This is a genomic window from Belliella alkalica (genome assembly GCF_022549785.1).
Classification (GTDB): Bacteria; Bacteroidota; Bacteroidia; order Cytophagales; family Cyclobacteriaceae; genus Belliella; species Belliella alkalica.
On the sequence record NZ_JAKZGO010000011.1, the window covers coordinates 1 to 115,343 of the forward strand.

General features: G+C 38.5%; 84 protein-coding genes (1 of these 84 running past the window's edge). 26 read left to right on the top strand and 58 right to left on the bottom strand.

Annotation, left to right across the window (positions count from 1 at the left end; genetic code table 11):
• Positions 1-704 precede the first annotated feature (704 nt).
• The 5 genes from MM213_RS13565 to MM213_RS13580 form a co-directional block, all read right to left on the bottom strand.
• Positions 705-1,460: a nucleotidyl transferase AbiEii/AbiGii toxin family protein gene (locus MM213_RS13565; protein WP_369413929.1), complete on the bottom strand. Its 756-nt coding sequence runs from the start codon at positions 1,458-1,460 to the stop codon at positions 705-707.
• Positions 1,385-1,768, bottom strand: coding sequence for a nucleotidyl transferase AbiEii/AbiGii toxin family protein (locus tag MM213_RS20890; protein ID WP_255806967.1), 384 nt, complete (start codon positions 1,766-1,768; stop codon positions 1,385-1,387). Before MM213_RS20890 ends, MM213_RS13565 begins: the two co-directional genes overlap by 76 nt.
• 20 nt (positions 1,769-1,788) lie before the next feature.
• Positions 1,789-2,481: a DUF6577 family protein gene (locus tag MM213_RS13570; RefSeq protein ID WP_241413027.1), complete on the bottom strand. Its 693-nt coding sequence runs from the start codon at positions 2,479-2,481 to the stop codon at positions 1,789-1,791.
• 531 nt (positions 2,482-3,012) lie between these two features.
• Positions 3,013-5,727, bottom strand: a complete 2,715-nt coding sequence (locus MM213_RS13575) for an exo-rhamnogalacturonan lyase family protein (protein ID WP_241413028.1) — start codon at positions 5,725-5,727, stop codon at positions 3,013-3,015.
• A gap of 110 nt (positions 5,728-5,837) precedes the next feature.
• Entirely contained in the window at positions 5,838-6,650 is an 813-nt protein-coding gene (locus MM213_RS13580; RefSeq protein ID WP_241413030.1) for a DUF6250 domain-containing protein, read from the bottom strand.
• A 79-nt stretch (positions 6,651-6,729) separates the two neighbouring features.
• On the opposite strand from MM213_RS13580, the gene MM213_RS13585 reads away from it, so the two are divergent.
• Complete coding sequence (locus MM213_RS13585) at positions 6,730-6,906, top strand: hypothetical protein (protein WP_241413032.1); 177 nt, start codon at positions 6,730-6,732, stop codon at positions 6,904-6,906.
• Positions 6,907-7,065: 159 nt separating this feature from the next.
• Here the strand turns inward: MM213_RS13585 and MM213_RS13590 are convergent, their stop codons facing one another.
• From MM213_RS13590 to MM213_RS13680, 19 genes are all read right to left on the bottom strand, one after another.
• The gene (locus tag MM213_RS13590) at positions 7,066-7,404 is read right to left on the bottom strand and encodes a DUF1801 domain-containing protein (protein ID WP_241413034.1); all 339 of its coding nucleotides are present in this window, start codon (positions 7,402-7,404) and stop codon (positions 7,066-7,068) included.
• Positions 7,405-7,494: 90 nt separating this feature from the next.
• Positions 7,495-8,157 (bottom strand): SanA/YdcF family protein, encoded by a 663-nt coding sequence (locus MM213_RS13595; protein WP_241413036.1) that lies wholly within the window; start codon positions 8,155-8,157, stop codon positions 7,495-7,497.
• A 25-nt stretch (positions 8,158-8,182) separates the two neighbouring features.
• A complete protein-coding gene (locus MM213_RS13600) occupies positions 8,183-8,761 on the bottom strand; it encodes a YdeI/OmpD-associated family protein (RefSeq protein WP_241413038.1) in 579 nt (192 codons plus the stop codon).
• A gap of 280 nt (positions 8,762-9,041) precedes the next feature.
• Positions 9,042-10,334 (bottom strand): right-handed parallel beta-helix repeat-containing protein, encoded by a 1,293-nt coding sequence (locus MM213_RS13605; protein ID WP_241413040.1) that lies wholly within the window; start codon positions 10,332-10,334, stop codon positions 9,042-9,044.
• A 284-nt stretch (positions 10,335-10,618) separates the two neighbouring features.
• Positions 10,619-12,502, bottom strand: a complete 1,884-nt coding sequence (locus tag MM213_RS13610) for a rhamnogalacturonan lyase (RefSeq protein ID WP_305037288.1) — start codon at positions 12,500-12,502, stop codon at positions 10,619-10,621.
• Between the two features lie 104 nt (positions 12,503-12,606).
• Positions 12,607-14,472 (bottom strand): RagB/SusD family nutrient uptake outer membrane protein, encoded by a 1,866-nt coding sequence (locus MM213_RS13615; protein ID WP_241413041.1) that lies wholly within the window; start codon positions 14,470-14,472, stop codon positions 12,607-12,609.
• Positions 14,472-17,657: a SusC/RagA family TonB-linked outer membrane protein gene (locus MM213_RS13620; protein WP_241413043.1), complete on the bottom strand. Its 3,186-nt coding sequence runs from the start codon at positions 17,655-17,657 to the stop codon at positions 14,472-14,474. Before MM213_RS13620 ends, MM213_RS13615 begins: the two co-directional genes overlap by 1 nt.
• A gap of 16 nt (positions 17,658-17,673) precedes the next feature.
• Positions 17,674-19,026 (bottom strand): fasciclin domain-containing protein, encoded by a 1,353-nt coding sequence (locus MM213_RS13625; RefSeq protein ID WP_241413045.1) that lies wholly within the window; start codon positions 19,024-19,026, stop codon positions 17,674-17,676.
• Positions 19,027-19,116: 90 nt separating this feature from the next.
• Positions 19,117-20,808 (bottom strand): fasciclin domain-containing protein, encoded by a 1,692-nt coding sequence (locus MM213_RS13630; RefSeq protein ID WP_241413047.1) that lies wholly within the window; start codon positions 20,806-20,808, stop codon positions 19,117-19,119.
• A gap of 26 nt (positions 20,809-20,834) precedes the next feature.
• The gene (locus MM213_RS13635) at positions 20,835-22,322 is read right to left on the bottom strand and encodes a RagB/SusD family nutrient uptake outer membrane protein (RefSeq protein WP_241413049.1); all 1,488 of its coding nucleotides are present in this window, start codon (positions 22,320-22,322) and stop codon (positions 20,835-20,837) included.
• 31 nt (positions 22,323-22,353) lie between these two features.
• A complete protein-coding gene (locus tag MM213_RS13640; protein WP_241413051.1) occupies positions 22,354-25,620 on the bottom strand; it encodes a SusC/RagA family TonB-linked outer membrane protein in 3,267 nt (1,088 codons plus the stop codon).
• Between the two features lie 30 nt (positions 25,621-25,650).
• Entirely contained in the window at positions 25,651-27,885 is a 2,235-nt protein-coding gene (locus MM213_RS13645) for a fasciclin domain-containing protein (protein WP_241413053.1), read from the bottom strand.
• A gap of 863 nt (positions 27,886-28,748) precedes the next feature.
• A complete protein-coding gene (locus MM213_RS13650) occupies positions 28,749-30,071 on the bottom strand; it encodes a TolB-like translocation protein (RefSeq protein ID WP_241413054.1) in 1,323 nt (440 codons plus the stop codon).
• Positions 30,072-30,098: 27 nt separating this feature from the next.
• Positions 30,099-31,511: a glycoside hydrolase family 28 protein gene (locus tag MM213_RS13655; protein WP_241413055.1), complete on the bottom strand. Its 1,413-nt coding sequence runs from the start codon at positions 31,509-31,511 to the stop codon at positions 30,099-30,101.
• Between the two features lie 11 nt (positions 31,512-31,522).
• Positions 31,523-32,731: a glycoside hydrolase family 88/105 protein gene (locus MM213_RS13660; RefSeq protein ID WP_241413056.1), complete on the bottom strand. Its 1,209-nt coding sequence runs from the start codon at positions 32,729-32,731 to the stop codon at positions 31,523-31,525.
• Entirely contained in the window at positions 32,704-34,893 is a 2,190-nt protein-coding gene (locus MM213_RS13665) for a hypothetical protein (protein ID WP_241413058.1), read from the bottom strand. Before MM213_RS13665 ends, MM213_RS13660 begins: the two co-directional genes overlap by 28 nt.
• A gap of 6 nt (positions 34,894-34,899) precedes the next feature.
• Positions 34,900-36,183: a DUF4861 domain-containing protein gene (locus tag MM213_RS13670; protein ID WP_241413060.1), complete on the bottom strand. Its 1,284-nt coding sequence runs from the start codon at positions 36,181-36,183 to the stop codon at positions 34,900-34,902.
• A 132-nt stretch (positions 36,184-36,315) separates the two neighbouring features.
• The gene (locus MM213_RS13675) at positions 36,316-39,903 is read right to left on the bottom strand and encodes a DUF4450 domain-containing protein (RefSeq protein WP_241413065.1); all 3,588 of its coding nucleotides are present in this window, start codon (positions 39,901-39,903) and stop codon (positions 36,316-36,318) included.
• Positions 39,904-40,332: 429 nt separating this feature from the next.
• Positions 40,333-41,595: a glycoside hydrolase family 88/105 protein gene (locus MM213_RS13680; RefSeq protein ID WP_241413067.1), complete on the bottom strand. Its 1,263-nt coding sequence runs from the start codon at positions 41,593-41,595 to the stop codon at positions 40,333-40,335.
• A gap of 207 nt (positions 41,596-41,802) precedes the next feature.
• On the opposite strand from MM213_RS13680, the gene MM213_RS13685 reads away from it, so the two are divergent.
• The 12 genes from MM213_RS13685 (at position 41,803) to MM213_RS13740 (ending at position 61,812) form a co-directional block, all read left to right on the top strand.
• Entirely contained in the window at positions 41,803-42,750 is a 948-nt protein-coding gene (locus tag MM213_RS13685; RefSeq protein WP_241413068.1) for a glycoside hydrolase family 43 protein, read from the top strand.
• Positions 42,751-43,064: 314 nt separating this feature from the next.
• The gene (locus MM213_RS13690; RefSeq protein ID WP_241413069.1) at positions 43,065-45,932 is read left to right on the top strand and encodes a glycoside hydrolase family 2 TIM barrel-domain containing protein; all 2,868 of its coding nucleotides are present in this window, start codon (positions 43,065-43,067) and stop codon (positions 45,930-45,932) included.
• Complete coding sequence (gene rhaM, locus MM213_RS13695) at positions 45,898-46,212, top strand: L-rhamnose mutarotase (protein WP_241413070.1); 315 nt, start codon at positions 45,898-45,900, stop codon at positions 46,210-46,212. The genes MM213_RS13690 and rhaM overlap by 35 nt, the downstream gene beginning before the upstream one ends.
• A gap of 589 nt (positions 46,213-46,801) precedes the next feature.
• On the top strand, positions 46,802-49,609 hold the full coding sequence (locus tag MM213_RS13700) for a glycosyl hydrolase (protein ID WP_241413071.1): 2,808 nt from the start codon (positions 46,802-46,804) through the stop codon (positions 49,607-49,609).
• A gap of 268 nt (positions 49,610-49,877) precedes the next feature.
• Positions 49,878-50,927 (top strand): GntR family transcriptional regulator, encoded by a 1,050-nt coding sequence (locus MM213_RS13705; RefSeq protein ID WP_241413073.1) that lies wholly within the window; start codon positions 49,878-49,880, stop codon positions 50,925-50,927.
• A 77-nt stretch (positions 50,928-51,004) separates the two neighbouring features.
• The gene (locus tag MM213_RS13710; protein WP_241413075.1) at positions 51,005-52,444 is read left to right on the top strand and encodes a purine-cytosine permease family protein; all 1,440 of its coding nucleotides are present in this window, start codon (positions 51,005-51,007) and stop codon (positions 52,442-52,444) included.
• 9 nt (positions 52,445-52,453) lie between these two features.
• Positions 52,454-52,642, top strand: coding sequence for a hypothetical protein (locus tag MM213_RS13715; protein WP_241413077.1), 189 nt, complete (start codon positions 52,454-52,456; stop codon positions 52,640-52,642).
• Positions 52,643-52,948: 306 nt separating this feature from the next.
• The gene (locus tag MM213_RS13720; RefSeq protein ID WP_241413078.1) at positions 52,949-53,836 is read left to right on the top strand and encodes an alpha/beta hydrolase; all 888 of its coding nucleotides are present in this window, start codon (positions 52,949-52,951) and stop codon (positions 53,834-53,836) included.
• A gap of 244 nt (positions 53,837-54,080) precedes the next feature.
• Positions 54,081-56,483, top strand: coding sequence for a glycoside hydrolase family 31 protein (locus MM213_RS13725; protein ID WP_241413079.1), 2,403 nt, complete (start codon positions 54,081-54,083; stop codon positions 56,481-56,483).
• Positions 56,484-56,568: 85 nt separating this feature from the next.
• Positions 56,569-58,677 (top strand): bifunctional aldolase/short-chain dehydrogenase, encoded by a 2,109-nt coding sequence (locus tag MM213_RS13730; RefSeq protein WP_241413080.1) that lies wholly within the window; start codon positions 56,569-56,571, stop codon positions 58,675-58,677.
• A gap of 262 nt (positions 58,678-58,939) precedes the next feature.
• Positions 58,940-60,217, top strand: coding sequence for a sugar isomerase (locus tag MM213_RS13735; protein WP_241413081.1), 1,278 nt, complete (start codon positions 58,940-58,942; stop codon positions 60,215-60,217).
• A gap of 263 nt (positions 60,218-60,480) precedes the next feature.
• Positions 60,481-61,812, top strand: coding sequence for an FGGY-family carbohydrate kinase (locus MM213_RS13740; RefSeq protein ID WP_241413082.1), 1,332 nt, complete (start codon positions 60,481-60,483; stop codon positions 61,810-61,812).
• Positions 61,813-62,210: 398 nt separating this feature from the next.
• On the opposite strand, the gene crtD is transcribed toward MM213_RS13740, so the two are convergent.
• The 11 genes from crtD to MM213_RS13795 form a co-directional block, all read right to left on the bottom strand.
• Entirely contained in the window at positions 62,211-63,677 is a 1,467-nt protein-coding gene (gene crtD, locus MM213_RS13745) for a 1-hydroxycarotenoid 3,4-desaturase CrtD (RefSeq protein WP_241413085.1), read from the bottom strand.
• A 27-nt stretch (positions 63,678-63,704) separates the two neighbouring features.
• Positions 63,705-64,226 carry an HD domain-containing protein gene (locus MM213_RS13750; protein WP_241413089.1) on the bottom strand — a complete coding sequence of 174 codons (522 nt, stop codon included), beginning with the start codon at positions 64,224-64,226 and terminating at the stop codon, positions 63,705-63,707.
• An 89-nt stretch (positions 64,227-64,315) separates the two neighbouring features.
• A complete protein-coding gene (locus tag MM213_RS13755) occupies positions 64,316-65,356 on the bottom strand; it encodes an adenylate/guanylate cyclase domain-containing protein (RefSeq protein WP_241413091.1) in 1,041 nt (346 codons plus the stop codon).
• Positions 65,357-65,369: 13 nt separating this feature from the next.
• On the bottom strand, positions 65,370-65,750 hold the full coding sequence (locus tag MM213_RS13760; RefSeq protein WP_241413207.1) for a response regulator: 381 nt from the start codon (positions 65,748-65,750) through the stop codon (positions 65,370-65,372).
• A complete protein-coding gene (locus MM213_RS13765; protein ID WP_241413093.1) occupies positions 65,750-67,171 on the bottom strand; it encodes a sensor histidine kinase in 1,422 nt (473 codons plus the stop codon). Before MM213_RS13765 ends, MM213_RS13760 begins: the two co-directional genes overlap by 1 nt.
• A 194-nt stretch (positions 67,172-67,365) precedes the next feature.
• Entirely contained in the window at positions 67,366-71,007 is a 3,642-nt protein-coding gene (locus MM213_RS13770; protein ID WP_241413095.1) for a M1 family aminopeptidase, read from the bottom strand.
• A 10-nt stretch (positions 71,008-71,017) separates the two neighbouring features.
• Positions 71,018-71,905, bottom strand: coding sequence for an ABC transporter ATP-binding protein (locus MM213_RS13775; protein WP_241413097.1), 888 nt, complete (start codon positions 71,903-71,905; stop codon positions 71,018-71,020).
• Positions 71,906-72,287: 382 nt separating this feature from the next.
• Positions 72,288-72,503: a hypothetical protein gene (locus MM213_RS13780; RefSeq protein ID WP_241413098.1), complete on the bottom strand. Its 216-nt coding sequence runs from the start codon at positions 72,501-72,503 to the stop codon at positions 72,288-72,290.
• 422 nt (positions 72,504-72,925) lie between these two features.
• The gene (locus MM213_RS13785) at positions 72,926-74,401 is read right to left on the bottom strand and encodes a M20/M25/M40 family metallo-hydrolase (RefSeq protein WP_241413099.1); all 1,476 of its coding nucleotides are present in this window, start codon (positions 74,399-74,401) and stop codon (positions 72,926-72,928) included.
• A gap of 63 nt (positions 74,402-74,464) precedes the next feature.
• Positions 74,465-75,331, bottom strand: a complete 867-nt coding sequence (locus tag MM213_RS13790) for an HIT domain-containing protein (RefSeq protein ID WP_241413101.1) — start codon at positions 75,329-75,331, stop codon at positions 74,465-74,467.
• Positions 75,328-76,272 carry an HNH endonuclease domain-containing protein gene (locus tag MM213_RS13795; RefSeq protein ID WP_241413103.1) on the bottom strand — a complete coding sequence of 315 codons (945 nt, stop codon included), beginning with the start codon at positions 76,270-76,272 and terminating at the stop codon, positions 75,328-75,330. Before MM213_RS13795 ends, MM213_RS13790 begins: the two co-directional genes overlap by 4 nt.
• Positions 76,273-76,892: 620 nt before the next feature.
• Between MM213_RS13795 and MM213_RS13800 the strand changes: the two genes are divergently transcribed.
• The 3 genes from MM213_RS13800 to MM213_RS13810 are packed head-to-tail and all read left to right on the top strand — an operon-like array spanning position 76,893 to position 78,081.
• Positions 76,893-77,240 carry a hypothetical protein gene (locus MM213_RS13800; RefSeq protein ID WP_241413106.1) on the top strand — a complete coding sequence of 116 codons (348 nt, stop codon included), beginning with the start codon at positions 76,893-76,895 and terminating at the stop codon, positions 77,238-77,240.
• 2 nt (positions 77,241-77,242) lie between these two features.
• Positions 77,243-77,635, top strand: coding sequence for a helix-turn-helix domain-containing protein (locus MM213_RS13805; RefSeq protein ID WP_241413108.1), 393 nt, complete (start codon positions 77,243-77,245; stop codon positions 77,633-77,635).
• Positions 77,635-78,081 (top strand): hypothetical protein, encoded by a 447-nt coding sequence (locus MM213_RS13810; protein WP_241413109.1) that lies wholly within the window; start codon positions 77,635-77,637, stop codon positions 78,079-78,081. Before MM213_RS13805 ends, MM213_RS13810 begins: the two co-directional genes overlap by 1 nt.
• 161 nt (positions 78,082-78,242) lie before the next feature.
• Here MM213_RS13810 and MM213_RS13815 read toward each other — a convergent pair whose 3' ends face one another.
• Positions 78,243-79,634, bottom strand: coding sequence for a DUF4403 family protein (locus MM213_RS13815; RefSeq protein WP_241413110.1), 1,392 nt, complete (start codon positions 79,632-79,634; stop codon positions 78,243-78,245).
• Positions 79,635-79,774: 140 nt separating this feature from the next.
• Here MM213_RS13815 and ytxJ point away from each other — a divergent pair, with 140 nt between their 5' ends.
• The 4 genes from ytxJ (at position 79,775) to MM213_RS13835 (ending at position 81,771) form a co-directional block, all read left to right on the top strand.
• On the top strand, positions 79,775-80,116 hold the full coding sequence (gene ytxJ, locus MM213_RS13820) for a bacillithiol system redox-active protein YtxJ (protein WP_241413111.1): 342 nt from the start codon (positions 79,775-79,777) through the stop codon (positions 80,114-80,116).
• Between the two features lie 46 nt (positions 80,117-80,162).
• Positions 80,163-80,603: an SRPBCC family protein gene (locus tag MM213_RS13825; RefSeq protein WP_241413112.1), complete on the top strand. Its 441-nt coding sequence runs from the start codon at positions 80,163-80,165 to the stop codon at positions 80,601-80,603.
• Positions 80,604-80,764: 161 nt separating this feature from the next.
• Positions 80,765-81,133 carry a DUF1304 domain-containing protein gene (locus MM213_RS13830; protein ID WP_241413113.1) on the top strand — a complete coding sequence of 123 codons (369 nt, stop codon included), beginning with the start codon at positions 80,765-80,767 and terminating at the stop codon, positions 81,131-81,133.
• A 5-nt stretch (positions 81,134-81,138) separates the two neighbouring features.
• On the top strand, positions 81,139-81,771 hold the full coding sequence (locus MM213_RS13835) for an NAD(P)H-dependent oxidoreductase (protein WP_241413114.1): 633 nt from the start codon (positions 81,139-81,141) through the stop codon (positions 81,769-81,771).
• A gap of 102 nt (positions 81,772-81,873) precedes the next feature.
• Here the strand turns inward: MM213_RS13835 and MM213_RS13840 are convergent, their stop codons facing one another.
• From MM213_RS13840 to MM213_RS13905, 14 genes are all read right to left on the bottom strand, one after another.
• Positions 81,874-83,673 carry an acyl-CoA dehydrogenase FadE gene (locus MM213_RS13840; protein ID WP_241413116.1) on the bottom strand — a complete coding sequence of 600 codons (1,800 nt, stop codon included), beginning with the start codon at positions 83,671-83,673 and terminating at the stop codon, positions 81,874-81,876.
• A 104-nt stretch (positions 83,674-83,777) separates the two neighbouring features.
• On the bottom strand, positions 83,778-84,092 hold the full coding sequence (locus MM213_RS13845; RefSeq protein WP_241413117.1) for a four helix bundle protein: 315 nt from the start codon (positions 84,090-84,092) through the stop codon (positions 83,778-83,780).
• Between the two features lie 126 nt (positions 84,093-84,218).
• Positions 84,219-85,394 (bottom strand): thiolase family protein, encoded by a 1,176-nt coding sequence (locus MM213_RS13850; protein ID WP_241413119.1) that lies wholly within the window; start codon positions 85,392-85,394, stop codon positions 84,219-84,221.
• Between the two features lie 257 nt (positions 85,395-85,651).
• The gene (locus tag MM213_RS13855) at positions 85,652-88,057 is read right to left on the bottom strand and encodes a 3-hydroxyacyl-CoA dehydrogenase/enoyl-CoA hydratase family protein (RefSeq protein WP_241413121.1); all 2,406 of its coding nucleotides are present in this window, start codon (positions 88,055-88,057) and stop codon (positions 85,652-85,654) included.
• Between the two features lie 14 nt (positions 88,058-88,071).
• Positions 88,072-88,548 (bottom strand): MarR family winged helix-turn-helix transcriptional regulator, encoded by a 477-nt coding sequence (locus tag MM213_RS13860; protein ID WP_241413123.1) that lies wholly within the window; start codon positions 88,546-88,548, stop codon positions 88,072-88,074.
• 640 nt (positions 88,549-89,188) lie between these two features.
• The gene (locus MM213_RS13865; protein ID WP_241413124.1) at positions 89,189-90,943 is read right to left on the bottom strand and encodes an AMP-dependent synthetase/ligase; all 1,755 of its coding nucleotides are present in this window, start codon (positions 90,941-90,943) and stop codon (positions 89,189-89,191) included.
• Between the two features lie 502 nt (positions 90,944-91,445).
• Positions 91,446-93,182 (bottom strand): Ig-like domain-containing domain, encoded by a 1,737-nt coding sequence (locus MM213_RS13870; protein ID WP_241413125.1) that lies wholly within the window; start codon positions 93,180-93,182, stop codon positions 91,446-91,448.
• Positions 93,179-94,075, bottom strand: coding sequence for a class I SAM-dependent methyltransferase (locus tag MM213_RS13875; protein ID WP_241413127.1), 897 nt, complete (start codon positions 94,073-94,075; stop codon positions 93,179-93,181). Before MM213_RS13875 ends, MM213_RS13870 begins: the two co-directional genes overlap by 4 nt.
• Before the next feature lie 117 nt (positions 94,076-94,192).
• Positions 94,193-96,058: a tRNA uridine-5-carboxymethylaminomethyl(34) synthesis enzyme MnmG gene (gene mnmG, locus MM213_RS13880; RefSeq protein WP_241413129.1), complete on the bottom strand. Its 1,866-nt coding sequence runs from the start codon at positions 96,056-96,058 to the stop codon at positions 94,193-94,195.
• Between the two features lie 89 nt (positions 96,059-96,147).
• The gene (gene ybeY, locus MM213_RS13885) at positions 96,148-96,573 is read right to left on the bottom strand and encodes an rRNA maturation RNase YbeY (RefSeq protein ID WP_241413131.1); all 426 of its coding nucleotides are present in this window, start codon (positions 96,571-96,573) and stop codon (positions 96,148-96,150) included.
• Between the two features lie 3 nt (positions 96,574-96,576).
• A complete protein-coding gene (locus MM213_RS13890) occupies positions 96,577-96,978 on the bottom strand; it encodes an ATP-binding protein (RefSeq protein ID WP_241413133.1) in 402 nt (133 codons plus the stop codon).
• Positions 96,979-97,022: 44 nt separating this feature from the next.
• Entirely contained in the window at positions 97,023-97,781 is a 759-nt protein-coding gene (locus MM213_RS13895) for an exodeoxyribonuclease III (RefSeq protein ID WP_241413135.1), read from the bottom strand.
• 12 nt (positions 97,782-97,793) lie between these two features.
• Complete coding sequence (locus MM213_RS13900; RefSeq protein WP_241413137.1) at positions 97,794-98,156, bottom strand: hypothetical protein; 363 nt, start codon at positions 98,154-98,156, stop codon at positions 97,794-97,796.
• Complete coding sequence (locus tag MM213_RS13905) at positions 98,149-98,502, bottom strand: carboxymuconolactone decarboxylase family protein (protein ID WP_241413139.1); 354 nt, start codon at positions 98,500-98,502, stop codon at positions 98,149-98,151. Before MM213_RS13905 ends, MM213_RS13900 begins: the two co-directional genes overlap by 8 nt.
• A 283-nt stretch (positions 98,503-98,785) precedes the next feature.
• Between MM213_RS13905 and MM213_RS13910 the strand changes: the two genes are divergently transcribed.
• The gene (locus tag MM213_RS13910) at positions 98,786-99,280 is read left to right on the top strand and encodes a ComF family protein (RefSeq protein WP_369413928.1); all 495 of its coding nucleotides are present in this window, start codon (positions 98,786-98,788) and stop codon (positions 99,278-99,280) included.
• Between the two features lie 165 nt (positions 99,281-99,445).
• On the opposite strand, the gene MM213_RS13915 is transcribed toward MM213_RS13910, so the two are convergent.
• Positions 99,446-101,146: an amidohydrolase gene (locus MM213_RS13915; RefSeq protein ID WP_241413143.1), complete on the bottom strand. Its 1,701-nt coding sequence runs from the start codon at positions 101,144-101,146 to the stop codon at positions 99,446-99,448.
• Positions 101,147-101,281: 135 nt separating this feature from the next.
• Here MM213_RS13915 and MM213_RS13920 point away from each other — a divergent pair, with 135 nt between their 5' ends.
• Entirely contained in the window at positions 101,282-102,436 is a 1,155-nt protein-coding gene (locus tag MM213_RS13920; RefSeq protein ID WP_241413145.1) for a lycopene cyclase family protein, read from the top strand.
• A gap of 248 nt (positions 102,437-102,684) precedes the next feature.
• Positions 102,685-104,031, top strand: coding sequence for a PhoH family protein (locus MM213_RS13925; protein ID WP_241413147.1), 1,347 nt, complete (start codon positions 102,685-102,687; stop codon positions 104,029-104,031).
• Positions 104,032-104,745: 714 nt separating this feature from the next.
• Here the strand turns inward: MM213_RS13925 and MM213_RS13930 are convergent.
• The 7 genes from MM213_RS13930 to MM213_RS13960 all read right to left on the bottom strand — a co-directional run bounded on the left by MM213_RS13930 (position 104,746) and on the right by MM213_RS13960 (position 113,948).
• Positions 104,746-105,501 carry a LytR/AlgR family response regulator transcription factor gene (locus MM213_RS13930; RefSeq protein ID WP_241413148.1) on the bottom strand — a complete coding sequence of 252 codons (756 nt, stop codon included), beginning with the start codon at positions 105,499-105,501 and terminating at the stop codon, positions 104,746-104,748.
• A 149-nt stretch (positions 105,502-105,650) separates the two neighbouring features.
• A complete protein-coding gene (locus MM213_RS13935; protein WP_241413150.1) occupies positions 105,651-106,388 on the bottom strand; it encodes a LytR/AlgR family response regulator transcription factor in 738 nt (245 codons plus the stop codon).
• 12 nt (positions 106,389-106,400) lie between these two features.
• Positions 106,401-107,453 (bottom strand): sensor histidine kinase, encoded by a 1,053-nt coding sequence (locus MM213_RS13940; RefSeq protein ID WP_241413151.1) that lies wholly within the window; start codon positions 107,451-107,453, stop codon positions 106,401-106,403.
• Positions 107,454-107,543: 90 nt separating this feature from the next.
• The gene (gene uvrA, locus MM213_RS13945) at positions 107,544-110,372 is read right to left on the bottom strand and encodes an excinuclease ABC subunit UvrA (RefSeq protein ID WP_241413152.1); all 2,829 of its coding nucleotides are present in this window, start codon (positions 110,370-110,372) and stop codon (positions 107,544-107,546) included.
• Positions 110,373-110,510: 138 nt separating this feature from the next.
• Positions 110,511-112,190: a hypothetical protein gene (locus MM213_RS13950; protein ID WP_241413153.1), complete on the bottom strand. Its 1,680-nt coding sequence runs from the start codon at positions 112,188-112,190 to the stop codon at positions 110,511-110,513.
• Positions 112,191-112,263: 73 nt separating this feature from the next.
• Positions 112,264-113,214, bottom strand: coding sequence for a lytic transglycosylase domain-containing protein (locus tag MM213_RS13955; RefSeq protein WP_241413154.1), 951 nt, complete (start codon positions 113,212-113,214; stop codon positions 112,264-112,266).
• 2 nt (positions 113,215-113,216) lie between these two features.
• Complete coding sequence (locus MM213_RS13960) at positions 113,217-113,948, bottom strand: LOG family protein (RefSeq protein ID WP_241413157.1); 732 nt, start codon at positions 113,946-113,948, stop codon at positions 113,217-113,219.
• Positions 113,949-114,139: 191 nt separating this feature from the next.
• Between MM213_RS13960 and MM213_RS13965 the strand changes: the two genes are divergently transcribed.
• The 3 genes from MM213_RS13965 to MM213_RS13975 form a co-directional block, all read left to right on the top strand.
• Positions 114,140-114,751 carry a YkgJ family cysteine cluster protein gene (locus tag MM213_RS13965; protein ID WP_241413162.1) on the top strand — a complete coding sequence of 204 codons (612 nt, stop codon included), beginning with the start codon at positions 114,140-114,142 and terminating at the stop codon, positions 114,749-114,751.
• A 64-nt stretch (positions 114,752-114,815) separates the two neighbouring features.
• On the top strand, positions 114,816-115,157 hold the full coding sequence (locus tag MM213_RS13970) for a phage holin family protein (RefSeq protein ID WP_241413164.1): 342 nt from the start codon (positions 114,816-114,818) through the stop codon (positions 115,155-115,157).
• A protein-coding gene (locus MM213_RS13975) for a hypothetical protein (protein ID WP_241413166.1) crosses the window boundary here: on the top strand, positions 115,158-115,343 show its beginning. It continues 201 nt past the right edge of the window; 186 of the gene's 387 nt are visible here — the first part of the coding sequence; its start codon is at positions 115,158-115,160; its stop codon lies beyond the right edge, outside the window. It begins immediately after the preceding gene.

A 115,343-nucleotide genomic window follows, 5' to 3' on the forward strand; every position in this document is an offset into this window, starting at 1 on the left:
ATACTGATCAAATCGGGACTCTTTCCGAAGTGACCTGAAACAACACTTACAAGACTTAGATATGTCTTGATACTTCTTGGAGAGTAATGCCGATAAGACATCTCTTCATACATCCTTTGACGCAAACTTTTTTTTCCATGATGATATAAATTAATGATTTAACATGGTGTAAATTTACGATAAATACCAAAAAATCAACCACTTGAAGATAATGTAAATACTACCGACGAAGGAGGTTTAGTTCAACATTTGCTACAAGCCATTATGGCGTAAAGCATTCCAATTCGGATATAGACGCCATAATGGCGTCTATATCCGAATCACCCCCCAAACATACCCATTCCCCCAGAAACAAAAAATACCAACTACTTGGTATATTTCAATATATAAGGATGTTTTTTTGAGTTAACTTAAAAGAATAGTGGTAAAAGAAAGAGATATCAAACTTCGTTCGATAGGACTGCTACTGTTTTGGATATGAATGTTTACAAATAGCTGACCTTTGGGTTTGCTTTGATATTTGGGTTGGTTGCAGTGTGTCTAGAGGGATTTTGATTTTTGTTAATGAAATTAGTTGATTTTTTCCTTTTGTTTTCCCTTTTACTTAAAGGCCTCTAAGTCCCAGCAAGACTCAGCTTATTATGCAGCTTTTTCAAGTGCATTATTTGTTTTATTATCAGCGTCATATACGGTTGATATTCCCATTAGCTCTTTTCTGCATTTAATTCAAATATTTTGTACCAATAGAAGAATGCCTCTGGATTAGATTTTTTCAATCGATTCAATCTTGGCCAAAATGGCTCTCCAATTGCCCAATCTTTCATAATTGCTGGATTCTTAAATTTTTCAATCACTGCTTTGTCGGCTTTGATCAAAGCCGAAACATATGCAGCCTTTGAGGCAAAAGTGATTGCTCTATCAATGTGAAATGACTCTGAGAAAATAAATCTAGAAACACGCTGGATCCCTGTTTGCAAGAGATCAAACTGACCTTTTCCATCGGCACCCCTGCTTACTAAACATAGAGAGGTTTGGTAAATATCATCTAGAACAACATCAACAGTCAATCTTGATTGATTTCTATAGGCAAGTTCGGTTGCTGCAAAATTTCCAAAAGCCTTTTTTACAAGTACTCCATCTTCAGCAATGTCCACCAGATTTCCTACGTCATATAGTTGCTTCATGATTTCCATACTCATACTGGTCTCGCCCTTGAAATAGGGGATTCCCGTTGAATTAGGGGCATAGGCAGTTAATTTATCACCCAGTATATCTTCTACAGAAGGGACTCTTACTTTGAAAGGGTCTCCTTTTGAAAGGATGAACTTGGAGTTGATAGGTACCTTGTTAATTTTAGTGTACCCTACTTTTTCGAATAAAATATCTAGGAGTATACTTTCCTCAGTAGCCTGAGTTTTATGGCTTGGTTCGTAAAAAAATTTGTAGTGTGCCTTATAAATACTAGTTGAAGTCTTACGTTCCTGAAGTTCAAGCCTTGTTCTTCGAGCAATGCTTTAAAAATTCCCTCCAAATTTTCAGGTTCTTTTTCAATAATAATGTCAATATCTATGGAAAGCCTTTTTGATGAATCTAAAATTAACATTAAGGCAGTACCTCCTTTGAAAACAAAATCCAAATTCTGCTTCACCAACCCCTCCAAAAGCAACAGGGCTCTAATAACTTTCTCCACCAGTATTTTATCAGCCTTTCTGTTTGCCGATGATACTTTGGTAATCCAATCAACATGTAATGAGTCTTTACTTATCATTTCAAATTAACGGCAGCAAATCATATATGCTGCCGATATTTAGACGTTTCATTTAAATAATTATCCAATTCCTTTTTTTTCCTTCTTCTACTAGCATAGCGCAACATCTTACTTTCACTAATTGAGTACTTTTCAAATGCCTCATTAAATATCTGATTCATTTCAGATCCTTGCTGAGCATTGAATATTATGGGATCACAGAATATATCAACAAGTAATTTTTCTATTGTAACTGTAGGAAAGCCATTGACATATTGAATAGGAGCTTCAGATACCAGTGATTTAACTATCCAAGGCTCTTTTTCATCAATCATATAACGCCTAATTAGCTGTTCGGAAGGTTCCATAAATACGGAATAGCTTCTGTCCTTTAAGTAAAAAAAGACGCTTTCCACGGCATCCTTTTCAACTTCTATTAGTTGGTAGTATCTTCCAGGTTGGTGAAGCATAAATTCATTAAGCAGCGAAGTATTCCAAAGACAAACGGTCAAAAAAGGAAAGTCTGACTTTATCTTTTTGTAGACCGAATTTAGTTTATTTGATATTTCGGGGATGTAAGCATCACTTTTCCCGAGCGAAAATTTTCCTCTGCCAACTCTGTTCAATATTCCTTCTTGCACAAGATTGTATATCCTCCAGTTGACAGTAGTTTTTTTCACTTCTGGTTCAAAAGTTCGATAGAATTTCAACAAGTCAGCACTCGAAAATGTCATCTCTGATTGGAATTGGCATTTTATGCTTTCAATATAGAGTTTGTTCTGTCCGATAGTTCTGTATTTAGCTTATCAAATGTACAAAACTATATTTTGGCATCAAAGTGTTATTGCTGCCGATAATTAGAGTATAGTCCGGGAGGGAATTTTAAGCGCTTTTGATTTTCTTTAGAGTCGGGTGTTGCGTCGACAAAAAACAAATGTGCTAAAATATGCGGTTGGCTTTTTTTTCTATTGATTAGAGGAATTCAACCTTCCATGCCGATAGCGGCACGGTAAAGGCCCTTTCGGGGTTTTTAATCATACACATCTCTGTCACGTCCTAAAATTACTTGACACTTTTTTTATTAATTTCTCTTTATTTCCGATAGCCATTCAATTGCCTCCCGATAAGGATGCGGGACAGGCTTTTCAGGGCAAACGTTCAACTGAAATCTTTTTAGACATCGGGTCATGACCCGATTCTTGGATCATAAGCCCTTTCAGGTCTTTCATCTTGAATCTTATTTCTTAAGTCTCATACTTCATCCCTCACTTTTCTCCCAAAATCGCCAAGCAGTGCATCGCTGCCAAGCCCCATTGGGCTGTGGCGTTGGTGGAGACGCCTAGGGCTTCGGTGCGGGGGGTGAGGACTTCGGGGCCGGAGATTTCTTTGGCGACTCCATGTCTGCGGATGCCTCCTTCTCCTGCATAGAACTCCTCCCATGCACGTTTTGCCAAGCGGGGATCTGATTTTTCTTTTGCTACGAAAGCAGTCAGTCGCGCATGTCCCTGTTGCAAGTTGAGCTTGCCAAGCCTGTTGCCAAGGACTTTTTCTTGTTCTTCGGGACTGGCATTGTACATTTCGCAGTATTGAAGCCAAGCTTTGTTGAAGGACTTCATGTCCACGAGTTCATAGAGTTCGATGGCGATCTCGGTCAGCCCAAACACCGCTGAAAGGTGGGAAGCGGAGGCTCTATTGGTTTTGACTTTTTCGAATTCCCCTGTTTGTAGGTTCATGCGGCTTCCCATGGAGTAGAAACCTTTGGGTTGGTTGCCGATGGAGCGCATGCTGTTGAGGAGTTTTTCTCGGATTTCTTTGTCCTCGGTTCTTTCCCATTCGGTAAGCCAAGCGGCGGCTACAGAACCCCAGTCTGTACCAAAACCCAGATAAACTCTGTTTGGATCGTCTGTTCCCCAGGTTTCTTTGGGTGCTACTTTTCTGATCGGTACGACCTTGAGAAGTGCTTCTGCGGCATTGACCTGCTCTCGCATCAGGTCGCCTGTGCGCTCATCTGCGGTAAGGTAGTAGAAAAATCTTCTGTTGGCAGCGGTGCTGATTCTAAGCTGCTTGGCACTACATCCCCAATGCATCACGTTGTGCCTACTGCCTAGTGGAGCAAAAGGCCCAGAATGGTGCACATCCACTTCTCCAGTGTGGCGGGTCATGGCTTCTGCTACACGGAAGGCTTCTTTCTTACCTGTTTTCAGGTAGTAATACCAAAGCCAAAGGTCTGTGGACAGTTCTGAATTGTCCCATGCAAAGCCACCTACATCATACCTCCACATATGTCTATCGGTATCGTAAGTGTGCATAAAATCCCCAAAATCCCAGAATCCGTACCATTTGTGTTCCTCGACTTGCTTTTGGTAAAAGTCGAAATACCAGTCAAGTTGCTCGTTGAATTCTTTGGCGCGATCGCTTTGGAGCTTGTCTGTGTACCACAAACCTCCAAAAACACCAACCTGAAGCATGTATTCTGAATCTGCTGTCAGCAATGGCGGCTCTTCGAGATAAGTACACATGTCGTTGAACTGGCTGTGGCTTGGTGTTGCATCTAGTGTCCAGAAATTCAACTCTGAGGTTCTTGCCACTCCTTTGGCTGTGCCAAATCCTGGTTCGTAATCTTCATAAGTGATATCCAGAGCATCCAACTGCTTGGGATAGGTGTCTTGTCCCATGCCATCATGGTAGAAGCGCAAATCCATGGCAGGGGAGTTTGGCGCCCAAAGCCAAGCCGTCACTTCGGCTGTATCTGTATGGGCATTTTTGATGTCCAACTGTCCGGGAAAACTTTCCCAAAAATTCCTTACTCCAAAGGCAAAACTCCCGCTAGGCCCACCTACTGCTGCTAACCCTCTGGCACGCTGACCGTGGGCAGAATTTAGCCAAGAGTGTCCTTCTGCGGTTCTTTTTCTGATGGAAAATGAATCTGCGTCCCCTTGGAAAAGTGTATAGTCACCAAAAGCTGGGATGTAGTTGATGTTTTTGGAAACATTTGCTGGAAATTCGCTGATTGGAGGCGTCTTTTCTCCTGCAAGCTGCGCCCCAATGATGACTTTTCCTGGATCTCTTCTCAGGCCTGTAAGTCCTCTTACCGCTTCGCTAAAAATCCCATCATCCTGACCCGCAAACCGAATATGCCTATCATGCAATTCGTCCTGCATGGGCACATCGAATTTCACCCCAATGCCTTTGATAAAATCGGTCTCTTCCTCTCCGTCAAAAATAATGGTATGCACCATTTTGAAGGAAGCGGCTTGATGGTAAAAGTACAATCTGACCACGAAAGTGATAAAATCCCTTCCAGAATCAGAACGGTGTGAACCTTCTATCTTCACCACGCTTCGAAGTGCGCCTTTTTGCTCAAGGGAAATTTTGGAGATATTTCCCTGAAAATTAGTTTTCTTGATTTGATCGGCAACATCTTCGTCAGAGACGTTTTGATGCAAAACCATCAATCTTCCGTTTTGGGCTAAGGTTTTTTCACCTTTTTGGATGCTGCTGATGATTTGATTGCCAGATTTAGGAATGGTGTACAGCAAGTCACCTGTATTGATCTTGATTGTCGTATCCGATTCTTCGACTTTCATCCCTTGCAATGATTTTGCTTTGCTGGTAGGTGATAGTTGGAAAGCAGTGTGATTGAGTTCGGTGGCAGGAACTGCATGCCCTGTCCACTTCAGCGAACCATCCGGCCAATATGCCAATGGCCAACTTTGAACAGGAATATTTTTCCTCTCAGAAGAAACCAAGTCAAAGCCAGATTCTCGCTTGACTTTTCCCTTAGGCCAACAAGTCCCCCAAGTGAAGCCTTGATTGTGCTTTGGTGCAGTATTTCCCAACCAAGCGAGTTGCACGCTGTCTTCATTTCTTTGGAAAAAATGGGCATTTGCCATCATCGGGGAAAACAAATATGCTCCGCCAGTAAGGGCTGTAGATGCTTTTACAAAGGATCTTCTGGATATTTTCGGTTTATTTTTCATAGTGTCTGAGGTTAATTTTGAGGACGGAAACCTCACAGGTTTTTTACAGATCCGAATTTGTTTTAAAATACATTTCTAATTATCAAACCTGTCAGGTTTTAAATGGTAGGTTAAAGTTTACGGACAACCAAATCACTTATTTCATGTCTTGACCATGTAGATCGGAATCCAAAGTATCCCTTTTCCAATGGCTCTGGGTCTTCATATTCGAAAAACAAGATCTCATCTACCCAAAAGCTAACTTTTCCATCCTCGCAGATGGTTTTGATTAGGTAATCACGATTGGCTTCGAGTAGGTAAGGAGCTTCCAAAAACTCCCCGAGAACAGGTTTCTCTCCTTTGTAGTATTTCCGAAATCTGGTGGTAGAGTTGTAATTTCCACCAAAACCCACATAGTACAAATGCATGTCATCGTAGGATTCGAATTTTCCAGATCTGTTGAACATCCCAATCTGAGTGGGATCACTTGCTGCCCAAAACTGGTTTAGGTCTGAGAGTCGATCATTTCTTCCAGAATCCAACACAACTTTTCTTTTATAGCTGATTTCATAATTCCCCTCCAATTCCAAATCCAACCAAACAGTCACGCCTCCTTCAGTGTCCATGAACAGCTTTCCATCTTCTGTAAATACCTCCGATTGGGGAGTAGAATCCATTTCTACTTTCCAAGTATTGAGGTCTAAGGGTTGGGAGAAATTGCTTTCGAATATGATGTCTGCATCTTGATTTGAGATTACTTCTTTTTCGTCACCTTCATTTTTAGAATTTTCGCAGGAAAATAAAAGGAGAAGGATTACGAAAAATTGAAAGATTGGGAAAATTGGAAGAACTTGTCCGCCGCGGCGGGTTGAAAAATTTGAAAATGGGAAAGTTGGAAAATTACGAGGTTCCGTATTTTGAGAGTCTGATTTAGCTTTGTACATTCTTCTTCTGCCCTTTTATTCACTGTCCTATTGCGACAATCAAGTATGAGTTAGACTTTTGGGATTTTTCTATTTGTAATTGGAAATTACATTATACTTTTCCAAAAAGTCTCCTGTGGTGTCATGGGTGGGGGGAGGATTGGAGGATTATAGGATTGGAAAATTGGAAGATTGGAAGATTATAGGATTGGGAGGTTGGAGGTTGGAGACTCAAGATAGCCCTGAAAGGACTTATGATCCAAGCCTCAGGTTGTGACCCGATGTCTAAAAAGATTTCAGTTGAACGTTTGTCCTGAAAAGCCTGTCCCGCATCCTTATTGAGAGGCAATTGAATGGCTACCGGAAATAAAGAGAAATTAATAAAAAAGTGTCAAGTAATTTTAGGACGTGACATGTTCTTTATGACCTTTTCTTTCTATTCTTTTGTCAAAAACTTAAACCACTCACTTAAAAGACTACTGTTGATGTCGGAGGCATTTTTCAGTTTGATGTGCCGCATCGTTTTTCCTGTACCTTCCAATATTCCGTCAGGATCATTGAGTTTTTCAAAATCACCATAAAAGCCTAAGTTGACATGGTGTTTGTTTGCAAGAAGGTATGCAAAACTCTTTGTTTTTGTAAAAACTGGCCTACTCCACTTAAATTCTTCCTCTACACCTTCCACACTTTGGTGGATCAAAGTTCGGATTGTTTCCATAATTTCTTTATGTGCTTCCGGTGCATTATTGATGTATTCGGTTACTTCTATGCTCATATTGAATCCCGTTTACTTTGGACTATTCATTGGTTGAGAGTTTTTTGACAAACTCCTTTCTTACCCCAATATAGTTCATTGTAACTTTTTTCATAACATTGTGGCTCGGATTTCCTTATCATTTATCTCTATTTTCTCACCCAAAAACTTGGGCTGAACTCGGAGCAATAAATCCAAAAAAACTTTTGCTCTGGCGAAATACTCTCTTATTTGAGTTTTGATTCCATACTTTCCCGGAAGGTCTTTGGCATTAAAACCAATGGCATTGATTCCACTTCTTTCAGCAAGAAAAATAGCTCTTTCATTGTGGAATTCTTGGGAAATGAAAGTAATACTTTCCTGCCCAAAAACCTCCTTTGCTCTTACAACTGAGTCCAATGTCCTAAAACCAGCATAATCAAGGAAAATTTTATTTTCTGGAATCCCATTCTTTATCAGCTCATTTTTAAAATCTGTCGGTTCATCATAGTCTTTGTTGCCATTGTCTCCACTTACTAATACAAAGTCGATTTTCCCTTTTTTATAAAGGTCTGCAGTTGCGTCAATCCTATATTTGAAGTACAAATTGATATTGCCATTTTTTAGCTTTTTCGCAGTTCCCAAAACCAAGCCTACCTTATTCTTACCAATGATTGACGAATCTGTAAATGTCTTGTCTTGAGCATTTTGTTCGATCAGGTAGTTCGCCACAACAACAAAAATTACAGGAGTAACAAGTATTGAAAGTGCTATGTATTTATATAAGTTTTTCATTTACGTGTTAGGCTTAGCCCTTTTACTAACTTCCCTTTAGTTTTTGACCTTTGGCAGACAGTTGAGCAATTTCTTCAATTCTAGAAGCCCTTGTTTTCTCCGATTTTGCCAGTTTGATCCAACGCAATACAAAACGCTTGCTAGAATCATTAATTGCATAAAAAAATGCTGCTGCATCTGAATATTTGGCTAAAGCGTCTTGTAGGTCTTTGGGAATAATAAGGTTATCAACATCTTCCATAAAATCCCACATTCCATTTTTCTTGGAAACCTCGATTGACTGAAAACCTGATTCTTGCATTTTACCTTCTTGAATCAATTTTGCAGCACGATCCTTATAAGACTTTGCCCAATGTTCTATCCTTCTTGGCGAAATCAATTGCATAGTGCGTTCGTCATCCAGCTTTCTGCGTATGCCATCTATCCAGCCAAAGCATAATAACTCGTCCAATACCGCTGAAGTGGAGAGGTATTTTTCAGGAACGGACTTTTTGTAAGTGACCAACCAAACACTTTCTTTTTGGCTATGCTTACTATGCAACCAATGCCTTAATTCTTCACTTGAACTCACTTCTATTTTCTCAAAGCTATCCGTTTGTATCATTTCAATGCCACATTTGTTGATTATGATTTGAGCGATTGATTTCGGAATTCAAAGCTTGATACACATCAAAAAGCCATTTGAAATTAAATAAATCAATCAATTTACAGAACTTCATTTAGCAGGTCCTTGTTATTTTGAGTCCAATATACCATAGTTTTTTCTAGGGATTAATGAAAAAATAAACCCTGTCTGACGCTAGGCCTTACAGGGTTTGTCACATGTCTCATTCTTTTTCTTTCCTCGCAAATATTGCTCGCCTCTCTCTTCTAATATCTCATAATCAATCTTCTACGACATTTCCCTCAACTACAGTGCCTGTTCCGGCTGAAAGTAAATTGGCTGTGTGTCCACCGTTTCGAACGTCATTGTTGAGGATAAAATTCTTGTTTGTTCTTGGTAAAGTTTCCCAGATTCCATGGCTTTGAAGTTTCGGAGTTCTATCATCGTAAACCCTCAGATTTTTGACAGTAACATTGGATGAAGCATCGTGCTCTTCAGAAGCTCTGGATGTGATTCGCACGCCTTGCGCCCCAGAGTTGACCACTGTACCTCCTTCTACGACAAAATCTTGTGTGTCTTCTATCAGCATACCATGACTGGTACTTCCATAAATATCCACTTCTTTTATGGTGATTCCTCTGCTTCCTGATACAGTGAAGACACCTCTACCGCATTCTCGTGCGATAACTTTTTCCACCACGATGTTTGGACCGCAGTTGTTGGCAGTTCGGAATCCTGCATATCCTCCACCATTGTTTGCCCGATATGCATTTACAAGTTTTACTGTTCCATCTTTGGTATCGTTCAGTAGCAATCCTGCACCTCCGGTATTTTTGGTAGTGATGGTACCAATAGTAATGTTGTCAACACCATAAGTTTCCACAGCATGGTGTTTGGTATTTTCGACATAGATGCTATCCAAGTAAACATTTTGTGATCTGCTGCCACGAGCCTGATCTATTCTGATTCCCAATCCAATGCTTTGAGCCTCGGGAATGTTGACATCAATGTTAGTCAGTCGAATATTTCTACAACTTTGCAACCAAATACCATATCTTGGATTGCCTGTGATTTTCAGGTTTTTGATTTCAATATCGCGCGTAGAAAGTCCCCTAATCGGTACTATAAGGTCATCTCCTGTATCATTGACATGAATGGTATTTCCTTGAAAATCCAAAATGGTGTAGCTTGGAATATCTATCGCTTTCAGTCCACTTGTAGCCCCTGTCTCTCCTGAAGCATGGATGAAAACGGTCTGTTTAAAATCTCGTACAGGAAATAATCCTCCAGCTGCTTCCTGAATCGCGCGGATCATGTCAGTTCCTGTGAAAATGGTGTCTTCATTGACCTTTACTATCCATTGGTTGTCTTTTTTGTAGACATTCCCTACTCTCGCAAAAGGATCCGCTGGGGGTGGAGGTGGGGTAGTGTCCTTAGGTACGTCAGGTACAGCTGCTTCTTCTTCAATTTCTTCTACTTCCACTACTGGCTCGTCAGGGCTTGAACAAGCCCCAAGCATGATGAGCCCGAGCAAGAACATGCTCAGGATGTAATTTGTCATTAGTTTACTCATAATCTTTTAGTTAAAACAGTTTAAAGATTGATTTTAGGTTATTGATTTATTGACCTTCAATAGGCTGGGGACTTATTGAGGCTGCTTTACCACTTAAGGAAGTAGGCTCTGATTTAAGTATGGGTTGTTCTTTTTTAGAGGTTAGTTGACACTTTTTCTTTGAATTAGTAGAGTTCAACCTCCCGATTCTCGGGACAGGCTCTTCAGGGTTGTGTTTTCTGAATAGAATCTTTTGTCTAATATCTCATGTCTAATATCTCATGTCTAATGTTTCACATCTCACCTCACTTCCCCTGATACTTGATCGTGCGGATAGTTGGCAATTTTGGCATTTCCATGTCGTGGCCAAAGTAGTAGTCAGTGTGTGGTGGCTGGTTGTAGGCTACATTTTGCCAAGCTACGCTGAGGCGGTAATGTGGATTATGCATCAAGGTGTAGATTCGATATTTTGTAGGAATGGTTGTAGAAAATATCCTCAATTCCTTGCCATCTTCAGTTCTTGTAATCAACTCTTCCCTCCAATCCCCAAAGATATCTGCAGATAGATTCGGGTTGGATTTGGTACCATTGTTACGGGTCACTTGATAATCTGCTCCAGCTAGAATTCTATTGGTTTTGCTATTTTCCCAATCCCACTTATCGATATTGACACCATCCAACAATTCACGAAGCAAATCACCATCCCACCAAATCGCCATATTTGCAGTGGATGGCTTTTTGTCTGAAATGACCTCACCTTTTACATTCCAAAGACCGCTAAGACCTTCCCCTGAAGCCCAACTTTCAAATCCACGATGTCTTGGATCTATGTCGATAGCTATTCCCCTTCCGACATCAGCCGATGGATATGACCAGATTACTTCTCCTGTCAATGCATCCCTGAGATTTGCTGCATGTGGATGCCTTGCCCGCTCGTGGATTCCAAATACTTCCATTCCAGGTCTATCTGGATCTATATTTGACAGATGCATCGCATCACCATGGCCCAATCTAGAACTGTAAAGTCCTTTTCCGTCATTGTCAATGACCATGGAGCCAAATACTATTTCATCTTTTCCATCACCATCAACATCACCAACAGACAAGCTGTGATAACCTTGACCCGCATATTTTCTATTTTCTTCATTTCCATCATGACTATCAAATGTCCATACTTCGCTCAACTCACCATCTCTCCAATTCCAGGCAGAAATCACTGTTCTGGTATAATATCCCCTACTAAGAATCAAGCTTGGTTTTTCTCCATCCAAGTAGGCTATACCAGCCAAAAATCTATCAATTCTGTTCCCATAGCCATCTCCCCAAATCTCCTTCATTTCATCTGCACTTGGATCTGTGATCGTAGGATGTCTACTTGGAATGTAATCTGTAGTGGCTAAAGCCGCACCTGTCAGTCCATCAAAAACGGTAAAAAACTCAGGACCTTTGAGGATATAGCCGTCCTCATTTCTATGGTCAGCATTTGCATCACCAATGATTTTTCCTTGACCATCTTCGGTGCCGTCAGCAGTTTTGCAGGCGATCTCAGCACGCCCATCACCATCTAGATCATAGACCATAAATTGGGTGTAATGCGCACCTTCCCTGATATTTTTCCCCAAGTTGATCTCCCAAAGGAATTTTCCTTCCAAGGTGTATGCTTGTAAAATAGGGTCTGTTGTGATTCCTTTTTGGGAATTGTCTTTGCCGACACCTACCATGTGTACAACAATTTCATATTTGCCATCACCTGTCAAATCCCCCACAGAAGCATCATTTGCATGGTAACCATCTGGAGTCCTCAATGGTATGGAAAGATAAGGTTTGTCCCATGCATTGTAGGCTTCACCTTGTTTTGTTTCTTCGCCATCGATGATGGTTGTGACATAATAGCTGTTGTCTTGAATCGGATCGGCTGAGCTATCCAAAAAATTGTTGGTATCGGTAATTGGGTTGCTGTTGACTTTTACGGGTTCACCATCATTTTCAATTCTGTAGAGGTTGAAGGCGATGTCTTCCGCTTCTGTCCCCAACTGTCTCCAGCTGACAAAAATACCGTCTTCAGATTGAATAGCGACCAATCCCCTATCAAGGTGCTCCATTTGCCTTTGTTGTGCAAAAGAAAATATAGGAATGGTGATGAGGATAAATAAGTTGGTAAAGAATTTCATTTTTTTGAATTGTAGCATGTAATCGTTTTTTTGTGGCTCTTAGAATTGATAAATAGAGCATAGAATAAAAAAGGGAAATGGCATAAAATAAGCCATCTCCCTAATGATTTAACCCAAATAAATTAGTTAATATCCCAGTTGTAAGGCAAGAACCAATCACCTGCTAGCAATTTTGTCCTTACAGAAGCAGCTCGACTTCTATCTACTGGGTTGGTAGAGTTTGATAGCTTTTCAAACACCCTATCTGCCAATACCGAAGGATCTCTTCTCATGGCTATTCTTAGGAGCTGAGGCCATCTATGACCTTCAAAAGCCAATTCCAGAGCGGCTTCATCCAGAATTAAGTCTTCAGTCCAAACCTTTTCTGCTTCTCCTTCCAAATCTTCTGGCAGAACCATAGTAGGTAAATTTGCCCTTGTTCTGATTCCTATATGCCTGTACCAAGGACCTCTCAAGAAAGGAAACTGACTTTCACGAGCATCGAAGGCATAAGCATCAGGATAAAAAAGTGTATTCATCACGTCAGTGGCATCCATTAGGTTTTTGTTAAATCCTGGAGGAGTATATTCTACGTGCACCCCATTATTGACAAAAGCTCTAGCTAGTCTACTTAGGCCCGGTAACGAGCCTCTGTTGGTTGCTTCTGCATATTTCAAATGGAGAGAGGCAGCTCTTTCGAGAAACCATCTTCCATTTTGAGTCAATGGAGCAGTTACCCCATTGTAATTGAAAGTATATTTTCCTACTTCCGGATATTCTGTTCCATAATTTTTGGTAGACAACCTACCTCTTGCATCAAACTCAAACCTATTGTTTTGAACTTGGCTTTCCCACGCGTCAATCACTGCCACAGAAGGTCTGATTTTGTATTCTCCAGCACCTTCATTGGCAAATAGTCGGATAAAAGGATAGTTGGGGGCAAATTGGCTATCAAAATGAATCGCCCAAATCCATTCGAAATTATAACCATTATCAATATTTCTTGCGAATATTGATCTCCATCCATTATTGTTGTTATTCACCAAAGTATTGATGTCATCAGCCCTGGTATATTGTACAGCATGCACAGAGTTGCTTTGCCAAGAAATTTTATAATTGTCATAATAAATATTCCCTGCACCACCACCAAGTGAGGTAGATGTCTCTAAAACAGCCTTATAATTTTCAGCAGCTCTTTCATAGTTACCCTTCCAAAGGTTTAGATCACCGAGAAGTACTCGTTTATTTATAAAGAATTTGGTCGTAGCGATACCGTCAGTACCCGCAGTAAGATCAATATTGTTTGGATATACATCCAAATAAGGCAATGCCTCCATTGTATTGATCAATTGATCCAGCAAAGCATCTAATTGCAGTCTTGGAAACAAGGATTGATTGTTCACATCCTTGATTGATTCGATCGCAGAAGTTACATAAGGTACAGTACCAAAATGAATACCCAATTGAAGGTAGACCCATGACCTTATGGCTATGATATCAGAAATTCTTTGTTCGTATTCACCCGCACCAATTCTATTTTCCTCTCGCATTACTCCAAGACCTTTTATGGCATCGTTGCAGTTTAAGATCACCCTATAGAAAGGTTTAGGATCTGCATATTTGTTGTTGTCTGTGGCTCTGACATTATGGGTACTTATAGCAACCAGTTCAGCATCTGCATTCATGGTAGGTTCCATCAAATCTGCACGTAGTTCATTGAGTATCACATATTGCTCGGCCAATCTCATTACTTGTCCATATATGCCAATCACTGCAACATCTGCATCAAATTCATTTTGGTAAAACCTATCTTTATCAAGGTCAAGTTTTGGCTCTACATCCAACATATCGCCACAAGACATCGCCACAAGACCAATAGCAAAAACTATTGAGAGCTTTTTGATTGGGTTGATTACGGCAGAAAATCTTTTATCAAGCCCTGATGTTGAAATCATTTGTATATTTTTCATCAGCTTATTGTCTAGTTTAATTCTATAATTTTTCATCATTACAAGCCAATTTTAAGTCCAAGCAAAACACTGCTGAAAGTTGGCATCAACCCATAATCCACGCCTTGACCAAACACACTCCTGGTGGCACTAAACTCAGGGTCATACCCCAAATAGTTGGTCAAAGTGAACAGATTCTGTCCAGAACCATAGATTGTCAAGTTTTTCACCATTCTTCCGTCTATTGGGATGTTATATGTGATGTTGACTGCTTTTAACCTCAAATAAGATCCATCCTCAATCCATCTGTCAGAGAATCTGCTATTGCCATAAGGATCTCCAAAAGAAAGTCTTGGCATATCAGTAATCTGACCTTCATTTCTCCACCTGTTGTTCACAGAGATCAGTTGGTTGTCAAAATTTGTCATTGATTCCAATTGATGTCTCTGATAATTATAGATATCATTTCCTACAGAGAAAGTAAATGCAGCATCAAAAGTAAAGCGCTTGTAGGCAGCATTCAGGCTGAACATCCCAAAAAAGTCAGGGTTAGGATTCCCAATGATTTGCTTATCATTAGCATCTATGATACCATCTCCATTGAGATCTACAAACCTCACATCACCTGCTCTGAAAGGCATCAAAGTTCCATCAGCGGCTCTTGTCTGCAATCCAGATGCACTAGCTTCGGATGAAGTACTAAACACTCCATTAGTCTTGTATCCATAGAACATCGCTGCTGCTTGTCCTTGTGTAGTGATTACTTCTCCTTTTCCAACTGGTGTCAATCGCTGATTGTAAGGCAAAGCAGTGACTTCATTGATATATCTACCTAAGGTCAACCCAAGATCCAATTTCAATTCCCTATCCCAAACTCGTGAATTGATTGCGAAATCAATCCCTTTATTGTTCATAGCTCCTGAGTTGATCAAGTAGAAGTCCAAGCCAGTCGCAGCATTGAGCGGCTGAAATGTCAACATATTTGAAATGTTGTTTTGATAGAAGTCAAGGCTAAAAGAAAGCTTTTGGTTGAAAGTGGCGATATCAACCCCTATGTTGGTTTTTTGGTTGGTTTCCCATTGAATTTCAGGATTTGCCAGATTGGATCTTACCAAACCCTGCATACCCAAAAGGTTACTACCTCCGTACAATTGGAATGAACCATAATTTCCGATTCCATCATTTCCAGTAATTCCAAAACTTGCTCTCAACTTCAAAAGGTCAAGTGCTGAGTTACTCATAAACTCTTCAGAAGAGATCAACCATGCACCACTTACAGAAGGAAACACACCGAACTTGTGACCAAACAGAGAGATCCCTTCTTGGGCTTCTTTGCCGATTCTGGAAGATCCATCCACTGCCACAACAGCATTCAAGAAATACTTGCTCATGTAGTTATAATTAACATTGGCATAGTAACTCATCCATGCCCAGTCTCCTGCTGCTCCGGAGGCTCTGTTCAAATTAAGAATTCCTGATTCTAATGTGATCAAATCGTCCGTTCCAGAATTGAAAGCAAGACCACGGTCTTCTTCAATGTTATTACTTTGATATCTAAAACCAAGTCCTACATTCAAATTGTGGTTGTAATTGAATATTTTATCATAATTCAACCTCGTATCACTATAGTTGGAAGTAAGTCTTTGTACTTGACCTCCCATTCTATTAGTAATCAATGCATTTGGCGTAACTATCTCTTCTACACCAAGATTTGGAACAAAGAAAGATTCTCTCACTTGATCCAAAGTCAATCCATAAAGAGAGGTGATATTCAAGTTTTCATTGAATTCATATTTGGCATTGAAAGAACCAAAAAACCTAAACCTTCTATTTTCTCCTTGCATATTGTTGATGATTGCCATTGGGTTGGTTTTACCAAATTCATCCACGTCAGAAATATTTGGAGAAATAATACCATCTGCCGATATCAGGTTAGGCGCCAAAAACGGTGATTTTGTCAAAGCTGTGTGAATTGGCGAAACTATCTGTGTACCGCCTCCATACATGTATTGATTTGCTATGGCATAGGCAAAAGACATGTTTGTACCGGCAGAAAGCTTCTCTGTGATTTTGAAATCACCATTGAACCTCACACTGGATCTTGAGAAAATATCATTTCCAATAACTCCTTTGCTATCGATATGCCCCAGAGAAAGTGCATAAGAAGCGATATTGTCACCTCCTGATACTTTGATATAATAGTTTTGGTCAAAAGATGAATTCATCACCAAGTTTTGCCAGTCAGTGTCATTTTGGTAATTGAAATAACCCAATGTATCCTGTCTTTCATTCATGTAAGGATGGAGCAAAGCTTCTCCCGGTGTCAATCCACTACTCAACAACATCTGCGAGAAATATGGTCTGTATTCTCCTGCATCCATCACAGGAAGTCTTCTTGGACTCATATTCACACCTCCATAAGTATGGAAGTCGATTTTTGTGGTCAAGCTTTCCGCTCTTGAGGTTGTAATCAAGATGACGCCATTCGCCGCTTTTGTTCCATATATTGAACTTCCGTCCTTGATGAACGTCACATCAGAAACATCTTTGATATCGATCAATGAAAGTGGGTTTGAGAAATAACCATCAATGATAGAATTGTCATATTCATTCATGTCATAGATCATTCCATCTACCACTACAAGCGGCTGTGTGTTGGAATTCAAACTGGATAATCCTCTGATAAATGTATTGGCACCCATGGCCAATGTTCCTGACCTTCTGATCATATTCACTCCAGCAGCACCACCTTGAAGGGCTGTTTCTGGAGAAACTGCATTCATGGTCCAAGAATCTCTTAGATTTACAGTAGAAGTTGCTTCAGTATTATGGTTTCCGAAAATCCTTCTGTAGGGTAGCTGTACGGTGTAGCCGGTTTTAGTCAAATCTCCATCAGTCAACCTAATGGCAAGTTGCTGCTGACCTCTGATAGGAACCTCTCTGATTACGTTGTCATCCCAACGAAGCTGAATAGTGCTTTTCAAAGAAGGTACTAGCAGTTCGAAAGCTCCTTCAGAATTGGTAAATGTGGAAGTAAATTGTCCAAATGAAACAGCAACACCTTCTATGGGTTGGCCATTTCTATCAAATGTGATTTTCCCTTTTATCAATACTCCTTGATTGATGGAAGGAGCACTTATTTCTACCACTGCTTGATCATCCTGAGCACTGACAGGGTTTCCTGCGAATAGCCCAAAAAGAAGCAGACCTAAGGCAAATTTTATATATGTAGTATATTTTGTCATGGTTTATAATTTAGGCTTATTCAAAAACGGGTTCAAGTCTTATGTAATCCAATACCATCGTATTCCAATCATTGTTAGTAACAGAGGCTGAAGTCAGAAGCAAATTCAGGTTACCGTAAAGGTCAACTTCGTATTCCCCCACAAAAACTTCCTCAAAGGTATTTCTCACCACCCATTGGTAACCAAATGTAGGATTGGTAATTTCGTTTATAGCAATTCTTTGTTCGTTGTCTCTAGGGATATAATCATCATTGACAGCTCGCCAGTAGACTCTATACTTTACAGAGTTGGCATTAGGCACGCGATAGGTTAGGTGAAAACTTGCAGTTCCATGACCCCTTACCAGTACATCTCTACCACCAGAAGCCCAGCTTCTCGGTCTAATACTAACACGGTCTCTACTTCCGCTGACTGCATCGAAATCTTCTCCTTCTATAATGATATTTGGAATTTTGTCTGAAAGCTTAAAGTCAAATTTGTCCATTACATAAATCACCCCGTTGCTAGCATTGATCTGCTCCACTACGTTTGCCTGATCTAAATAAACTTCCACACTGTCTACAGACAGCAACATCGAAGGAGGAGCATCATAATGGGCACCTTTCAGCACCAAATCTTTGGCAACTCCAAGTGTGTAAGCTTTCAATATTTCCCCTTCGGGAAGTGTATCCTTATAATATACTTTTAGCTCTTCTTTGAAGCTTTCAAAAGCTGCATCAGTAAGCATTATATAAGTATATAATGAATCTTCATTGCTCAAATCCACCACTTCTGTTTGGAAGTAATTAGTTCTTACATTGGTTATCACATTGATATTCACCATATCTAGGATATAACCATTGGTAGCATTTGAAGATTCTTGTTGTATGATTTCCCAAATATTATCTTTGGTCTCTAAGATTCCATTGACTTTGTGCAACACCCCGTTTTTGGCAAGGATATCCTTTGTGGTCAAGCTTACAGATGCTTCTGCAGATTGAAAAATGCTGCCATTAAAAGTATTTGTTTTTCCATTGATCATCTTGATTCTCATAGGCTCGGAAGCATCAATCGAGAAATTTTCAAGAAAACCAATGTGGTTTCCAACAAATCTTTTCAGTGCTTCAGAGTTGTTTCTTATCGAAGATGGCAAAGCTTGTAAGGCCGTATTTGTAGGTGCCCAAATGGTGTAAGATTTATTTCCTGTGATCTCTGCAGCCACTCCGGAAGTACGTAGCAACTCAGCAAAACCAGTAAGCTCAGGGTCATTTTCTAGAAGCTGAACTAAATTCTTGTCGCTTTCATTTCCTGTTTGATATCGGTCGTCCCAAGGGTCAGAACACGCCCCTAAGCAAATCAAAATGATAACATATATAAATATTCTGTTCATAACATTCGGTTTATGATAATTAGATTATTGAAAGGGATCGAACCAATCCTAGAGATGCGTCTTGATTCGACCCTTGGCATGCATATTGGCTTAATCTGGGAATACAGCCTGACCGTCACGACCAAACTTCGGCCAGATCTGATTCATATCTTCAGGGATAAAATGAATCATATCCACATGGAATCCTCCACCGCCTCTTGCATTTCCGAATACTCTGTCAAATCTCAATACCTGCTCACCAGTAGTAGTCACATCAATGATTCCAACCAACCTACACATGTATCTATTGCCATCAGTTCCACCTACCAAGTATTCCTTCCAACCTCTTGCCTCCAACTCATCCTCTGGGACATTTGGGGAATTTTCGGCTGTATTCAGAAGTCGAGCTCCAGGGATTTCTTGACCATTTAAGCTAACTCTTAGGATACAATTATTTCTCAAATCCAAACGTCTATAAGTGACCCAAAGCTTGTACCTACCTCTTACCAGCAAAGGTGTTTGCATTTGAACCCATTCCAATCTATTTCCCAAGATCTGCAGCTTCATAAAATCACCATGGTTTCTCCACAATTCATTCAGCCCTGGAGGAACATAAGAAACAAGACCATTCACAGCGCCTCCAGCCCAGGTCATACCTGAAAGTTCTCCCAATCGGAAATAATATTCAGATGCACCTGGAACTCTGAAAATGGAAGTCATTTGCCTTAACTCTGGCTGTTCTGCCACATCCCAATATACTGGTGTAGGAGCTCGAAGCTTCAAGTTGAAATGAATATCGACACTGTGTACTACGCCATTGGTTACAGAAATATCACTCCTTGATCTAATGATAGGTGAACCTTCCTCCAAGACTCCAAAAAACATGTCTTCATTTACCAAAACCTGCTCTCCCTTTAATCTGATAGTGATTACTTCGTCAGGAGCCTTTGTAGCATGTGCGGTAGAAGTCAATAAATCCGCTACAAACTTTATATCTGTCAGTACATGGTATGCTACATACAAGTTCAAACTATCCTTCAGATCGGTAGGATCATTTAGATGGGAGAATCGATTCTTCAATTCTGCATAACTATTGAAACCTGCATCAGCCAAGACTGCATTTGATTCTGCAAGCACGGTGTACCAAACATTTTCCTCCTCAGTGTTCAATGTTTCAAACCAGCCAGTTTCTTTCAAAGCCTCTGTGAAAATTGAATAATCTGGATTTGCATCAAGTTCTTGAGCGGCTGTACGAATTGGAGGAGAAAGCACATTGTCGATTACATGCAGCACTCCGTTTCCTACAGGTACATTTGTCTGCGTGATTGTGGCTTGTCTGTTGACTCTATATACAGCCCTTCCGTCTATAAACTCAGTACCTGTTACCAAATATTTTCCAAATTGGGTAGGGACTTTAAGCTTGCCATCTGTAAAGCTTGCCGTAGACAAAGTATCACTCAATAAGTGGAACCTCACTATATCAGCAGCTTCAGCTTGTGAGAGGGTATTAAGATTGATGTTTTTTCCTGCCAGATAAGAATCTACAGCTTCATTGGTCGGTGCAAAGAAGGTGTAAGTCCCATAAGCATTCAGGTAAGATGCAGTATTAGAAACTTCCAATATTCTTTCTAAGCTAGAAAACTGCTCTGGCTTGCTACGAATGTAGTCCGTGATATTCATATCATCAGAGACATTTATATTTGCAGGTGGTTCAAATTCACAGGCAAACAAACCCAACATCAATAGTAGAGACCAAACTCCACTTTGAATAAGTGCTTTTTTGGTTATTTGGGAAGTATTCATATCGTTAATGTTTTAGGTTATAGCAATTATCTTAGGTAGTATTCATTCTGTACCAAATTCGGGTTGGAATTCAATTCAAAATTATTGATTGGTAAATAGTGGCTCCTTGTGTCTCTGAGTTGGTTTATGATAGAATTCAGATTTGTAACTGGAGCATTTTGAATTGCGACACTGATCAATAAATCCAAGTTTGAATAATTTCTCATCTTTGCCACTCTCAACAAATCAAACCAACGCTTACCTTCAAAAGCAAACTCTCTCGCCCTTTCGTTTAGGATGTATCTCAAAATAGCATCTCCGTCTGCTGAACCTGGATTTTCTTCAGTAGACATTGCTGCGCCACCTCTTTCCCTAATTATCTCCACTATTTCCAAAGCTTCTGCTCCTCTATTCAATTGCGTCAGCGCTTCTGCTTTCATCAACATGACATCAGCAAGTCTGTAAACAATCCAGTTTGCAAAAGACTCAGTCGCAGCTCTTCTGGTGTTAGGGCCCAAACTAGTGTATTTGAAAATCTCACCGGAGGTTTTGAGCGAAGCGTCTATACTCCTCAAATCGATATCTTCAGGCTCTTCAGGATTGAATCCATATATATCTTCCAGTACAGAAGGATATGCTATAAATCTTCTTCCTTGATCAAAACTGAACATTTGGAAAAATGGGTTATTCTGTGGGGCTTGGTACTGAATTTCAAAGATGCTCTCAACTGAATTACCTTCTATAAATAGGGCTCTTGCCCATTCTTCTTGTGGAACCAATCCATAAGGCCCAGCCAAAACTTTGTCAGCTGCCTGTAACGCCAATTGATAATTTTCCATCCAAAGGTGAACATCTGCTTGAAGGGCATTGACAGCATATCTTGTCATTCTTCCTTTTGAAGCAATATCATTTCCATGACCTTCATAAATATCAATCTCCGCAAGGCTTAGATCTTCCAATATTTGGGCGAGCACTTCTTCTTTGGTAGATTTTGCTGGAGCAAGTTCATCTTCATCGGTATCCACAGCATCGATCACTAATGGAACATCACCGAAAGTGCGCACAAGATAAAAGTACATTAATGCCCTTAGTGCTCTTGCCTCGGCTACGTAGTTTTTCATCTCTTCTTCGGTGAAGGTCTGATCAGTCTCCAATGCCAACGCCGCATAGTCCACTACAAGGTTGCAAAGGTTGATAGTTCCGTACAATCCAGCCCAGCTCGAAATGCTATTTACAGGTTGGATATTACCAAAGATAATTTGTGTGTCATCGAAGTTTGCCCCTTGGTTCAGGCCAACCATGTATGCCCTTAGCTCACCCCAAAGAAACATGGACTCCGTCACATGCCTTCCCCGGAAGTTCCCCGTCATTGAAGCATAAGCTCCAAACATGGAAGCTCGTACCTGCTCTTTGGTTTTCCAATAGTCTTGCTTCACTACGCCATTGATTGGTCGCATATCCAACCAGCCGTCGCAGCCTGTGCTCAATACAATAAGCAAAGCAATCATGAATGTATTTATATATTTTTTCAACATAGTAAGTTCTATTTAAATGTGAATTCCTTGCTTAAAACCTTGTGTTGATCCCCAGGGTGAAAGTTTTCACAGGAGGAGTTCTTGCAACATCATATCCGATTTGGAAAAGTCTGTTTGCATCGTTGCTTGTCATTCCAACTTCTGGATCTTGTCCAGTATAGTTAGTCCAAGTGAATAAGTTTTCTGCAGTGATATAGAAGCTAAGTTCACCAAGTTTGGTTTTCTCAAGGAAAGTTCTAGGCATTGCATACCTTACAGTGAGTGTTCTGAATCTAAGGAAAGATCCATCTTCTACATACCTGTCAGAACCTAGCCAGTTGTATCCAGTTCTGATCAAGGCTCTAGGCATGTCGGTTTCATCACCAGGAAATCTCCATCTATTTAAAGTTGCTGCATTCTGGTTCTCATAGTTGAACATGTTCTCGGTATCCATCTTTGTCTTGTTGACAATAGACACACCATATCTAAAGTTGAAATAACCAGAAACCTGAAGGTTTTTGTACCTTACCCTTGGACCAAAACCACCGAATAACTTTGGATTGGCATCACCCAACCAAACCAAATCTTTGTAATCTATATTACCATCATTATTGATGTCCTCATATCTTGCATCGCCTGGTTGAAACTGGTAGTTGGTGTTTGGATAATTGAAAACCATCTGAATCGGATCACCATTTGGACCTATGATTGCATTTCCATTTGCGTCTCTTGCGATCGTAGCTTCACCATCTTTATATACACCTTGGTATTTGTAGCCATAGAAGGAACCTAAAGGCTGACCTGTTTGGATGTTGATATAGTAGTTACCATTGAACTGCATTTGCTCCAAGTTGTCAGTTTGATATAGTTCACTGATTGATCTGACAATATTGTCGTTTCTTGCAATGTTCATATCAAAATTCACCGTAAGGTCTTTTGATCTATGCAAAGTCGTGAAAACAGACAATTCATAACCTTGATTATCCATAGACCCGATGTTCATATTGATAGAATTGAAACCGGTCGAACTTGGAATCCTCAGGTTATCAAGAAAAAGATCTGTTGTTCTATTTCTGTAAACATCCAAAGCCACATTAATTCTACTTTGCCATACCTCCAAGTTCAAACCGAAGTTTACCTGAGTTACAGTCTCCCATTTGAAATTTGTCAATTCAAGGCTTTGCGGAACGATACCAGCTTCCCCCATGTAGTTCCATGGCAGGTTGGCATAGGTACTGAAATGTAGATAATCCGCACGTGGGGTATTTCCACTTTGTCCATAACTTGCCCTTAAGCTCAATTCATCGATGAAAGTCTGGTTTTGCATAAAATTTTCCCCAGAGATTCTCCATCTACCGGAGATACTTGGAAATGTACCCCAGCGATTGTTAGATCCAAATTTTGAGCTTCCGTCTCTTCTCATGGCACCGTTGACAATGTACTTATCTCTAAAGCTATATTGGAAATTAGCTACCGCACCTACACTTCTGGACTGACTGGTGAAAGTGTTTAGGAAAATATTGTTGTCTCTTGATACTGATGCCGGATCTCGAAGGAAAGAAGATGGAGAGTTACTAGTCTCTACTCTGTAACTATCATTTCGTTGATCCCAAGTGGTGAAAAGCAACATTGCCATCAAGCTGTGGTCTTCGTTGAACTCTTTGGTATAATACAACTTGGTAAAAGTCTGAGTAATCAGTTGATCAGAATTAAGGTTGGTAGCTCTATTGACATTTTGGTTATTCATTGGCAGACCAGTGACAATCTGCGGAAGAAATTCATCGGTCTTTGTATTATTAATATCAAAAGCTACATCGGACTGAAACATCAAACCTTCCAATATATCGTATTGAATGGTGAATTTTGGCATGATTCTGTTGCTGACAGCGACATTTTGAGACTCTCTGGCCATTGCCACAGGATTGTAAGTTCCTGGAAAACCCCCTTGTATGTTGAATTCTGGAGAGAAATAATTAGGTGTCCTATTTCCATTGATATCATATTCGTAAATTGACATGTTAGGCATTCTTCCATAAGCTACTCCTCTGACATTTGGACGCCAGCTTCTTGTTGTTTTGGAATTTGTATAAGCCAAATCAGTCAAAATTCTAATTTTGCTAGACACAAAATAATCAAGTGAAATTCTGGTGGAGAACCTATCAAAACCAGTTCCTACAGTGGTTCCTTCAGAGTTGTTTTTGTTTACGCCGACTCTATAGCGCGTTTTTTCACCACCACCTGACAAGGCGATATTGTGATCAAGCATATACCCTAATTGAGTAATTTCATTGATCCAATCAGTATTGTTGTTGTAATTGTAGAAGTAATATGGATCCCGAGGGTCATAGGAAAATTCTTTTGTGTTTTGTGTATTCAAAGGAACACCGAAACTATTCATAAAACCTTCTGCTATCAAGGTAGAATATTGATTACCATTAAGCATCGGAATTTGATCAGGCTGCTGAGTGACAGCCCCCCTAAATGAATAATTGATAGTTGGTTTTCCTTTTTCTCCCCTTTTGGTTGTGATAACCAATACACCATTGGAACCTCTAGTACCCCAAATGGCAGTAGCAGCGGCATCTCTCAACACAGTGATAGACTCGATATCAGCTGGCGCAACGTTCAATAACTGCGCATATTCTTGTTCATTTGCATTCGCAAAATCAAAGGAAGAAGTCTCTGTCTGGAAAGGAATCCCATCCACTACGATCAAAGGCTCAGAAGAAGAGTTGATGGAGGTCGTTCCTCTTACACGAATCGACATTCCTGCCCCTGGATCACCGGAGTTGGATACAATATCTACTCCGGCCATTCTACCTTGCAAAGCCTGATCAATAGACAATGCTGACATTTCGCGCAACAATTCTGCATCTACCGTAGAAGTAGCAGAAGTCATTTGCCGAGGGTCTATCTTCATCATTCCCTGATCCACATATTTTTGGGCAGTCACTTCAGCTATATCAAGATCACTTATATCAGATACAAGAGATATATTGATTTCTGAGCGATTGTTGATGGGAATTGTTTGGGTTTTGTATCCTATAAAAGAGACACGGAGAAGGTTTTGCTTACTATTTACTCTCAAGGAAAAGTTACCATTGACATCAGTAGCCATTCCACGGATGGTTCTTTCGTCTGACCTATCTATTTCCATGATAGTCGCACCTATGATGGCAAGTCCATCATCTTTATCTATGACCTTACCTCTCACTATCTCTGTGACCTGCTGAGAAGCAGCTGTCTGGGCTTCTGCTTCCGGAAGGAAAATCCAGAGCCCCATGACTACCCAAAGCATCTTTTTAGTAAAATTATTCATATAAATATTTTTTAGTTTTGGGGTTGTTAATTAATATTCTAGTACTCTGTCCAACTGGTGAATCACAGCTCTATTTGCAAGTACATTACTTTGGGGAATGACTACATTGGCAACATTTCCCTTATTGTCCCTTACAGTCATTGTGAATGGAGGATTATTTCCATTGGCGCTATTGTCAATGATGACCTTTTGAGCTTCACCTGCCAATGTCACAAACAGCGTATTAAATTCTTCCCCTGCTGGATTTACTATTTTTTTGCCATCAGGCACTATTGTATTTCTAGGTATGAAATGATACTTTAAAAAAGTAGCAATCTGCTCTCTCTCTAATTCGTTTCCTGTAAAAGGATCTGCAGGAAGCTTACCATCTATAACTGCTTGTTCGATAGCATCATTCGAAGGAGCTAAAACTGTAAAAAACGCTCCTGAACCTACCCCTTCAATCTGCAAAGTACTGGAATTGTAAAGCGAAGACCCTCTCAAGTAATCAGAAAATCTTGAAAATTGAGGTGCATCAAATATACTTTGGGCTAGCGTCTTTTCTGTAAATTTCAACAACCCATTGACATACAAAACATAGCCATTGTTTGCCAAGTGTGATTTAGAGATATCAAAATCCAAAGCAACACCTTCGTCTGCATTTCCTGATGCGAATACTTGGTTGTTTTCGATCCTTATGTATTCCCCTCCAAAAGTTTCAAAGATTTTGGGAGTATTAAGGTCCGCCAATTCAGACGGATTATCAATTTGAATCAGTGATAACTCCAACATTCTGTTAATTCTATCCAATGCAAGGTTTCCACTACCATTGAAAGTCCATTCAGTAGGGGTACCAGGGTTGTATTCAAATCCAGCATCTACTATTTGTTGATTTGACATCATGATTAAGCCAAAATTTTGGCCTGGGGAAGAAATTGTAAACCTATATGGTCCCAATAAAGTCCTCATAATACTGTAAGCAGGATTCAAATAAGGCTTTCCATATACCGAGAAGAAGAAATTACCTTCTTGAACTTTATTAGTTCCATAAAACAATCCATTACTAAGTACCTTTCTATCAATAACATTTGATTCATAATCAAATCTAGCTGCTTCGCCAAGAGCGTTTGTATTGTCTCTAAATTTGCTAGGCCATACTGCTGATTGGAACATATGCATGTTGACAACATCAAAAATGATGTCATCAGGCACGTTGCTCAGAGCGCCATAGTTTTCCAAAAGGATTTCATCCAAAAATTGCTGTAGAGCTGAATTGGTTGGTGCGAAAATCGTCCATGAATCAGTTTGGGCATCGTTCACATTCGCACGTAGGAAATTTTCATTGTTTGGTGCAAAAGCATACTGACCAGAATAAGACTTCACATGGACTGGGCCCATAAGCTGCTGCAGAGCACCATATCTTTCTGTCAATTGTGGGTATGATTCAGAATCATAGTTCACAGCTACATTGTTTGCTCTATTCCTATATTCCATTTCTACAATGGATTTGAACAAGCTATATTCTGGCTTGCTTGCGAGGTAGTTTTCAATATTTGGCAATGGTTCGATCACACGATCAATCACATGGATTATACCGTTCTCAGCTCTCACATTAGAGATTGCAATATTTGCTCTATCTACTTGAGCACCAGAAAATGTCCTGTTATAAAATGCTTCGATATCCCTTGCCGTGATATCCTTTTGTCTGAGATAATTATTTAAAAAATACGGAACATATTTATTGTTATTGTCATTGACTGCAAAGGTCCCAATACCATTTCTATTGGCTCCTATGACTTCCATCTGTTCACCATATACAGTCCTTCTCTCGACACCAGTATAATATGCTGTTTTTCTTCTAAATGCTGAAGACAGCGTGTCATTTCCAGGGCCTGTTTGGTATAATCCTAATGTATTTAAATCATAAGCATTGAAAACCAATGAATAGGCCACTAATTTAAAAGCTGTTTCATCGTCTATATCTTGGATTCCAGAAATCCCTTTTTCCCTAAAATAAGCTTCAAAAGCATCATCATCAGGTGCAAATACAGTCCAATATCCTGCTGCACTAAGGGTCTCCTTATACCCAGCTCTTTCTACCAATGCCAGGTAATGATCAAAATTCCCCCTGAATCTTGCAGAATCTGATAATACTTGATAAACTGGCCCAGCAAGGTTGGCTGGTCTAGCGTAATACTCATCAAACTCTTGTTGACAGCTTATCATGGATAAACTCATAATAATTGCCAATAGAGGTAGATAAATTCTAATGGTAAATTTGTTCATATATTATTTTGGTTTATTGATAATCAATGGTGACTAGAGCTGAATTTTTTTTTGTTTTTCAGAATAATTGAACTTGACCTTCAAATCAAATAAAATTCTGCTATTTCACCCTATTTCGAAATTTATGAAAAACAGTTTTTTAAGGTATCCTGTAGTATCTGCATTCGGGTCAAAAATTTTATTGATTTATATATCATTTTTTACTTAAAAAATTTCTTATATTCTGGATACCTGTACTAAAAAACCTATTTATCAACAAAACCCCGCTTTTATTGAAAATATTTCAACAATCGGGCAATAATAGTGTTTATTTCATAATAACACCAAAACACAATACTTAATTTGGAATGGTTGTTTTGTCATAAAAAAATACCTTTAATTCTCTTTTACTATTCAATTAACTGACTACCACTTACCTGCAATCAAAAAAAAAGTAACACTTCTTTGTTTTAATTAGAGGAGTGCAACTTCCCGTGCCAATGGCCCCGATATTCATATCGGGGGAAGGAAAGGTTCCCGCGGAGCTTTGTCAAGTACTGAAAACAGTTGACACTTTTTTTATACTTATCCTCTCGTTTTATATGCAAGTCATTTCGACTAAAGGAGCCTGCCCCGTAGAATTACGGGGAGAAATCTCATACTGAATTTTACCCCATCTTCAATTTTAACTTTCCAGTTTAAAGAAAGGGACGAGACCTCTCCCCCGAATGCTTTCGGGATCGAGGTGACTTGGTAGTCATTTCAAACGTTGAGAGAAATCTCGAGCTAAATTTTATAGACACTGTTCATTTTCCAACTTCATGTCTTTGTCTCTTGCATCTTGCATCTTATTTCTCGCTTCTTTTCACTCACTTTTCTAAGAACTACCAATTATCCGGCACTGGAATGATACAGATATTCATACTCCTGTTATCTTCAGAAAGCATGGCAGATTGGATTTGAATTTTGGTTCCTTGAGGATTGAATGTTGGATGCGGATGATCAGCTGCTGAGGTTTTGTGTCCGGTAGAAAGGACTTTCATCTCTTTTGTTTCCCTATTGATCAAGTATAAAGTTCTGGAGAAATCATCACCAACTGCCCATTTTCCATCTGGGGATCCATGGACATGCCATAGTCCACTTCCACTTGGTGTCTGTCCTTCGATGCGCATCTCACGTGTTCTGAGATTGACGATGGCAAGACCTGTTGGTTTCTCTCTTGTACCAGATGGTCCCCAAGATGCCTCTTGACCTGGGTTGGCTGCTGAGGTTTCTTTCTCTGCTTTGGTATCGAATTCAATGTCTCTATGTCCCATGATCGCCATAGCCACTTCATCTTTGCTGATTACTGCTTCATGCGTCACCCATTCGTATTCTGACTCAGGATACAGAGGCCTCAAACCCGAACCATCTTTCATCACTGTCCAAGTACGTTGCGGTGACTTTCCGCCTGTTTCCCAACAAAAAACGATCTCTCCAGCCACCCAAGGATTAGTCTGAACATGACCTACTTGAAATGGGACAGCAACCACTTGGGAAATCTTTCCTGATTTCAAGTCCATGCTCGCTATTCCTCCAGGGCCAGCCCCCATGTTCCTAGGACCAAAACTAGGCTCTATAGCCACACTTTTGTCAATGTGTTTTGAAGCTTCTTCTTTATTGATTTTGAAATAAACGGTCTTCTCATCCGCGTCCAATGCCATATCTCCACCATTTCCCATGGACTTCGGTACTATGCCATGAATGGTTTCATAGGTCGACTTTTTCTTTAACTTTTTTGATTCACTGTCTGCAAATAGCTTTCCCAGATCAACAGAAACCACTTCCATATCTCCAGCATCCAGCTTTCTCATATAGAACAAGCGCATATCTTTGTGAGAAAGTGTAAGCATTCCATCATATCCTCCTTCGGTGACTTGGACAATATCCCCAGAATTTTCATTTACTGCCAAAGCTTCTCCTTTTACCCTATTCGATCTAAAAACCAGCCAATTTCCATCCGCTGTCCACTGCGGATGGGTTGGGTAGATTTTCGAATCACCAGCTGGAGTGCTGGTCAAAAAAATCAAATCAACGCCTGTTTCAGGATCTTTGATTGTCTTTTTCTCGGAAGGAAATCTTGTTCCTATTTGTGCAGTGACCATCTCTGGGATTAGCAGGAGGATCAATAGAAATGTTATTGAATTTAAAATTTGATAGTTTTTCATTATAACTGGTTTTTTATGGGTGTATTATTATTCTTCTGTTTTGACCAACCCTTCAGATGCCTCACCATTGATTTTGACATTCTTGAATGTTACATCTTTGAAATGATTGGTTTTGAAATGTTGATCTACTCCATTGATAGTGGTATTGGTCATCACGAAATTCTCAACTGGAGAAGATTCGTAGGCATTGATCATGACTGCATATTTTCCACCATCTTCCACTTCGAGGTTGTCCACATAAATATTTCTTATTGTAGGAATATGGTCGCCTTCTTCTTCATAGAACATATTGAAACGCACCGCCGCTTCTTTGTAAGTGCCGACTTTGACATTTCGCATATAGACATTTTCCACTGTCCCTCCTCTTTTGGAACTGGTCTTAATTCTCAAAACCCTGTCAAGGTTAGGGCTACTCATGACCAAGTTTTGTGCAAAGATATTTTTTGCGCCACCTGATATTTCACTTCCTATCACCACTCCTCCATGACCTTCTTTCATGGTGCAGCCTTCGATGACAATGTTTTCAGAAGCAACTCCCGGGTCACGGCCATCTTCATTTCTCCCTGATTTGATAGCGATACAGTCATCACCAGTATCGAAATAACAATCTTTGATCAGCACATTCTTACATGCCTCTGGATTACAGCCATCGTTATTTGGCCCCAAAGTCTCAACACGAACACGCTCTACGGTGATATTTTCGCTCAAAATTGGGTGGATGTTCCACATGGGAGAATTCAGCAAAGTGATGTCTTGGATCAGGATATTTTTGCATTCGTAAAACTGTACAAACTGTGGTCGAAGGAAATGACCCTCGCCAAAGATCCTTTCATCCAAAGGAACTCTGTCTGCTACCATTTGGTGAAGGAGTTTGCGTGCGGGTGTTTGTGTTCCCTTACCTTCTTCCCAACCATAGTGCCTTGCCCCACACCAGTACCACCAATTTTCGATGCGTGAATTTCCATCAAGCACTCCTTTTCCAGTCAGCCCGATATTCTCTTGTCCATTGGCATAGATGAATGGGGAGTAATTCATCAGCTCCATCCCTTCCCAACGGCTATGCACCAATGGTAAATAATCTTCAGGATTGTCGCTGAAAAGCAAAGTTGCACCTTCCTCCAAATGGAGATTGACATTGGACAATAAGTGCACTGCCCCCGTCAAATAAGTCCCTTTTGGTACGATCACTTTTCCTCCACCAGCTTCGTTACAAGCCTTGATGGCATTTTTGATAGCCTCTGTATTCAAAAACTCTCCACCTTCTTTTGCTCCAAAGTCACCAATTAAAAACTCCCGATCTTCAAATTCGGGTGCTACGATCTGATCCAAAACAGATTGGAGACCGTCCCAAGGATCAAATTCCTTTTCTTCTTTCGGCTGCTGACAGGATGACTGCAATAAGCCAAAAACAATAAATAAGCAAATCCAGTAATTCTTCATGTTTTCCAGGTTTATTTTTCTAATTCTATGCATGCCATGATAAATGGCCCAACGCCTTTTGGGTCATTGGTTTTGATTTTTTCATTGATATAATAATCGTAAGTACCATCCCGATACGGACTCCCACCCAAACCAGCTACAGCGCAGACTTGATGCAAATGAATTTCTCCATCAACAGTTACCTCCACCATATTTTCGAGCATTCCTTCTAGGCATTTTTCAGCTACTTTTCCGTAAGAAATATCCAAATGTCCATTGTTTGCACCTTTTGCCAAAGCATATGCAAACATGGCGCTGACTGAAGCTTCCTCAAAATTCCCAGTTTCTACTCCTTTATCCACCACTTGGTACCAAAGTCCAGTTTCGGAATTTTGATAGGGCAAAACTGCCTTAGCCAATCGTCCCAAAATATCCTGAACTTCAGCTCTTCCGGTATGTGATTCTGGAATGTAATCCAAAGCATCTACCAATGCCATGGCATACCAACCCATTGCTCTACCCCAAAACTCGGGGGATTTTCCTGTATCTGGATCAGCCCATTGCTGCAATCTGCTCTCGTCATAACCATGGTACAGCAAGCCCGTCTTTTCATCCCGAAGATGCTTTTCCAACAATACCAGTTGCAAAATCCCCTGATCTATAGCTTCCAGTTCTTCAAACCCAACTCCATATCTAATCAAAAAAGGAGTGCCCATATATGCTCCATCAAGCCACATTTGCCATGGATATCGGAGCTTGTGCCAAAATCCACCATCTGTAGTTTTCGGCTGCCATCTCAATTGATCCCGAAGTGTCTGCAAAGCGATCAAGTACCGATCCTCTCCTGTATTTTCATAGGCTTGGAAAAGCAACTTTCCAGAATTGATCATGTCGATGTTGAAAGTTTCTTGCTGATAGGTTTTGATTACTCCATCTTCTGAAATCATCCCATCGAGGTACTCCATCACATAGTCATTGTATTCGGTTTTGCCTGTTTTTTGAGCAAGTTTATCGAAAGCTGTGAGCATCAGACCTTGTGGATAACTCCAGACTGGTTTTTCCATAAACTCTATCATCCAAGGTTCTGGGTTTTGCTTCATCACAGACAAAGCTGTTCGCTCAGACCAACTGAGTTTATCACTGATGGTCTGTGCTTGTATAGCTCCGATCAAAAGCATACCCAACATAAATGCTGATAAAAATCCTTTCTTCATCATTTCATTGGTTTTAGTCCTTCCCATTTGACCTGCCATTTGCCATTGTCTGGGAAACCTGGATTAGGTCTGTCGGCTGCCCCTTCCCATCCGGCAGCCATCATGGCTACCGCTGTCAGCAAACCACCATTTCCTGGAAGGTAAATTCTCAGCCTTTTGTCTTGGTAATTGTGTCCATTGGGTAAGTAGATGTTCTTTTGCTTACCCAAAAATATAGCATCCAATGCTGTCTCAGGCATATCCAATCTCGCTGCATTCATCGCCATCATAGGATAATCCCAACCCCAAGTGGTATCCCATTGCCAGATTTCAAGGATTTTCTCCAATGTATTGCGCATGATCTCTGGATCAATCATATCTGTCTTCGGCAGCATGCCATAAGCACCCAACACTACCGGATGATCATGCAGGTAAAATTCATCGATGTAAGCATTTGGATGTGTAGAACTTGGCAGATAAAGCCTATCCTTGATCGGCAATGGTGCAATATTGTCCAATACTTCCTTCCATTTTGCGTTAGGGGTTTCGCCTAATCGCTTTTGCCAATCCAATGCCACCGTCAAACCAAAATGCCAATAAGCCAACTCAAAAGGAGGGTCATCCGTGGCATTGGCTGGAAATAATTCTTGTGCAGGGATCAATGGGGCGATCAAATGATACTTTCCTGTTTCTTCACTCTTCTGGGCAAAAGAAGCCATAAAATCCGCTGTTTCATAAACCAATTCCTTATACTTTTCCAACAAAGCCACACTGCTGTCTTGGGCATAAAGCTGCTCCACAAAGTATAGAATATGCGGCTGTTGCCAAATCAAATACGCAGCAACCGAAGAAGGACTTTCATCACCATAAGGATCTGTCATTTTCTGCCACCTTGCCCCTTCAAAACCCTGACGCTTTGCAGTAGCTTTTGCCTTGTCCAATACATCAAAGTACCATGGCAAGCTCTTCTCCAACAACTCAGGTCTTCCCCATAATGGAAAATGCGCTCCATGCCACCAATGCATCTCGATGTGGAATTTTCCATACCATGAGTTCATCGTCAAACCTGTCTCCTGTGGAGGAAGTGAACCTGTACAGTTTACTTTGGTCAAGTATTGGGACAAAACCACACGCCTTTCCAGTTCATGTGCCCGCTCGTCCGTACTTCCAGAAAAGTCGATTGCTCCACCTGAATTCCAGAATTGTTCATAACCTTTTTTGGAACTTTCGGCAGTAGCAGAGAAGCTTGGGGTATTGGTTTTTGTTTCTTTTTTTGTGAAAAATGAAGAAAACTCCAATGTCTCTGAACTTGGATCAGGTGTGAAATAATACTTGTGCTTTTCCGGAGAGTCCCAAGAGCCATCACCTGACCAAGCCACTTGGGTGAAGTATGCAGCACTGTCAAGCTTTCTTTCGAACAAAACTTCCTGTGTGGATAACTCTTTCAATTCGGTAGAATGCCTATCTTGTTTTTCCCAGTCATAACCAGGGCAAACATGGCAGCCCGAACCATAAGGAAAATTCATTTTGACTTTCAATCTGCCTGCTTTTACCAAAGGAGATTCGATTTTGAAAGCTATGCCATCCTGCTCTTGATGTGCATACAAAGTCACTGAAATTGGGCTGCCTTCCAGTTCGTATGTGGAAACAATCTCTCCCTGCCAAAGCCCCAATCTTTGGTTGATATTTTCCAAATCTTCAAGCTTGGCAACTTCCCCATTTTCCTTGAGCAATTCCAAACCGATGATGCCCAAATGCAATCTATGCGGACTGGTTCTGAAATAATCAGTTACTTCCTTTTTCCTACCTTCTTTGTGCTGTACGGGAAATGAAATCACCTGGCCTGTGGCTGACGTATCATTTCTCAATATTTCATTCCAGTCATAGTCTCCCGGATTGGGAAAAGCATGCCATGCCCATTGTGTTTGGGTGCCTAAAGAGACGCCATTTTCATATTCTTTATAAAAAGTCTGCAAACCAGTGACATCTACAGTGAAGGCAAACTCACCATTGCCAACTGTCAGGGAAGCCAAGGTATCAGGAGCATTCAAAATCACATCATGTCGATCCACCAAGGCTTTTCGGTCAATTTTGTCAGCTGTTTTATCCTCTGATTTCTCTTCGCAGGAAGTCATACCCAGCATGCAAAAAGTCAAGCTGTAAAATAAAACTGTTTTGAAAATGGCAGTACCATTAGAACACTTTTGCATAGTTAATTATTTTACAGTCACTTCGATTTTTGCTTCCAAATGCTCTACCAAATCCCTAAGGTGTTGCTCAAAATACGCAGCATCATTGAATCCATCCTCGCTCAATTCCCAAGCGCCAATGGCATAATATTCAATTGGTTCATTATTGGCAGTTTTCATTTTTGCCAAGTATGAATTGGTTACATTCCCTTCTTTTGGCGCCTCAATCATCTCTAGAAATTGTGCTTTGGGAAGGATCAATGCCATTCCGATGATCCATTCTTTGTCATAGCCTTGTGCATCGTGGGTCATCAAGACCACCCAATCTTGGAAATCGTCAAATTGCTTGATTCCTTTATCATTGTGGATATTTACTAGACCAATGGCAATATGCTCGTCTCCTTGAAGCCCATGGAATTTCACCTCGTTTTTGAAGCCATACATACCTGGGATGATGCTAACTTTCTCCTCCACTTTTGGATATTTTCTATCAAAAGCATCCCAGTTGTTATACTCAAAATGCATGATAGATCGAACTGGGCCTTCGGAAAGGATCTTAAAAGTGGATTTTTCGATATTGTTGACAGCATCTTCGACCAATACACCGAGTCTTGCAGGCTGATCGTCTTTGAGCAAGGTAAATCCTCCAAGTCCAACAGAATTCCCAACTGCCAAAATATCCCTGCCCCAATCTTCCATGGTGTGGTAATTGTCTTCAACTTCCCCTTTATCATTAAGACCTACATTTTTTGGGCTCATTGCCGAAGTCTTTTTCCCAAACAAATCCTTAGAGTTTCTACCATCAAAATAATGTCTGAAACCAACTTTATCATTCTCCCATGAAGGCCCATCGGTCTGATAAGGCTGATAGCCGATGCTCCGTGGAAGTTCATTTGCCAACAAAATATCGCTTTGTCTAGGTGTCACAGCCTGATCTACAGCATCTCTTTTTCCAAATCTGACAGCTGTCCTTTTCTCGAAATCTGCCGCTTCATCTACCCATTCCAAAGTGAGGGTTTTCTCTTCATCAGCTTCAAAATCTACCAACAAAAAAAGCTGATCCTGCTTCCCGTCTCTATTGGTATCATCCATTTGGTAGGCAATCGCATTTCCTTCAGCATCAGTAATCTTTGGAAATTTCCCCTCAACTACTTCCAATTCCTGCAAGTTGATTTCTATTCCTTTGTCCTTAAGGGCAGTTGAACTGCTGTTTTTCAATACGATCTGTGGCAAGGATTCTTCTTTGGCAGGATTACATGCCAGCATCACTGTGGCGAGGCATAGTGTCGAGAATAGGTTTATTTTTTTCATAGTTTTTATATTTTCATTTTAATTAAATATCCGCTTTCTTACCAGTTGCCATGCAAAATCATATAATTCACCCCCAACTGATACACTGATAACTTATTGACTGATAACTCTTGCCCGTGGCGTAAGTAACTATTATTTCACCAATGTAACCGCCATCAGTCCAATGACCACATCCACTGAGACAGTTTTTAGACGGATTTCCTTTAGCTCTTTAGTAGCATCCAAAGGCAAATCCAAGACTGTGGCTGCTCCTCCTTCTATCGCATATTTTGTAAAATGTCCAATGTTCGTATAGTTATTATGTGGCTGATTTGAGATTTTTCCAGTGGCCAAATGTACCCGATATGGCCTTGGACGGTTTGTATCAAAAGCTAATCCATCCAAATAATAGTCTTGTTCTATTGGCCACCAGTTTTCAGGATTGCGAATGGAAAGTTTTTCAACCGATCCATCATCGTAAACTACCTCAAGATAGCCATTATCAATATGGCTTTGCATGTGGTTGGTCGTGCCGGCCATCATGAAATATGCATGGGAAGCTTTTCCACTGATCGGCATGGAGATGGAGTCAGGATAATTATCCCAAAAAGAAGTAAAGGCAATGTTGTTTTTTTCTTCAGGATTGAATGAAAAGTCTAGTCCAAATGGCATGTGGATAACTCCATCATTTTGCCTAGCCAATTCCCTAACACCCTGATCATCAATCTTCATGTAAGCCCCAAATGATGCCCAATCACCCAATCCCTGCTTTGGAATCTGTAAGGTGGGATAAGGAGAGCGTGGGCTCAAGTATTCATTTTCAAAAACCTGTGTGACTACGTCATTGAAATGCGTGGAAATGGACACTTGCTCTACTTGGCTTTGAACCTCAATATCCCAATTGATGATTTCACCTTTGTACAGCAAGTCATGTTCTGTATAAATCTCAATTTGGTTCGTACCAGGATAGAGATAATTTTCCTCCAATCCCAAATCAAAAATCAATTCAAATCCTTCTTCAATCGCAAAAGTCTCTTGCTGCTTTCCATTCACCTTCAAAGTGACGGATTGTAGATCTCCAATATTACTTTCCAAGCCAAAATGAATTCTATCTTTTTGTTGGATTTCAGGAACATGGACTGTTAGTGGAGATAGGATTTCTATAGAGATAGGATGCCACCATTCCAGTTTTCCTTTCTTTAGTTTTAAGAAAAAAGTATAATCCCCTTCCGTTTCAATTACATTTGCCTCAATTGAATTTCCTTCAATTGAAATAGTACTTAGAATTTGCTGTGGATCTTTGACCTCAAGTAAATCAACACCTTCTATTTTATGTGAAATGGATTTTCTGGAAACTGCCCTGATTTCAATTTTCTCTGTTGAAATCATTTCCTCAGACCAAGTTAGACTGATTGCGCTTTCCTTTTCCAAGGGTATCTCAATTTCATACTTCGGAAATCCAACTGCTCCATCTACAGGATTGAATTTCAAAGCCTTCCCACTTGCATCTACGGCTTTCAATAGCTCACTTTTTGCTTGGACGGTAAGCTTGACATTTACATTTTTTGGAAAAGAAGAAGAGAAAGTGTAATCATCGATGTTTCCATTCTTTTTGAAATCAAAGGTAAAATCTGGGATTTCCAAAGATGCATATTCCCAATCAAATGGGAATCTTGGTTTCACGCGAATTTCGGAATTGGTCAGGTCAGGGTTTATCCCAAAAAGCCCTTCGATCAACGTCCTAGAAGCCATGCCGATAGGGTCTGCAAAATCTCTGTACAATTCTCCCCGCATGGCATCCAATGTGGACAACTGCTGAAAATTCCCTGGACTTCCACCCATATACATACTTTCGAGCAAAGCACTTTTCCAGAGCAGAAAAGCGTCTTCATTGTTGTTTGCTTGCCAAAAAGCGAGTGCGGTATGCAAGGTTTCTGCCAGTGCAACATTGTTCACAGACCATGTATATGGCATCCAATTGGTAGTGGATACAACTTGGTAATCCACATCATTTTCCTGAAATCCAATAGGTATAAATGGGATCTCCTGATCGACATACTGTGTCATCAAATAGGACTGGAATGGATCTGGAACATCCGAATCGATCACATGGTAAACAGACCAAACTCCTGCTTGGGGATGTAACCTTTTTCCACCCAGCAAATCTTTGTACTCGGCATAAACACCTTTGTTACTTTGCCAAAGTTCCTTTTCCATGGCTTGCTTGATCTTATCAGCCTCTTCTTGGAAGAGGTCAGTTTCTTTTCCTATCAGACTGCCCAAGCGAGCGACATTTTGGAATGCGTAGTAATTGTATGCCGAGGCATGTGATACGCCTCCACCATTGTATTGCAGTGCATCTGAGGCCCAGATACTCGCAAAGGCATTGTACAGTCCATCTCCATCTGGGTCAAAATTTCGCTTTTCCCAATTCAAATGGCGCACAATATTTGGCCATACTTTTTCCAAATACTCCAAATCTCCTGTACAGTCAAAATGCCTGATCAATTGATCAAAAAAGACCTGATTCATGTCATAATGGTGGGGTGGTGATGGAGGTCCTGGTCTTCGGCTGAGATAACCACTATTGTATATCGAATATCCTGCTTTTTCGATTTGCCTTCCCAAGTTCTTCTCAGGATCGGGATCGTTGCGACTACCGCCTGGTTCTAAATACTGTGACTCCAAATATCCATCAAAATGCCTTCTAGCTCTATCATGCCATCCCAATCCATCAGCCACATAAGCACCTCGCCAACCTGGCAATGGCATTCTCCAAGCAACTGCACCATGGACGAAAGCAGAAACTTTTTCATCAAAAATGGCATTTCCAGCCACCGCCAAAGCGCCATCAAGTGTGTTGATAAAATGATCGGGAGTATTTACTTTGATTCTATCTGTCAAAGTTTGTCTTTGGACTTCTGCATTGAGAAAATATCGGGGAAGACTGGCAGGGTCAATTTCAGTAAAACCTGGCTGGTAAATTCCCAAATAAATTGGAGCACTTGTGTCAGATACTTTACCTGCCAGCAAAGGATAATTGATGGGTTGTGATTCCCACATTTCTGTTGGCGATTGCAAAGTACCTGCTTCTATTGCTTTCAAAGCTACTCCTTCGGAAAAAGTCCCTAAAATCGACTTTCTGGAATCATTAGATCCAAATTCAATATTGAATTGTTGGTTTTCGGTGATATTGACAATATTGCCTGTGCAGTTTTCGGGATGTAAATAAAAAACTGATTCGGGATCAGCACCCAAATCCCCTGACCTATTGAACTTTTTGCCTGAGACACCACCCATAAAAACCAAGAGTTCTACGCCTTCTGGAACCATTGAAAATTCAATTTTGAGGACTGCCCCTTCAATTTCCCTCAATGGTATCATTTCCATAAATAGCTTTCCTCCTTCCAACATCGGATCCTGAATGGTATATAGCATTTTGCCAGGCCTGTATCTTGCTTCAATGTCCGAAGCATGGATTAGCCATTTTTCTCCTGCATCACTGAGCAAAGCAAAACTGAGATTTCCTCCCATACCGGGCAAATAAAAAGCAAATTCCGGCAAATCCCCAGCTTCCACTCGGTAGTCAGATGGGTAGCCATAGAGTGCACGGTTAAATCTTTTGTCCCCATTCTCAATCACAAAGTCTTTTTGATCGGGAAGGTATCTGATATTTCTTTTTTGGGATTGTTGGGCATGAAGTGATCCTTTGTCAACAATAAGCAAGACAAGAGAAATCATGATAAGAATCTGAAGCCTTGATTTTATGAAACAATAGTTTGAATCAGTGCTTTTGGATAGCATGACCTTTGTGTAAAATTCAAAAGTGATTTTACATAAAATGGAGAATATGGAAAGCAGGATAAAAATCATAGTGGTTAGTCAGGGCATCAATCGAATATAATTTCTAATTCAGCAAAAACCTTCCTGTAGTATCTTGTTATACAATAAAAGCCACCCCTGTATTACAGGAGTGGCTTGATACTTATTCCAATGAAAATTAATATCCCGGATTTTGAGGAAATTCTGCATCATTTAGATCAAGGGCTGCTTGTGGTATAGGACGAAGGATTTTCAATCCTCCACCAATTCCTTTAACTAAAAAACCACGCCCCAATGTGGCGTGGTTTTCCAAACTAATTAACCCTATATATTAAAACATTTATCTCATTATTTTTTCAAATATTCTTTCAACTTAATCACTTCCAACCCTGCATCTATCACCGAGCCAACACCATGTTTCTCGTTTGCTCTAGCAGGTCGAGTGTAATAAAAAATAAGATCGTCACTGATTCCTGTTCCAACACAAATATCCTTCACTTGACCATCTTCTGTGATCATGGTTTTTCGTAATCCTTCCCAACCTCTCAAAGCCACAGAAGCAAAGCGCTTGTCTATCCATCCTTCAGTGATGGCCTTGGCAAATCCCTGCACAAACATCGCCGAAGCTGAAGTTTCTTTATATGAATCATTTTTGTCCAACAACTGTCTCCAAAGGCCATCTTGATCCTGATATCTTGACAAACCAATCAACTGTTTTTCCAAGTTCTTAATAACCTTATCTTTTCCAGGATAACCATCTGGCAATCTTTCCAACAAATGTATTTGTGAAAGTACCAACCAGCCATTGCTTCTTCCCCAGTGGGCAACTCCATTTTGTTCTGTATCTGTATAATAGCAGTGGAAATACAAGCCATTATGTGGATTCCAAAGGTATTTATCAAAGTTCAATACTTGATTGATAGCATCATCGAAGTATTTATTTTCTCCTGTATATACAGCCAACCTAGACAAAAATGGAACGCTCATATAAAGATCATCTGCCCATAAGGTCATTTCTTGTGGAAAAGTCCTTACCAATGTTTTGTCAAAAAGCCTGTCTTGTCCATAAGTCATTCTCTTTGCACCATTTTCAATGTATTCCTTATAAGTAGCGTTGTCGTCCTTTTTCATTACCTCCAACATACTTGCTGAAATAGCACCAAAATCATCAAGCTCCAGCATTGTCCAAAGCTGACCCAAGGGGTATTTATGATGCGGCCTGTCGTTTTTGAACCTACTTTGGAAAAACTTATAATTCTCAAAACCATGGGCTATATGGTTTTTTGCATAATCATAATATTTACCTTCTCCTGTATGTGATGCCAAATGCATCATGGCAAGATTAATCACTCCATTGGTATAATGCCATTCACCATATTTGGATGCAAATGACACTTCTTTGTCTTTTGGGATGTCTTTGAAGGAATTGTAATTATTCCCTTGATCATCTTTAAAACCCAATTTATTTTCCGACAAAATAAAATCCGCGACTTTTTGAACAACCTCTAAATCAGAATCTACTCCATTTTGCTGCGCAAAAACCTGAATTGTTGATAAAAAAATAATCAATGTTGCTGTAAATACAGGTTTTGAAAACATTTTGTGTTTCATAATTATGGGTTATTGTTTTTAATCTATCGAAAATTATGACTCTAATTTTTATTTCCTATCCTGTACTTACCCGAATCCATCAAATTGAAAATTCAAATACTCAGGACTTCACTGTACTGTCCTGCTTTCAAAAATGACTAATACATTATTACTTGTGGAATAGAAAAGTTTGCATTAACCTTATGGATTCAAATCAATCCCAATCCTATGAAGACCACTAAGCTTTTTGTAATACTATCATTTTTTGCATTTCTAAATTTCAACTGCACAAATGATCAATCTGATGAAGTTTATGTCTTTTCTTATTTCACAGGAAATGGGGAAGATGGGCTTCACCTTTCATACAGCCTAGATGGTCTGAACTGGGAGACATTGCAAGAAGGAAAGTCCTTTCTCACGCCAACTGCAGGAGATGATAAGCTAATGCGAGATCCCTGCATCATCAAAGGTGGAGATGGACTATACCATATGGTTTGGACTGTAAGCTGGAACGAAAAAGGACTCGGCTACGCGTCTTCCCCTGATTTGATCCACTGGAGCAAGCAAATGACAATTCCAGTCATGGCGCATGAAGCTGGTGCTCGAAACACTTGGGCACCAGAGATATTTTACAATGAAGAGGAAGCTTATTACATGATATTCTGGTCTACTACAATCGAGGGGAAATATTTGGAAACCCAATCGAAAGAAGAAAGTGGCTACAATCATAGAAAGTACTATACCACTACCAAAGATTTTGTCGAGTTCACCCCCACAGAATTGCTTTACGAGCCTGGATTCAATGTCATAGATGGATCTATTATCAAGGAAAACGGTGAATACATCATGTTTGTCAAAGACGAAACCCGAGAGCCTGCGCAAAAGAATATTCGAATCACCAGAAGCAAATCTTTGACTGGAGGATATGGTTCTGCTTCCGAGCCGATTACGGGAGATTATTGGGCTGAGGGGCCCACAGTAGCGAAAGTCGGAGATCAATGGATTGTGTATTTTGATAAATATACTGAAAAAAAGATGGGTGCAGTAGCTTCCAAAGACTTGGTGAACTGGACAGACATCTCAGATCAAGTCAATTTCCCAAAAGGCACCAGACACGGTACCGTTTTCAAGATTAGCATGGAGGAATTGGAAAAACTGAAGAAGGCGGTGTTGTAGTTAGGCACTATTTTTTGACCTGACTGTGTGAAAGAAAAAAGAGGCGAGAGGCGAGAAGCGAGAGAGAGGAAAAGGGGTATAAACCCCGAATGGGCCTGTCCCGAGAATCGGGAGGTTGAATCTTTTAATTTATCTATGAAAAAAAATGTCAACTATTTTCAGAACCTGACAAGACCTGCAATGCATGAAAAGCCTGTCCCGTTCCTATAGCTCGTGGCGGCAGGCTGAATTTTCTCAGTCTCCCTCCGAAAGTACAGGATACTTTTTATCATAAAATGGCTTTTATTAGGCTCTTCATGTTAACCCAATTTACCATGTCATTTAGAAATCGCCTGAAATTATTGATCACATCTGTAATTTTCATAGTTACTATTGCTCCTACTAAAGGACAGCAAACTGAACAGTTTTTTCTCAGCGGCACTGACAATGAAAACACAGAAACTTGGGAATTCTTCTGCTCTTCGGGCAGAAATAGTGGCTTTTGGAGCACTATTGAGGTTCCTTCCCATTGGGAACAACAGGGTTTTGGCGCTTACAATTATGGCAGGGACTATGTGACTTATGGACGCTCACATGAATTTGCCGATGAAACTGGCTTTTACAAAAGAACTTTTACCGTCCCACAAAACTTCAAAGGGAAATCCCTTGAACTGGTATTCGAAGGCTCGATGACAGATACTGAAGTGAAAATCAATGGCCAATCCATCGGGCCGGTTCACCAAGGTTCATTCTATAGATTTACTTATGATATTACTGACTTTGTCAACTTGGACAAAGAAAATCTGATAGAAGTAAAAGTGAGCAAGATGTCTTCCAACAATTCCGTCAACCGTGCTGAGCGCTATGCGGACTATTGGATTTTTGGTGGGATTTATCGCCCTGTTTATATCAATGCTAAACCCGAAAAACACATTTCCCATCATGCCGTAGTCGCTGAAGCAAATGGCAATTTGGAGGTTCACCTGGAACTTGAGAATGTGACAGATGCACAAGAAATCATCGCCACAGTCTCGGAACTGAATGGAAAACCCATCAAGGAATGGAAAACAAAGGCAAATTCAAGCGGCTCACTTTTAATCAAAAATCAACTTGAAAATATTCAGACTTGGAATTCAGAATTTCCAAACCTTTACCTTCTCAAACTTTCACTGAAAGACAAAGGGAATAAAACCCTACATGAAGTCGAAGAGCGCATCGGCTTCAGAACTATCGAGATCAAAGAAGGGGATGGAATCTATGTGAATGGAGTGAAGGTAAAAATGAAAGGCATCAACAGACATGCATTTTGGCCAGAAACAGGGAGATCACTCAATGCTTCCTTGGACTTGATGGATATTCTGCTGATGAAGGAAATGAACATGAATTCCGTAAGGACTGCCCACTACCCACCTGATAAGTCATTTTTACATCTTTGTGACTCTCTTGGGCTATATGTAATGGATGAACTTGGTGGTTGGCAAAATGCTTATGATACCGAATCAGGGAAAATATTGGTGAAAGAAATGGTTCGGAGAGATGTCAACCATCCATCGATCATTTTCTGGAGTAACGGAAACGAGGGGGGAACAAACAAAGCTCTGGATGGAGATTTTGACCTCTATGATCCATCCAAAAGACCAGTCATTCACGCCCATCATAGACCTGGCAATGATTTCAATGGAATAGACACGGATCATTATGAAAACTATGAGAGTTTGCTCAAAAAATTTGCTGACTCTACCTTGATTTATATGCCTACCGAATTTCTCCATGCCCAAGATGATGGTGGAGGAGCAGCGGGACTTCATGATTTTTGGGAACTAATGTGGGCATCCAAAATGTCGGGCGGCGGCTATCTTTGGGTGTTTTCTGATGAAGGCTTGGTCAGAACAGACATTGGAAATAAGATAGATGTCAATAGGGTAAATGCTCCTGATGGATTGCTTGGCCCACACAGGCAAAAAGAAGGAAGTTTCTATGCTGCAAGGGAAATTTTCAGCCCAGTAAAAATTTTTATGGAGAAGCTTCCTGAGGATTTCAATGGAGAAATAGAAGTGGAAAACAGGTTTCATTTCACCAACTTGTCTGAGGTTAAGTTTGAAGCAGAATGGGTGAAGTACAGAAAACCTGGTGATCCAATCTCCGGTCATATTGTGGTGGATAAGTCTCAACTTCAAGGTCCAAATGTAAAGCCAAGTGAAAAGGGAAAAATCAAGATAGCTAACCTGAAGATGATGGAAGCAGCAGAAGGACTTTATCTCAAAGCTATTGATCCCCATGGAAACGAAATCTATACTTGGTCATGGAAAACCAACGCATTAAATGACTTTTTCAAAGTAATCAACAGTAATCCAAAAGAAGTCCGAGAATCTGATTTAACAGTAACCGACAGTCTGAGTGTACTGTCAGCAGGTGGCTTTACTTTGACTTTTGACAATGCAAAAGGCACACTTTCACGCATCCAAAAACCAAGTGGAATGGACCTAAGCTTTGGAAATGGACCAGTCTTCACTTACGGCGACCAAAAAGTAAGCAACATAGAAACTACAGAAGATGGCAAGTCCAAATCGCTCACCATCCAATATGATGGGCATCTAAAAGAAACCAAATGGACAATCCATCCAAGTGGTTGGGTTGAGCTCAACTATACATACAGCTTACCAGAAGGAGAATATGACTATCCAGGAATCAGTTTTGATTATCCAGAATCGAATGTCATCAGTGCCAAATGGCTTGGAAAAGGACCATACAGAATCTGGAAAAACAGAAATCAAGGAACTATCGATGTTCACCAAAACCTCTACAACGATACCCAAACTGGAAGTACTCCGTGGGACTATCCAGAGTTCAAAGGGTATTTTGGAGATATCTCTTGGATGGAAATCAATACTGCCCAAGGCAAGTTCTATATTGTCTCCGAAAATGAAGGTTTAAATGTCCGACTATTTGATTTCTATGGCGTGTCAGGACCTACAAGCTATCCCGAATTGCCAAAAGGGAATATTTCATTCTTGGATGGAATTCCAGCTCTTGGCAGTAAATTGGCCTTGGGAATCACTTCCAATGCGGCCGTCTATGGCCCACAAGGAGAAACCAATAAAATGAACGGCACTTATTCCCGAACAATATATTTCTATTTTGATATCATCCAAGACCCAATATTAAGTCATGACAAAACAAATCGCTTTCCGAATGAAGATTAAGCCCGGTGCTGAGTCAGAATACCAAAAAAGACATGATGAAATCTGGCCTGAACTGAAAAATCTACTCAAAGATTCGGGTGTAGTCAATTACAGCATCTTCTTGGACAGAGAAACCTCCACACTTTTTGCCATACAAGAAGTGTCTGGAGAAAATGGATCCCAAGATCTGGGAAATGAAGCCATCGTCCAAAAATGGTGGGCATACATGGCCGACATCATGGACACCAACGAAGACAATTCTCCTGTATCCGTCTCATTGGAGGAGGTTTTTAGATTATAGGTCTAGTTTGTAGGAGATGTGAGACGTGAGATTTGAGACGTGAGATTTGAGACACAAGGACAGAGACACCAGATTTGAACAAGAGGTAAGAACCAAGAACATGCCCTGAAAAGCCTGTCGCATCCTTATCGGGAGGCTTAAGATCTAAGCATAGGGTCATGACCCGATGTCTAAAAAGAATTCAATTATATGTTTGCCCTGAAAGGCCTGTCCCGAGGATATCGGGAGGCAATTGAATGGCTAGCGGAAATAAAGAAAAATCAATAAAAAAAGTATCAACTAATTTCAGCATTTGACAGGCATCAAGGAATCGGTTATTGAGAGATTAGAAGTAAGATTAAAACAAGACATAACTGAGATCACTTAGAAGCAAAAAGAACCGCAAGACAAAGTAGAAAGAAGCTATAAACAAGATAAAAAGAGTTCAAAATCCGAAAAATGCCGTAGGCATGAGCGGCATACTAGCCCGGTAATTTATTGCCGGGTTCAAAGATTCGATGTGAGTAAAAACAGTGCCGTAGGTACGAACGATTTGGAATCTAGAGCTATTTGGCAAAGTTAACAACCCCAAAATTTTCAATTAAAACACATGAAATCACTTTCCATAGAATCGTTATTGCTGATGTTTTCCAGCATCATTTTGCTTTTTCAATTTTCATGCAATACCTCTGAAGAAAATGAAATCGTAGAATACGAAACTGCTATAGACCAATGGCCAGAAATCACCAAGGAAAGCAAGCCATGGACAAGATGGTGGTGGATGGGGAGTGCCGTTGACAAAGAAAACATCGACTATCTTTTGGAAGAATATGAAAGGGTCGGGCTTGGAGGTGTGGAGATAGCACCTATATATGGAGCCAAAGGCTACGAGGACAGGTATTTGGATTTTTTGTCAGAGGAATGGATTGCAGTATTGAATCATACAGTCTCCAAAGCGAGCGAACTCAACATGGGCGTGGATATGACATTGGGGACAGGCTGGCCTTTTGGTGGTCCGCAAGTCAGGATGGAACATGCAGCTTCGAAAATGATCGTGCAGGAATATGATATCTCTGAAGGGCAAAGAGATCTGGAAATTGTCCAGCGGAAAAGAAATGAAAGAGAGCCTGATGCCATTTTGATCAATGTGATAGGAATATTCAAAAATGGAGAAAGAAAAGATCTACATGACTTGAGGTTTGGAAATGTAATCGAAAACCTTCCAGTAGGCCTCGAAAAAGTGCAAGCATTGTACTTTGCAAAAACAGAACAGAAAGTAAAGAGGGCAGCACCCGGTGGTGAGGGGTTTACACTGGATCATTTCTTCAGAACTGCCGTCAACAATTACCTAGAGTCTTTTGACAAAGCCTTTGACAATGCATATCCCGACATCAGGTCATTCTACAATGACAGCTTTGAAGTCTATGGAGCGGATTTCACTGCTGATTTTTTGGTGGAATTTGAAGAGCGAAGAGGTTATGATCTGAAAATGATGCTTTCTGAGCTCACAGATAACACTGGTGATAAGAAATCCATCCGAGTCAAATCTGATTACAGGGAAACATTGCATGAGTTACTGCTGGAAAATTTCACGGAAAACTGGAGCGCTTGGGCAAAAGACAAAGGCAAAAAGACTAAAAACCAAGCTCATGGATCGCCCGGAAACTTGCTGGACATCTATGGAGCCGTGGACATTCCTGAATGTGAAACTTTCGGGTCGAGTTATTTTCCTATACCAGGCTTGAGGAGAGACAGTGCCGATATCCGCAATGTGGATCCAGATCCTATCATGCTGAAATTTGCTTCTTCTGCTGCACATTTGACTGGAAAAAATCTAGTTTCCTGCGAGACATTTACTTGGCTAGGGGAGCATTTCAAATCATCATTTTCCCAAATGAAGCCCGAACTTGATCAGACTTTTTTGGCGGGGATCAACCATGTTTTCTATCATGGTGTGACCTACAGTCCCCAAGATGTACAATTCCCTGGTTGGCTTTTCTATGCTTCGCTTAACCTCACCCAACATAATAGCCTTTGGGAGCATTTTTCAGAATTCAACCAATACATTGCCAGAACGCAATCTGTCCTTCAATCAGGAGTGCCAGACAATGAATTATTGGTCTATTGGCCAGTATATGATGTCTGGGCAAACCCAAAAGGGATGATGGAATTGATTTCTGTTCACCACATTGACCGATGGCTGCATCCTACTGACTTTTATAAGCAATCCAAACAGCTGATGGATCTTGGGTACTCTGTAGATTTTATCTCTGATAAAATGATAGCAGGATCAGATATAAAAAATGGAGAAATCAAAACTCATGAAAATGCCAACACAGCAAAAGCCCTGATTATTCCAAAAGTCGAATTTATGCCTTTGGAGACTTTGGAAAACATTTTGACATTGGCAAAAAATGGTGCAAAGGTGATATTTCAAGAAAAGCCAAAAGACATCCCTGGTCTTCAAGATTTGGAGGAAAAACGAGAGAAATTTTCAACTCTTTGGAATGAAACAGGATTGGACAAAAATACCGAAGTGGCTTGGGGAAAAGGAAAATTGATATTATCAAAAAACATTGCTTCTAGCTTGGAAAAAGAAGAAATCCACCGAGAAGGAATTAGTGAAACAGGTTTGAAATTTATCAAGAGAAAAATCGGAAGTGATAAATACTACTTCATCGTCAACCACAGTGCAAATACCATAAGTCAGAAAGTCAACTTCCTAACAGCATCGGAAAATGCTATCATCATGAATCCGCTGAATGGAAAAATGGGACTAGCAAAATCCCAAAGGGATGGGAAATACCTTGGTGTAGCACTTCACTTAGAGTCTGGAGAATCCCTAATCGTAAGAACTACAAACCAAAAATCCGAACAAATTGCGGGTTGGGGATACCATGCTGATCCTATTTCAAATATAGAAATCAATTCCGATTGGAAGATCACTTTTGATCCAAATGGTGGACCAAACCTTCCCAAAGACCAAAAAATGGACAACTTAGAACCATGGACAAATCAAGGTGATAAGGATGCCGATTTCTATTCTGGACAAGGAACCTACAGTGGAAGCTTTGAATTTGAACTTGATCAATCCTTGAATTACACATTGAACTTCTCCAGCATCCATGAAAGTGCCAAAGTATGGATTAACGGAAAGTATGTCGGACAAGCTTGGAGCCTTCCATACAAATTAGATGTTTCCGAATTTTTGATCCAAGGAAAAAATGACATTAAGATAGAAGTAGCCAACTTGATGGCAAACCATATTAGGTACCTTGATATCAACAAAATTCCTTGGAGAAACTATCATGAAATCAATTTTGTGAATATAGATTACAAGCCTTTTGACGCATCATCTTGGAATATAATGCCCTCAGGACTTGAAGGAAAGCTGGAAATCAGAGGATTTAATAAATAAATCTTCTGATTTTTTCACATATCCGATACAGGTAAGTGCAGGAAGGTTATAAAGAATAAATTTTTTGTATAAATGTAAAAAACACAATTATAATAACAACGAGACCTACGCAAGTCTCAAAAAACAAAATATTATTTTTTTACAATCTTTTTTGTAAAATTTTATTGAGTTGTTTTCATAAAAAATAATTGTAATCCATCATAAAAACCTTTCATTGAGAAATTATTTCTCTTAAATTACAATCGATTGCACTAATAATAAACCCACGATGATCGCATTTGATAACATAATTAGAATCGAGAATGATTCGCGTATTCCCAAGTACCAACAGCTTGTACAATGTATAATTGAAAACATAGAAAGGGGTTACCTCACAATAGGTGAAAAAATCCCTTCAATCAACGAAGTCAGTGAACGCTTTTACCTTTCGAGAGATACTGTGGAGAAAGCCTACAACCAATTGAAAAAGCAAAAAATAATTTTATCTGTCAAAGGTAAAGGTTATTATGTGGCTCGAAATGTATCTCAATCACAAGTGAAAGTCTTATTTTTACTCAACAAGCTAAGTAATTACAAACTCCGAATCTATAACTCATTTTTGGAAAGCCTAGGATCAACTACCAAGGTAGATCTCCACCTTTACCATTGTGATGCAAAAATCATGTTGAAGATCCTGGAAGAAAATATGGGTGCTTATGATTATTACGTGGTCATGCCCCACTTCAAGGATGACAAACTCCGTCACCAAAATGTAAATGACCAAGTCATAGAGGCTTTGCAAGCAATACCTTCCGAAAAGTTGGTAATCATGGATAACCTTATTCCCGAATTGGGAGAAAATGTAGCTTCTATCTATCAAGATTTCAAAGGAGACATATACAAAGCGCTGAAAGAAGGAATAGCAAGACTGAAAAAATATGAAAAGCTTGTCTTGGTGTATCCAGAAAAAGTCCATTATCCTTATCCTTCAGAAATCAAATGCGGATTCCAGAAATTCTGCATCAACCATAATTTTGATTTTGAGATTATTCCGACTATTTATCCAGAAATGGAATTGGAGACGAATGACGCCTATATTACGATTGAAGAAAATGACCTTGTCTGCCTGATCAAACAAATCAGAGATCAAAAATTCCAAATGGGAGAAGATATCGGTGTGATTTCATACAATGACACCCCACTCAAAGAACTTCTTGGAATCACTGTGATGTCCACCAATTTTAAAGTGATGGGAGAAACAGCCGCCTACATGATCAAAAAGCATAAGCATGAAGTCGTAAAAAATGTGTTTAACTTCATAGACAGAGGCTCAATTTGATTTCCCACAGCAAAGTACAGGACAGTTATTTCAGCTATTCATGATAGTTTGAGCATTCTTTTTAACCCAAAGCAATCATGAGTAAAAGCACAAGCTTAATTGCAAAGCTAAATGCAATCAATGAGTACGAGCGTGAACCAATCCCACAGAGTAAATTAAAAGGGTGGAAAAAATTCATTGGAACCTACGCTGGTGAACATACCGCTGGTACAGAATTCGTTTTAGGACCTCTCTTTGTCGCTCATGGTGCGACGGCAGTTGATTTGGTTTCTGGCTTACTGATAGGAAACATTTTGGCAGTATTAAGTTGGGCATTTTTTACGGGAAGAATAGCCGTCAAAACAAGACTTACGCTTTATTTCCAATTAGAAAAAATAGCTGGATCAAAGTTTACCCTTATTTACAATTTGGTAAATGCAGGACTTTTCTGTTTCCTCGCAGGCGCCATGATAGCAGTATCTGCTACAGCAGTTGGAATCCCTTTCAATTTGGAAATGCCGACACTGACAGATATCTTACCGAATTCACTTGGTTGGGTCTTGACAGTATTTGCGATCGGAACCATCACCACGATCGTAGCGATGTTTGGCTTTGAGCAGGTCTCAAAGTTTGCAAACATTGCAGCACCTTGGATGATCATGGTATTCATCGCAGCAGCTGTAGGCGTACTTCCAAGGCTTGGAATCAATTCTATTTCAGACTTTTGGCCAGTTGCCAAAGAGACTATTTGGAGCGGTGTGCCACTGGAAGGACAGAGTAAATTCACCTTTTGGCATATCATGTTTTTTGCATGGTTCTGCAATATGGCCATGCATATCGGAATGGCAGATATGTCTATCTTGAGATATGCGAAAAAATGGACCGCAGGTTTTTCCACAGCTTCAGGCGTTTTTCTAGGTCATTACATTGCATGGATTGCTTCAGGAATTCTCTATTCTCTATTTCTTTTGGAATCAAACAATAGCTTAACTTTCGCACCTGGGCCTATAGCTTATGAAGCTGCTGGAATTGCAGGAGCTATTTGTGTTGTTATTGCAGGTTGGACTACAGCTAACCCTACACTTTACAGAGCAGGTTTGGCAATACAATCCATCAATCCAAATTGGAAAACTTGGAAAGTGACTTTGTTCGTAGGACTTTTCACCACGATTGCGGCATGCTTTCCAGCTTTGGTAATGAGATTGTTGGAATTCGTAGCCTTGTATGGCTTGATCCTGATGCCACTTGGTGCAGTGATTTTCATAGATGTATATTATATGGAGCGTTGGGGACTGAAAAGCAACTATGCTTTGCATTCAGGAAAAAAACTAAATCCAGCTGTAGCATTCACGTGGATTTTGACATTGGCGTTCTGCTTAGCCTTAAACCTATTTGCAGGGATAGAAATTTTCTTCTTGGGCTTACCGGGTTGGTTTGTGGCAGTGATTGCATACTTGTTGTTCAGCAAATTGCTCCAAAAACCTATCACTTCAATTCCACAGTCAAAAAATCCACTTGTTGAAAAGGCATTAAACTAAGGAAGAACCATGAAAAATCTACTCGTAGTATTATCAATTGTTGGATTGCTTTTCACGATAATCCCACCATTTTTGGTCTTTTCGGCAGTCATTGAGCCAGCTACATCAAAAAACCTGATGTTGGCAGGAACCGTGATTTGGTTTACATCTGCGCCGTTTTGGCTAAATAAAAAATCAGAAAATGATTATCCGCAATGACAATAGTTGGTAAATTTTCACTTGAAATCATGCGGATAATCGTTATTAGTCGATTTGTTATCAGCGCATTAATTGATTTAAAACACATCATTTTGTTTGGCTACTGGTAAGAAAGCGGATAGGGATAAAACAGAATATGATTATCCGCAATCATACCACTCATCAATTAAGCGATTGTTTTTTGGCAAACTGATACTAATAGATATTGGATATTTATTGATATTGGTTAGAAATCACAGGTTAATTCAATTATTTAGATTCTACTGGTATGAAAACGGATATACATAAAACAGAAAATACCGAAATATGAAACAAACCATCTTAATGATGGTCTTTTTTGCTGTCAGCACTTATGGATTTTCCCAGAAAATTGAAAAAATCAACCTGTGGGAAAAAGAAGCTCCATACACCCTAAAAGCTATAGAGGAAGACCAATTTAATGAAAGGGGAAATGTAGAAACTGTCGCTATTCCAGACATTACGGTGTATTTTCCAACTTCTGGAGAAGGTAACGGCCGTGCTATCCTAATCTGTCCCGGCGGTGGATACAGAAATCTCGCAATCAATCATGAAGGCTATGACATTGCAAAATTTTATTCCGAAAAAGGTTATGTAGCAGCTGTATTGAAATACAGATTGCCAGAACCAAGCTTGGTCTCCGAACCATGGAATGTACCTTTGGCAGATGCCAAGCAAGCCATCAAATTGATAAGAAAGAATGCTGAAAAATGGAATATTGATTCTGAAAAAGTCGGAGTCTTGGGTTTTTCGGCTGGAGGACATTTAGCGTCTTCGCTTTCTGTACACGGTATTTTGGAAGAAGGAAGTCTTCCCAATTTTAGTATATTGATATACCCGGTGGTCAGTTTTGAGAAAGGCGTGACGCATGAAGGTTCTAGAACCAATTTGCTTCGAGAGCAATTGGAGACTGATTGGGAAACATTTTACTCCAACGAAAAACAAGTCAATTCAAATACACCTCCAGCTTTTCTTGTCCATAGTTGGGATGACAAAGCTGTACCGGCAGAGAATTCGATCCGATATGCAAAAGCACTTGCAGCAATTGGCACAAAAACCGAACTGCATCTTTTTGAAAAGGGTGGGCATGGCTATGGAAAAGGGAATTCCCTCACCCATGGCACTGCTTCCCAATGGATAGATATGAGCTTGATTTGGTTAGATCAATTATTCTAAAAATTGTGAACAGGAGAGTAAAGGATAGTCTCTTCATTCTTATTGGGTATTTTTGATTTGGATAGCTATTTTGAGCTACCGTAAGCTTACTTAAATTGGAGATCTTAGAGCATGTTTCTTTGATTATTCAGCATAAATAGATGCCGTTTCTTTGGGAAACTATACCAAGTATTCCCCTGCACTAGATGCCTAGATATGCTTCTGCAAGTCTGCTAAAATTAACATTTAACCCAGAAACACTAAAATGAAAAAATTCTCCTTTTTTGTTCTGATCGTGTTATGTTTTTCTCAAAACCTAGCAACTGCCCAGACCCAAAACATATTAACTTTTCAAACTTCCGAGACGAAGCTGGAAATTGCATTTTACAAGCCTGATTTATTTAGAGTCAAGGTCGGTGCGCAAATACCTGAAGAGGAGTTTTCTTACATGCTAGCGCATCAACAATGGCCTGCTATTGCTGTGAATCAAGAAGAGAACGCAGATTCATACCTTATCACGACCCCTACACTGAAACTAGAAATTGACAAAAGCTCACTTGCAATCAAAGTTTTTAACGAAGCCGGAGATTTGATATCTTCAGAAGCGTCAAATGAATCTGGAGGGTATTACCAAAAAGAAATCAAATCAGGCATTTCAAAAAACATCCATTCGGATGAGCACTTTTTCGGATTTGGTGAAAGAATGGATTTTCTAGATCAAAAGGGAAAATCTTTGATCATGAATGTAGGCCGAGGATTGCTGAAACCACATATAATCGGTGCCTACAATATCTTGGAAGCCAACTATGCTCCAGTGCCATTTATGATGAGTACCAAAGGCTATGGCATTTTCTATCACACAAGTCAGCCCAGTGAATTTGATTTGGGGAAAACGAACAAAGACAAATTGACTTTTCAAGCAGAAGGAACACACGTGGATTACTTCTTCATGTACGGACCTGATTTCACACATTTGATCAATCACTACACAGACCTTACTGGCAAATCTCCTTTACTGCCAAGATTTGCCCACGGATTGCATGTGGGAACTTACAGTGGAGGTACTTGGGGACACGAACATCTGACTTCAGGAGAATATGTAGTCGCCTTAGCTAAGAGATACAGACAAAAAGGTATTCCATTTGATGTACTTCATTTGGACTCTACTTGGAGGCTTTTTGGGAAAAATGGAGGAAGTGGCGCAACTTCTTTCGAATGGAGAGAGACATTTACCGATCCAAAGAGCATGTTTGACCAGCTATATGGAATGGATGTAAACATGGTAGGATTGCACGTCAGGCCAAGATTTGATAATGGAAATAACCTAAATCTCCTTGATCAAGCCAGAGAAGGAGGGCATGTGTACCCTGAAGAAAACAACAAAGGCGAATTTGTCAATTTCTTCGATGACAAAGCCGTCGATTGGTGGTGGGAAAATGGCGTGATGAAGATCGCAGAAATTGGTGCAATGTTTTTGAAGACGGATGAAGGAAGTGCATTTGGAAGACAAGCGAATGAAAGTAGCAAAACAGGCCCTACCAGTGCGGAGGCGAAAAAATTACATAATGTGTTTCCAGTAGCTTATGCAAAAGCACCTTATGAAAAATTCAAAGAGCACAACAAAATGCGTGGCATGAACCATACACGTGAAGGCTATGCCGGCATTCAACGATATCCATTTATCTGGGCTGGAGACTGGCCAAGTGAATGGCAATATTATGCTCCTGTAATCCGTGCTGGCATCAACATGGGGCTATCAGGAGTTGGATATTGGTCGCATAATATGGGTGGATTCGAGCATGATGCCGATCCTGAGTTATTTGTGAGATGGGTACAGTTTGGCATGTTTAGTCCAGTGGCACATGTGTTTGGAATGGATCATCCTGGTTACAAAGAACCTTGGAACTATGGTTCGGAAGCCGAAAAGATCTTCACACAATATGCCAAACTTCGCTATAGACTTATTCCTTATATCTATACCACGGCATTTCAACAAAACCAAACCGGTGTTCCTATCATGCGCGCATTAGTCTTGCACCACCAAGAAGATTTGAACACATACAGTATTGACGATCAGTATTATTTTGGTGACCAAATGATAATCTGCCCCGTAATTACCAAAAGTGCCAAAACAAGGGTGGTCTATCTGCCGGAGGGTAAGTGGTTTAATTACTGGACAGGAAAATCTTATGAAGGTTCGAGCTATTACAACATCGTAACTCCTCTTGAAACACTTCCGATTTTTGTAAAGGAAGGAGCAATAATTCCTTCGCAAGATGATGTTTTGTATGATAACAAGGAAAATTACGGTCGCTTGACCTTCGAAATTTTTCCTGGTGAAAAAGGTGATTTTGAGCTTTTCGAAGATGATGGGATTTCTGAAAATTATGCTGATAATGATTATTCATTAACAAAAATAGAATCAGAATCTGTAAACAATACAACCCACATCACCATTCATAAATCAGAAGGAGACTACAAAGTCCCTAACCGTGAGATAGTTTTGAAAGTACATGTAAAAGAAGAGCCTCAAATCATTCAAGTCAATGAAAAAAGATTAGGAAAATCAGAAGACAAAAATGGATGGAAATATGATAGTGCAAAAAATATAATTATGTTGCACATACAAAAACCTGCTAATCAAAAGATTACAATAAGCATAAATTAAAGTACTAAAATTAACAGTACAGAACAGGACAGTAAATATTATTAAATAGGATAAATTTCCTTAAATAACTTAAACCTAGTTTACCATGGCTATTTTGGAACAAAAATTCAATCATGTCTCTTACCTCTGGGACGAACAAAAAGCAAATTCTTTGGGCGATGACGAAGTTGCCCTTTTGATATACAGATCTAATATACTCGGTGCGGATCTACGAATCACAAATTATGGAGGTGGAAATACGAGCTGTAAGACTTATGAAAAAGATCCCCTTTCAGGAAAAGAAGTAGAGGTGATGTGGGTAAAGGGCTCAGGTGGAGATATTGGTACTTTGACCAAATCAGGACTAGCAGGCCTTTATGTTGACAAGCTGAGAGCTTTGGAAGGCATATACAAAGGAATAGAATTCGAAGATGAAATGGTCGGTCTTTTTAACCATTGTATCTACGATCTAGACTCTAAAGCACCTTCGATCGATACACCACTGCATGCATTTTTGCCATTCAAACACATTGATCACCTTCATCCAGATGCAGCCATTGCTATTGCAGCTTCCAAAGAAGGCGAGAAAATCACCCAAGAGCTTTTTGACGGTCAGATTGCTTGGATTCCTTGGCAAAGACCAGGCTTTGACTTAGGTCTTCAATTGAAGAAGGCTTTGGACGAAAACCCTGGAATCAGAGGAATCATGCTTGGAGGTCACGGACTTTTCACTTGGGGTGACACAGCTTATGAATGCTATATCAACAGCCTTGAAGTAATCGAAAAAGCTTCCCAATACCTTGAAGACAACTATGGTAAAAATAGACCTGTTTTCGGTGGTCAAAAAATCAAGTCGCTCGAGCCAAGCAAAAGAAAAGATCAGGCTGCCATCATTTCTCCTTTGTTGAGAGGACTTGCTTCTAGCTACGACAGAATGGTCGGTACTTTCAGTGACTCAGATACTGTTTTACAATTTATCAACTCCAATGATTTGGGAAAATTGGCACCTTTGGGTACTTCTTGCCCAGATCACTTTTTGAGAACCAAAATCGCCCCTCTTGTACTAGACATTCCTGCCGATCAAGACCTAAGCGACTTGGGTGCCATCAAAGAGCACATCAGCAAGTTGTTTGCTACATATAGAGAAGGCTACAAAGACTACTACGAAAAGCACAAAAGATCCAACAGTCCAGCAATGCGTGATCCAAACCCAGTGATCATCTTGTGGCCGGGTGTTGGTTTGTTTTCCTATGCAAAAAACAAACAAACTTCAAGAGTAGCTTCTGAATTCTATATCAACGCAATCAACGTAATGCGAGGTGCTGAAGCAGTATCAGAATATGTTTCTTTGCCATTGCAGGAAGCTTTTGATATCGAGTATTGGTTATTGGAAGAAGCAAAGCTTCAAAGAATGCCAAAAGAGCAGCCTTTGTCAAGGAAAGTAGCCTTGATCACAGGAAGTGCAGGAGGTATCGGAAAAGCAATCGCAGACAAGTTAGCCAAAGAAGGTGCTTGTGTGGTCTTGACAGATCTTGACGGTGACAGATTGGAAGAGGCGGTAAAGGATTTCGGAAAAGATACTGCTATCCAGACAAAATTGAATGTATTGGAAAATGACACGATAACTTCTGCCTTCAAAGCGGCAAACCTTGCCTTTGGTGGTGTGGATATTGTCGTGAACTGTGCAGGTCTTGCTATCAGCAAGCCTTTGACAGAAACTTCAGAAGCTGATTGGGATTTACTGAATGATGTCCTTGTAAAAGGCCAATTCAAAGTGAGTCAAGAAGGTGTAAAAATACTAAGAGCACAAGGTCTTGGTGGAGATATCATCAATATTGCTTCTAAAAATGCCCTTGTATCTGGACCAAACAATGTAGGATACGGAACTGCAAAAGCAGCTCAAGTTCATATGTCAAGGTTGTTGGCTGCTGAATTGGGACCTGACAAGATCCGTGTAAATGTGGTGAATCCTGATGCTGTAATCGAAGGTTCAAAAATCTGGGAAGGCAAATGGGCTGAAGGAAGAGCGAAAGCTTATGGTATTTCTGTAGAAGAATTGCCTGCTCATTATGCAAAAAGAACATTATTGAATGAAATCATTAGCACAGAAGATATAGCAAATGGCGTTTTCGCTTTTGTAGGTGGAATTTTATCCAAAAGCACCGGAAATATCCTTAATGTAGATGGCGGAGTAGCTGCCGCATTCGTGAGATAATTACCTCAAACCTATTTATACATTAATTCCTTTCAGGTTTTTTCTAAATTAGACAATACTTTAGTCTAAACCTGGAAGGTTTTTATTTATCTAATATGATTATCTGCAATAACACCAGAAGGTGAATTTTCACATGAAATCATGCAGATAATCGTCGACGGTCGTCTGTCGACTGTCGACAGCATTGAATTCAAGGTATTTACCTAAATAAATTTGGATACTGGTATAATAGCGGATATATACAATCTAATTATTCCCAAAAATGAAAATCACACAAAGCCATATAGAAAATTCCAATGATGATTTGAAAAAGAATCACACGGAATCTTTTGATTTTTTATCCAATCAGCTTTCCAATAAAGGTGTAGATGTAAATTTGGTCGTTGAAAAAATCAAGGCATTGCAAATTGCTATACCATCATGGGCACTTGGTGCTGGAGGGACTAGATTTGGACGTTTTTCAGGCGCAGGCGAGCCAGCTGATTTGATTCAGAAGATTCAGGACATCGGAATCATCCACGCACTCAATAAATCAAGCAACGCCGTATCACTTCACATCCCCTGGGACATTCCCCAAGATTATGAAGCTATCAGGCAGATCGCAAAGGATCTCAATATCAATTTTGACGCAGTCAATTCCAATACTTTTCAAGACCAACCTGGACAAAAAGTATCCTACAAATATGGTTCTTTGGCTAATTCAGACAAAGCTGTAAGGGAACTGGCAGTAGAGCACAACAAAGAAGTCATCAAAATCGGTGAAAGATTGGGTTCAAAAGCATTGACTGTCTGGCTTGCAGATGGATCAAGTTTTCCTGGACAACATAGTATCAGAAAAGCTTTGGCAAATACACATGATTCACTAAGCTCCATATACGAGTACCTTCCTTCAGATTGGAAAATATTGGTGGAATACAAGCCTTACGAGCCAAATTTCTACAGCACAGTAATCCAAGATTGGGGTACCTCCTTTTTGTTGGCTAATAAGCTTGGACCAAAAGCATATACTTTGGTGGATCTTGGTCACCATTTGCCAAATACAAATATTGAACAGATTGTAGCTACATTGATGACAGAGGAAAAATTGGGTGGATTCCATTTCAATGATTCCAAATATGGTGATGATGACCTTACTGTAGGAAGTGTCAAACCATATCAGCTGTTCCTGATTTTCCATGAATTGGTACAAGGTTTTGCAGAAACAAATAATCCATCACTTTCATGGATGATCGATGCAAGTCACAATGTAAAAGATCCTTTGGAAGATCTCTTGCAGTCTGTGGAAGCCATCAAGCTAGCGTATGCCCAAGCATTGATCATCAATCAAAAAGCCTTGGAAGATGCACAACAAAATCATGATACCGCCAAAGCACAAGAAATCTTGCAGGATGCCTACAGAACAGACGTGAGGGCATTGGTGTCAGAAGCAAGCAGACAGTTGGGAGGGGCGATCTCTCCAATAAAAGCATACCGAAAAGTTGATGTGAGAAATGAACTGATCAAGGAGAGAGGAACTGATAGTAAAGCCAGCGGATTGTAAGAGCTTGTTTAAACTTTATCCTTTGGCCTGCAATTGCGCCTCTTCCGCCCACTCTTCGGCTATTTTCGGGGATGTAGCGGTGGCTACGACCCCTAAAACGAGCCTCGATTGAACGAAAGATGCATCAATTTCATCCGTTTATTGTTGTTTTCATCTGATGGATGGAATCTTTGATGATTTAAATAATCATTACCCTTCGAGTTTTAATGATTATTTAAATCATGTCGATTTCGGCTTCAAAAACAAAATTTAATCAAGCTCTAATGATACCTGTTACTGCCATATTTGATATAGGAAAAACCAATAAGAAGTTCTTTCTTTTTGATGTGAATTTCAAGGAAGTCTATAAAGTCTATCATCGCTTGGAATATATTCAAGACGAAGATGGAGATCCTTGTGAATCCATCAAGGAATTGACAAATTGGATCAAAGATACCCTTACCCAAGCACTTGCTTTGGAGGAATTCAACATCAGAAAACTCAATTTTACAACCTATGGAGCATCCCTTGTCCATTTGGATAGAGAAGGTGACCCGATCACACCGTTGTATAATTATACCAAAGAATACCCAAAGGATCTTTTAGAGGATTTCTATAACAAATATGGCCCACAGGAAAATTTCTGCCAGGAAACTTCCTCTCCTGCCTTGGGTATGGTCAATTCGGGTCTGCAGTTATATTGGCTCAAATACCGCAAACCTGAATTATTCAAAAAAATCCACAATACCCTTCACCTTCCCCAGTACCTGAGCTATATGTTTACAGGGAAAATGGTCTCAGATTACACAAGTATCGGTTGTCACACTGGTCTATGGGATTTCAAAAACAATAGCTATCATCAATGGCTGGAAAATGAAGATCTATTGAAGTTTTTGCCAAGAGCAGTGGATTCGGCTGAGACTTTTCCCATTTCATTCCGCAAGCAGTCGATGTCGGTAGGCGTGGGTGTACATGATTCCTCTTCTGCACTATTACCTTACCTTATCAACAATACAGAACCTTTTGCCCTCTTATCCACTGGGACTTGGGCCATTAGTATCAATCCTTTCAACAACGAAGAACTGACTTTGGATGAATTGGAAAAAGACTGCCTTCATTTCATTGGTATTCATGGTCAGCCTATCAAGATTAGCCGACTTTTTATTGGTGAAGAACACAAACACCAAATCGAGAAGCTTTACGAATATTTCAAGCTAGAAAAAGGATATTACAAGGCTTTGAAATTTGATCCTATCCATTACGAAAAAACAAAGGCCTGTAAAACCAAGAAATTCCGCTTCGAATATCTGAAACCGGAAGTTTGTGGGATATCCCAAGCCGAGAAAAATGATTTTTCCCAGTTTGATACATTTGAAGAAGCATATTATTGTTTCTTGGATGAGCTTACAGAATTGCAAGTGGCCTCACTTCAGTTAGTCTTAGCTGATACTTCAGTAAAGCGATTGTATATAGATGGTGGATTCAATGCCAACGAGATGTTTGTAGAAATGCTCCGCCAAAAACTCCAAACCATCAGTGTGGAAACGACAGATTTTGCCTTGGGAACAGCTTTGGGAGCTGCTATTTTAGTGAATAAAGTTGCTGTGGATGGGTAATGGTGATCTTTTTTACTATGCAGTTTGATTATGCGCAATGACACCATTTGTTAGGTAGACATATCACTTAAAGTTTTTCTGATAATCGATGGCCATCCGACCACAGTGGCTTGAAATGAAGTACATATATTTTTGTAAATGGCTACAGGTACGTAAGCGGATATACAAACTATACAAATATCAGTATGTTGATATTTTATTTCTTTGTAAAAGGGTGTTCCAGTGCGAAAGTCATGAAAAACTTTACCATCGCTAGGCTAAAAGCTAGCAGGAAGACAAGCTTATCGTTTTTACACTATTCTCATAGTTGCATAGGCTCGTTGAAACCAAATTTGAAAAGGACATCTTCAAAAATAACACATATCCATACAAGGCATAGACCATTTCTAGCCTTTTCATCATGTCTCAATCATCTCTGCCATAATCTTTGCCGATAGCAAGCAAAGTGGAATACCTCCACCTGGATGGACGCTTCCTCCGCAGAAGTATAGGTTTTTGATCTCAGAGGAGTAGTTTGCGTGGCGCAAAAATGCCGCATACCTATTATTTGAGCTATTTCCATACAGTGCACCATTGGCACTGGAAGTTTTGGACTCTATTGTTCTAGGCTCGAGGATTTCTTCCACTTCTATCAGTGGTTCAATATCCGTTTTGAGAACACGGTTGATTTTAGCAATAATGCTTGACCTAGCTTCCTCGATCAATTTATCCCATTCCTGACCTTGGTTGTTTGGGACGTTGATCATTGTAAACCAATTCATACAGCCACTTGGCGCATCATCTTCCTTGCAAACTGAAGTGATATTGACATAGACTGTAGGATCATGGTAAATGCTTCCCTTATTGAAAATATGGTCAAATTCGGTCTTGTATTCTTCACTAAATAGAATATTGTGTAAGCCAAGTTCTGGAAAATTTTTCTTGACCCCCCAATAGAAAATCAGTGCAGAGCTTGATTTTGGTTGATCAAGAAGTTTTGTTGGCTGTTTTTGATTTTTGAGAATGCTTTTATAAGCATTGACCATGTCCATGTTGTTGATGACAAGGTCAGCGTGGATCTTGGTATTGTTGACAAGGACTCCTGTGGCTATGTTTTTTTCGACTATAATTTCTTCAACCTTTGAATTGAAATGAAAATCAACACCTAGATCTACGGCGAGCTTGTACAAACTCTGTGTGATATCGTACATTCCTTTCTTCGGAAAAAATGCACCAATGTTGAATTCCAAATGGGGGATGATATTTAATGTTGCGGGAGTTTGGTAGGGATTGGAGCCGTTATAGGTTGCATAGCGGTTGAAAAGCTGCACCATTTTGGGTTGATTGAATAGCTTTTCATTGGCATCATTCATTGTGGTAAAGATCCCAAGTTTTCCCATTTTGAGATAGGATTTAAGCGCTGTAGGATTCACCCAGGTATTCCATTGATGCAGTGACCTATGCATGAATAGTGGTGCCAAGTGCTCGTAGATATAGGCAGAATTTTTCAATGCTTTCTTTACGTTTTCAGCAGGTTCTCCGAGTTTGGTTTCTACTTCTTCGGCAAACTGATGGAGGTCACCATAAGCTTTGATTGACTTCCCATCCTCCCAAAAATAATGGCAAGCCACATCGAGTTTGGTATATTGAAAATGATCTACAGGCTTCCTTCCGGCCAACAAAAACAACTCCTCCACCTGCTCCGGCAATGTGAAAAGTGAAGGCCCTGCATCGAAACGATAGCCTCCGATTTGCATCTCAGAGAGCTTTCCTCCAGGATATGAATTTGACTCGAATACTTGGACTTTATAGCCTTTGACAGAAAGCCTGATGGCAGCTGCCAATCCTGCTATTCCAGAGCCAATGATGATTGCTTTTTGATTCATGGATTTCTTCTAACGATCGAATACGATTCAGTCTGCAAACTTAACAGATTTTAACCGCCTCAAGTTTTCAGCTTTGTTGGATTCTCTGCTTTTTATGCAGAAATCAGTGTGGAATTGATGTTGCTCCAAAAATTCTATTTTCAGCTTATGCCATTCCTTGGCTTCAAGATTTGGTGAAAAATGCTTCATTTCAGTGAAAAGCAAATCGCTACCTTTTTCGTAATGTTCCGTCCCAATATATTCCAAATCAGCATCCGCCATGATTTTTTCCAAATGGTTGTTAGGCATTTGCGGGATTTTGGTCGCCATGATCATGCCGCAGATTTTGTCGATTTCATTTTGGGCAAGGCCAAATTCCGGAAGTACTTTTCGGGCTTCTTCACAGCTCAGCGCTTCGTGCTCTTCCCTATTTTGTAAGTACCCAATATCATGAAATAGCGCAGCTACACGTAGCAGTTCCAAATCTCTGTCAGAGACATTTTCAGCTGCTGCGATGATTTCTACACTCTGGATTACTTGTCGCGTATGTGCTGCATTATGATACTTCAAATATGAAGGAGTTTCACTTTCAAGGCGATCTAGGGTAGTTTGAAAAAGTTTTTTCAGGTTTATCATCAGGTCAAAATATCATGGTGAACCTACTCCAATACTTGATAGGTCAAAAATGGCTCTTTTTTATTTTTCAGATTGAGATTGCCTACGACTTCACAACGGAATGATTCTTTGACGAGCTCAAAGCTTTTTGCGGAAATCAAGATCTGATTTTGAGCAGCAGCAGCCTGCAATCTTGCGGCAACATTCACTGTATCTCCTATAACTGTAAAATCGAACCGCTTCAATGTAGAAGAACCTATATTTCCAGAAACCATTTCTCCCGAATTCAATCCAATTGAAACCTTGGGTTTGAAATTGGTCGTGCCTGTATTTTCTGCCTGTTGGTCTATGATTTTTCTGATGGAAAGACATGCATCCAAAGCCCGGTCAATGTGAAACTCCCCTGTGAATACACACATAATCGCATCACCGATGAACTTGTCCACCACACCATTTTCTTTGATAATCTCTTGCACCATGATATCAAAATAGCGGTTGAGCAGTTCCACCACTTTATCCGCAGTCTCATTTTCACTGATGGAAGTAAAGCTACAGATATCGATAAAGACCACGGTTCCTTCTACGATTTCGTTGAGAAACATGGCCTGCTCGATTTCTTTTCCACCCATAAAATTCAGTACAGTTTCATCTACGTACATTTTGAGGATATTATTCTCTTTCACGGCTTTAAGCGTGTCACGAAGCATTAGCACATGCTTCAAAGTCCTATCGATGGTAATTTCCAGATCTTTGAAATTGATGGGTTTGGTCACAAAATCAAAAGCGCCTCGATTCATCGCTACGCGAATATTGTCCATATCGCCATAAGCAGAGACGATGACGGACTTCAGCAAAGCATTCTGTTCACCAAGCTTGGAGAGCAACGTAAGCCCATCCATTTCTGGCATATTGATATCACTCAAGACGATATCGATATCTTTGTGAACTTGCAGCTGCTCCAAAGCGTGTCTGCCGTTGACTGCAAAAACAAACTCATATTCATTTAGGCGGATTTTTTGTCTGAACTTTTGCTTGATCAAAATCTCCAAATCCGCTTCATCATCTACTACCAAGATTTTCGCCATTGTTTGTAGCTCTTTATTGTGAGTTTATAAATTTTCTGATTTCGGATTTGATTTCTTCGAAATCTATTGGCTTGGTAAAAAACTCCTTAGCACCTGATTTGATGGCCTTGTCATAGTTTTCTGTATCTCCATAAGCTGAGATCATGCTGACGTTGATTTCAGGAAATTTGGATTTAACTTTCTCCAGCAACTCCAAACCTGTCATGCCAGGCATATTGATGTCCGAAAAAACATATACTACTTTCGGTGGATTGTCACTCTCAAGTGCATTGAGCGCCTCATCACCAGAAAAAGCAAATACGAGTTCAATTTCTCCAGCCCTTACTTCTTTTCTGAATTTTTGTCTAAAAAGAAGTTCAACATCTTTTTCGTCATCGACTATCAGTATTTTTATCATTTTCTGTACAGTGGTAATGTAATTATAAATTCTGTGCCCTTTCCTTCTTCCGAAATCAAATCAATTTTTCCTCCGTGGGCCTTGATGATGTCATAGCTCAGACTCAATCCCAAACCTGTACCCATACCTGTTGGCTTGGTCGTAAAGAATGGTTGGAAAATTTTGTCCCTGATGTTTTCAGGGATTCCTGGCCCGTTGTCACTAATGCTGATCACTCCATTGCCTGAAATGTTTCTGGTCGTCACTTTCACACAAGGAATGTAGTTTTTCAAAGACTCATCTTCCAAATTTACTTGGCTTTTAAGTTTTTTCGAATAATCCGCACAGGCGTAGAAAGCATTGTTGACAATATTTAAGAACACCCTGCCCACATCCTGCGAAGCAATAGTAACAAGTGGAAGGCTGGAATCAAAGTCAGTTTTGAAGTCAGCGTTGAAGGTTTTGTCCTTTGCTCGGATTCCGTGGAAAGAAAGGCGCAAATATTCATCAGCAAGTGCATTGAGGTCGGTAGGGTTTTTCTCTCCTGAGTTGCTTCTGCTGTGTCCAAGCATCCCTTTGACAATAGAATCAGCCCTTTTTCCGTGGTGGGTAATTTTCTCAAGGTTGGTTTTGATGTCAGCCAAGATTTCTTCCTCCAATTCATCCTCTTCTGTTTTGGTGGCATTTTCCAATCTTTTGGTTCGAGCTTCCTGAATTTCATCGATCAATTCGTGGCTTACTTCTGAGAAGTTATTGACAAAATTCAGTGGGTTTTGAATCTCATGGGCAATTCCTGCTGTCAATTCTCCCAAGGAAGCCATTTTCTCCGCATGGATCAATTGCGCTTGGGCTGCTTTGAGCTCTTGGAGTGTCTTCTCCAATTCCTCTTTTTGCCTGATCAATTCATTCGTCCTATCGGCTACTTCTACTTCCAAAGAAGCTTTTACTTTCTCAATGATTTCCAGTTCTCTTTCCCGCTCGATAGCCTTTAGCCGTTCTATTTCAAGGTTTTTCCTTTGTTTTCGCGTGACAAAGTACATGATAATTGCCCAGAGAAATGCGAATGCTAAGGCCGTTTCGAATACTGCCTCCCAACTTTTATGAAATTTTGGCGCAAGCACTTTAACAAAATGTTCAATAATTCCCAGTATTATGAATGGTGCAATTGCATTGAAAAGAGTTTTTGTCCTTTCAAATTCTGGAACAGTATATACAAGATATGCCAAGCCGCTTATTAGGGCTATTGTCAATATTTTGAATAGTATCTGCGCAAAAACTGCATCTGAAAATTCTAAAGTACCACCAGTAATCCAAATTGCAGTAGCAGCTAAAAATCCCCAATTGATCCACTTTTTGAGTGGAGAAGTAGGGTTAAACTTCCTGATATTTGAACTTAGATAGTATAAAATTAAAAGAGAAAAGAAATTTATGAAATACATAGTAACTTTTTAAGCTGGGGTCATGGTATGGTAAGGCAATATATGAAAACTGTATTTAATCTGTCTTTCAAAACTAGTTTGTTTATTTGCATTTAGCCAAGAAGTTGAAAATACTGCTAAAATGAAATGGAAGATTTAAGACACTTGTGGGCAAAATCATGGCTTCTGAAGGAGCCCACAAGTGTCTTAGCCTTTTAATTTATCGAAACAACATTGTCTTCAGGGATCCTATCAATCAATTTATTCAAAGGGTCTATACCTGCTCTTACCGGGACATCTTTTACAGTGATTGTAAAGGTCGATTCCCCAGGTTTGATTTTATGTTTTTGGAGATAAAGTGCATTGGTTTTTGTCCTTCCATTTTCATCTTTACCATCTTTGGCAAAAATCCCAATATCAATGTAATCTCCATCATACATAGCAGGGGTCTCTCTTCCCAAACTGTCTGCATAGACTTTTTGGGATTTTACTTTCAAAGTGACCAAATAGTCCCCATTATCTGTTTTTTCTGAACTTACCTCCTCGACTTTGTTTTCATACAGCGTGATTTTCTTCCAAGTATCATCCAAATAATACTTCAATGAATCTGGTGTATATGCTTCAAGATGTCTCAGGAGATCTGGACTTCCAGGGTATGGAGGAACTTGCCTCAGAGCAAATTCATTCGTGAAGTTTTTCAACGCTGTATCCATAGCTTCATCACCGATATAGTCACGCAATGCATATAGAATCAAGCTGCCTTTGTAATACCACTGATATGCCCTGTTACAATTGATAAATACATTTTCCTTTTTACCTTCATTGGATCTTCCTGAGAGATATCTATCCAGTTCATCTTTCAAAAACCGCTTCATATTGTCTTTTCCGTAAGCCCTCTCGGTCAAAATCAAGGCAGAGTACTCAGCCAAGGACTCAGAGATTAAATTCGATCCTCTTGTGTAATTTGGCACTACTTGATGCCCCCACCACTGATGCGCCAATTCATGCGCTGTCACAAAATAGACATAATCGAAATCATTTGGATTCGAAAAGTCCGCAATCCAGCCAAAACTTTCAGAGAAAGGCACTGTGTTTGGAAATGATTGTGCAAACCCTGCATACCTTGGGAATTCCAAAATCCGCATTTGTCTGAATTGAAAAGGGCTATACATTTCTGAAAAGTACTTCAACCCATCCTTATAAGCCGCCACGCCTCTATCAATATTGTAATCATGTCCTTTGTGGTAGTAAATCTCAATATTGACATCTTGACCAGAATCCAATGTAACCTGATCATTTAGAACTTCATATTCTGCTGATACAATGTTGAAAAATGACTGAATAGGCGTGTCCTGAATGTAGTGGAAGTATCTGCGATCACCTTCAACCCACTCACGCTGAAGATATCCCGGAGATACAGCGATCTGCTCTGGTACCGTACTTATAGTTGCTTCAAATTGGATAAAATCTGCATCACTGGCAAAAAGCAAAGTCCTTCTTCCATAGTCATCATCATGTGGAGGAAGTTCATCTTCTTTGGGAGGTAAATTATATTTCTTCCTCTTTTCATCATTCGTCAACTCACCCTGTGAAGAGTATCCTATAGATGGCAATCCACCCCCAATAAATGTCCCGTTATAAACAATCTCACGGCCAAATCCACTATTTGGAAAACCATCATTGATCATCGTGGTGACCATATTTACCTCCAAGCTATCTCCTGGATTCATCGTCTTTGGTAGTGCGATGATTTTGTAGCTTTCACGAGGTTTTGTTTTCTTGAAAACCTGGAATTTTGGAGGATCCAGCACCAATGGAAGGCGATATGGAAGCGTATCACCTTGATGAAGGACAAAAAAACTGGTCAACTCGGCACTTTGTAAATGAAGTGAATCGATTGCTACATCAGTTTTGTTGACCAATGTGACTTTTGCATCAAAATAGGCATCCCTTTCATAGGGGAATATGTCCGCTTTCAAGTTGATGGAGACAAATTTTGGCTGGGGTAGATACTCATATTGCTTGAGTTGTTTTTCATATTCAGCCTGCCTTTTTTCAGCTTCTTTGGGTGTGATATAGTTGTTTTTATAGACAACATTGTCAAAGATATACCAACCGGATGCCAAGGCTATCAGCAAGAAAAAATATGAAATCATTGTGGACTTTGCAGTCAATCTTTTCCTTGCTACAGCAAGCCTTGATCGAAGTGAATTTTCCGTTCCCCTACTGAAGAAAATGCTGAAAAACAAAACCAAGAATAGGCCAAATGCTGTCCAATACAGGTTAAACCAAAACAAAGGTGCTGCGAAATGTCCCAAACCATTCATGTCTGACCACATGTATGCAGGCTTGTAGGAAAAGAAGAACATGTTGAAATTGAAATCAGCAAATGATCTCAAAACAACCATTACCACCCAAATCCCAATACTGGCAGCATGTCCTGCGAACTTATTATTTACCACCAAATGCACAGCAAATACCAACATCACCATTTGCAAATAATCTGGTAGCGTAATCAAATAACTATCGATAAGATATACAGGCAGTTGGTAATTGTAATATCCTTTGAGGGTTTGGATGATCAAACCTAGCAGTATAGGAAGGGTAGTAAGCAGTAAGCAAATAAAGGATATACCAAAGAATTTCGAAGCTATCACAACCGAATCCCGAACTGGAAATGTATCATTGATGACTGAATATCCAGTCGAATTATTTCTGTGGATGGTTTCTCCGGTGAAGAAAACGATGATTATAAAAACAAATAAATTGTAATCATAACCCTTGTACTCCATCAGGACAGAAGTCGAAGGCATATTTGGTACACTGTAGAGTGTCTGACCTATCCAAAAATCCAAGATCAAGAATACCACTCCACCCAAAAGTATTGATCTGAAATAAATATCTTTTGTGATATTACTGATTTCCAATTTGGTAAGTGTGAGCATGCTGCTCCATTGGTAACCTGAAGAAAAATCTGTAGGAATCAATCTGCCCACCTGATCTTTGAAGGTGGTTTTTGGCTCTGCTTTTTTAGATTTTGATTGTTTTTGGTTGAAGAAATATTGGAAATCAAAGCGGAAAAACGCACCCAGAAAAAATAACAACCCTACACCAGCCCAAATCAACCTGTTGAGCAACAGATTTCCTTGGAATGCCAGAAGAAATGAGTTTTGCTCAAATGGCGTGAGATACCTTGTTTGGAGATCAAATGTGTTTAGCCCAAATGGATCTAGAAGCTCCACCAAGGTTTTGTTTTCTATATCCTGTGTGAGAAAATTTGCCAAGAGATAAACAATGAATAGCAGGATTCCTCCAGAATAAATAGACTTGATACTTCGTGTGAATATGATCAAGGCAAAAAACAAAGTGCCTGCTAACCAAAGATTGGGCAGTACAAGTGTAAACCAAGGGTGAAAATAGTTAATCAGGCTATTTGGGCCATAGCGTGTGGCATCTGTCCAACCTGTACCAGGGCCAATGATGCTACCTAAATATATTCCCAACAATGAACCCAATGATATAAACAGAAGCGTCAAAAATGATCCCCAAAACCTGCCCATAAAGTATGCCTTGTCCGAAATGGGGTAGCTGAAAAGGAAAGTCGCTGTCTTGTGTTCGAGGTCTCTGTAAATCGGAACACCCATGACCGCCGAAGCTATCAAAATCCCAAAAAGTGAAATCAGCACTTGCAAATTTGCGATGACATAGGGGGAGTTGTGGAAAACTTTGTCAGATGCGGGTGTACTTCCTGAGGCGATAAGAAGTAATGAGACTACTGTCAATAATGCAAAATAGATGTATGTCGCTGGCCTTGAGAACCTGTAGCGCAACTCAAAGATAAAGATTTCAGAAAACATAGTAGATGGATTATATGGTGATTGGATCTACTTTTTTTGCAATATGGCTGAAATACACATCCTCCAAATCAGGAGTGGTAAGTTCAAAACCCGCTTCCAGTGGCAACTCACTTTCTACATGCATATTGAGTTTGCCTTCAATAAGCTTGGTAGAGATCACTTGATATTCATTTTTGTAATGATCCAGCTCTTCTTTATTGATAGTCTTCTGATAAATCTTGCCCGCTACAGCTTCTATGCCGTCGCGAGGTTTGCCTTCCATCAGCAATTCCCCCTCGCAAATAATAGCCATTCTCGAACAAAGTGTGCTGACGTCTTCAACAATATGTGTTGACAAAATGACGATGGTATTTTCTCCCAATTCACTGAGGAGATTATAGAAGCGGTTTCTTTCAGATGGATCCAAACCTGCTGTAGGTTCATCGACAATGATCAGGGAAGGATTTCCCGCCAAGGCCTGTGCAATCCCAAATCTCTGCCTCATACCTCCAGAAAATGTCCCAAGGGCTTTTTTACGATGTTGGTAGAGGTTTACTTTTTGGAGCAAGCTTTCTACTAGATAATTTCTGTCACTTTTGTTGCGAACTCCTTTCATCTGCGCAATGTGGTCAAGCATGACTTCTGCGGAAATCCGAGGATACAATCCAAAATCTTGGGGAAGATAGCCAAGCTTTTCTCTGACTGCTTGTTTGTTTTCAAGGACATCCAACTCATCCAAATGGATACTTCCCGAATCCGCATCTTGCAAAGTGGAGATAGTCCTCATCAAGGTGGATTTTCCGGCACCATTTGGCCCTAGAAGCCCAAACATACCCTGAGGGATAGTCAGACTGATGTTGTTGAGGGCTTTGACGCCATTGGAATAGGTTTTTGATAAATTGCTAATGCTTAGATTCATTTTGATTGAGATTTAGTGGTGGAGTAAATTTCAATTTAAAAATGTTTTTAATAAGATTACCCATTTGGGTAAGTTAAATTTCTCTAAAACCCTGAATATTAGCTAAAAGTGTACGTTTTTGATACTATTTAATGGTTTGTTCACCACAAAAAAAGACTAGAAAAATCTAGACAAATTACGGTAAATAAAAAAATGTGCAAAAAAAGACTGGATTTTTGATCCGGTCTTTTTTCATTTTTAAGGATATCCGCTTTAATATCAATTGATAAAAAATGATTTGTTTTTAATCAACTAAAGCACTTATAACTTATCGACTAATAACGATTATTCGAATGACTATAATTGAAACATTTACCTAATGATATCATTGTGGATAATCAGATTAATTTTTATCTCTATTGACTTCAACTTCCACCTTTTTGGTTTTAACAGAAGCTCCGTCTGAGCCAATTTTTATTTTTGTGTCGGCATCTTTTTCTGCTTTCACTTCAATAGTTTCTTTTTGTACTTCTTTTTCTGTCTCTTTTGCAGCTTTGTCATTGCAACTGAAAGTCATCGTAAGCGCAAAAAATGCGAGTAAGCCAAATAATTTTTTCATAATAGTAGATTTTTTTAATTTCTATGTAGTTGTCAAAAGTTATACCAAATAATCGTGGGCAGGGGTTTAATTGTAAATTGCAGATTGCAGATTGTAGATTGCAGATTGTAGATTGTAGATTTGTGTCGTAATAATCTATCTATCTAATCAACAATATTTGTTTAAAAGTTTAAGGGTTAAAAGTTTAGAAAATAGTCTGCCATCCCCCAATTTTCTAATTTTTCAATCTTCTAATCTTCAATCCCCTAATCACCAATCAATGATAACTGTTTGGTATTTAGTAAAGGCGAATTGGATAGCATTTGTAGAAAATTTCATCTTACAAAATGATGAAGACCTTCGAGTGCGCCGCGGCTCACTCAAAGATCTGCCCCAACTTTCCAACTTTGTAACTTTATAACCTTGTAACTAACCCCCTATTCCTAAAAATCATAAGTAAGTCCTACTCGGAAATTTCTGCTTTTGATTCCAGAATCGGCTGGGAGGTCATAGACATCGGTGACGGCATCTCTCCATTCGGCAAGCAGGGATATTTTATTTACTTGAAAGCCAAATTGTAAACTTACCCCCAATTCATTTTGAGCAAGATCAAGTGATGCCAAAACTGCCCTAGCATCTTCTCCCATGCGCTGTCTCAGATGATGTCTGTAGTATGGACCTACTCCAGTGAAGAACCTGAAAGATCCATCTTCATCTTGTGCAATGTTAAAACGAACCAATGCAGGAATAGTCAACGAGTGTCTTCTCAACTTTCCATCTTCGACCACGCTTCCGTGGATATCATAAAGGGTGCTGACGGCCAACTCAAACTTCCTACTGATGCGAAGTTTTCCATAAAGCCCTGCCTCAATACTAAAAAGTCCAAATGCCCTATAAAAATCTTCTTCATGCCTGTGGTGAGAACTTCCCATTCCCAGATGAACTCCAAATTTTAGTGCTTCCCCATAGAGAACCTTTTTGGAATCAAATTTAGAAACAGGAGCGAGTACTTCAGCATTGCCCATTTCCAAAAGCAAACCTGATAGGAAAAGGCTAATCTGAGCCATTCCATCATAGTCGAGAAGTTCTGGATTATCTCCCGGCTTGTGGTATGGAGATTTGAGTCCTGTATGTACGTGAATGGCAGGAATCCCCAATTTGCCAAAAGGCCAAGTGTCTGTTCTGCGCTCGATATTTGGAGAGGTGTTTTTGACAGATAGGTTATTTCTAATCTGTGCTGCTACCAGATAAGTTTGAGATTCGGCAAGTGTTTCCAGCCCTTTCAAATCCAAATGCTTGACAGTACTCAGCATTCCTATCATATCAAGACTAAACATGGCTTTGATGGCATCATTGGGAAAAGGTTTGTCTAGCTCCACAAACTTACTTGAGCCGATTAGCCCACTTTCTTCGGCATCAAAAGCCACAAAAATCAATGATCGCTTTGGTTTTTCTTCACCACTCAAAATTTCCCTTGCTATTTCCAAGACTCCAGCCACGCCTGAAGCATTATCATCTGCTCCACTGAAGACGATTTTGTTACCTTCACTATCCACAGTATAGCCAAGGTGGTCATAATGTGCACCCACTACAATGTATTCATCCTTTAATACAGGGTCAGTTCCGGGAATCATCCCAACTATATTTTTCCCATCTACATTGATCAACTCAGACCTATAGAGAAATTCCTGAATAAAATCATCTTCAAAAACAGGCATCAATCCCATTTGGCGCATTTCATTTTCGATATAACTGATCGCTTTCAGCCTTCCTTCAGTTCCCAATCCCCTACCTTCCAAAGAATCCGCGGATAAGACATAAACATGCTTTTCCAGTCTTTGCAAAGGAGTTTGTTGGGCGAGGGATGAAAAGGCAACGATGCACATCAATGCAGAGAGAAGAATTAATCTATTGATCATAAATTGAAAAGGTTTAGAAATAAAATTGAAGCAAAGCTAGGGATAATGTTTATAGCTAGATAGCTATACTAGGTAATTTCCTAGGAGTGGGAAGATGTTGCGGATGCCTCCTGTTGGATCTTCTACGTCTCCATCATAGCGAGGAATCAAGTGAATATGAACATGGTCAACTGTTTGTCCAGCTGATTTTTCAACATTTATACCCACATTGTATCCATTTGGTTCATATTTTTTTTGAATTACTTCTTTGACAAAATTCAACATAAAAATACAAGCAGATTCTTCTTTGAATGTTAAATCAAAATAATTCGAACAGTGTCTTTTAATAATGATCAAGGCATGCCCTTTACTAATTGGAAACTTGTCAAATACTGCAAAAGCAGTTGCTGATTCAGTTATTAATTCAATCTCATTTCCTAAACTGCAAAATGGACATTCATTTATGACAAATGGTTTTTGATTGTTTATAGGTGTATATTCATATATCTCGCAGTTTTCATTTTTAAAAAATGATTTATAGGGTAAAATTACGTTACATTGAAAAGTAGGTTTTTGATGGATTTTGTGAGTTCGATAGCCCACATAAACGAGATCTCTTCGAACAGCAAAATAGGCCTTGCCATTCGGCTTTAAAAGGGACGAAACCTCCATTAGTACTTTGGATTGTTCTTCTGGTAACAAAACATTCAGAACATAAAAGCATATAATTGTGTCGAATTTCTTTTCAGGATAATTTGGAAAGTAATGTTTATCATAGCCAGAGACATCTAAATTTCCTTTTTTAAGAATTTCAACATCCTTACCAAAGCCACATCCAAAATCAAGAATTTCGCCTTTTAGCATTCCTTTTTCAAATAGCATTCTAGCAGGAAAAGAAATTCTGTCTCTTTCCTTGGCTGTGAGGTGGGAGTAGATGTTTGATTGGCTCATGGTAAAAATTGAAAACCATTGTTAGAAGCGATTGTAATTAATGGTATTATTCTTTCTTCGAATCTGTTTTTATCAAAAATTACAGATAAATTTTCGACTGTTGAAAGCTCAGGAAATATTGTCAAATACTCCAAAAGGAATTTGTTTTTTGGATTCTTTTCAAAAACGATTTTTACAGCTTCTTTTTGTAAATCAAAAAAGGCGTTAAAATGTTTATTTACAATTGGAAGCTTGTTATTCTTTGAACTATTAAACCTTTTGTCTGAAGGAATTAAGTTCCAAATCAAGTCATGAGAAACAAAACTATGTGGAATGAAATGTTCAACATCATAGTTATCGATAGTTAGCATTTCTCCTGTGTAAATACATTTTATTTCTACTTTTTCTTGGAAAACTAAGTTCCAAAAATTCTTTCTTTGATCAGTCAACGGACTTCTTTCTGCACTTTTAATTAATTTATTGGGGATATCTGGTACACTAGGATTTCTGGCTTGTAAATAGAGTGCTAAATTCCAGTAACAGAAATCCTTTATAATCTTGGCGTTTCTCAAAAGGTACTGTTCCCAGTATGGGTTGATGATTATTCTGTCATTGAAAAGTGCATATAAGCACCTATTCTGAACATTTTGAGAGTAATTATATATTTCACTATTCTTTCCACTTATCCAAGGACTTAAAAAGTAATGCGGTACGTTTTTATTAAAATGATTCAAAATTTTAATTGTAGAATTATTTTCAGACTCAATTAGAATTTTTTGAATTACATGCTTTTTCTCTTGAATAGTTATGTTTTCAATTTTCTGAATTTCAATTATGGCTTTCTGAAACTGATCTTGTACTCCAAAGCTTAGATTAAAATAGTTTATCGTGTACCAAGAGTTAGCAATCATCGTTGCAAAAATTTCTTTCTTATAAATTTCATTTTTTCCTGATTCAAACAATTCAATAATAGAGAGAAACCAATAGAATTTGTAAGTAGTCGATTTATAGTTAAAACAGGATGCTAGCTTGTCTATTGGAACTGTATCAGAATGTGGAAATGACATAATAAAAATTAGAGTATAAAGAATTTTAATCTAAAATACTTAAAAATTCTGAAAGTAGAATTATTGAATTCTATTTTGAATAATTATTTCTCCTCTCCTACATCCCCCTAACCCTCACATTCATTTTTCCGGTGGAGCGGAGATAGATGCGGATATCTTCTTCGGTGTAGTAGATGCCTTCTACGTCTAGTTGGGGATTGACTAGGGAGAAGTCGGCAAATTCTTTTTAGAATTTTATTTATATTTAGTTAGTTTTTGGAAAACAAACAAAAAGACTGGGTATTAGAAATTTTATTGTCTTATATGTATTGAACTTAATCTAATAAAACCCTCAAATTAACTTAAAAGTGAATAGCTTTGTACTTGAAATATGGAATATTGAGCCAGCCTGCACCTTCTACTCAGTGAAGTTGCTAGAAGAGGAATATTCAGAAACAGATAAGTTTATCTTAAAATATAAAGATAAAATTTAGTTTACAGAAAGCCTCCAAGCTTTAGCTTCTTTCATCACGGATGTGATTGGAGAAGATGGAGCAATTGAAAGTTATTTTCGATTTGAAAATGACGCCCATGCTATTCCACCGACAGGAATTTACCAAGTTGGGGAAATTGAAATTGATTACAGGAATTTTTCGCTGAGACTTTATTGTTTGAGAATATGTGAATCAATTGTTGTTTTATTTAATGGAGGAGAGAAAACCAGCAGAAATGCTCAAGACGGAAATACCAGCATGGTATTTCATGATGCAAATTTATTTGCCCAAAGGATCTTAAAAGCTATTATCAGAAGAGAAATACTGATCGACGAGAAAAATTCAAGAATAATCTCTGAATATGGAGAATCTGACGAAATAAATTTATAAAAATGAGAAATAACCTAATTCAAGAAATATTGGATAAAACACCTCAAGACATCCGGATTTTTACTCGAATGTATGCGGATATAGTGAAGCGTGTTCATGATTTGATTAAGGAAAAGGGAATCACCCAAAAAGTTCTCGCTGAAAGAATGGATAAAAAGCCTTCAGAAGTATCTAAATGGCTCGGGGGCGAGCACAATTTTACACTGCGTTCTCTGGCAAAATTGCAAGCCGAGTTAGGTGAGCCTATCATCTATGTTCCTAAAACAAAAACTTACATGGGTAATAAAGGTGGAAATGTTTCTTTGACAGTTTACAAAAATAATCTCAAGGTAGAAAACAAAAAATTTCTCCCTGCCACACCGCTTTCCAATCCAGAAAAACCTCAGGTAGCCTAATGACAAAGTTTGGAAAATTACAACCAGAAAAGATCAATATTGTTGATTTTAAAATAATTAGCGGTAGTCTAAATAATCCTTTCAGTTTTAATGCTGACCTGTTGGAAGGTCATCAATTTGATGTGAATTTTGATATGGGATTTAACCTTGAAGATAAGTTGGTCAAGGCTGATTTTAAAGCTGATGTGTTTACCAAGAGCAAAGAGCAACAAGAGGAGGTCTCTGGTAGGTTTCATTTTGTCTTTGTGTTCTTGGTAGAAAATCTTGATCAGTTAGTAGAATTTGGTGAGAATAAAAAATCGTTAGAGATCAATGGCAGTTTAGGAAACGCATTAGCCTCCATATCTTATTCTACAAGTAGAGGGGTTTTGATGAGTAGATTTCAAGGTACTCCACTGAAAGATTTTATCCTTCCTGTAATTAACCCCAATGATCTTCTGAAGTAAATGGTTAATTTTCGCCTTTAATTTATTTCCAGTAGAAACCCAGACCAGTCTTATCACTAACTATTCACCACACCCCATATCCAGTATTTTCTTTCTGGATATTTGAAAACGCTACCTTCTCGATTGATCGATCTGTGGTATATTTAATGAAACAACTCCCCCTACATCCCCCTAACCCTCACATTCATTTTTCCAGTGGAGCGGAGATAGATGCGGATATCTTCTTCGGTGTTGTAGATCCCTTCGACATCTAGTTGTGGATTGACTAGGGAGAAGTCGGCAAATTCTGTTCTTAGCTGTCCCTGAAGCCTCAACTCACGCCTTGCTTCAGCCAAATATTCACCGATTGGATAGCTCGCCAGTTTCTTGATCTGTGTGATTACCTGACCCTGCTTCATCCATGTGGCACTTCGGGCGAGAATGTTTTTGGTATTGATGTCAAATTCGATCTCGTCAAACCTGATGGATTCTGTCGCAGCATCGTATTTTGGCTTGCCTACCAGATACATTTGACCAGTGATCTGCTTTCTTCCTTTTCTGATGGCCAAAAAATCCATCTTGAGCAAAGTTCGATCACCAAAACTCTGGGATTCTAGATTCGATACTTCCAGTTCTGTACGCTTGTCTGTTCTGAATCTTTTTCCTGCAAGATTTTCATTGAGATATTGATCCAATTCTTCGTAGCTGATGGCTAGAGGAATCATGATGTCTAATTTGTTTTCGCTGCTTTCATTGTATGAAATGTTAGGCAGAGGCGTTTTGATTGTCTGTGGTGTTTTTCCGACTTGGGAGTACACTTCACCCTCGATACCCAAAAAGAATTTCAGCTTTTGGTCTGCTGTCACCTCTTCACGGATTTTCAATTTTGTTGGCTTGGTATAGACAAAAGCCGTCACCCCATCTTGGTCGATTTCAATTGGTTTGGAGAAATTATCCCAAGCCTCTTGCGCGATCTCTTTGAAATCCAGACGGGTCAGGTTCGATGCACTCAGCTGATTGTTCAGCACCCCTTGGAGCTGCTTGCGGATCATCGGATCCAGATCAATCTCAAAACCCAACAAGTTGTACTTCATCGATCTGCCGTAATTTTCGATGTTGATATCTTCAAGGGAAAAATCCCAGTTTTGCCCTACTTTCGGTCTAAAGCTGATTTCTGGAGTGAGTGCTTCATCAAATGGAATGGCAGTATTTACATTCTGACCAAAAATCCTTTTTTCAAATTTCAAGTCACCGGCCATTTTCATTGGTATTTTGATAGCCATTTTTTTGGAATCCAATGTGGATAACTTGATCAAACCTGTCCTATTGACATCTATATCAGTAAAAAAGCCTGAACCCAAATCCAATCCCTTTTCAGCAAACAACTTTTGCCCCAATGCTTTGTTGAGATTGTCTTCTATCATAGAAAATGGAATTTCGATAGGAATATTGATCTCAGATGTCGCTCGCGGAAGGGCTACAGGTTCGCCAGAATAGGTGGGTTTGTTGGGATTGATGCTTTTGCAAGCAGAAACAATTAAAAGGAAAATCAGTACACGGGATGTTATTTTCATTGAATTGACATTCAGGGATGATTAATGCTAAAGTTATATACTCGGTTCAAAAAACCTGCCAGCTATCGAAACTTCATTTACAAAGGAACTATTTTTACGGTTAATTAATTAAACGAGATAATAGATTAAGAAAAATTAAGATGAAAAATTGGTTAACGATCGAGAACGCAGCACAATTAGAGGCTATCAAAGAACAGAGTAAGCAAAAGCCTGTGTTGATTTTTAAGCATTCTACCTCTTGTTCCATAAGTGGTATGGCTTGGAACAGGCTGCAGAGAAATTGGAAGGAAGAGGATCTTGAAAAAGTAACACCTTACTACCTTGATCTACTTTCCTACAGAGCAATATCCAATCAGATTGCTGAGGATTTTGGAGTTTACCATGAAAGCCCACAAGTCATTTTGATCAAAGACGGAAAGGCAGTGTACGACAATAGCCACATGGGAATTAGCTATGCAGACATCATGGGAAAAGTCGGATAATCATTAAGCTTATGTGATTCTTGAAGTATAAAAATGAACGGAATTGATGATGAAAAAATCTGATCCCCCAATTGTTGTAGAGCAGACATTTGAAGCATCCATATCGACTGTTTGGACTGTTATTACTGAAGTTGAATATATGAAACTGTGGTTTTTTGATTCAATTAAAGGATTTGAAGCCAAGGAAGGATTTGAAACGAGATTTTTTGTTCATCACAACAAGCAATACTTTCTTCACTTGTGGAAAATCATCCAAGTAGAGCCTGGCAAATCTATCAAATACAATTGGAAATATGGTGGGTACGAAGGAGACTCGACTGTTTCTTTTGAATTGTTTGAAGAAGGCAAATTTACACGTCTCAGACTTACAGTTGAGATTTTGGAAGATTTTCCTGATCACATTCCAGAATTTAGCAGAGAGAGTTGTATGGAAGGTTGGGAATACCTTATAAAGGAAAGTCTTTTTAACTTTTTTGAACTAAAGTAAAGGGGTTTTGGTTTTTAATTGTACGCAATTAAATTTACCGCTATCTTTGTAGTGTACAAATCACCCATTTGTTCACTTCTGACTCTGTTATCAAATAATGTAAAGATATTGATCTTCATCTCGATTGTAGTTAACTTCAAGAGTTACTTAAATTCAATGTTATGGAGATAATTGCAATAATTCTGACAGTATTTGTAGCCATTGAGCATGTCTATATCCTTTGGATGGAAATGTTTGCTTGGGAAACAGCCGGTAAAAAAACATTCAAAGGATCTATGCGCCAAGATTTGTTTAAACCAACAAAAGCTTTGGCAGCAAATCAAGGGTTGTACAATGGTTTCCTGGTAGCAGGTTTGGCTTGGTCATTTATTATCAGTGATCCTGAATGGAGTGTAAACATTCGTTTATTCTTCTTGGGGTGTGTAGCAGTTGCGGGGATATTTGGTGGTTTGACGGCAAGCAAAAAAATATTTATCATACAAGCAGTACCAGCTTTGTTGGCCATTCTGTTTGTAATCATTTCAAAATAAAAAACATGTCACTCATTGAAGATTTGAATTGGAGACACGCTGTGAAAGCGTATGACCCATCCAAAAAAGTAAGTAAAGAAAACATCGACAAAATCGTAGAGGCAGCTAGATTGGCCCCGACTTCATCGGGATTGCAGCCGTTTAGGTTGATCGTAGTCGAAGACCAAGAAACCAAAGAAAAGCTTGTCAAAGGATCTTTGAATCCAGATTGTATGCGAGATTGTTCGCACGTAATTGTGTTTGCAGCATGGGACAGATATACGGCTGAGAGAATTGACAAAGTCTATGATTTTACGACTGACGAAAGAGGACTTCCTCGTGGCCGTTTTAGTTCATATACAGACATGCTCAAGGCAATTTACCTAAAGCAGTCAGCAGAGGAGAATTTCGCACATATTGCCCGTCAGGCTTATATTGCATTAGGACTTTCTTTGGCTCAAGCAGCTGAATTGAGGATAGATTCTACACCAGCAGAAGGTTTTGATAGCAAGGTTGTAGATCAAGTTCTGGAATTGGAAAAAGAAGGGTTGAAAAGTGTATCTCTGATGTACGTAGGTTATGCTAATCCTGAAGGAGATTGGTTGGGTACTATGAAAAAAGTCCGAATCCCAACGGAAGAATTTTTGATTGAAAAGTAATAAAATAGCCTCTGAAAAATCAGAGGCTATTTTGTTTTTGGAAATCTTGGTTTAAAAACTATTTCACCTTTTACCAAAACTTCTATAAAACGCTAGATCACTTTAAGAAAATGGATATTTTCCTTTCTCTATCATATAATCCGCGATCTGTCTTCTTAAGGATTTGGTATCCACCAAATCCATTTTGGTGAATCGCTTGAGGCCCATCAGCATGACTTTCTGCTCATCACCTTTGGTAAATGATCCGATGGCTTCTTTGGCTGCGGCATTGATTCTGTCCACAGCTTCTGAAAGATATACCTGCGCCATCGCAATCTGATGCTTGCTTGATTCCTCACCTTGGATACCCACAAGTTTTTCGGTACGAAGAATGGCTGATTCTGCAGCATAGATTTCGATCATCACATCTGCCAAATTCATCATGATCTCTTGCTCGTCTTCTATTTTGTCTTGGAGTGCCATGGCTGCTTTTCCACCTACCATCAAGAATACTTTTTTGAGTTTTTTGAGAACCTCCTTCTCTGCCGCAAATAGCTCTGAAGTATCTACTGTATCAAAACTAGGCACAGAAGTCAACTCTTTGGAAACTGCCATGGCTGGCTCGAAGAGATTGATTTCGCCTTTCATGGCTCGCTTTAGAAGCATTCCTACCATAAGCATACGGTTGATTTCATTGGTTCCCTCATAGATACGCGCGATTCTCGCATCTCTATAAGCGCGCTCCATCGGTGCATCAGCCGAATAGCCCATACCACCATATACCTGAACTCCCTGATCTACTACATAATCCAAGACTTCTGATCCATGGATTTTAGAAATAGCACATTCGATCGCAAATTCCTCGACTCCTTTGAGTTTGGCTTGTGTTTCGTCAATTCCCTCAGCGATCAGATGATTGATACGGTCTTCGATATCCTGTCCAGCTCTGTAGGTCAAGGATTCAGAAACATATGTTCTGATTGCCATCTCTGCCAGTTTGGATTTGATCGCACCAAAAGTATTGATGCTAACACCAAACTGCTTTCTTTCTGTAGAATACTTGATGGCGTGACTTGTGACTGTTCTCACGCCACCTAATACACCAGCCCCTAGCTTTACCCTACCAATATTCAGGATATTCACGGCTATTTTAAATCCGTTGCCTCTGTCAGAAAGCATATTTTCTACAGGTACTTGGCAATCATTGAAGAAAACCTGTCTGGTAGAAGAGCCCTTGATTCCCATCTTTTTCTCTTCTTCATTCATAGAGATTCCACCAAAATCCTTTTCTACGATAAATGCTGTAAGGTTTTTGTCATCATCGATTTTTGCAAAAACGATAAAAACATCTGCAAAACCGGCATTTGAGATCCACATTTTCTGACCATTGATGATGTAGTGTTTTCCATCATCAGATAGTTTTGCCTTGGTTTTTCCGCTATTTGCATCCGATCCAGCATCGGGCTCAGTCAAGCAGTAACAAGCCGCCCACTCTCCAGTTGCCAATTTTGGAAGGTACTTGGATTTCTGATCTTCAGTTCCGTAGTAAAGTATTGGTAAAGTACCAATACCAGTATGGGCACCATAGGTCGTTGAGAAAGAACCAGCTGCACCGATGATATCAGCAATCAACATCGAGGTGTTGAAACTCATACCCATACCATTGTATTTTTCAGGAACAGAAATACCCAAAAGGCCCAGTTCCCCTGCTTTCCTGAAAATAGATGGTACAAGATCAGGATTTTTCATACTATCAATTTCCTCAATATTGGGGGTGATTTCAGTATCGATAAAATCCTGACAAGCTTGCGCCATCATTTTTTGCTCTTCGTTAAATTCTTCAAAGATGAAGATTTCTTGGGCTTCGGTTTCTTTGATCAGAAACTCGCCTCCATTGATTGATTTTTTGGTTATTGTGTTCATAATTAAAGACATTAGACTCAAGACGTAAGACATAAGACTGGCTCATCCACACGTCGAAGTCATTATTATTTTTCAAATTTTAAGATTAATGAATAGAGCATTTTTTATATTTCAGTAAGTTCTGTTGTCACTACTTGAAATTTTTCACTTTCAATATAGCCTAGCTCAAATGCTACATATAACTGTGTCTCCAATTCACAAATAGATCCATGGGCTATCCCAAGAAAATTTGCGAATTCACCATTAGTTCTTCTACCTGCTCCCTCAGCAACATTTGAAGGAACAGACACTGCACTTCTTCTAATTTGAGATATAAGCCCAAACCTTTCATCAGATGGAAAAGATTGATAAATTTTATAAACCTGAACGGTAAGTTTAATTCCTCTTTTCCAAACATTCAATTCTTTGTAGTTATGCATAATTGAAAATTTAAGTTGAACAAAGAGTCAATTATAAAATAGAATTTGTTTCACTTTTGAAATTTGAAACAAGTAGTGAAATTTTGACGGATACTGTCTTTTGTCTCATATCTTGCGTCTTACATCTCATTTCAAAAGCTCAAACACTCCAGCTACTCCTTGTCCACCTCCGACGCAGGCAGTGACTAGGCCGTGTTTTTTGTTTTGACGGCGGAGTTCGCTGAAGAGTTGGACAGAGAGCTTGGCACCTGTGCAGCCTAGTGGGTGACCGAGGGCTACTGCGCCACCGTTGACATTGACGATGTCTGGATTCATATCCAAAGACTTCATTACTGCCAAGCCCTGCGCTGCAAATGCTTCGTTCAATTCTATCAGGTCTATATCATTCAAAGTCAATCCTGCTTGCTTCAGTGCTTTTGGAACGGCTTCTTTTGGTCCAATTCCCATTATTCTTGGTTCTACACCTGCCACCGAATAGGACATCAGTCGGGCGATTGGCTCCAAGTTCAATTCCTTTACCATTCGTTCTGACATCACCACCACAAAGGCCGCTCCATCGGATGTTTGGGAGGAATTTCCTGCAGTCACTTGTCCTCCTTGCTTGAAAGCCGGTCTTAAATTCGACAATCCTTCCAAAGAGGTACCTTTTCTTGGACCTTCATCGGTATCTACTGTGAACTTCCTTGTTTTCCTTTTTCCATTTTCATCCAAATAGGTCTCTTCGACTTCTATCGGAACAATTTCATCTTTGAACTTTCCAGCTGCAATTGCCGCCAAAGCTTTGTCATGAGACTTTACTGAAAATTCATCAGCCTGCTCTCTAGTAATATCATATTCTTTTGCCAATTCTTCTGCTGTAAGACCCATGCTTAGGTAATAATCAGGCGTTTCTGAGGCAATTTTCCAGTTGAGCGCAGTCTTGTATCCCATCATTGGTAGGAGAGACATGGACTCGGTTCCTCCAGCGATGATACAGTCAGCCATTCCTGCTTTGATCTTGCCAACTGCCAGGGCAATCGCTTCCAATCCAGAACCGCAATATCTGTTGATGATAAATCCAGGGTTTTCTATACCTAGTGCAAGAAGGGAAATCATCCGTCCCATTTGCATGCCTTGTTCCCCCTCAGGGATGGCGTTTCCTACGATAAGGTCATCCACCATTTTATTTTCTAATCCCGGTGTATTGGCTACCAAATGCTTAATCACATCTGACGCCAAATCATCTGGCCGATAAAATCTAAAGCCACCTTTTTTGGCCTTTCCTACTGCTGATCTATATCCATTTACTATATAAGCTTCCATTTTGTGTATCTATTGAGGTTAATTTATTATTTCAGGTTTGTTATTAACTGAACTGAGATTCAAGAGAATCGAGATAATTATACTTGATTGAGAGTTTTAGAAATTCAACCCCTTCGGGGTTGCTGCTTCCTTTATCTACTTTTCCCCCGGGTTGCGACCCGGGGCTATTCAAAGTTTAACCCTTTTAGGGTTTGTTTTCCTACAATCTCATGTCTTGTGTCTTACGTCTCATATCTCATAGCTCCCTTCTGACATCTCTAATTTCTCAGCGGTTTTCCTTTGAATAGGATACTATGAATTCTCTCTAGGGTCTTTTTCTCTCCTGTCAAACTCAAGAACGCTTCTCTTTCGAGATCCAATAGAAACTGTTCGCTTACCAATGTTGGTGCAGAAAGGTCTCCTCCTGACATTACCCAAGCTAATTTTCTGGCGATTTTGGCATCATGATCAGAGATGTATTTACCATATTGCATCCCTGTGATTCCTGCTTCAAATAAGGCTAGTGAAGTTTTGCCCAAGACTTTGATATCTGTCTGCTGAATCGGTTGTGTATATCCAGCATCATACAATGCCAAGACTTTAGCTTTGGCTTCTGCAAGCTGTCTTTTTCTGTTCAATGTGATAGAATCTTTAACCTGCAAATAGCCCAACCCTCTCGCTTCTTCAGCAGAGGTGGAAACTTTTGCGGTAGCGATATTCATAAAATACTCCTGCAACCTGTTCAATTCTACATCACCGTCTTTGATATCATTGGAGAATCTCAAGGTCATCTCCTTGGTTCCTCCTCCGGCAGGGATCAATCCAACACCAAACTCTACCAATCCCATATACAATTCAGCATGTGCCTGTACAGCATCGGCATGAAGTGACAATTCACATCCACCGCCCAACGCCATATTGTGTGGAGCCACTACCACAGGGACAGATGAATATCTCGCCCGCATCATGGTATTCTGGAATCCTGCTATCATCAGGTTGATTTCATCATATTCCTGATCTCCGGCAAACATAAAGAGCATGGCCAAGTTGGCACCTGCAGAGAAATTTGGTCCTTCGTTGCCTATTACCAATCCTTTGTAGGACTTTTCTGCCATAGTAATGGCTGTATTGATGCCTTCGATAACTTCCTGACCCATGGAATTCATTTTGGTATGGAATTCCAATCCTATCACATCATCTCCAAGGTCATAAATAGTCGCTCCGGCATTGCCCCAAACTTTCTTGTTCGCAGCTTTGAGTGTATCAAGAATGATGAATTCTTCTTGTCCAGGAATCGGAAGGTAAGTTTTGGACTTGACATCATAAAACTTCTTCTGTCCGCCTTCCACTTTGTAGAATGAATCATTTCCTGCTTCAAGCATTTCGTGAACCCAGGTCGCAGCTTTTTCTCCCGCTGCTTCCATTTTTTCTACTGTCTCTTTAACTCCAAGTACATCCCAAGTCTCAAAAGGCCCAAGTTCCCAACCAAATCCTGCACAAACTGCCTGATCGATTCTGTAGGTTTCATCGGAAATTTCAGGGATTCTATGTGAACAGTATTTGAACAAGTCATAAAATGATGCTCTATAAAACTCACCTGCTTTATCATCAAAGTTGACCAAGAATTTGATCCTCTTTTTCAAATCTTCAATTTCTTTGGATGCTTCCAATGCCTTGAATTTTGGTTTTTCAGCATCTTTATACTCGAAGGTTTTCAGATCAAGTTCCTTCAGTTCTTTTCTTCCATCATCATGACGGATCATTTTGAAGTATCCCTGACCAGTTTTGTCACCCCACCATTTATTGTCATAGAGTACTTTGACAATATTGGGCAGCTGGAATTTGTCCCTAGACTCATCATGCTCCAATGCTTTGTAAAGATTATTGGCAACATTTACGGTCGTGTCTAGTCCTACAACATCCATTGTTCGGAAGGTAGCAGACTTGGCTCGACCGATGATAGTTCCTGTCAACTTATCTACCTCCGATACTCCCAAGCCCATTTTTTCAATGGCGTGCATGCCTGAAATAATCGCATAAACCCCAATTCTATTGGCAATAAAAGCTGGAGTATCTTTACAAAGTACAGTTTCTTTTCCTAGGTGTCTATCTCCATAATCCATTAAGAAATCGATGATTTCAGGGTTGGTTTTCGGTCCAGGAATGATTTCCAACAACCTTAGGTATCTTGGAGGATTGAAAAAGTGCGTACCTGCAAAATTGACCTGAAAATCCTCAGATCTTCCTTCACACATCAAATGCATAGGAATTCCAGAAGTATTTGAAGTGATCAAACTTCCTGGTTTTCTGTATTTTTCTACCTTTTCGAAAAGTGATTGCTTGATATCCAACCTTTCCACTACGACTTCCATCACCCAATCATAATCTTTGATTTTGGGTAAATCATCGTCAAAATTTCCTGTGGTAATTCTATCAACATTCTTCGCATCATATAGAGATGCCGGTTTGTTTTTCAATGTGGATTGCAATGCCGAATTGACAATTCTGTTTCTTACAGTTTTGTCCTCAAGGGTCAATCCTCTCTTTTGTTCATCGTCGTTGAGTTCACGTGGTATGATATCAAGGAGCAATACCTGCACGCCGATATTGGCAAAATGGCAAGCAATTCTCGATCCCATCACACCTGAACCTAAAATGGCAACTTTCTGAATTGTTCTTTTCATGAGATTATATTGGTTTAGAGTTCGTACACTTTACTCTTGTACTGATTTGGGTTTACGGTTTCTAGTTGAATTTTTTCTATTGTTTGATTGATTTTTTGGAATACTTGAAAGAAAATTTCCAATTCATCATCACTTACTACTTCTCTTACGGAAATATTGAAGTCTTTAATGGTTTCAACAGAAATTTCTTTTTTCCTTTTTCCTTCTTCTGTGAGATAAATCCGGACTGATCTCTTATCTAAAGAATCCTGTTTTCTATAAATCAGGCCTTTTTCTTCCATTGTCTTGAGCATTCTTGTCAAACTACGCGCTTCCAACCCCATCAAAGGAGCTATTTTAGTCGCTGGAGTTCCTTCTTTGGAATTTATATTGATCAAAACATAACCGATGGATGCTGTAAAATCTTCCAAAGCGGCTTTTTGATTGTACATTCTTGATATAGCGTGCCAAGAACTTTTGATGTGGTAGTCTACCGTTTCTTCACGTTTCATGGGCATAATAAAATTTACATCCCTAATTTAAGAAAAATTTGTTATGCATACATACTATTTTCAAAAAAAGTTATGCATGCAGAGGAAATTTAAAAGTGTTTTGATTTACAAAATCAAAATTTTAATCTGTTTTTAATCTTTATAATCCTCTTAAAAGTACAATAGAAGGTAGAAAACTGATAATTGCAAAAAAAGTTTCTAAAATGGACAAAGTGTTAGAAAGTTGGAAAGTTGATGTAAATTTCTACAAATGATATCCTATATGATTATCCCTAATAAAACCAGAAGTTAAATTAAAAGATTAGCTCAAGCGGCTAATCGCAATTATTAGAATAGTTATCAGTGAATTAATTGATTTATATACATGTGTATCCGCTTTTTTGCACTTGGCCAATCAATCGAATGTTCGATAAATGATTTGAGATTCTTTTGACTATGTTGACAGTTGTCCTGTCACGAGAATCCGCAACACTTAAATCCTCTTATGAGTCAACCTGCAACATTGCTGATACTCATATTGATTTATGTCATTTTGTTTGGTTACTAATAAGAAAGGGGATATATATAATAACCAATTCACTTTTTCTAAAACGTAAACCTTTAAACTAAATCAACCATTAACCTATCCACTAATAACTAATCAATTATAAAGTTCCTCTATTTCTTTGGCAAATTTTGAATGTATGACTTTTCTTTTGAGTTTCATTGTGGGTGTTAATTCACCTGTTTCGATACCCCAAGGTTGAGGTAAAAGAGTAAATTTTTTGACTTGTTCCCATTTTCCAAAATACTTATTAAGTTGTTCGATTTCTCGTTCAAATTTTTCAAGAATATCAGGTTTTTGGATCATTTCTGCATCATTGGTATAAGGGATGTCCTTATGTCGGCAATAATCTTTCAAGCCATCAAAACTAGGAACTATCAAGGCTGCTGGATAGTTTTTATTTTCTCCAACTACTATAAGCTGCTCTATCAATGATGATTCTTTGAATTTATTTTCCATAGGTTGTGGAGCTATATATTTTCCTCCTGATGTTTTGAACATCTCTTTTTTCCTATCTGTAATTTTCAAGTAGCCACCATCGTGGATCTCTCCAATATCCCCTGTATGAAACCAGCCGTTTTGAATGACATCTGCAGTCATTTCAGGTTGTTTGTAGTACCCTTGCATCACGTTAGGTCCTTTGACCAAAATTTCGCCATCTTCAGCGATTTTGACTTGAACCTCTTTTACAAGTTTACCAACATAACCTATTCTCATGTCATTAAGATTACAGATGGAAACAGCTACTACAGGGGAGGTTTCCGTCAGTCCATAACCTTCACATACTGGAATACCCGCACTCCAAAATACCCTTGCCAATCTTGGTTGTAATGCTGATGCGCCTGAGTTGATCTGAAGAATATTTCCGCCGAGTGCTTCTCTCCATTTACTAAAAATAATCTTATTTGCAATGTTCAGCTGAAGGTCATACCAAAAGCCTTGAGATTTATTTGGCTCAAACTTTAAGCCCAGATTAAGCGCCCAAAAGAAAAGCGATTTTTTCAAACCTGTCAATTCGTAGCCTTTTGACACAATTTTGTCATATACCTTCTCAAGTAATCTAGGTACAGTGTTGAAAACATGTGGTTGAATTTCCTTAAGATTGTCGCCAATCTTTTCCATGCTTTCTGCATAATAGATGGATATACCCATGTACATAAAACAAAAAGAGCCTGTTCTTTCATAAATATGACACAAAGGCAAAAAGCTTAGTGCCTTTGAAGTGCCTTTGGGAACAATCAACCTATCTTCTACAGCCAACAAATTATGAATGATATTCCTATGGCTAAGCATCACACCTTTAGGACGACCTGTAGTACCAGAGGTATATATTATTGTAAATAGATCATCTGATTTTACTTGCTCTTTGAGTAAATCTAAGTCTGCTAGATTTCCTGATTCACCAGCATTCATAAAATCTTCCCAATGCGTACATTCAGAAAGCTTATCAAAAGACAAAATCTGAATCTCACTTTCGGTAGTTGCAGTCTTTGCTTTGCCAAAAATTTCTTCATTTCCTACGAATACCATTTTGACCTCGGCATGTTCAAAAATATACTTGTAATCATCCGCAGATATCGTAGGGTACATAGGAACCGAAATTGCCCCAATCTGTTGTAATGCCAAATCGACGAAATTCCACTCAGGCCTATTCTCTGAAATTATCGCTACTTTTTCTCCAGTTTTTATTCCCACAGATAAAAAGGCCAAACTTAAATTATCAACTATAAACTTTACGTCTTTAGAAGAATATCCTTTCCACTCTCCTTTTATCTTTTGGGCTAGAGCTACATCTTTATTGTAAGTTACAATTTGATAATTGATGATGTCAAACAATCTATTGATTTGCATGGTCCTTAACTTTTGGGTTGATTGGTTCTTTCAAATTATGAAAATCAAATGAAGAAAGCAAAAAAAGCTTTTCAGAGAGTTATCCACTTCCCTTTATATACAATTGGTTAATTTTCTAAAAAAACAAGTTAAAGGTATTAAGGTGTGGATTTGTTGATAAATAAACTCATTTTATTTACCCACAATGTATTTTGTATTTTCCTTGTCCATTATCCACGAGTTACTAACATGAAATTATATCTTAAAAGATTGAGCTTGTGTGCATTTAGGTATATTGGATGTTTTTCATGTTGATAAATAAATTTATGTAAATGTCTGTAACTTTTTGTGTTTCTAAATGTGGATTAATGTTCATTATTTTGGACTTATACCCATTTTTTCAATCTATTGCTTGTTGTACTTATTGTGATGGGGATAATACCTGCATTATCATCAAGTTGTTGACACTTATTAACATTAATTTCGTGTCTTATCCACAAAATCTATGTTTTTATCTTGCTTATTACCTTCTTAATAATTCGTTTTCTTCTGTATCAGGTATAATTTCTTCTGTTTTATCTTGTTCTATATTTTCTTCCGATGTTTTTTCCGTGCTATTTGAAGTTAATACGACGATGTCGTTTGTCCAGCCACCTTTTATGATTATATCCATTGAGGTAATATCTGTTGGGTTTTTGTAATAGAATACTTTTTCAGCTTGCCTATTTTGACGCATGTTAGATGGATCCCAGCGTTTGTTTTTATTTTCATCAAATATTACCCTTAAGTTATATGTTCCGGCCTCAAAATCAGTGAAAGAATGTTTATTGGTATCTTCCTTTAGTACTTCTTTAATTACTTTTCCGCTTTTGTCTAATAATTGTATTAATAATGGTCTAAATTCTGTATCTACAACTACATCTAAAGAAGTCACTAGGGTTTCCGGATTCAATTTTTTGTATGATGCTTCTACTTTCTTTTCATTATATAAGCCTTCTACATCTTTAAATGTTGAATCAGCTGCATATATTGTATATGTAGTATTTGGCAATGTATCTAATATGGGAATGTCCATTAATAATTTTGTATAGTTTGCGCTATCTTTTAAATAGATCCATTCCTTTTTGATTTGAATTGTTGAGGCTGTGTCAAATTTTATATAGAGTGAATCTAAGTTGATGTCTGTTATTGGTTTATTGAAAGTGTATTCAGCCTTTATGTTTTTCAGAAAATTGGAGCCGGAATTAGTGGTTGTTTCTAGCTTTTCTTTATTTCTTTCACTTTCCTCAAATGTCAAATAAATTAATGTATCCAATTTGAAGCCTACAGAATCTTTTAAAGATACTCTTGTTTTGATACTATCATTTCTAATTTCTGTGTGATAGAATCTAATATTCTTTTCGTTTTGCCTGTAGAAAAGTTTTTTACCTAGATCTTCGTGTTCTATTGTTATATCTGTTGGAAATTTACTTAGAACTATATCAAAATTTTCGCCTATAGTAGATGATCTATTTATTTTAAGATCTGATATATCTGCTTTTGATAACATAAAATTTATGTTTTCTACATCTTTATCTATTGTTATGGTATCACCATAGAATGCATAAGGTTCAGATTTTTCTTCTGCTTTTAGGGAGTTATTTGAATCAAACCAAGCATATGCACGATAGTCTCCAGCTTTGATGTTTGTTATTTCAAAATTTCCGCTGCTGTCTGTTGCAGCTATATAGTATGGAGGTGCTGTCAATACATCAGTTGTGTCATTTTTCTCGTATAAACCTACTAAGACATCCTTCATAAATTTATCTTTTGGAGGAAATACATACGATACTTTTCCACTGAACTTTAAGCTGTCAATTTTATCTCCTGTTGAAAATACAAGTTTTAAATTTTCAGCTGGATTGCTTTCTGTTATATCTTGGATACTTTTTTGAAAATTGAATACGTATGTTGTGTTCTCTTCTAAGTCCTGGTTTAGCTTGATGACTACTTTGTTTTTAATAGCAGTCACTACCATTTCATCCTTTTTGATTTTAGGTGTTATAATGATTTGTTTGTTGGGATTATCTATTTTGATAAACTCATCAAATTCCAATTCAATAGTTTGTGGTGATACGTTTGTGCTTTCGTTTATTGGTTTAACTGATACAAGCTTTGGTGGAGTTTCATCTTTGTCTCCTCCCATTGGTGTACTTTGTTTAGCACAAGATATTAATAGAATTATTATTAAAAGTGATAATATTTGTGTTAGTAGTTTCATTTTTTCTTCAATATATATAATATACTTGAATAGTTGTTATTATTGGACTTTGCCCATCTATTTGATTTATATCCATTTATCAACGCTTTCCATAGCGTTTTGATATTACTTTGGTCTGGATTTTTATTTTTTTCAGATAATATTGATACATAGTAGCTATCAAATACCATTGGTTTTATTTCAACGATTGTTAAGCCCATTTCTTCTGCTAGTTTTTGAACAGTGCTTTGATCAAAGTGGTACAAATGCCTTGGAACATCTAGTGCTGCCCAGAATTGTTTGTAATATTTTGAATCCCATGAATCGATGTTCGGTACTGCTATGAACAATGTTCCTGTATTCTTTAATTTAGATTTAATTTTTTTTGTTGATTTTCTTAAAGAATGTACATGTTCCAATACATGAAACATCGTGATAGCATCATACTTTTCATCTTTATGAAGTTCGTCTAAATCAGCATGTATGTCAATGTTGAATGATTTGGCGATTGATCTGGCATTTTCATTTGGTTCGATCCCCGTAGTGATCCATCCATTTTTTTTAGCTGCATTTAGGAAATATCCCGTTCCACATCCAATATCTAAAAGTCTACCTTTATTTGATTGAAAATTATTGATCCAATTGATTTTTTTTCTAAGCGTGATGTTTCTTACTACTTTGTATACTCTATTGATAAGATTATTTGATTTATCTTGATGGGAAATATAATCTTCAAATTCATAATATTTTCCAATAGATTCTATATCTGGTCTAGGATTGGTAAATACAAAAGTGCAGTTACTACATTTACATAGGACAAATTTTTCTTTACTTATAGAATAATCCAATACATCCATATGATTAAGAAAAAGCCCACTTTTACAAAGTGGGCATTTGGTTAATCTTTTTTTCATAAGTTTAAAATTTGTCTGTCATTTATAACAAATATTTGCTCGAACATCATATTATATAACTTAACAAGTGGTTTAGATATCCCTATGAGTACCAATTTCATTTTCTTGTACAACATTTTATCTTCCCAAATATACTGTCAAGATAGATAAGTCAGCTGGGGATACACCACTTATTCTCGAAGCTTGTCCTAATGTTTCGGGTTTTACTTTATTTAGTTTTTGCTTTCCTTCTGCTGACAATGCTGTGATTGATAAGTAATCAAATGTAAGTGGAATCTTATAGTTTTCCATATTTGATAACTTTTCTACCATCTGTGACTCTTTTTCTATATAACTCTCATACTTGATTTGTATTTCTGCTTGTTCAAGTACATCTTTTTTGTACTTGGATAAATATTGTTTCAACTCTGGATCAAGTTGTTCGATATCCTTCAATCCTAATTGAGGTCGTTTCAATAGTTTATCTATAGTTACTTTTTCCTTAATTGTTGCTGTATCTAGATTTTCAAGTCCTTCATTGATAATGTCAGGAGAAAGTTTCTTCTGTTTTAGATCATTGATCAATTTTTGGGTATCTGATTTTTTATCCATCATTTTTTCAAGTCTGATATCATCTGCCAATCCAATTTGATGTCCCAATTGGGTTAATCTTAGGTCTGCATTATCTTGACGCAGGAGTAATCTAAACTCTGCTCTTGATGTGAACATTCTGTAAGGTTCTTCTGTACCTTTATTTATCAAATCATCTATCAATACACCTATATATGCATCTGATCTTTTGAGTAAGAATGGATCTTTTTCTTCAACCTTTAGGGAGGCATTTATGCCCGCAATCAATCCTTGAGAAGCAGCTTCTTCGTACCCTGTAGTCCCATTTATTTGACCAGCAAAATAAAGGTTTTCTAATAATTGGGTTTCTAATGTGAGTTTTAGCTGTGTTGGTGGGAAGAAATCATATTCAATAGCATATCCTGGTCTGAACATTTTTGCATTTTCAAATCCTGGAATTTTACGCATAGCTTCATATTGTACATCTTCTGGAAGAGATGTTGAGAATCCATTGATATACATTTCGACTGTATTCCATCCTTCTGGTTCCACAAAAATTTGATGTCTTTCACGTTCTGCAAATCTATTTATTTTATCCTCTATAGATGGACAGTAGCGTGGGCCTAAGCCTTGAATCCGTCCATTGAACATTGGAGATCTATTGAATCCAGTTTCTAATGTATTATGGACTTCTTTATTGGTATAAGTTATCCAGCAAGTATGTTGTTTAGTAAGAGGTGTTGTTTCATCAGAATATGAAAATTTTTCAGGATTTTCATCACCATATTGAATTTCCATTTTTGAATAGTCCAATGATCTACCGTCCACTCTTGGTGGAGTTCCCGTCTTCATCCTTCCTGCTTCGAAGCCCAACTGTACCAGTTGTTCTGTGATACCTCTAGCTGCACCTTCTCCTGTCCTTCCACCACCAAATTGTTTTTCACCTATATGAATTAGACCATTTAGAAATGTACCATTTGTCAATACTACTGATTTACTAGATATTTCTAAACCTATACTTGTTCTTACGCCAGTTACTCTTTTATCTTTGACAATAAGGCCAGTGATCATTTCCTGCCAGAAATCTACGTTAGGTGTTTGTTCTAAAGCCAGTCTCCATTCCTCAGCGAATCTCATTCTATCATTCTGAGTTCGAGGAGACCACATTGCAGGGCCTTTTGATCTATTTAGCATTCTAAATTGGATCATAGATTTATCTGAAATAATTCCAGACATTCCACCAAGTGCATCTATTTCACGCACTATTTGTCCTTTTGCTACCCCACCCATTGCTGGATTACAAGACATTTGGGCAATAGTATTCATATTCATGGTACATAAAAGTACCTTGGACCCCATTTTTGCAGCTGCATGTGCAGCTTCACAACCTGCGTGCCCAGCCCCTACTACTATTACATCATATTGTGGAAACATATCGATATTCTAATTAATGTTTCACGTGGAACACTTTGCTCTTGTATCAAATTTCTTTTGTTTGATTTGAAGTGTTCCACGTGGAACGTTTATGTTTTTTGAAATAGAGAAATTGATTTATTTTCCATTTCTCTCATTTTGCTGATTTCTTTCTCCGTTTTGTCTTTGTATCCCAATAGGTGGAGAAGTCCATGACTCATTACTCGGAGTAGTTCTTTGTTGAATTCTGTTTTTTCTTTTTCAGCATTTTCTTGTACCCTTTCTATACTGATAAAAATATCTCCTTCTATAATTTTTTCTTCCTCAGAATTATCAAATGTAATTATATCTGTATAGGTGTCATGATTAAGATATTCCAAATTAATATTGTATAAATATTCATCTGAACAAAATACATATGTGAGTTCACCTACTTTACAACCCTCAAGGTTTGCAATTTCCTTTAGCCACTTTTTGTGAAGAATTTTGTTTTTTAGATCAAATCCAGAATCTTCATCGAAAAACTGTATTGCCATATTTTAATACATGTAAAATTTCAATGTAGTAACCCTTCCGTCATCATCAAAGCTTACATCATCCGATAAATGCTTCATGATGAAAATTCCTCTTCCTCCTGCTTTTTCCAAGTTCTCTGGTGCTGTCGGATCTTTCAGTTCATCGTAATTGAATCCTTCTCCTTGATCTTTAACAATGAATTTTATTTCTTCTTCATCAAAATGTAATTCCAAATCTACTTTTTTGCTTGCATCTCCCTTATTTCCATGAAGGATTGCATTACTCACACATTCTGTCACTGAAATCATTATATTTCCATAGATGTCATCATCGATATGGAACTTTTCTCTCGCATTATCAATGAAGCTTTCTATTATTTTAATGTTCTCAATTAGAGAAGGGATTGAAATTTTTATAGATTTCATGAATCTTTTGTTGATGATATTATAATTAATTTAATTTTATCGTACTACAATTCTATCATTATTGGGCAATGATCTGAATGCATGGCTTCCGGAAGAATGATTGATCTATTTATTTTGTGCGCTATTCCAGAAGTAGCCATGTGGTAGTCTATTCTCCATCCCAAATTTTTACCTCTTGCACCAGCTCTATAGCTCCACCATGTATAATTATGCGGTTCTTTATTATTTTCTCGAAATGTATCAATAAAGCCATTTTCGGTAAATTTATCCATCCATGCCCTTTCTTCCGGTAGAAAGCCCGATGAGTTTTTATTTGAGATTGGATTATGAATATCAATTGCTTTGTGACAAATGTTATAATCTCCACTCAAGATCAAATTAGGAATTTTTTTTATCAAATCTTGTGAATAGCCATAAATGTCATCCAAAAATTGATATTTGAATACCTGCCTGATATCACCTGTAGTCCCTGAAGGAAAATATGCTGAGATAAACGAAAAATCGTCAAAATCTGCTCTGATTATTCTTCCTTCGTCATCATACTTTTGCATTCCCATCCCATACTCTACATGGTTTGGTTTTATTTTTGATAAAATAGCTGTACCACTATATCCTTTTTTTACTGCCGGATTCCAATAAATGTGGTAGCCCAAATCTTCGAAAATATTTTTTTCGATTTGGTTTTCCATTGCTTTTACTTCCTGAATCCCTATGATATCTGGATCTGTCACCTTCAGCCAGTCTGCAAAGCCCTTATTCAAAGCAGCCCGGATTCCATTGACATTATAGGATACGATTTTCATGCTATTTAGATTTTATTTTATTTCTATTTCAAATTCTTGTTCAAAGTATTCAATTACATGGAGTTTCAATAGCTTTTCTTGTTCTAAAATATCAAAATGTGGCAGCTTTTTTAGGAGTTTCCAATGTGGCCAACCATCTTGATCTATATAGTCTAAGTCATAAAATCCAGCTAAACTTAGCACCTTGCAAACAGCTATATGCATCAGGTCTTGTTTTTGCTCCTTTGTAAATGTCCTGTTTCCTTGACCAAGTTCTTGCACGCCAATCAAGAATAAAACACCATTGAGATCAGATGGTTTTTTTCCTATCAAATCCTGAAGTCCTATCAACAGTTTACTCCACCGTTTGTCAAGATCTAAATCTTTCTTAAACATTTTTATTTTCCTCTTCCAATAATTCCCAATATTCTGTAGCTCTTCGCAAGTGAGGAATTACAATGGATCCTCCTATTAGTGTAGCAATAGAAAATACTTCAAAGACTTCCTCTTTGCTCAATCCAGCCTCATAAGATTTACCAAGATGATATTTGATACAATCATCACATCTTAAAACCATAGAACATGCTAGCCCAATCATTTCCTTCGTCTTGACATCTACGGCACCTTCCGAATAAGCATTTGTGTCAAGGTTAAAAAAACGCTTGATAACTTTGTTGTCAGCCGACATGATTTTTTCATTCATGCGGCCTCTGTAATCGTTGAATTCTTCTATTAAATTCATTAACTTTTGGATATGTAATTAAATAACTAGCAAATATAACAGGTATTTTCCTGTCATTCAGTTCTAACAAGCCTTTTTGGATATGCGTTTCACTTTTTTTGAAGATTTTTTAGCTTTGGTTTTTCCTAAAACCTGCTGTGTATGTAAAAGAAGTCTATTTGACTTTGAAAAGCAGCTTTGCAAAGTTTGTATTGGAAGCCTTCCCGTGACAAATTATCATCTGAATCCACAGAATAATGACCTTGTAATAAAGGTAATGGGACTTACTAAACCAAATCTTGTAATGTCTTATCTTAGATTTACAAAACGGGGTACAAGTCAGAAGTTATTGCATAGTTTGAAATATAGGAATAAACCTGAAATTGGTATAGAATTGGGGACTTTATATGGGTATTTGTTGAAAAACAACGGTTTTGAGTTCAATTGGGATATGGTTGTACCTGTTCCGCTTCATCCAGAGAAGCAAAGGAGAAGAAGTTATAATCAAAGTGAACAGTTTGCGATTGGCATTGCTTCAGTTCTTGGTATTCCTATGCAATTGGGGCTTGTAAGAACCCAATTTACTGAGACCCAAACCAAGAAATCCAGAATGGAGCGGATAAATAACGTATCAGAAGTTTTTGCAATAAACAAAAATGTAAAAGTAGAGGGAGTTAAGATTTTGTTAGTGGACGATGTGATGACTACAGGTGCCACTCTCACTTCTTGTGCAAATGTGCTTTTGGAATCAAATGCAGTATTGGTTGATTTGGCTGTAATTGCAGCAGGTAAATTTTAGTACTCAGCTTTCGATAAGTGACTCGATATTTTATGGTATGCTATCGCTGTCAAAAGATTTTGATTTTAACACTTATAAATGATGCCAAAAGAACATTTTGAACATGTTCTTTTGGCTAATGACTATATACTAGAAATACTATCTTAAATATGTTAATTGTTAGAATTAATTTTCTGCTTTAAACACGATTTTGCCTCCTACTACAGTCATCATTATTTTGGTATTAAGGATATCGTTTTCAGGAACTTCCATTATGTTTTTATCAAATACGGTGAAATCTGCTACTTTACCAACTTTGATTGATCCTTTGATGTCTTCTGCAAATTCTGCATAAGCACCAGCCAAAGTATAAGATTTTAATGCTTGTTCGCGTGTTAGTTTTTGATCCGGCTCGTAACCTCCATCAGGAGTCATTTTTAGTGTTTTTCTTGATACTGATGCATAGAAAGAAGGTATAGCATCTACAGGTTCTACTGGGGCATCTGTGCCGTTGGAGATTACAGCGCCCGAGCTAAGTAGTTTTTGCCAGACATAGGCTCCATCTTTGATTCTTTTGGCACCCAACCTTCCGATAGCCCAAGGTCTGTCAGAACTCAAATGGATTGCCTGAATGGCAGCTATAACTCCCAAGTCGCCAAATCGACTAATATCATCTGGATGTAAGTGCTGGGCATGTTCTACACGGAATCTATGGTCTGTCACATTGGGATATTTGGCAAAAGCAGCTTCATATCGGTCAAGTACTTCTCTATTGGTTCTGTCACCTATAGCATGTGAGTTGACTTGGAATCCTAGTTGAAGACCTTTCTCAGCGACTTTGCTTACCAAGTCTATAGGCATTGTTTCGTGTCCTCTGCTTCCAGGCTTATCTTCATAATCCTCTAGAAGCCATGCACCCCAAGGACCCAAAGCGCCGTCCATGTTTAGCTTGATAGATCTTACTGTGACCATATGCTCAGGATCTATTTTTGGACCCTTTACATACCAAGCTTCGAGCAATTCCGGGATACGACTCGAAAGCATCACGTACATTCTTGCTGTAAGCTTACCTTCTGCTTGAAATCTCTCCAAAAGATCAATCAGATCTTGATTTCCTCCAGCATCATGAAAAGAAGTAATTCCTTTTTCTGCCAATTCTTGCAAAGCCAATTCCAAGGCTTTTTCAGCTCTTTCTGGTGTATCTTTAGGAATTAATTTTCCTACTAATTTTGACGCAGTTTCTACCAAAACGCCAGTTGGGTTTCCTATATCGTCTCTGATGATCTCTCCTCCTTCTACTTCTTGTTTGAGATTTTCACTTCCCAAAGAAGTAATTCCTGCCTGTTCCATTGCTTTTTGGTTCACAAAAGAGGCATGTCCCGAAGCATGAGCCAGATAGACTGGGTTATTTGGAGTTACAGCGCTTAGTTGATCATGTGTCTGAAAGCCGTTTACAGTTTTTTCAGGCATTTCTATCCATTTGTCTTGATGCCAACCCCTACCGGTGATCCATTCTCCTGGTTGGGCTGAGGCAGCAGCTTCAGCTACTTTTTCAACTAACTCATCATACGTTTTGACATACATCAAGTCAATATCTAACTTATTATATCCAATCCCCATCAAATGTGCGTGTGATTCGATCAAGCCAGGAGTCATAGTCATACCTTGAAGATCAATTTTCTCAGTATGGCTCCCTACATAAGATTCTATTTCCTCCTTTGTTCCCACAGCCAAGATGATTCCATTCTTGATAGCAACAGCCTCAGCAATTGGTAGCTCATCCTCTACTGTGTAAATAATTCCATTGATAAATACTTTGTCAGCTGTCTCTTTTCCACATGAAAAAAGCAACAATATTGACATAATTAAGAGTAAGTTATTTTTCATACGCTATAGTGTTCTTCTTCAAAGCTAGGAATTTTTTAACCGCCGTTCCAAACCATTGCTGTAAAGGATATTTAAACATTTTGCAATCTTTAGGATTATTATGCATGTTTGGTAAATACCCTTAATAAGAATTTCATGGAAAGTAATTATGACTATATTTTGGCTGGATCTGGGCTTGCAGGTTTGAGCTTGTTGAATGCTCTTTTGCGTGATGATATATTGCAGCACAAGAAAATATTGGTTGTAGATAATGTTAAAAAAGACCTAAATGATAAAACTTGGTGCTTCTGGGAAAAGCAGGCTGGACCCTTCGAACATTTAGTGGCTAAGGAATGGAAAACCTTGCAGTTTTTTTCTCCCACAGTCTCGAAGACTTTCAAAATGAAAGAGTACAGTTATAAAATGATACAATCTGGAGACTTTTATAACCATGTAATTGATCATGCTGCGCAATTTTCCAATGTGACTTTTTTAATAGCAAATATTCTTTCTATTGAAGAAAGTGGAGATGAAGTTTTTGTCCAGACTGATCACGGTAGGTTTTTGGCAGATTTTATCTTCAATTCTACGGGTCTCTTCTATCCTCAAATGAGTGAGGCTAATACATTGTTACAACATTTTATGGGTTGGTTTATTAAGGTAGAAGAAAAGGTATTCGATAGTAATGTAGGCACTTTGATGGACTTTACATTATCCCAAGAATATGGAACTACCTTCATGTATGTTTTACCTTTTTCTGATAATGAGGCTTTGGTAGAATACACCCTGTTCTCTGAGCGAGTTCTAGATCAATCTGCATACGAAAAGGAGCTGCGTGATTACATCGAAAATAAGCTTGGTCTCGACAATTATCAAATAGAGCATAGGGAATTTGGAGTTATTCCTATGACAATGGCTAAATTTCCTCGAAGCATAGGTTCCCAGCATCGTATTATCAATATAGGAACAGCAGGGGGGCATACCAAGGCAAGTTCTGGGTATACGTTTCAGTTTGTACAAAGCCAAGTCAATAGAATATTGAATTTGCTTCGCTTGGGAAAGTCTCCATTGGTACGTCTATCCCTGAGAGAAAAGATGTTTCAGTGGTATGATATGGTATTGTTGGATGTTTTGCTTCAAAAGAAAGTGGAAGGAGAGGATCTTTTCAGTAGTCTTTTTGAGGCCAACGATCCCGAGCTTGTGCTGGCTTTTTTGGCCAACGAAAGTGGGTTTTGGGAAGAATTTAAGATAAGAGATAGTGTTCCTTTCTGGCCTTTTTTCTCTTCGGGTATTAAACAACTGTTACCATGATGGAGAAATTTATATCAATCAAAAAAATGAAAAGAAACCTTACACTTTCAATACTTAATTAAGGCATGTCCACCTGCTATATTTTTTATGAAATAGACATTCTATAATACATTGCAATTTATAATATTGATAATCAAATAAATATATTTTTTATCCTTATTGATAGTCTAATTTTCAAAGATTAAATGGTAATCTTTCTTTTATTTTTCTAACTTATTGACAGCAAACAAACATAAAATCTCTATTCTATGCCTAGAGCTAAATCTAATAAAGATCGCAAAATCTTCGTGCTCGATACTTCTGTAATTTTATATGCACACAATAGCATCATGAACTTTGCAGAGCACGATGTAGTCATCCCGATTACAGTATTGGAAGAGCTCGATCAATTCAAAAAGGGAAATGATACGAAAAATTTTGAAGCTCGTGAATTTATACGTCTTCTGGATAATCTTTCAAAGGACAATATGATTCATAATTGGACTCCTCTCAATGGAAAGACTAAGGGATTTTTTAGGGTTTTGATGAATCCTGAAAATAATATGAATGCCAATGAAATCTTTGGAGAGGAAAAAAATGACCACAAAATTCTCAATGCTGCACTGCACCTTAAACAGACAGAAGCTGGCAGGAAAGTTATTTTGGTGAGTAAAGACATTAATTTACGTCTAAAGGCAAAATCATTGGATATCTATGCCGAAGATTATGAAACGGGCAAAATAAAGAACATAAATGAACTTGAAAATACAGGAAAGTTTATAATTGAGAATGTTGATCTAGAAGTAATCAATAAACTGTACGAATCACATAGTGTAGATGGAAAGCTGATTTTTGGAAGGAAAAAGGTAAAATCCAATGGATATTTTATCTTGAAAAATGAAAAAAATTCTGTGTTGACCTATTTCAATGCTGAAGATAATACCATGGAGCGTGTTGACAAACAGCTTGCCTATAATGTTAAACCAAGAAATGCAGAACAAACATTTGCGCTACATGCAATTATGAATCCTAGAGTAAAATTGGTTTCTATTCAGGGTGTTGCGGGAACGGGAAAAACACTCCTTGCATTGGCTGGAGCCTTGGAGCAAAGAAGGGATTTCAAACAAGTATTTTTGGCAAGGCCGATAGTGCCTTTGAGCAATAAAGACATTGGTTTTCTTCCTGGAGACATCAAATCCAAATTGAATCCTTATATGGAGCCACTTTGGGATAATTTGAAATTTATACAAAATCAATATAAGGAGTCTGATAAAGAATATCAGAAAATTGTAGAATTGGTAAATCAGGAAAAACTGGTGATTCAGCCATTGGCATACATAAGAGGTAGATCTTTGTCAAATATCTTTTTTATAGTAGATGAAGCACAAAACCTAACTCCCCATGAAGTAAAGACGATCATCAGTAGGGCTGGTGAAAATACCAAAATTATTTTCACTGGAGATGTTTTCCAGATCGATACACCATACCTAGACTCACAAAGTAATGGCCTCTCTTATCTCATTGATAGGGTAAAAGATCATCCATTATATGCACACATAAAGCTTGAAAAAGGCGAAAGATCAGAACTTGCTAATTTGGCCAATGAATTACTTTAAATGACTATCCGCTTACTTGCATGTAAGCGGGCAGTTCATTTTTTGGTGAGCGATTTTATTTTTTACTGCCTGTCTATGGTCCTGTGTCTATGGAGGAGCAAATAAGTTGCTGGCGAGTGCTGAAATACTTAAAAATTACTTATTGCCTAACGAGTAACTGCGGATACACAAATATTTTTAAAGATTAGGAGAAAAGATCCCGTGATGCTAGATTATTTATTGACTATAAAATCAATAATATAATTATCAACTACTTTGCAAGTAGATTATAATTTTAATATTAATGATTGTATATGATCAATATCTAATATCAATTAATAACTTTCCCACCTCTGTTGGATCGACAAGAATCAAAGAGAACTCTCTTCTTAAATTACTGGTATAGATTTAGCGCTTTATAAAAACAGATCTAACTACACATATTTACGCAGACAAGAAAAATTAACTAAAAAGTGTAGTAGAAAATAAAAATTCGTTAATATATTGCGCAACTAAATCCAAGTGATTCACGTAATAATATGCAAGTTCAAATAATTTTGCAATTGATTTTCTGAGATTTCTTTAAGGCAGAAATTTATTAATATATAATTTAGATGTCTAAAAGTGCTGTTTTTTGCACTACATCGCTAAAGCATTTGATTCTATCTTTATAGAATTTGAAAACTTTTTTTGGTTTAACGATGAAAAGAAGGTGAGCATTGCTCACCTTTTTTTTTAGCTTTCTGTTATCGTATTTAATTTTGCCAAAAAACTATTATAGTATTGTCTACCAACTTGAACAATTGCTCCAGATTCAAGTGTAATTTCTTTGGTATTAAAATTTTCTATTTGTGCTAGCTGAACGATGAAAGATTTTTGTACTCTAAGGAAAAGATTAGAGGGCAACTTTTCTTCCATATCCTTCATCGATTTCCTAATAGTGTAGTTTCTGTGTCTAGTATAGATAGTAACCATATTTCCATTAGCTTCTACATAGTAGATATTTACATATGGGACTTTTTCATATGCATTATCAGCTTTGATATATACTGCATCAGTAACTAAATAAGGACTTTCGTCTTTGGATTTTACAGTTGAGATATCAGATACTGGATTTACTCTTTTGTTATAAAGAACAATTTCTACTATTGCATGTATATCGTTGGTGTTGAAAGGCTTTACAATAAAACCTGCAGGATTGATTCTCTTGGCTCTCTCAATGATAGTAGGATCACTATAAGATGTAACAAAAACCAAAGGTACGTCTACCATTTGTTTCAAAATTTCGCCAAGTTCGATACCATCTTTGTCACCTTTAAGTTTGATATCCATGAATATCATGTCAGGCCTATATTTTTTTACGATTTTTATTGCCTGATTAGCTGAATTTGCAATGTCTATATTGACATATCCTAAAAGTTCTAAAATCTCTTCAATATTTTCTGCAATATTTATATCGTCTTCTACTACTAGTATTCTTTCTTCTTTCATATTTGGTGATATATGGGATTGTTAGCAAAATGGTACTTAGCTATATGAATTTTTTTGAAAATTATAATAATGCATAATCTATTTACAAAATTTTATTTGAATATTCAATAAAATTAAGCTTTTTGTTTTGCAAATATTCAAATATAAATCTATAAACTCATCAAATCTTTGAATCTGGCAGCTTGCCTTCTGCTGACTTCTATTCTATCACCTCCTTTGAGTGTGACTACCAATCCACCATTGAACCATGGCTCAATAGCTTCAACCCAACTCAGGTTTATGATATGTTTTCTACTTGCTCGGAAAAATGATTTTTCATCTAATCTTTCGTCTAGTGCATTTAAGGATTTATGAATCATAGGCTTGTTACTTTCAAAATATACTTTGATGTAATTTCCGTCTGATTCAAACAAGCGAACATTGATGAGTTTTACAAACCAACATCTATCTCCGTCTTTAACAAACACCTGATCGTCTAAAGTTAATTTTTTAGAACTATTGTAGCTACTTACTTCTTCGGTTTTTGGAGATTGGTCTTGAAGCTTTTTCTGTAATCTCTCTATAGCTTCACCAAGTCGTTTTGGTTCAATTGGCTTCAACAAATAATCCAACGCATTTACCTGAAATGCTTTCAGTGCGTATTCATCATAAGCAGTTGTGAAAATGACGTGTGGAACATTATCTAATTCTTCTAATAATTCAAATCCAGTTTTTTCTGGCATTTGAATATCTAAAAAAACAACATCAGGAAGGAGCGCGTCTATTTTTTCTTTTGCATCGTCTACATTCGTGGCTTCACCAACCACCTCAACATGATCATATTGTGATAATAAGTTGATTAGCTCTTTTCTTGCTAATCTTTCATCGTCGATTACTAGTGCTCTCATTTCTTTGAAATTTTAACCTAATGTAAGGCTTTGTTTTGGAATTTTTATTTCGGTTATGACAAAATCGCTACCAGAATTGAATATTTTAAAGGAAGCACGCTCTCCATAGATCAATTTTAATCTTTGAATTGTATTTGTAATACCGTGCCCTTCACCTGGTTTTTTCTTAGCAAAGGCTTGATTTTTAAGTTGGCCACTATTTTTGACTTGGATATACAAATCGTCAGTCAATCCTTCATAGCACTTTATGATTATTTCTCCACCTTTCATTCTGTTGGATATGCCATGCTTAATTGCATTTTCTACAATAGTCTGCATCATCATTGGAGGAATCCTATATTCATATGCTTCTGGCTCTATTTCGTATTTTACGCGTAGCCGCTCTTCAAACCTGATTGTTTCCAGATTCAAATAATCCTTGACGGTATTGAATTCATTTTCAAAATCAATGACTCTCTTTTTATCCATCATCAAAGAGAACCTCAGTATATTTGATAGTTGCGTTATTGCTGTTTTTGCCTTGTTAGGCTCTTCGTCGACCAATGCCCTTACGCTGTTTAGCGCGTTGAAAATGAAATGTGGATTCAGTTGGCTCTTTAGGTGATTCAATTGGATTTCATTTATTTTAGCTTGATATTTCAAGCTTTGGTTATAATTGTCCAAAAAATGAAAAAGATAGTATAACATCACCCAAAGTGAATAAAATAGAAAACTAACGAATATATTTCCTGCAAGTACTACGGGCCTTAGGTCGAATTCAGGGTTTAGTATATCAAAAATAAGGTTTATGATTATTTGGGCAATTGTATTGCATATTGCCAATACAAGGAGTCCTAAAAATGTATTCCAAATAAGCTGACCAAAATTTCTTCCAAACCAATTGTGTTTTTTGATTACATACCTCAATCCTTGAGACGAAATCAAATAAAAACCCGCCCACGATAGATACGCTCCAACCTCTACCGACGATACTCCCCGCTCCAAAGACACAAATAGCAGGTTGATTAGTGCAAATCCCAGCCAGCCAAAAATCTGAAGTATCCAATATAGTTTCGCTTTATTCATGTTTCACTTCAAAGATAACCATGATAATTTAACTTAGAATTGCATTTATACTAATGGACAGATAACTTGTTCGATTGTCAAATTCGCCTGTTAGTTAAGTTCTTCTTTCAGAAACTTGGCGGTGTAGCTGCTTTTATGCTTGGCAACTTGCTCGGGTGTACCCTGAGCGACGATTTCCCCTCCTTTTTGCCCTCCTTCAGGTCCAAGATCGACAATAAAATCCGCTACTTTAATGATATCCATGTTGTGCTCAATCACCAACACTGAGTTTCCTTTTTCTACAAGCTTGTTCAGAACTTTCAGAAGATGCTCAATATCTTGGAAATGTAACCCTGTGGTCGGCTCATCCAAAATGTAGAAAGTCTTCCCAGTGTCTTTTTTGGAAAGTTCCGTAGCTAATTTTACACGTTGTGCTTCTCCACCTGAAAGTGTGGTTGCATGTTGACCAAGGGTAATATAACCTAACCCAACTTCGTTTAGGGTTTTTATTTTTCTAAGAATTTTTGGCTGAAACTCAAAAAAGTCCACAGCTTGCTCTACAGTCATGTCCAATACATCCGAGATAGATTTACCTTTAAATCGTACTTCCAGTGTCTCCCGATTGTATCTTTTGCCTTTACAGGTTTCGCATGGTATGTGTACATCTGGCAAGAAGTCCATCTCTATCAGCTTCATTCCTGCTCCTTCGCAATCCTCACATCTTCCTCCTTTTACATTAAAACTGAATCTACCTGGCTTGTAGCCTCTGATTTTTGCTTCTGGCAATTCTGTAAACAATGCTCGTATATCAGTGAAAACTCCAGTGTAGGTAGCTGGGTTGGATCTAGGGGTTCTTCCTATCGGAGATTGATCTACCTCAATGACTTTATCCAATAAATCCAATCCAGTAATCTCTTTATGTTCTAAAGGTTCCTTTTTGGAGTTATAAAAATGTCTGTTGAGAAGTGGGAATAAAGTCTCGTGAATCAATGAACTTTTTCCTGAACCAGACACACCTGTTACGCAGATCATACTTCCCAGAGGGAGTTTTAGGTCTACATTTTTTAAATTGTTTCCTTTGGCACCTTTGAGTATCAAAAATTCACCGTTTCCTTTTCTTCGATTTTTGGGAACTTCAATTTTTAGGCTTCCAGAAAGGTATTTTGCTGTAATACTATTTTGTTTCAAAAATTCCTTTGGGGAACCTGAAGCAACCACTTGTCCTCCATGTCTACCTGCTCCAGGCCCAATATCAACTACGAAATCTGCATCTAACATCATGTCTTTGTCATGCTCGACTACAATGACAGAGTTGCCAAGATCTCTTAATTCTTGAAGTGCCTTGATCAGTTTTACATTATCCCTTTGATGGAGGCCTATACTTGGCTCATCTAGAATATACAAAACACCTACTAGTTGGGTTCCTATTTGCGTAGCTAGTCGGATTCTTTGGGCTTCACCACCAGAAAGTGTCCTCAATGGCCTATTCAGAGATAGGTAGTCTAACCCAATATCCAAAAGAAAACCAATTCGCTTTCTTATTTCTTTGAGGACCTCTTTGCCAATAAGATTTTGTCGGTCCGTCATTCTGGACTCTACATCTTCAAACCAATTGCCCAATGAAGTGATGTCCATCATAGCCAACTCACCGATATGCTTTTCTGCAATCTTGAAATGGAGAGCTTCTTTTTTCAGCCTGTATCCTTCACAATCAGGGCAGATTTTCGTGGTCGTGAACTCACTCACCCATTGCTGGATTTTATCAGAGCTTCCTTCTTGCTGCTTGGTAAGGAAATTTACGATTCCTTCAAATGTCGTCGTCCATGTAGTTCCTGGATATTTTACAGAACTTACCTCGACTTCCATCTTGTCTCCGTGTAGAAGAATGTCTATAACCTCTTCCGGGAGTTTTCCAATTGGTGTTGTTATAGAGCATTTATATTGCTTAAGGATTGCTTCTATTTTCTTAAAAATCCAAATATCCCTAAATTCACCCAACGGCGCTATTCCTCCTCTGCTTATACTTAGTTTGGGATCAGGAATAATGTTTTCTTTGGTGATTTCCTCTATTATTCCCAAGCCGTTGCAGGAAGGGCATGCACCGTAAGGGCTATTGAACGAAAAAGTATTTGGAGCTGGCTCATCATATGAAAGTCCAGTTGTCGGATCCATTAGGTATTTTGAAAAGTGATGGATGGTTCCATCTTCTTCTCTTAGCATAATGATTCCTTTACCGTGTTGCAAGGCTGTTTTGAGGGATTGGCTGATTCGGAACCTGTCTTCTTCTTCAGCTACGATCCTGTCCACTACTATTTCGATATCATGGATTTTGTATCTGTCCACCTGCATTTTGGGAACTACTTCCATCACTACCCCATCTACCCTCACTTTGGAGAATCCCATTTTCCGTACTTGTTCAAAAAGCTCTCGATAATGACCTTTTCTTCCTTTTACAACTGGAGCTAGGATATAAAGCTTTTTACCAGAAAAACTCTCAAAAAGCTGTTCAACGATTTGATCTTCCGTCTGTCGGATCATTTTTTTTCCCGACAAATAAGAATAAGCCTCCCCTGCTCTTGCAAAAAGCAATCTCATAAAGTCATAGATTTCTGTGACTGTACCAACAGTCGATCTAGGGTTTTTTGAAGTCGTTTTTTGTTCTATGGAAATGACCGGCGACAGTCCGTTGATTTTATCAACATCTGGCCTTTCCATTCCACCCAAAAATGATCTCGCATAGGCAGAAAAACTTTCCATATAGCGTCTTTGTCCTTCTGCATAGATGGTGTCAAATGCCAAGGAACTTTTTCCGCTACCACTTAGTCCTGTGATGACAACTAGGCTATTTCGGGGAATGTCAATATCTATATTTTTAAGATTGTGCTCTCTGGCACCGTAGATCTCAATATATTCTTTTTTGTCAGTGTTGGGGTCTGTCATGGAGGGCTAAACCTTTATTATTCAAGCTTGCAAAAATAGGGATTTTAATTGGGGCTTCCCAAAGTGATTACAGATTCATAAACCCAGATTGAGCCCAGATAGTTTTGATTTTTCAGGATAGTTTAATGCTAATTCGAACTACTTTTCTTCATTCGCTTTTTTCTTCAAATCCTCTAAATTATCGCCTGTCACAGTTGATTTTAGTCCAGAGAATAATAATTGCCACCAATAATTGAACTCCGACTTGTGTTTTAACCTTTGGGCATAGACTACGCCCTTTTGCAAGTCACCATTTTTTCTAGGGTTTTGGGATTTTATGATGACTTTATTGGCCAAGAAAGCGCCAATTCTTCTGAATAGATTTTTATCTTTCTCAAAGTCTTTGTTCAAAATTTCTATTTCTAGGTTATCATACCTTACGATTACTTCTCCGCTACCGTCAAAATCAAATGCATGAATATTGAAATCCAACCGATTGATCATTCCTGACTTCAAGCTGATTTTTGCTTCAGGTTCTACCATGTCATTGATTTCTGTTAAGTCAAACTTCCCCAAACTCCCTTGAAGTTGAAAAGCACCTCGTGTATCTGCCAAATCATACATGACACTAAGGTTTATTTTTCCCTTGCCCATAAGTAGCGCTTCTGCTTGGATATTCAACTCGTTTTTATCTTCATTGACCTTATCCATGTTGCTGATAGCCCCGATTTCTGCATTGAGTTCTGAAAAGAAAATTGACCCATAATTCGGTGCACCATTATCTGGCTGTTCTTCTACGAGAATATGGCCATTTCTTATGATTGTATTTTTGATATTGAGTGGAAAATTCAAAATGCCAAAAGCTTCATGTGCCATTGGTGGTCTTTTTTCATAATCATCGGGGATTAGCTTGTTAGTAAAGGATTCTAGCTTTATATCTTTTACCAAAAGGGAGTCGATTTCTACGATTCCTTTTCTGAAATAATCTTGGAAATTCATCCCATGTATATCCAGTGTGCCATTTTTCAACTGAATCCACCCTTTTCTTTTCTTGAATGATTCGGTATAGGCATATTTCCCAAGTTTATTCAAGATGGAGAAGTCTTCAATTTTCATGTTTTTGTCTTCGGTGTCGAAGACTAAATTTTTGACTTCGGCCTTTTGTCGAAATTCATCAAAGTGGATTTCAACATGTTCTATTTCCCCATGGATAAATTCTACAGAAAACAGTGCTTCTTCATTTTGAATATCTTCTTTTGTCAGGACAAATCCTCTAGAATCTACAGATAGGTTTTTCAGACTCAATCTTGTAGAGTCTGTATTACTATCTTTGTTTTCGAGATTTAGATTTTGAAGAGATATACTGCCAACTCCTATTTTGTCATAATCCTTAGTATCATTTTTCTTTTTGTTTTGACTTTCTTCTTTGTCAATGTTGAGCGAATCTATAGGTGGTGTTACACTCATTATCGTGAGGTTTTCCAGTCTTGCTGAATCTACCTGAATAGAATTGTCCAATAAGAAGCTTTTCCATTTGAAGCCTGTGATTTTTGCTTGCTCCAAGTGAAGGTTGACTTTGACTTGGCCCGCAAGGATATTTTCTGTTGGTTGGATTCTGATATCTTCTATCGAGAGAAAGGTACCAAAGTAATTGTAATCGAGTTTGATATTCCCAAAAGTAACGTCGTGGTTCCCAAAGCCACTGGTTCGGGTTATCATATTACTGACAATTTTATCTGCGTTGTTGTTCAGATAGATGTTGACGAAAAAAGGAATTCCCCTAAGAACTAAAACTAAGACCAAAACTAGTCCCAATAAGGCAATAATGATCTTTTTCATAATAAGCAGAGAAAATGTGAATAATAGTGGTTAAGATATTAAAATCCTAGTAGATAACAAGGTTTCTGTTTGATTATTCAGAGGATGGTAGCTTAATTACATATTCTTTTCCTTTAGGAATCTTAAGTTTGTTTGTTCTTAGCCAAGGGTTTTGGATTTTTAAGATTTTATAAGAGCTGTTGTGTTTTATTGCCCAAGTTGCTAAGTCATCGATATCTTGCTTGACGACCAATTCCCTAGATATTGGCAATGTATAATAATCTTCTTCTTTGAGTTTGAAGCCATATTTGTCCGGATTTTCAAAAATTTCCTTGAAAGCCAATAGTCTGAAAATGTAGCGACTTGTCTCATCATTGAGTAAAAGATCATAATAATTGACTTGCTTTTGCTCGGACTTTCTTTTGGATAGTCCACTGATTCCCATATTGTAACTTGCCGCTACAGAAGTCCAGCTGCCAAATCGTGCATATGCTGATTTCAAATATTTGCATGCAGCGACCGTGGCCTTCTCTAGATGATAGCGTTCATCGACATCATTGCTTACTTCCAAATTGTACTCTTTGGCAGTAGCAGGCATGAATTGCCAAAAGCCCCTGGCACCTGCTGGAGATACTACATTAAGAAGTCCCGATTCTGCCATTGCCAAGTATTTGAAATCATCGGGGATATTTTGCTCCTTGAGGATTTTTTCTATGGTTGGAATATATTTTCCTGATCGTTTCATCAGCAAAATCATGTTAGACTGCCAATAGGCATTGACATAGATTTCTCTTTCAAATCGCTCTTTTACATCGTCTATTTCAAGAGGAACTTCTTCTCCTGCAAAGCTAATGGCTTTGGGAATCTCAAATAGTTTTGCTCTAGTGTCCGGTATTTTTATGTTTATCTCTTCCCCACTTGCTTGATTGATGGTGACTTCCTCATAGGGTAAATCGGCTTGGTCTTTCTCTGCAGAATAGAGAAAAACCAAACCAAAAAGGACCGCTATTAGTCCATATATGGATATTAGGTGGTAATTTTTCAATTTTAAAAGTTTGGAGACAACAAATACTTACTGTAGAATTCATCGATGACTTTCACTGCTTCTGATGGATCATCCACTACTGAGAACAGGTCTAAGTCTTCGACGTTGATGTATTTGTTTTCCAGCATAGTATCCTTGAGCCAATCTACTAGACCTGACCAATAAGATTTGCCTACCAATACGATTGGGAATTTTCCAATCTTATTGGTCTGAATCAATGTAAGGGCTTCAAAAAGCTCATCCAAAGTGCCAAATCCACCTGGAAGGACTATGAATCCTTGGGCATATTTGGTAAACATTACTTTCCTGACAAAGAAGTAATTGAAAGAGATCAGCTTGTCTTGATCGATGTAGATGTTATTGAACTGCTCAAATGGAAGCACAATGTTCAACCCAACGGACTTTCCGTTTTCAGAATGCGCTCCTTTATTTCCTGCCTCCATGATACCTGGACCACCACCTGTGATCACTCCATAGCCATGTCTGACGAGTTTGGCAGCAATCTCTTCTGCCATAAGATAATATTTATGATCTCTTGGAGTCCTTGCTGACCCAAATATAGAGACACAAGGTCCTATTTTTGATAATTTTTCAAACCCTTCGACAAACTCAGACATTACTTTGAAAATCGCCCAAGAATCAGCACTCTTGATTTCATTCCAATCTCTTTCTTTGAATGCTTTTCTGATCCTTTCTTCTTGTTTTGGATCGATATTTCCATTTTGTTCACTCATAATTTTATACATTAATAAAAAAACATTTTTTCTACTTAAAAGCTACCTAAGCTAACAAAGTTAGATTATTCTTTTTAGATAGAAAATCACCATTTATGATAATCGAAATAAAGAAAAATAAGTTTCAAAAAAATAGTTTTTGCTTTAGATCATAACTCGACTTACTTTCGCAGGCTTTTATATTATAGAACATGAATTTACGAGAAAAGTCTTTGGAAGTCAGGAAAGTATTCACTGATTTGGATATTGAGATTAAGGCTTTTATGGATGAAAGTCAGCTCTCCTGTATTAGTGGATGCGGAGCCTGCTGTGCTAACCCAAGTGTACATGCATCCGTCTTGGAATTTTTGCCTTTGGCTTTTGATCTTTACGAAAAAGGGAAGGCAGAAAAAGCGATGCAACTGCTAGATGATGTGGGAAATGATGCTAATTGTATCGTATATAAATCCAAAAGTGAAGATTCAAAAAAAGGCTTCTGCTCAGATTATGCTAATAGAGGGATGATTTGTAGGCTTTTTGGGAGTGCCGCCAGAAGAAATAAGGAAGGTAAAAAGGAACTGATCACCTGTAAGATCATCAAGGAGCAAAAATCAGAACTTTATCAAAAAACCGCTTTGGCAATCAAAGAAGGGGCTTTTGTGCCATCTAGTGGAGATGCTTACTCCCAGCTTTACAATATAGATTTTCAAATGACTCAGGAGCAGTTTCCAATAAACATTGCAATAAGGAAGGCCTTGGAGTCTGTCATGAACTATATGTTTTATATTGAAAATGACAATATTGAATCGATTGATAATTTTTGAAGCCAGGTTTTTGCCGTATATTGTAACTTATTAAATTAATTGTTGGCTTTTTAAAATAATTATTATGCTGAATGTTTCAGAAATAGTACAAACGATCAAGCAACTTATTGAAGTTAGAGTTGATATCGTCAAAAATGAGATAAAGGATCAGTTTTCGGATATCTTTTCTAGAATATTTATTTTAGTTCTCATGGGGCTTTCTTCCCTTATGATTTTACTTTTTGCAAGTATTTCACTGGCATTTTATTTAGGTGAGATTTTGTATTCTCCGTATAAAGGGTTTTTATATGTAAGTTTAATTTACTTATTGCTATTCTTTGTCCTTTACTTAGTAAGGGAATCAAAAGGTATATTGGATACTTTTAAGCACTTGTTTAGGACTTTCATTTTCAGAATCAAAAAATAGATGGATAGTAAAGAAGATTTGAAGAATAAGGCAAAGGAACTTGAACAAACACTTCAGGCACAGTTGAATTTTCTCAAAACCGACTCTAAAGACTTTGTCAAAATTGGTGCAGGAATTTTACTTGGAGGACTTACAGCTTTCGGTATAGTAAAAGCTATAAAAGGAAAAAAAAATAGTAAGAATAAA

Coding starts and splice junctions, on each gene's coding strand:
- MM213_RS20890 (WP_255806967.1), bottom strand. CDS start 1,768: ATGATAAGTAAAGACTCATTACATGTTGATTGGATTACCAAAGTATCA.
- MM213_RS13570 (WP_241413027.1), bottom strand. CDS start 2,481: ATGACATTTTCGAGTGCTGACTTGTTGAAATTCTATCGAACTTTTGAA.
- MM213_RS13575 (WP_241413028.1), bottom strand. CDS start 5,727: ATGAAAAATAAACCGAAAATATCCAGAAGATCCTTTGTAAAAGCATCT.
- MM213_RS13580 (WP_241413030.1), bottom strand. CDS start 6,650: ATGTACAAAGCTAAATCAGACTCTCAAAATACGGAACCTCGTAATTTT.
- MM213_RS13590 (WP_241413034.1), bottom strand. CDS start 7,404: ATGAGCATAGAAGTAACCGAATACATCAATAATGCACCGGAAGCACAT.
- MM213_RS13595 (WP_241413036.1), bottom strand. CDS start 8,157: ATGAAAAACTTATATAAATACATAGCACTTTCAATACTTGTTACTCCT.
- MM213_RS13600 (WP_241413038.1), bottom strand. CDS start 8,761: ATGATACAAACGGATAGCTTTGAGAAAATAGAAGTGAGTTCAAGTGAA.
- MM213_RS13605 (WP_241413040.1), bottom strand. CDS start 10,334: ATGAGTAAACTAATGACAAATTACATCCTGAGCATGTTCTTGCTCGGG.
- MM213_RS13610 (WP_305037288.1), bottom strand. CDS start 12,502: ATGCTACAATTCAAAAAAATGAAATTCTTTACCAACTTATTTATCCTC.
- MM213_RS13615 (WP_241413041.1), bottom strand. CDS start 14,472: ATGATGAAAAATTATAGAATTAAACTAGACAATAAGCTGATGAAAAAT.
- MM213_RS13620 (WP_241413043.1), bottom strand. CDS start 17,657: ATGACAAAATATACTACATATATAAAATTTGCCTTAGGTCTGCTTCTT.
- MM213_RS13625 (WP_241413045.1), bottom strand. CDS start 19,026: ATGAACAGAATATTTATATATGTTATCATTTTGATTTGCTTAGGGGCG.
- MM213_RS13630 (WP_241413047.1), bottom strand. CDS start 20,808: ATGAATACTTCCCAAATAACCAAAAAAGCACTTATTCAAAGTGGAGTT.
- MM213_RS13635 (WP_241413049.1), bottom strand. CDS start 22,322: ATGTTGAAAAAATATATAAATACATTCATGATTGCTTTGCTTATTGTA.
- MM213_RS13640 (WP_241413051.1), bottom strand. CDS start 25,620: ATGAATAATTTTACTAAAAAGATGCTTTGGGTAGTCATGGGGCTCTGG.
- MM213_RS13645 (WP_241413053.1), bottom strand. CDS start 27,885: ATGAACAAATTTACCATTAGAATTTATCTACCTCTATTGGCAATTATT.
- MM213_RS13650 (WP_241413054.1), bottom strand. CDS start 30,071: ATGAAAAACTATCAAATTTTAAATTCAATAACATTTCTATTGATCCTC.
- MM213_RS13655 (WP_241413055.1), bottom strand. CDS start 31,511: ATGAAGAATTACTGGATTTGCTTATTTATTGTTTTTGGCTTATTGCAG.
- MM213_RS13660 (WP_241413056.1), bottom strand. CDS start 32,731: ATGGGAAGGACTAAAACCAATGAAATGATGAAGAAAGGATTTTTATCA.
- MM213_RS13665 (WP_241413058.1), bottom strand. CDS start 34,893: ATGCAAAAGTGTTCTAATGGTACTGCCATTTTCAAAACAGTTTTATTT.
- MM213_RS13670 (WP_241413060.1), bottom strand. CDS start 36,183: ATGAAAAAAATAAACCTATTCTCGACACTATGCCTCGCCACAGTGATG.
- MM213_RS13675 (WP_241413065.1), bottom strand. CDS start 39,903: ATGATTTCTCTTGTCTTGCTTATTGTTGACAAAGGATCACTTCATGCC.
- MM213_RS13680 (WP_241413067.1), bottom strand. CDS start 41,595: ATGAAACACAAAATGTTTTCAAAACCTGTATTTACAGCAACATTGATT.
- MM213_RS13685 (WP_241413068.1), top strand. CDS start 41,803: ATGAAGACCACTAAGCTTTTTGTAATACTATCATTTTTTGCATTTCTA.
- MM213_RS13690 (WP_241413069.1), top strand. CDS start 43,065: ATGTCATTTAGAAATCGCCTGAAATTATTGATCACATCTGTAATTTTC.
- rhaM (WP_241413070.1), top strand. CDS start 45,898: ATGACAAAACAAATCGCTTTCCGAATGAAGATTAAGCCCGGTGCTGAG.
- MM213_RS13700 (WP_241413071.1), top strand. CDS start 46,802: ATGAAATCACTTTCCATAGAATCGTTATTGCTGATGTTTTCCAGCATC.
- MM213_RS13705 (WP_241413073.1), top strand. CDS start 49,878: ATGATCGCATTTGATAACATAATTAGAATCGAGAATGATTCGCGTATT.
- MM213_RS13710 (WP_241413075.1), top strand. CDS start 51,005: ATGAGTAAAAGCACAAGCTTAATTGCAAAGCTAAATGCAATCAATGAG.
- MM213_RS13715 (WP_241413077.1), top strand. CDS start 52,454: ATGAAAAATCTACTCGTAGTATTATCAATTGTTGGATTGCTTTTCACG.
- MM213_RS13720 (WP_241413078.1), top strand. CDS start 52,949: ATGAAACAAACCATCTTAATGATGGTCTTTTTTGCTGTCAGCACTTAT.
- MM213_RS13725 (WP_241413079.1), top strand. CDS start 54,081: ATGAAAAAATTCTCCTTTTTTGTTCTGATCGTGTTATGTTTTTCTCAA.
- MM213_RS13730 (WP_241413080.1), top strand. CDS start 56,569: ATGGCTATTTTGGAACAAAAATTCAATCATGTCTCTTACCTCTGGGAC.
- MM213_RS13735 (WP_241413081.1), top strand. CDS start 58,940: ATGAAAATCACACAAAGCCATATAGAAAATTCCAATGATGATTTGAAA.
- MM213_RS13740 (WP_241413082.1), top strand. CDS start 60,481: ATGATACCTGTTACTGCCATATTTGATATAGGAAAAACCAATAAGAAG.
- crtD (WP_241413085.1), bottom strand. CDS start 63,677: ATGAATCAAAAAGCAATCATCATTGGCTCTGGAATAGCAGGATTGGCA.
- MM213_RS13755 (WP_241413091.1), bottom strand. CDS start 65,356: ATGGCGAAAATCTTGGTAGTAGATGATGAAGCGGATTTGGAGATTTTG.
- MM213_RS13765 (WP_241413093.1), bottom strand. CDS start 67,171: ATGTATTTCATAAATTTCTTTTCTCTTTTAATTTTATACTATCTAAGT.
- MM213_RS13770 (WP_241413095.1), bottom strand. CDS start 71,007: ATGTTTTCTGAAATCTTTATCTTTGAGTTGCGCTACAGGTTCTCAAGG.
- MM213_RS13775 (WP_241413097.1), bottom strand. CDS start 71,905: ATGAATCTAAGCATTAGCAATTTATCAAAAACCTATTCCAATGGCGTC.
- MM213_RS13780 (WP_241413098.1), bottom strand. CDS start 72,503: ATGAAAAAATTATTTGGCTTACTCGCATTTTTTGCGCTTACGATGACT.
- MM213_RS13785 (WP_241413099.1), bottom strand. CDS start 74,401: ATGATCAATAGATTAATTCTTCTCTCTGCATTGATGTGCATCGTTGCC.
- MM213_RS13790 (WP_241413101.1), bottom strand. CDS start 75,331: ATGAGCCAATCAAACATCTACTCCCACCTCACAGCCAAGGAAAGAGAC.
- MM213_RS13805 (WP_241413108.1), top strand. CDS start 77,243: ATGAGAAATAACCTAATTCAAGAAATATTGGATAAAACACCTCAAGAC.
- MM213_RS13810 (WP_241413109.1), top strand. CDS start 77,635: ATGACAAAGTTTGGAAAATTACAACCAGAAAAGATCAATATTGTTGAT.
- MM213_RS13815 (WP_241413110.1), bottom strand. CDS start 79,634: ATGAAAATAACATCCCGTGTACTGATTTTCCTTTTAATTGTTTCTGCT.
- ytxJ (WP_241413111.1), top strand. CDS start 79,775: ATGAAAAATTGGTTAACGATCGAGAACGCAGCACAATTAGAGGCTATC.
- MM213_RS13825 (WP_241413112.1), top strand. CDS start 80,163: ATGATGAAAAAATCTGATCCCCCAATTGTTGTAGAGCAGACATTTGAA.
- MM213_RS13830 (WP_241413113.1), top strand. CDS start 80,765: ATGGAGATAATTGCAATAATTCTGACAGTATTTGTAGCCATTGAGCAT.
- MM213_RS13835 (WP_241413114.1), top strand. CDS start 81,139: ATGTCACTCATTGAAGATTTGAATTGGAGACACGCTGTGAAAGCGTAT.
- MM213_RS13840 (WP_241413116.1), bottom strand. CDS start 83,673: ATGAACACAATAACCAAAAAATCAATCAATGGAGGCGAGTTTCTGATC.
- MM213_RS13845 (WP_241413117.1), bottom strand. CDS start 84,092: ATGCATAACTACAAAGAATTGAATGTTTGGAAAAGAGGAATTAAACTT.
- MM213_RS13850 (WP_241413119.1), bottom strand. CDS start 85,394: ATGGAAGCTTATATAGTAAATGGATATAGATCAGCAGTAGGAAAGGCC.
- MM213_RS13855 (WP_241413121.1), bottom strand. CDS start 88,057: ATGAAAAGAACAATTCAGAAAGTTGCCATTTTAGGTTCAGGTGTGATG.
- MM213_RS13860 (WP_241413123.1), bottom strand. CDS start 88,548: ATGAAACGTGAAGAAACGGTAGACTACCACATCAAAAGTTCTTGGCAC.
- MM213_RS13865 (WP_241413124.1), bottom strand. CDS start 90,943: ATGCAAATCAATAGATTGTTTGACATCATCAATTATCAAATTGTAACT.
- MM213_RS13870 (WP_241413125.1), bottom strand. CDS start 93,182: ATGAAACTACTAACACAAATATTATCACTTTTAATAATAATTCTATTA.
- MM213_RS13875 (WP_241413127.1), bottom strand. CDS start 94,075: ATGAAAAAAAGATTAACCAAATGCCCACTTTGTAAAAGTGGGCTTTTT.
- mnmG (WP_241413129.1), bottom strand. CDS start 96,058: ATGTTTCCACAATATGATGTAATAGTAGTAGGGGCTGGGCACGCAGGT.
- ybeY (WP_241413131.1), bottom strand. CDS start 96,573: ATGGCAATACAGTTTTTCGATGAAGATTCTGGATTTGATCTAAAAAAC.
- MM213_RS13890 (WP_241413133.1), bottom strand. CDS start 96,978: ATGAAATCTATAAAAATTTCAATCCCTTCTCTAATTGAGAACATTAAA.
- MM213_RS13895 (WP_241413135.1), bottom strand. CDS start 97,781: ATGAAAATCGTATCCTATAATGTCAATGGAATCCGGGCTGCTTTGAAT.
- MM213_RS13900 (WP_241413137.1), bottom strand. CDS start 98,156: ATGTTTAAGAAAGATTTAGATCTTGACAAACGGTGGAGTAAACTGTTG.
- MM213_RS13905 (WP_241413139.1), bottom strand. CDS start 98,502: ATGAATTTAATAGAAGAATTCAACGATTACAGAGGCCGCATGAATGAA.
- MM213_RS13910 (WP_369413928.1), top strand. CDS start 98,786: ATGTCTTATCTTAGATTTACAAAACGGGGTACAAGTCAGAAGTTATTG.
- MM213_RS13915 (WP_241413143.1), bottom strand. CDS start 101,146: ATGAAAAATAACTTACTCTTAATTATGTCAATATTGTTGCTTTTTTCA.
- MM213_RS13920 (WP_241413145.1), top strand. CDS start 101,282: ATGGAAAGTAATTATGACTATATTTTGGCTGGATCTGGGCTTGCAGGT.
- MM213_RS13925 (WP_241413147.1), top strand. CDS start 102,685: ATGCCTAGAGCTAAATCTAATAAAGATCGCAAAATCTTCGTGCTCGAT.
- MM213_RS13930 (WP_241413148.1), bottom strand. CDS start 105,501: ATGAAAGAAGAAAGAATACTAGTAGTAGAAGACGATATAAATATTGCA.
- MM213_RS13935 (WP_241413150.1), bottom strand. CDS start 106,388: ATGAGAGCACTAGTAATCGACGATGAAAGATTAGCAAGAAAAGAGCTA.
- MM213_RS13940 (WP_241413151.1), bottom strand. CDS start 107,453: ATGAATAAAGCGAAACTATATTGGATACTTCAGATTTTTGGCTGGCTG.
- uvrA (WP_241413152.1), bottom strand. CDS start 110,372: ATGACAGACCCCAACACTGACAAAAAAGAATATATTGAGATCTACGGT.
- MM213_RS13950 (WP_241413153.1), bottom strand. CDS start 112,190: ATGAAAAAGATCATTATTGCCTTATTGGGACTAGTTTTGGTCTTAGTT.
- MM213_RS13960 (WP_241413157.1), bottom strand. CDS start 113,948: ATGAGTGAACAAAATGGAAATATCGATCCAAAACAAGAAGAAAGGATC.
- MM213_RS13965 (WP_241413162.1), top strand. CDS start 114,140: ATGAATTTACGAGAAAAGTCTTTGGAAGTCAGGAAAGTATTCACTGAT.
- MM213_RS13970 (WP_241413164.1), top strand. CDS start 114,816: ATGCTGAATGTTTCAGAAATAGTACAAACGATCAAGCAACTTATTGAA.